We start from the raw sequence: 115,343 nt of genomic DNA on the forward strand, positions 1-115,343 counted from the left end.
ATACCGTCAAAGCCTTGGCTTGGCATAACACCTATTTGCATTATGTTTGAGTTACCTGTATATTGTATAGCACCTGCAAGACCAGATAAAGCACCAGCTATCATCATAGAAATAACTATATTTTTATTAACCGGCATACCTGCATATTCAGCTCCAAATCTATTAAACCCAACAGCCTTTAACTCATATCCTAAAACTGTCTTATTTAATATGAACCAAACTATGAAAACTGCTATCATTGCAATGAAAATACCTAAATTTATATATGATCCTTCAAAAATACTTGATAACCAAGAAGCTCTTAAAGTTGCTGAATCTGCTAACATCTTTGATTCAGTTTCTAAGAATTCACCTTTGAAATATTTTGGAATATTATAATACACTATCCAATAAGCTATCCAGTTCATCATTATTGATGATACAACTTCGTGAACGTTGAATTTAGCTTTTAAAATTCCAGGAACTGTAGCCCATATTGCTCCTCCTAAAATCCCTGCTAATACAACAATAGGAACAAGGATTATTTTAGGTAAATCTAAAGATAGACCTACTGCAATTGAGCAAAATCCTCCAAATAACATTTGGCCCGGTGCTCCAATATTAAATAATCCTGTTTTAAATGCAAAGGCAACTGAAAGTCCTGTTAGCATTAATGGAGTTGCAGTAGCTATAGTGTTACCTATTCTTTCTAGGTTCATTAAACCACCCTTGAATAAAAATTCATATCCTTCAAGAGGATTAAATCCCATAACCGCCATTAATATCGCGCCTGCTATAATTCCTAAAATAACAGCCATAATAGATTTTAAGCCTTGATTTTTTTCCATTAGCTTTCACCTCTCTTTATTCCTGCCATCATTAGTCCAACTTCATTTTCATCTGTTTCTGAGGCATTTACTATTCCTATAAGTTCACCATTATTAACAATCGCAATTCTATCTGAAACATTTAACACTTCATCTAATTCTAGAGATACTAAAAGCACAGCTTTTCCACTATCTCTTTGTTCAACAAGTCTTTTGTGTATGTATTCTATAGACCCTACGTCTAATCCTCTAGTTGGTTGAACAGCTATTAGCAAATCTGGATTTGATTGAATTTCACGTCCAATTACACCTTTTTGCTGATTACCGCCAGATAAAGATCTAGCTATTGATTTCCCACCTTCTCCAGATCGCACATCAAAAGTTTCTATAATGTGATCAGCATATTCAGTAATTTTTGCTTTATTTATAAGTCCATTTTGAGAAAATGGCTTATTTTTGTAAACCTTAAGAACCATATTATCTTCCATAGTATAATCAAGAATAAGTCCTCTTTTATGTCTATCTTCTGGAATATGTGCAATTCCTGCATCAATTCTACTTCTTATTGACGTTTTTGTAATATCCTTTCCATTGAAGAATATCTTACCAGAATCCACATTCCTCATACCTGTTATAGCCTCAACTAGCTCAACTTGCCCATTTCCTTCAACCCCAGCTATACCAACTATTTCACCTTTTCTTACATTTAAAGAAAAATCTTTTAACCCTAGAACTTTTTTATTATTTTTAACAGATAAATTTTCTATCCTTAATACTTCTTCACTTGGAGTTGCTTCTTTCTTATCTACTTTAAATGAAACTTGTCTTCCAACCATCATCTTAGCCATATCAGCTTCAGTAGTTGTTTTAACATCAACTGTTCCTATACATTTACCTCTTCTTATAACTGTACATTTATCTGCTACTGCCTTTATTTCTTTCAGCTTATGTGTAATTAAAATTATTGACTTTCCTTCTTTTATAAGATTTTGCATTATTTTAATTAAGTCATCAATTTCTTGAGGTGTTAAAACGGCTGTTGGTTCGTCAAATATAAGAACTTCAGCGTTTCTATATAACATTTTCAAAATCTCAACACGTTGTTGCATACCAACTGATATATCTTCTATCTTTGCATATGGATCAACATTTAAGCCATAAGTTTTTGATAATTCATCAATTCTTTTAGCAGCACTTTTTATATCTACTGTTAAGAATTTTTTAGGTTCACAACCTAAAATTATATTTTCTGTTACAGTAAAGTTTTCAACTAATTTAAAATGTTGATGAACCATTCCTATTCCTAAATCATTTGCCACATTTGGACTAGAAATCTTAACTTCTTTTCCTTTTATTTTTATTACACCAGCTTCTGGTTGATACATTCCAAAAAGCATTCCCATCAATGTAGATTTCCCTGCACCATTTTCACCTAAAAGAGCATGTACTTCGCCTTTTTTTAGTTGTAATGTTACATTATCATTTGCTACAATCCCTGAAAACTCTTTGCGAATATTAAGCATCTCCACTACATAACTCATGAATTACCCTCCCTATATATCTAATATTTAAAATACTTTTCTATATCTATACAAGCCAATTTATTTATTCTCATCAGTTGTTAAATAAATCCAATTAAAGCTTTATACAAGAAAAAGACGGCACCTCCGTCTTTTTCCATATCATAGGCAATGCAATAAAATACACTAAAATTTATTAAATTACTTTATTAAATCGCCCTTTTCAACTTTTACTGTTATTTCACCATTTTTAATTTTGTTATAAACTTCACCTACTTGCTTAATAGTGTCTTCAGAAAGGTTAGGGTTTTCATTTGGAAGACCCACTCCATCATTTTTAACATCAAATGTTAAAGTTTGACCACCTGGGAATTTTCCTTCTAATTCATCCCTTATTATATCAAAAGTAGCTGTATCTAATTTCTTCATTGCTGAAGTTAAAACTACAGATTTATCATCTTTATATATACCATCAACATATTGATCAACGTCAGCACCAATTACCCATGCTTCTTTACCAGCTGTAGCTCTAACTTTTGCTTCATTTATTACTCCAACTCCAACGTCTCCAGCTGCCACGAATATAGCTTTAACACCATTATCATACATAGTTGCTGCTAATTGTTGTCCTGCTGCTACGTTATCAAATGAACCTTGATAAACTACATTTTCTTCTTTAATACTCATCTTTGTTCCAAGATTTTCATTAGCATACTTAACACCTTGTTGGAATCCCCAGTTAAACTTTTGAACTGAAGGTATCTCCATTCCGCCTATGTATCCTAAGTCACCTTCTTTTAATTGAACTGCTGCTGCAACTCCTACTAAAAATCCAGCTTCTTGTTCAGCAAAATAAACTGCAACTGAATTTTCTCCAACTTTTTCTATCCTATCCGCTCCACTTTTTCCATTGTTAGGAGATCCATCAATTAGCACAAATTTAGCATCACTATATTTTTCTTGTGCTTGGAAAATAGATGTTTCAAATTTAAATCCAGGAGTAACTATAAATTTATATCCTGTATCATAAAGATTTCCAATTTCTTTCATATAATCTGCTTCTGTTGTTCCAGCTGGCTTTAAATAGTTACTGCTAATTTTCAATTCAGATTCTGCCTTTTTAATTCCTTCCCAAGTACCTTGATTAAAGGACTTATCATCAATAGTACCTGCATTAGTAACCATACCTACTTTAACATCATTTACTGCTTTCTCTGATTTGTTTCCACATCCAACTAAACCTGTTATCATAAGTGCTGATAAAGCTAAAGCTATTGCTCTTTTTTTCATTCTAGAAATCCTCCTTAGATTTTTGTAATTTAATATAATTTGTTACTTAATTATTTTAAAAGTTTCTTCATTCGAATTTTCAAAAAGATTATACAATATATAATTCGTTATTACAATAATTTTTATAACATTATTTTTCTTATTACGACATATAACCCTATAAAGAAACCTTTTCAAATATACTTTTTCGATATTTTATTTATTATTTTATATATATTCATTACAAAATACGAATATTAGTATAGAATTCATATTGTAGATCAGATCTTATTTCCAGCACTCGAACTCCTGTAACCACTTATTTTTCAAGCTTTAATTACATCCTCTCAATATAAAATTCAATTTATTTACCACTTACATTAATTAATTTCAAATAATTAATGTACGCATATCCATAAATAGTGTATACTATTATCACTATTTACAAATATTAATCTACTCTATAAAAAAAATTAAATTATATAAAGCTTAATATTATTGCAACTATTATTGCAGGCAATAAATTTGATACTTTAATTTTAGTTATACCTATCATATTAAAACCCAAACCTATAATTAGTAAACTTCCTACTGTCGTTATATTAGTTATAGCTATATTGTTAAGTACATTTGTTAACATGCCAGCAGCTATGGTTATACTCCCTTGATATATAAAGACACTAATTGCTGAAAGTATTACCCCTATACCTAATGTTGATGAAAATATAATAGCACTAATTCCATCTAATATAGACTTTGCTAAAAGTGTACTATAATCATTATTCAATCCACTTTCCAAAGCTCCTACAATGGCCATTGCTCCTACACAAAATAGTAATGTAGATGTAACAAACCCTTCTGAAATAGATATAGTACTTCCATTTTTATTTACTTTTTTTTCTATTCTTTTGCCTAACTTCTCTAGTTTTAAATCTATATCTATTGCCTCACCTATAAAACCACCTAAAGCTATAGAAATAATCATCACAATTGTATTTTCTCCTTTTAATGCTCCCGATATTCCTATATAAATAACACATAACGCTAGTCCACTCATTATAGTACTGCTTATTTTTTCATTAATTTTTTCTTTTACAAAAAGTCCTACTATTGAGCCAACTACTATAGTTAAACTATTAATTATTGTCCCTATCATTTTTATCATCCTCTTCCTCTTACTAAATTCTCAATAATTTTACTATATAAAAATAATTTCACCAACCATTTAAAATAATAAAAATAGGATATGAAATAATTCACATCCTATTTTTCAATTGCTATATAGAATCACTTTTTACTGTTATCTCGCCATTTTTAATTTTGTTATAAACTTCATTTACTTGCTTAATAGTATCTTCAGATAAGTTAGGATTTTCATTTGGAAGACCAATTCCATCATTTTTAACATCAAATGTTAAATTTTGACCACCTGGGAATTTTCCATCTAATTCATCTTTAATTATATCGAAAGTTGCTACATCTACTTTCTTCATAGCTGAAGTTAAGATTATAGATTTATCATCTTTATATATACCATCTTCATATTGGTCAGCATCAACACCTATTATCCATGCTTCTTTACCAGCAATAGCTCTAGATTTTGCCTCATTTATTGCTCCAACACCAACTCCACCAGCTGCTGTAAATATAGCTTTAACACCTTTATCATACATAGTTGCTGCTAATTGTTGTCCTGCCGCTACATTATCAAATGTCCCTTGATAAACTATATTTTCTTCTTTAATACTCATATTTGTTCCAAAGTTATCATTTGCATATTTAACACCTTGTTGGAATCCCCAGCTAAATCTTTGAACTGAAGGTATTTCCATACCACCTATAAATCCTAAATCACCTTCTTTTAATTGAAGTGCTGCTGCAACTCCAACTAAAAATCCACCTTCTTGTTCAGCAAAATTAACTGCAACTGAATTTTCTCCAATCTTTTCTACTCTGTCTTCTCCATTTTTTCCATTGTTTGGTGCTCCATCAATTAGTACAAACTTAGCATCTGGATACTTATCTTGAGCTTGGAAAATAGATGTTTCAAGCTTAAATCCAACAGCTACTATAAATTTATATCCTGTATCATAAAGATTTACAATTTCTTTCATATAATCTGATTCTGTTGTTCCAGCCGGCTTTAAATAGTTACTATTAATTTTCAATTCAGCTTCAGCCTTTTTAATTCCTTCCCAAGTACCTTGATTAAACGACTTGTCATCAATAGTCCCTGCATCAGTAACCATCCCTACTTTAACACCATTTTCTGCTCCTTCTGATTTGTTTCCACATCCAACTAAACCAGTTACCATAAGTGCTGATAAAGCCAAAGCTATTGCTCTTTTCTTCATTCTAAAAATCCTCCTTAGACTTTTGTAATTTAATATTTGTAATTTAACATTTGTAGTTTAATTATTCAAAAGTTGTTTATTCGAACTTTAAAAAAATTATACAATATATAATTCGGTATTACAATAATTTCGTAACATTATTTTCATCATTGCGACATATAACATTATAAACAAACCTTTTCAGACATATTTTAAAACATTTAATTTATATTTTTTTAAATATCATTCAATTGATACGAATATTATTGCACAAACCATTTTCAAGTTCTATTTTGGAATTTAAAATAGAATTTTCTATAAGTACTTATTTCTTAAGCCTTTACAGTATTTTTTCAATATAAAATTCAAATTATTTATCACTTACAATAATTAATCTTTCACAATTAACATACGCATATTAGAAAAATAACGTATGCTATTACCATTATCTAAACAGTATAGTGTAGTTTATAAGCAAACTAAAAGTTTTATTAGGCATAATATTATAATAAATGATATTCCCTACAGTAAATTTTAAATTTCAATTTAGCAATTGCTAAATATCGAAGCTTAATCATATAACTTAGTAAACCTCTACAGCTGAAATATTTTTAGGAATAACTACATATTTAATATCTTTATATTTATATATAAATAGTGATATATAAAAAATAATAGAAATAGGATATGAAATAATCACATCCTATTTCTATTATTCTATAAAATCACTAAATATATTCTTAAAAGCCTCAATATTCATAGGAGATATTCTAACTCTTTTTAATGAGTATACCCCATCAGAAAGACTTGAAATTCCTCCTTCTGTTGTAACAGCTGCTTTTATACCTAATTCCTTTTCTATTTCTATTGTTTCATCATCATATCTACCAACTGGATAACAAATATATTTACTATCTACTCCGACTTTTTCTTTTAATTTTTCAATACCTTCTTTAATTATTGCAATCTTATCTTCCCTTGATATTTGAGTAAATTCTATATGTCTAGAAGTATGATTTTCTATTCCCATGCCACTCGAACTCATTTCTTTTAGCATATTCGAATTCATATACCATCCATCAACATCAGTTTTATCTGTTATTATAAAAAATGTAGCTTTCATATCATGCTGTTTTAATATTCTATATGCATCAGTATAATTATCTGCATATCCATCATCAAATGTTATTGCAACTGGTTTCTCTGGAACTTTACCAGTATTAAACGCCTCTATAACATCGTCAAGTAACATCGGAGTGAATCCTGACTCCTTAAGCCACTTAATTTGTTCATCAAATTGAGAGGTTGGAACAAGTAAAGTATTATTAGGATCACTATCTGATATGGAATGATACATTAATATAGGAATTTTAACTTCATTTACATCTAAAGTTAAATAATTAATTTTGTCATCCTTATTCTCCTCTTCTTTAATTTCTTCCTTTTGAGATTCATCTTCTCCATTTGATATATCTACATCACTTTCTTTGTTCTGAATATCAGTATTTGCAGGCTGTGCTTTACTATCTAATATAAGTTTTCCTCCAAAGCCTATAATTAAAATTATAAATAAGATAGTTATAACCTTTATCGATTTTTTCATTACCATATATCCCCTTTTCTTTGTATATTTCGACTATACATTTTTAGGAATATTTTGTCAACTCCATTTATAATTGTTTCTATTTTTTTAATATTTCCTTATTTTTCTTTAAATTATTGTTAATGATACTTTATTTTTGTATAATTAATCTAAACTAATATTAAGGAGTGTTTTTATTGTTTGGATACGTAACTCCTCTAAAAGCAGAGCTTAAAGTGAAGGACTTTACAAAATTCAGAAGTTATTATTGCGGCTTATGTTTTCAATTAAAAAATAGTGCTGGTAATATACCAAGAATGGTATTAAATTATGATATGACATTTTTAGCAATACTTTTAGATTCTATATCAATTAAAGAACCTAATATTGAAATTAAGCGTTGTATTGCTCACCCAACAGATAAAAAGCCAGTAATTGTTAATAATGATGCATTACATTATGCCGCTGCAATGAACTTAGCACTTTATTATCATAAATTGAAAGATGATATTCAAGATGATAATAATCTTAAAAGTAAAGTATTTGAAAAAATACTTTATCCATACCAAAAGAAAATTAATAAATCTATAGATGATATTAACGATATTATAAGAGTTAATCTTAGAACATTAACTGAATTAGAAAAAAATAAGAATTTCTCATCTATAGATGAAATATGCCATCCATTTAGTGATATAGTTGGAAATATACTAAGATATTATCCTAATGAATTTATTAATGATAGCGAAGCCCTAAGAAATGAATTATATAAACTTGGATATACTTTAGGAAAATGGATATATCTTATAGATGCTTTTGATGATTTAAAGGATGATATAGAAAAGAAAAAATTCAATCCAATAAATTATTTATTTAATGAAGAAAATAAACCATATGAAGAATTAATTCCTTTAATTCAAGGAAGGTTAGATTTTACAATTTTAAATTGTTCATATAATTGTAAAGATATACTTTCAAAATTACCTTTAAAAAGAAATGAAGATATCCTTAAAAACATTTTAGAATTAGGTATGATGGATAAATATGTTGGAATATTAAATAATACTAGAGAAGATAAAAGGAGTGACAAATAAAATGAATCCATATGAAGTACTAGGTTTAAAGCCTGGAGCAACTCAAGAAGAAATAAAAAAGGCCTATAGAAATTTAATAAAACAATATCATCCTGATCAATATGGTGATAATCCATTAAAAGACTTAGCTGAAGAAAAAATGAGAGATATTAATGCTGCTTATGATACACTTACTAAAAATGCTGGAAACTCATATAGCAGTTCAAGCACTAGTAATTCATCATATAACAGCTCAAATAGTTCATCAAACGATAATAGCTATATGTTTTCAGAAATAAGAAGGCTTATTCAAAATGGAAACTTTGCTGAAGCTGAAAATAGACTTAACAGTATGTCTAATAACAGAAATGCTGAATGGAATTTCTTATATGGAATATTGTTAACAAATAAAGGTTGGTTTGATGCAGGTCTAAAGCATATTCAAACAGCTGTAAATATGGATCCTAATAATTTTGAATATAGACAAACTCTAAACTCTCTTCATCAAAGAACTCAATCATATAGCAATAATTATTATAGAACAACTGGATCAAATAATGCTAATGCTTGTGATTGTTGTATAAATCTATGGTGCTTAGATTCAATATGCGAATGTATGGGTGGTGACCTTATAGGTTGTTGTTAGCCCTAACTTCTTAATGGGTGGTGTTTTAAGTTATGAAAGCTAAAGAAATTACTTTAAGCGCTATTTTAGTAGCACTTACTAACATAATTTTATACTTAAATTTGTTGTTACCTATAAGTACAATTAGTATACTTACGTTAGCATCATTATTAATTCCAATTGCGCTAATTAAAGGATCTATTAAAAGTGCTTTCTTTGTATATATTGCTTCATCTATTATTGGTTTCTTTATATTGCCCATAAATATAATTTTACTATATGTTTTATTCTTTGGAATATATGGAATAGTTAAATACTATATTGAAAAGTTAAATAAATTATATTTAGAAATATTTCTTAAGATGATATTTTTTAATATTTCTTTATTTATATCTCTTTTTGTATTTAAGTCATTTACAGCAATAGAATTAACCAAGCTTCCTCTTTGGTTATTATGGATTGTAGCACAACCTATATTCTTAATTTTTGATTATGCATTAACTTTATTAATTTCATTTTATATGCAAAGAATACACAATAAAATTTAAAGTAAATGGTCTAGATTTTATATTAAAATCTAGACCATTGTTATATTTATAAATATTATAATTTCACTAATTTAATATATCAAAAAATATTTCGATAGCACTTTCAATTATCTCTCCTACAGGGGATTCAAAAAATCTTTTCACTTTACTACTTTTCTTTTTATCTTCAATACTATTTTTTATAGTTGCTTTATTTCTTTCTTCTGGTGAAGAATTATAAAAATAAGCTTCCTCATAGGATTTTATTTCTTTAAATAAAATTTTATTTTCACTACCACTCAAAACGTTATCCCCCCAAAGCTTTATAATATTTAAAAACAAAATACAATATATGTAACTTAAAGTATATCATATTTATATTTTTATTCTACTGTTTTAACAAAAGTCTTTTTATAAAATATTATAAATACAGTAATTGTTGTTAATGCTGCAATTATATCTGAAATTGGTTCAGCAAATAATACAGCTTTCAGTTTATTTTCAAATAAAATTGGGAGTATAAATATAAGTGGCACAAGTAAAACTATCTTTCTAAGTAATGCCATAATAAGAGATATTTTAGCTTGCCCTAACGCTAAAAATGTTTGCTGACATGCTATTTGTGCTCCAAACATAAAAATTCCTCCAAAAAATATTCTCATACTCCATGAAGTTATTTCTACAAGCTCTTTTTTATTATTAAATATACCAACGAAAATTTCTGGGAATATCATTAAAGAAGCCCACATAACAAATGTATATATGAGACAACTTGTTAATAATAATTTGAAGGTTCTTTTTACTCTCTCTATATTTTTAGCTCCAAAGTTATAACTTATTATAGGCTGCGCTCCTTGTGATAGTCCTAGTAATGGTAAAGTAACAATTTGCATTATACTGCTCATTATAGTCATAGCTCCAACTGCTAAATCTCCACCATAAAGTTGTAGTTTATTATTCATACTTATCAATACTAAGCTCTCAGTTGATTGCATTATAAATGGCGAAACCCCTAAAGCTACTATTGGTAGTAATACCTTTAATTTAGGAACTAAATAGTTTATTCTTATTTTTAGTATGCTCTTTTTACCAAACAAGAAGGTTAACACCCAAATTGCAGAAACAAACTGTGAAAGTATAGTTGCTAAAGCAGCTCCACTTACGCCCAAGTTAAGTCCAAAAATAAATATAGGATCTAAAACTATGTTTATTACAGCTCCTATTACTACTGTAATCATACCAATTTTAGCAAAACCTTGTGTATTTATGAATGGATTCATTCCAAGAGCTATTTGAACAAATACTGTTCCTATTAAATATATAGTTAAATAATCAACAGCATAGCCTATAGTTGATTCACTAGCTCCAAAAGCCCATAATAAATCTTCTCTAAAAATTAAAAATCCAATTGTACATATTAATCCAATAATTATTAAAGTAGAAAAACTATTACTAATAATCCTTTCAGCACCATCATCATCTTTTCCACCCATTTTTATTGCTGCAAGTGGAGCTCCACCCATACCTATAAGAGCTGAAAATGCTGATATTATCATTATAATAGGGAAAGCTACCCCTACTCCAGCCATAGCAACTTCTCCATTTGCCATTCTTCCTATAAATATTCTATCAACTATGTTGTATAACACATTCACTAATTGTGCTACAATAGCAGGGAGCGCTAAACTTACTAATAGTTTTCCTACAGATCCTTCCCCCAAATTGGTTCTAACTCTAGACATATACTTCTCTCCTTATCGTACCTATATTTATCCTTTCTATAAGTTAATTTTCAAAAATTAACTTATATAATACTTAATTAAGTTATAATTATGATTACTTTTCATTATAACTTATACAATATGATACTACTAAAAAGAGAAACATTAAACCTAATTTTACTTAATACATATAAAATTTACAGTTTAACCATAAACTTTATATTATTTCTTTACCAAATGGCATTAATGATAACTTAGCTAATTTTAATGATTGCTTTGCAAAAGGTATTCCAATTATAGTAATACATAAAAAGAAAGCACTAATTAAATTTGCTATACACATTTCAAATCCACCAAATATAATCCATAATATATTAAGCAATAAATTTAAACCACTATCATTTTTAGTAACAACTTCTTTTCCAAATGGAGCAAATTGTAGACTAGCCATTTTAAAACATTGAAGTCCTATTGGAATTCCTACTATAGTAATGCACCATAATAATCCAAATCCTAGCCATGCTAATGCATTAAAAAGGCCTCCAAATATAATCCAAATTAAATTTCCTAAACAAGACATGCTTGCATCCCCCTTTATTTTAATCCTATATATGATTCAACTGAATTAATGCACAGTTTTCTATAGTATTTATAGAGTTCTCATTGCAATATTTTAATATTTCATCACTTTCAGCACCTGGTTGTATTAGTACATTTTTTATTCCTAATTCTCTTGCTTCTTTTAAAAACTCTATCCCATATTTTGCATTTATACATAAATCAATAGCCTCTATATTATATGGAACCTCTTTTAAATTAGTGTAAATATCTTCCCCACCTTTAGGATGAACTCCACTTACTTTGTATCCTTTTAATTTAAACTTATTTAAAATCTTATTTGCATATTTTGTTTCATTAGAAACATCACCTATAACAACCCAATTTTTAAGTTTCATTAACTCTTCTATATTCATTTCCTTTACCTCCCTTTAAGTTTTATATGATTAATATATCCAATTGTCTCTTTTTCATCAACAAATTTCTAAATATATTTTAGTTCATATAATTTACTATTTTGAGGTTGTTGACTTATATTGTAATAAAATATATAATTGAGTATATTAAAATTATATATTTATTGCATTGATTAGGAGTAGTATTATAAATGTTATTCTTTAGAGAGCTGTTGGTTGCTGAAAAACAGTGTTTAACTTATAAGAACTTGCCTATGAGCTTACTTGTTAAAAGCAAGTACGGGAAACCGTTATATATTTGAGTGAGAAAAATATTATTTTTCTAATAAGAGTGGTACCGCGAATATATCCTTCGTCTCTTAATTGAGATGAAGGGTTTTTTTATATTATTTTTACTTTTAAGGAGGAATTATTGTGGCTAATTATGGAACTTCCATAGATAAAAAATGGCAAGATAAATGGGAAGAAACAAATCTTTATAAATTTGACCCAAATAAGGAAGGAGAAAAACTTTATGTTTTAGAAATGTTCTCTTATCCTTCAGGTAGCCAACTACATGCAGGACATTGGTTTAACTATGGACCTGTTGATTCATGGGCTAGAATGAAAAGAATGCAAGGATATAATGTATTTCAACCAATGGGATTTGATGCATTCGGACTTCCTGCAGAAAACTTTGCAATAAAAACAGGAATTCATCCAAAGGATTCAACTGATAAAAATATAGACACTATGGAAAAACAATTAAAAGCTATGGGAGCTATGTTTAACTGGGATAATGAAGTTATAACATGTAACCCAGACTATTATAAATGGACTCAATGGGTATTCTTAAAATTATATGAAAAAGGATTAGCTTATAGAAAAAAAGCCCCTGTAAATTGGTGTCCATCTTGTAATACAGTTTTAGCTAATGAGCAAGTTCATGAAGGTGCTTGTGAAAGATGTTCAACTGAGGTTACAAAAAAAGATTTAACTCAATGGTTCTTAAAAATAACTGATTACGCTGATGAACTATTAGAAAAACTAGATACTTTAGATTGGCCAGAAAAAACTGTTGCTATGCAAAAACACTGGATTGGTAAATCTACTGGTGCAGAAGTTACGTTTAAGGTTAAAGATTCCGATATAAAATTTGATGTATTTACTACTAGAGTTGATACATTAAATGGTGTAACTTATGTTGTTTTAGCACCTGAAAATCCACTTGTTGATGAACTTACAACTTCAGAATATAAAGAAGATGTTGAAAACTACAAAGAAGAAGCTAAAAAGCAATCTGATATAGAAAGACAATCTTTATCAAGAGAAAAAACTGGTGTATTTACAGGTTCTTATGCTATAAATCCTATAAACAATAAAGAAGTTCCAATTTGGATTGGAGACTATGTTTTATCAACTTACGGAACTGGTGCTGTTATGGCTGTTCCTGCACATGATGAAAGAGATTATGCTTTTGCCACAAAGTTTAATTTACCAATAGAAAAAGTTATAACTAGCAAAAATGGTGATAGTACTGAATTACCTTATTGCGAATATGGAGTGTTAGTTAACTCTGGAGAATTCGATGGATTAACTACTGAAGAAGCTAAAGAAAAGATAGTTGAAAAATTATCATCTATGAATCTTGGTTCTTCAAAAGTTAATTATAGATTAAGAGACTGGTTAGTATCTAGACAAAGATATTGGGGAGCTCCTATTCCTATGATTCACTGTGAGCATTGTGGAACTGTACCTGTACCTGAAGATCAATTGCCAGTAGAACTTCCATACAATGTTGAATTTGCTCCAGATGGAAAATCTCCACTTGCAAAATGTGAAGATTTTATAAATACAACTTGTCCAAAGTGTGGAAAACCAGCTAAAAGAGAAGCTGATACTTTAGATACATTTGTATGCTCATCTTGGTATCAATTAAGATATCCTGATAGCAAAAATAGCGAAAAAGCTTTTGATAAAGATATAGTAAATAAAATGCTTCCAGTAGATAAATACGTAGGTGGACCTGAACATGCTTGTATGCATTTATTATATGCTAGATTCATAACTAAAGCTTTAAGAGATATGGGATATTTAGATTTTGATGAACCATTTAAATCATTAACTCACCAAGGATTAATTCTTGGACCTGATGGATTAAAAATGAGTAAATCAAAAGGAAATACTATTTCTCCAAATGACTATATTTCAGAATATGGTTCAGACGTATTTAGAATGTACCTAATGTTTGGATTTGCTTACATTGAAGGTGGAGCTTGGAGCGATGATGGACTTAAGTCTGTTGCAAGATTTGTAGATAGAATAGAAAGATATCTTGATATAGCTAGAGAAGCCATTGAATCTAATAAAAACAATAAAACTACTTTAGATAAAGCTGAAAAAGAATTAAACTTCTGGTTACATAATGCAATTAAAGGTGTAACTGAAGATGCTGATAAATTCCAATTTAACACTGCAATTGCAAGAATGATGGAATTTGTTAATGCTTTTTCTAAATACTTGCAAGAAGATATTAAGAATTTAGATTTCTTAAAGAAAACTTGCATAGACTTCTTAAAAATTCTAGCACCTTTTGCACCTCATTTTACTGAAGAGCAATGGAGTTTATTTGGATTAGATTTCTCAATATTCAACGAAACTTGGCCAACATATGATCCAAAGGCTTTAGTTAAAGATGAAGTTGAAATAGCTATTCAAGTTAATGGTAAAATTAAAGCAAAAATAAATGTTTCAACTGATTTAGATGAAGAAGGAATTAAAGCTGCTTCTTTAGCTAATGAAAGTATAGTTGCTGCAACTGAAGGCAAGAATATAGTTAAAGTAATAGTTATAAAAGGAAGACTTGTAAATATAGTTGTTAAATAAATTTAATTAATATATCATATCTTAAAAAGGGTAAAGTACTAAATCTACTTTACCCTTTAATTTTATTCCTTTTTATATTCTTTAAAGTTATATATAATAACAATATTGCTAATAAAGTTATAATTAGTCTAAGAAAATTTTCTTCAATATTAATTAAATCATAACTTATTAATGCTTCAAGAGCTATAGATGGTATTTTTCCTAAAAAAGTAGCCGTTATAAATATAAATCCTTTCACATTACTAATAGCTGCTGCAAGAGTAACAAAGCCTGAAGGTATAAATGGTACCAATCTACCTTCAAATATAAGAAACCCTACATTCTTTCCTTCACCATCAACTATTGCTTTTAGTAATCTATGTTTATTTTTAATATTTTCTGCTCCTTTTTTAAATCCTAGTCTATATATTATAAAACTTATATAACCTCCTATAGTTTCTCCAAGTACTGAAATTATAAAACCTTCAAAAGCTCCAAAAAATATAATATTTGCTCCTGTTACAACTATCGATGGCACTACTCCTAATATTGCAATTATTGTACTTATCAATATTGATATAGGAATAGCATACATACTATATTTTTGAAATAATATAATTATGTTATCTAAATTAAACATATTTTAAACCTTAATTTCCGTCCTTAATAAATTTATCTATTATAAATACCATACTGATAGATTTTACAATAAATTTAGTTGTCTCTTTAAAAGCAAATTATAACATCTTTATTAATCTAATGCTACTTTAAAACTTTTTAAGACATCGCTTACTAATTTCTCGTCTAATTGCTTATAATACTCTAAAAGATTTGAATCTTGAAGCGCAATAAATATATTTTTGCTTATTTCCATCCACAGCTCTGGTATATAGACCCATACTATTTCTTCATATTTACAACTTAATAAAAAATGCTCCATTCCCCAAAATAAATATTCCTCTATATTATGCAATTTATTAAATTTAACATAATCATCCACTACTTGTTCTGTAAGTTTATACTCATATATATCTACATAAAAGAAATCAAAGCTTTCACCAGTAACCTTATAAGCATCTTCATTTATTATTTTTATTTTAAGGTTATTTTCAAAATTTGAACAATATAAATCTATTATATCTTTTTCTATTTCATAAACTACAATTTCAGTTACATCTTCTTTTTTCGCTAATTCTTGAACTACATACCCTAATCCTAGGCCAACTACCCCAACTCTTCCTTTTGCATATTTTATAAACATATAAGAGCTTTCTATTTCTAGTGGAGAAATTTTCATCCATATATTATTAGGTCCGTGTAACTCTAAAATATTTAAATCTATATTTTCTTTCTTACTATACATATATCCATTAATGAAATCTTTTTTTTCATTTACTTTCTTTATTTCAAAACTTCCAACTTTCCCCAAAGTTATTAAGTTATTATATTCATTTATTTTGTCTACTAAATAAGTTCTGTCATATGGCTTCAAAATAATACTTCCCTTCTGAATGAATAATAATTAAATTACATATAATAATTTATGTAAAATTTTATTTTCTATAATAAACATTTTCTCCTCAATAAAATTGTTTCTTCTTTAATATACTCATATATTTCAATTAATAACCTATGTAATTAAAAATATTAGCATATTCTATGATTGATATATTCATTTAATAAAATATTAATCCTTTATAATAATTTATATAATTTTATTATTTATATTAATTATTATATTTACAATATATAGTAATGACAATAACTATTTATTAAAATTTACTATATATTGCATTAAAAAACTCTTGATATTTAAATATACTGTGTTATACTAGTGATATAAATTATCATTTAATAATAGAAGGTGAATAATATGGATAAAATAATAATAAGTGAAGAAGCATACAACGAATTTAAATCATTTTTAGATGAAAATGAAGTTGATAACTACAGTATAAGAATTAACTTAGCTGGATTTGGATGTAGTGGTCCTGCTTTCAATATATCTGTTGATGAAGCAAAAGAAGGAGACGTTACTCAAAAAGTTAACGACATTACTTTCGTAGTAGAAGAAAAACTAGTTGATGAATTCGGTGGATTCAAATTACTTTCAACTGACGAAAATGAAGGAAGAGGATTATCTCTTAAACCAGTTATCGAAGTTGAAGGTGGATGTGGATCTTGCGGTGGCGGATGTCACTAATTTAAAAATTGTTATGCTTTAACATAAAGAAAGCTGTATCATTAATTTGATACAGCTTTTTCTATTATATTTTACCAAGCTATTATTTCAGCTCCATCTTCTGTTACTAAAACAGTATATTCCCATTGTGCGGAATATCCACCATCCTCTGTGAAAACAGTCCATTCATCATCTTCATCTACAAATACCTCATAAGTACCTTCATTTAGCATAGGTTCAATTGTAAATATCATTCCTGGAACTAGAACCATTCCTTCTCCTCTTTTGCCATAATGAGCTACAAAAGGATCTTCATGAAACTTTAAGCCTACTCCATGTCCTCCAAAAGCTCTTACAACTGAAAAACCATTTGCTTCTGCATGTTCTTGTATCACAGCTCCTATATCACCTAAGAATCCCCAAGGCTTAACTGCTTCAAATCCCTTATCTAAGCATTCCTTAGCAACTCTAACAAGCTTTGCATCCTCTTTACTTACATTACCTATCATATACATTCTTGATGCATCAGAATAGTATCCATTATAAATAGTTGATACATCTACATTGACTATATCACCATCTTCTAAAACAGTATCTTCACTTGGAATACCATGACATACAACATCATTAATAGACACACAAACACTCTTTGGAAATCCTCCATAGTTTAATGGTGCTGGTATTGCTCCACTATTAACAGTAAGGTCATGAACTATTTTATTTATTTCTTCTGTAGTTATTCCAACCTTAATTTTTTCTTGCACTAAATCTAATACTGCGTTATTTATTTTAGCACTTTCTTTAATTCCTTCTATTTGCTCTTTATTCTTTATTAAATCTCTAGTTGGAACTTCATAACCTCTCAATTTTAAGCTTTCTAATTTTTCATCAAATTCAATATGGCACTTCTTGTACTTTTTGCCACTTCCACACCAACATTGATCATTTCTATTTAAATTCATATTAAACCTCCTAAAAATCGTATAGTTATAATATATGTATTCCATCTTAAATAGTCATTTTATATTATATTTCTACTATAACTAAATGTGGCTTAAATATTAGGAACTTATATTAACTAATACTACTTATTATTTCTTATACTATAAATATATCACATATTTTTTATTATAAACTTAAAATTTAGTTGAAATAAGAAATCTTATTAAATTTATTATATTTATTAATAACTTTAATAAAATAAATAAAAATATTCCTTACATTCATAAAATTATTTATTAATTATTATATCCACCATTATATTTATTAAAAGAAAAAATACTCTATTTTTAGAGTATTTCAAATTAATTCTTTATAGTAAATTCATAATTTAAATATGGATCCATTATAGAATTCATTCCTTCTAGAACATCTATCCAGTAATCCTTCTTAATTGTAAGTAATTCTTTATCTTCTTCATCTACATTTTTAAATTTGTCCTCGTTAAATTCTTTGTAAAACGCATCTAATTGAGTAGCCATATTACTCATAGCTTCAAAATTATCTAATGTTTCACCATCTAAGATAATCTTCTCATTATGGTTTTTCATTTCAAAACTTAAGTATTCAAATAGTAAACTTTCAATTCTAGAATAAACTTCATTAGGTATCTCTTTTGATATCTTTGATTTTTTCTTTATAGATACAATTTCTTCTTTTCCATAATCTCTATAGTTTGCCCATAAACTTGTAAACTCTTCAGATATTGAACTATAGCTTTTATATAATGTTAATAATTCCTCATTACTAATACTTCCTGCTTTAATACATTGATTTAATGTATTTAATACACCTTCATTTCTACTTCTTATCTCTTCAACACTTTTATAAGTTTCTTTTCCTATTAATATTTTGTAGCGTGAATTCATTACCGATGTGTAAACGTTTATCAAAAGACTTACAATCAATACAAATACTATTAAAAGAATACTATTATTTTTACTTATTTTATAAGATTTCATAATGCACCCCCACAATTTTGTATTATACCATAAATTATTGGCTAATACCAGTATTGGGAATACTTTACCAAGTTAAATAATGTAGAATGAAAACTTAATGGAGTTTGCTATGCAATTCCATCAAATTTTCATTCTTATTTTTTTATTTAAAAATATCTTCCGTGTTCTTGTTGATACTCCTTAATCATCTCTAATCCAGCAGTACCACCTTCACCTTTTTCTAATCTACCTTCTATTCTTTTTATTTGTCCATAAGGATTTGATAAAGATAATTCTTCATCTCCTGTTAATACCCAAATTGTATTTGGATTCAAAGGCTTAATTTCTAATTCCTTTTCACCTACCCCATCTGTAAAATATATAAGAACATGATTTCGCAGCTTATTTTCTTTTATATATTTGAATACTGGTGAAAATCTAGTTGATCCAATATTAGAAACTCTTTTTTTAATATCATTCTTAGATCTCATTTCATAAACATGTCTAATTTCATTATCGCATTCTATAACAGTAATTTTATTAGTTCTAGTTCTAGTTATCTCTAATATTTCAATCATTATCTTATAGACTTCTTCTTCGCTCATAGATGCACTAATATCTATTGCAACTATAACCTCTGGAATACTATTAGGAAGTGTTCCTCTTATATCTAACCTTTCAGGCTGTCTTCTATTCCGTCTTGTTATAGTCTTCTTTTCACCAGCTCTAAGCGATGGTATCAGCTTTTTTAATAATTGTTGCCATGATATCTCTGCTTTTTCTGTATATGATTTTATAATTGCTTCTATATCCTTTGGAGCTTTGCCTCTAAAAGAACTTATTGCTACTTTTTTAGTCATATCCTTTATTGAATCATAATTTAAAGTACTTTCTTCCCAAACATCATGTGCTTTTGAAATATCTATTATATCTCCAATAGCATCACTTTTATCAGCTTTTGTACTCTTAGATAATTTTGACTTTATTGCCTCTTCAATTTTCTCTGCATATACTTCAATGGCATTATCTTCTTTTAGGCTTAAACTATATTCTCTATTTACTGTTTCAATTTTAAAGCTATCTGTTGGTAAATTTTTTATAAACTGATTTATAGAAATATCCAATGCTAAATTAACAGCTGTAGTAGTATATTTATTTTTAAGCTCTCTTTCTCTTTGATGATGACCATACATTATATGATATATTTCATGTTTAAAAAGAGCTTGCATTTCTTTTTTATCACACATTAAAAATAATACTGGGTTAAAATACATTTTAAAACCTTGCATTTTGGGGATAGTAGCTAATGGCCATGTGATATTAAATCTTATACTTCTTTCTATTTTTACTAAGAATTGCCCAAAAAAGCTATCTTCACCTTCTAACATTCCTATAACTACTGATTCTACCAAAGAAAAAAACTCTCTTTCAAAATTACTATCTATTTTAGCATTTTCCTTTATATCTAAAGCTTGCTTTAACAAACTGTTACGCTTATCTTCAAATAACATATATAATCATTCCTTATTCAAAAATATTAAAGAATGCATCTAAGAATGTATCTTCATTTAATAAATCATTATATAAAACTTCACTTGAATCACTCTTAACTTCCTTCATTATACCAAGTCTTAAATCTCTTGGATAACAAGTTAATAGATCTCCAAATAGTTTTCTATTATTTTCTGTATTATTTTCTTCTAAGTATCTTAAGGAATTCTTAGCTAAAATATATAACCTTGAATGACTTTCTTTTCTTATTTCATCCTTTAATTCTATAGGTAGAATAATATATGAGAATAAATCTTCTGGTTTAATTAATGGATTTTTTATATTCTTAATGTAATTGATAAAATCTGTTGCAATACTTACTCCTAAATTACCTTTTACAACATTATAGAATATATTTACTGAGTAATTATTAATGTTTTTTACATAAATATTATATGCCTTAGCAACTCTTTCCCAACTTCTTGGAGTTGCCTTTATAGTTTCTTTTGAATTTGGAGTACTTAAATACTCTGGGAATGTTGATAAAAATTCAATTATATGATCATGAATATTGCCATCATCACTCATTGCCCATTTAATCCATTCTTTTATATCGGAGTCTAATTCTATCCATACAAATCTATCTTCTTGAGCTTTATCCATATCAACAACTTGATAATCACTATCTTCAAAGCCATCATATTTATTAGAAGGATTCATAGCAGCAACTATTTTCACTTTATCTGCTAACTTATATCCATTTATTTCTCTATTTAAAATTAAATTCATAAGTTCTTGTTGAACTGCATGCTCACATCTGTTTAACTCATCTATGAATAGTAATACTCCATCATAATTACTATTTTCTATTGCTTCTTCCATTTCAATAAGTTTATAGTGAGTTGCATATTTTGTTCTTCCATTTTCAACTACTGGTAATCCTCCAATCTCACCTTCCTTTAAAAGGTTAGCGTCTATGTTAACTAAATAATAATTATCACTTTTACATATTCTTTTTACTAATGAAGTTTTACCTATCCCAGCTTCTCCTATTATTAATGGTACACTTCCTGATTCTAAAACTAATTCTATAGTACTTATAGCTTCTGAAAATTTCATATTATCACCTCTATTTGCCTTATCTTGAAAGTTTATAATCTACTAATAAAATTTTAGCCTTTTTGCTTCCATACTCTCTTATGAAATTAACTTTGTCCATTTCTAAAATTTCAAGTTCTAAAAAGTCTTTTATATACTTTTCATCTATAAGATCTTCCTTTACTTTATCTATTACTACATTAACTACAAAATCTACATCTATAGAATCATAAACATATTTTACTATTTTTATGTTATCTCCAATTAATATTCTTAATTCATCTAAATTAAAATCAATATAGTTAATAGCCTCTTCATTTCCTTTAACAGCTTCTCTTCTAGCTTCTAAAGTAGGATTATCTATAAATTTTATTGCTGCCCAATATTTTTTAATTGCTTTAATTTGAACCTTCTCAGAAGGATTTTTTATATATTTTATTGCATCATAATCTTTAGATACAGCTTTTATTTGTACTTCTTCACTTGGATCATTTATAAATTGAATTGCCCATCCCTTTGCATTAATTGCTTCAAGCTTTACTTTTTCACTAGGATTATTTATATATTTAAGTGAATTCCATAATAATCTAACTGAAAGTATTGCATTTTCTTCACTTAATTCTTCTATATACTCAACTGCAAGTGGATTATTTCTAATTGCCGTTTCTATCATTTCATTTGTTGGATTTTTTATATATCTTATTGCTAACCCATTTTTTTTAACAGCTTCAAGTATTAATTCTGCACTCGGATTTTCTATATATCTTATATATAAAGGGTTATCATATATCTTTTTTAAATCATTATTTTCCATGTCTTTTCCTTCCTCATCACTTAAAATCAATTTAGTTAAAAATCAACTTTTTCCAGTTAATATGTACTCTCTATGTTACTTACATTATACTATATTTAAATGATAATTACTATTACTATTATTTGATAATTATTGTTAACTAAATGGTAATAAAACAATTACATCTCAATTTATAAATAAAAAAGGTAAAAGTATTTCAAAATACCTTTACCTTTAATCTATATTACTTATGCTCATGATCTCTAATATGATTTATACAATAACATTGCTTTCCTGAACATTTTGAACAATATCTAAACTCCATACTTGGATCGTCTTTTTCCGTTACTCCACATACTACACATTTATGAAGAATTTCTTTTTGTTTCACTTGAGATTGAAATTTTTGTTTTCTATGATAGTTTACTGCTCCACTCTTTGTTCCTGTTACTATATCTTTTCCAAAGAATATCAAATAATTAATTACAGGAATCAATATTAATATCATACCTTTTAAAGATCCTGCAGTAATAAAATCAAAACCTATTATAATCCAATTAAATATTGCTAAATATTTGACCTTTATTGGTATTATATAAAATAATAATATTTGAAAATCAGGATAAATTCTAGCAAATGCTAAAAATAAAGATAAATTAATCAATGTTCCAGTTGCTTGAAGTCCTGTTAAAAGTGAGACAACTATAGTTGCTATCATCCCTACTAAATAATATATATTTAGTTTAAATCCACCCCATTCATGTTCAAGACCTGTTCCTGCTAAATAATAAAAATATAGTGAAAATAATAAAGAAATTATACTACTTGCCTCTGGTACAAATATAAATGTTACAAGTCTCCAAACTTCTCCTTGCATCACTCTTTGAGGATTCAAACTTATATTATTTATTAATGTTGAATCTCCTCCATTCATCATTGTAAGTGCAAATACAAAAGCATTTCCTATTACAATTATTAGCATTAAGTTTCTTATATAAAATTTTCCAAACTTTTTTTCTAATTTATTCAATAAACTCATAACTTAAGATGTACTCCTTTTATAATTTATTTGTAACTATATAAATTAAATCATCAATTGAAAATTCTTTATTTTTCATAGTTATTGTAATCATATTACTTATTAAAAATGAAGTTAATTTTCTAGTTTCTATATCAATATTTATGTCTTTATTTTCTTTATGTAATTCTATTATTTCATCTACAATTATATATAAAGGATCTAGTACATTATATCTTTTACAACCATGAGATTTTTTACTTTCTTCTTGTTTTTCACTTTTAGTCAATTCAAAAAATACTTCTTTATGATATATTAAAAACTTTTCTAATCCTAGATATATTAATTTTAACTTTTCTTCAAATGCTATCTCTTTTTCCTTAACCTCTTTTAATTCTTCTAATATCTCTATCCATTTATTATTAAATATTTCACCAACTAATGCCATTTTGCTATCAAAATAATTATAAACTGTTCCTAAAGCTATTCCACTTTTACTAGCTAACTCCCTCATACTAAAGTTGCTATATCCCTGCTCTTTTAAAAGTGTATAAGCCTCTTTTAATATTGTTTCTCTTGGATTTTGTAATATTTTCGGCATAAAACTTCCCCCCTCTTATAGTATAGTTTATATTAATATTCTTATATTATCAACCAAGTAAATCTCGCTTATTCTTTTCCATTTATTTACAATTAGCATTATGTTAAGTATAATAATATTATATAAATTTCTGCATGAAAAATGCCTATGAAAAAACCTTTTATAGCTAAGAAAATTTCCCCCTAAATTAACTTATTAAAACAAACTACTATAATTAAATAAGAGGTATGTATTATGGAAAATCAAAAATTCAATATCGCATACAAAAGAAAACTTCTCTATAAACGAAAAAGAAAAAGAAAATTAATATTACGCATTTCTCTTTTATTAAGTGCTTTTTGTGTACTATCATTAATTTTATTATTAAATAATAAAATTAGCAATAATAGCAACTCTATAAATAAAAAAGTTACTACTGGATCTTCTAGTGAAACTGAATTTATAGTTTGTATTGATCCAGGGCATGGCGATTGGGATGCTGGTACAAAAGGTAGTACTGGAGTTCTTGAAAAGGACATAGTATTAAATATATCTCTAAAACTTGGACAACTATTAGAATCTAACAAAGTGAAAGTTGTTTATACACGAACTAATGATTCGCTTCCTTGGCTTGAAACAGCTAATGATAGTTTAAAAGAAAGAATTAAGATATCTGATGTATTTAATGCAGATTTGTTTATATCGCTACACTGTAATAGCAATTATGATGATACAGATGCTAAAGGATTGGAGTCCTGGTACAAGCCATCTAGTGAATCTAGTGAAAATCTAGCGATGACTATACAAAATGCTTTATTAAAATTAAGGTATACAGAGGATAGAGGATTAAAAACTTATAAAGATAGAGATGATGCTCTTGCTGTCTTAGAATTAAATCCAAGTATTCCAGTATTAATAGAACTTGGATTTTTAAGTAATTACTCAGATGAAAGATATCTTAAATCAAATAGAGGTCAAGAAGCTTGTGCAAAAGCTATAAATGAAGCTATTTTAAGTTATATTGAAAATAATAAAGAAGAATTATTAAAAGCTCGAGAATCTAAGGAAAAGAAATAAATTGAGAATTAAACATAATGATATGTATTAACTTTCCGATTTTTATATAATATCGAATACAATTCTAAATTTAAGATATCTAAGATGACTAAATTTTTATAACTCGCTGCGCTCAAACAATAAAAATTCTTAACGCCATCTTAGATATCTTAAATAAGAATTGTAGTTTCTTATTATAATAAAATCTCCAATTTAATACATATCATTAATGAGACTAATTCTTAGTTTAACGGTGTAAAGTGACAGAATATAAGTTATTGTAGCCCTTATATTCGCAATTTATAATACTAGTTCACAAACTTGCCTTGTTTTGGCTTAGCAATTTCATCAAAATTATTAACAAGCATATTTAAATGTTCGGTAACTTCTTCTCCGCTCATTGGTTTTCCATGACTTGGAATTACTAAAGCCGGCTTTAGATCTCTAATTAACCTTACTGATTTTTCAGCTTTTTCCCAATCTGTAGTTAAATATTTGGGTGGACCACTTATTTGTTCACGTTGTGTAATCATCGATATTAAAGACTCTTGCTTTGTTGTAGAAAATGCATCTCCAACAATTAAAACTCTATCTTTTTCACGAAATAATGAAACATGCCCCTCTGTATGACCAGGTGTAAGTATCCATTTCCAATCTGGCATTCCCGGAACACTACCATCCTCTGGAAGCGCTGATACATGTGAACCTAAATCAATACTAGTATGCGGAAAAGTTGGTGACATCTTAGCTACCATTCCTTCATCCACAGTTGGATCACCTTTTGGATAATCTTTACTGCCTGTTACAAATGGAAGCTCCAATTTATGTATATATACTGGAGCTTTCCATAACTTAAAAAGTTTAATAACAGAACCTACATGGTCAAAATGTCCATGCGTAAGTATTATGGATTTCGGTGGATTATTTTTTCCAAACCTCTTTTCAGCAGACTCTACTATAAAATCTGCTGAATTTTCAAGTCCTGTATCTGTAAGTACCCATTCCTTATTATTGCTATTTGGGTCTCCAACCATACAAGCTCTTACAACAGTAAAATTTAAAAGCATTATATCTTTGGTAACTTCCTCCGATGAAGTAGTCATTGCTGATAGTCCTTCAACTATTTTATTTCCCATATAAAATCCTCCTATACTCAATAGCTTTAATAAAAATTCCAGCTATTAAATATAGTTTATGTAAATAACACTATCTTATTTATATAAAAATTTATTAAATTTTTATATTATATTCTTCCTTATTCCTTCAACTCTTACATCACTTTATCTTCAAATATATCTTTTACTTCATCTAATATTTTAAAGTTTGTAAAATCAAAATGTAATGGTGTTAATGTTACATAGCCTTGTGATAAGAAATATAAATCAGAATCATCTTCTAAAATATCATTTCTAGTACCTTTAGTTACATAAACCTTATCTTCATTTTCCTCTACTAAAATATAATTTGTTTTGTATGTGGATTTTCCTAATCTGCAAACTTTTAATCCCTTAATATCTTCTTCATTTATATTAGGAACATTAACATTTAAAACTACATTTTCTTTCAAATAATCTTTTTCTGCTACATCTAATATTTTGCTTATCCATTTAGCAGCTTTAGAATAATCTTCATCTTCTTTGCTCCAATCTACATCCATAGAAATAGCAATTGAAGGCACACTATATATTGCTCCTTCTACTGCTGCTGATACTGTACCTGAATATAAAATATCTGTTCCACAATTCAAGCCTCTATTAATTCCTGAAATAACTATATCTATATCTCCTCCAAGCAAAGATAAACCCGCTTGAGTACAGTCAGCTGGTGTCCCTACTAAACTATATGCTTTAAAATTTTCATCTAATTTTTCTTCTCTTATTTTAATGGGATTATGAATTGATATAGAATGGCTAGAAGCACTTTTTTGCTCTCTAGGTGCAACTACTATAATTTCATGCTTTTTTGATATTTCTTTTGCTAAAGCAATTATTCCTCTAGCATTTATTCCATCATCATTAGTAATTAATATTTTCATATAAGTCCTCCTCCAAATATTATTATTTTTACTCTAAATTTAATAGTACTTATTATTTATATTATTATTTTTTCCTTATATATTATATACTACCATAAAAATAAATAAGATAAAAAAAGAAGTAATGCGGTTTAAATAAATCAAACTACATTACTTCTTAAATTATTCTATTTTTCTTTAAAAGCTTCTATTATTAACTTATACGAATTTATCTTAGAATTTAAATCTGTATTTAAATTTATAAGCATAAACTCATCTGTTTTATATATTTCACTCATATTTAATATTTGTTCTTTTATTTTATCTGGTGTTCCTATTAACATCCTTTTTCTGTTTCTTTTTACAATTTGCATTTCTGTATCAGAATATTTATAAGATAAAGCTGTATCTAAAGAAGGTATTCCTTGAGTTCTACCAGTTTCTACGAGAACTAAAGCTAAGTCCATAATAGACGCTTGCCTATTTACCTCCTCTTCAGTTTTAGCACAAATTGCAAAACTACATATTATTGTATTAGGTGCAGATGAAATTATTGAATTTTTAAAGTTATCTCTATACCAATTAACTGAACTAACTCCCATTCCACCTGTAATAAATTGAGCATATGCATATGAAGCTCCAATTTGAGCAGCCAATCCCGCACTACCTCCACTTGAACCTAAAATATGAATTTCAGGAACTGTATCTATAATAGGTGTAGCTTTTAAATCCTTAAATGCATGATTTTCTGGCATCATATCATAAATATATCCTACTAAATCTAATACCTTATCTGCATAATCATCAGAATAAATATTTTTCCCTTGCTGCATAGCCCTACTTACTAAAGGCATTCCTCCTGGTGCTCTACCTAAACCTAAATCTATTCTATTTGGATATAATGCTTCTAAAAGCTTGAAGTTTTCTGCAACTTTATATGGACTATAATGTGGTAACATAACTCCACCTGAGCCAACTCTAATTTTTTCAGTTTGGGCAGCAATACTAGATATAAGTATTTCTGGACTAGATCCTGCTAAGCTCTTTGTATCATGATGTTCTGATACCCAAAATCTATGATATCCTAGCTTTTCTAATTCCTTAGCTAAGATTATTGTATTTTTTAATGCTTCACTTGCATTTGAATTTTCTCCAATAGGAGATTGATCTAATGCACTTAACTTTATTTTCACTTAATTTGCCTCCTATTATTTTAAACTATATTTTTTAAACTATATTTATCTTTTCCTATAGCTTTACTATAAATACTTTTTAAAAATTTACAAGTAGGCACTTTTAAGAAACTATTAACTAATAATAATTATTATATATTTTGATTTATATTTTTCTTTGCTCCAATATAAGTTGCAATAAAATATCCACCATATATCACCAGCAATACACATAAAGATATTAATATATTATTCATTATGCTTATACTACCAAATAACTTTATGACATTTTTAGAAAACTCTAATCCTACTATTGAATGTATTAAAGCTAATGATAAAGGCATCATAAAGTAAATTCCTATTTGACTTAATAAAGATCTATTAATAATATTATCATCTACACCTATTTTTCTAAGTAAATTATATCTTTCAATATTATCTGTTGATTCTGATAATTGTTGAAGAGCTAATACTGCTGCTGATGTTATTAGGAATATTCCACCAATATAAATTCCTAAATAAGATATTAACGCTCCTGCACTTGATGTATCAGTCACTAATTCTTCTTTAGACATATAATATAAATTTTGATATTTGCTTTCTATTATAGAATCTACCTCTGAACTAATTAGATTTTCAATATCACTATTTCCTTCTTTATAATTTAAATTTAAAAATGAACTTTTGGCTGTCAATCCATTTATAAATTTATCATTAACTACAATAGTACATATATTACTTTTCATCATTTGATTATAAGCTACAACTTCTATTGCTTTATCTATACCTGGTTTAAGAATAGTTCCATTTATATTTATTTCCTTATTATCACTTAAGACTTTATCTAATACTTTTACTGAATCATCTATATCTGTAAATATTGCATATTCATTATCTCTTAAACTTATCCTTTCTCTATTTGCCATATTCATAATTTCATTAAATTTTGATAACCCTATTATTTGAACTGGCTGATTAACTGAAACAGGATAGTAATCTTTAAGTTCTTCTCTTCCCTCTTCTGATAAAATATCATTATATTTAAGATCACCATTATAATTTATATAACTAACATACTCATCAGAATATTTACTTAAATCTACTTCATTTTCTTTTAAAACTTTTTCTATATCCATCCCTTCAAAATTCCAGAATGTTAAATCATATTGTGTTAAATCTTTTATGTCTTCATTCATTGCACTGCTAATTCCAAGTCCACCTGAAAGCATACAAATCCCTACAAACAACATCAAACATATAAAGGACATTGATATAAAAACTGTGTTTATCTTACTATTTATTTGTCTTAATACAAACATATTTAAATCTTTTAAATAGTATTTTTTATTAGATTGAACAATCTTTAATAAAAAACCAGATAATGAAAAGAAAAATAAGAATGTTCCTATAGAACCTAATAATATACTTAATCCACTAATACCTATTTCTAAAGTTGCTACTCCACCCTTAAGGACAGTATAATAAGCATATCCTAGTATAATACAACTTATAAAAAAGATTATTACTGAAACCCAGATATTTCTTACTTTTATAGCTTCATTTTTTCTTGATGATGTTAATAAATCTATAAGAGTAATTTTTCTTATTGATATAGAATTAAACATTAATACTAATAAATAAATGGCACCAAAGCAAACTATAGTTTTTATCATCGCATTATATGAAAAGATAAACTTAAATTTAATAAGATTAACTTTAAACATTTTTGCAGTTAATACTGACAGTCCTTGTGATAATAGTATTCCTAAACCTAATCCAATAACTAAAGATATTATTCCTACTAGTAAAGTTTCTATAAAAATTATTTTTGATAAACTTCCCTTTTCCATTCCCAAAGTCATATATATTCCAAACTCTTTTTTTCTTCTTTTTATTAAATAATTGTTTGCATATATTATTAAGAATGCTAATATGAAAGATACAAATATCGAAGCATATCCCATTATATTTTCTACTTGTTCAAATGCAGATGCTTGCATATCATTTAACTCCATCATAATACTTTGAGATTGTATTGAATTAAAAGTGTAAAATATACATACTCCAAATACTAATGTTAGAAAATAAATAGTATAGTCTTTAAAGCTTCTTTTTAAATTTCTAAACGCTAACTTAGAATACATTATTTTGGTCACCTCCAAGAAGTGTTATAACTTCAATTATCTTTTCAAAGAATTCTTTTCTAGAGTCATTTCCACGAACTAATTCATTAAATATCTTACCATCTTTGATAAACAAAATTCTTCTTGCATAGCTTGCAGAAAAAGCATCATGTGTAACCATCATAATAGTTGCATTTAGATTTTCATTTAAATCTTCCATACTCTCTAATAGCATTTTAGCTGATTTGGAATCTAATGCTCCTGTAGGCTCATCTGCTAATATTAATGAAGGGCTTGTTATTATTGCTCTAGCAGATGCAACTCTTTGTTTTTGTCCTCCTGACATTTCGTATGGATATTTATTTAAAATTTCTTCAATATTTAATTTTCTTGCTATATCTTTAACTTTTTTATCTATTTCCTTATGATTTGTCTTTAATATAGTCAAAGCTAATGCTATATTTTCATAGGCTGTTAAAGTATCTAGGAGATTAAAGTCTTGAAATATAAACCCTAGTTCTTCTCTTCTAAACTTTGCTATTTTTTTTGAATTTAACTTTGTAATATCATTTCCTGATATATGAATATGACCACTAGTCACTTTATCTATAGTTGATATACAATTTAACAGTGTAGTCTTACCGCTTCCAGATGACCCCATTACACCAATAAATTCTCCTTCTTCTACTGAAAAACTAATGTTATTAATTGCTTTAGTTATATTACCTTTTCTTCCATAATATTTTTCTATATTACTTACTCTTAATACTTCTTTTCCCATATTATTATTCCTCCTATTTGATACTATAGGATAATTCTAATGTTTAGCAGCTATTTAATCCATTGAAGAACATAACAGAAAACTTACACTTTTGTAATATAATAATATTTAAAATTAGTTTTCAAAAATCATCATTCTATTTATAGGAAATGTTATTGATACTTTAGTCCCATTATTCAGTTCTGAATTTAAACTTATTCCAAGCCCAAGTTTAATTGCTAGCTTTTTGCATAAATATAGACCTATCCCCGTTGACTTTCCAAATTTACGTCCATTTTCTCCTGTATATCCCTTTTCAAAAGCTTTAATTGCATCACTTTCACTCATTCCAATACCACTATCCTCAATATGTAATACAATGTTATCACCTGATTTTTTAGTATAAAATTTAATCTTACATTCATACCTTCTCATATATTTTATAGAGTTAGATAATATTTGATTAATAATAAACTCAATCCACTTACTATCTGAATACACAGTTACATCTAAATCATTAGTTTCGATTTTTATTTTTCTTTCTATTAAAACATTAGCATTTCTTTTTATAACCTTGTTTACAGAATTTTTTAAGTTTAACTCTTTTATAATATAGTCCTTTTCTAAAGCATTACTTCTTGTATAAAAAAGTGCTTGCTCTATATAATTTTCAACTTTATCTATTTCTTCATCTATACTCTTAGTTAATTCAGATTTATTATTTTCTATAAGTAATTTACAACTTGATATTGGAGTTTTTATTTCATGAACCCATAACTCTATATATTCTCTATATTCATTATTATTTATTTTTAAAGAAGCTATTTCATCATTCATTGATTTAGAAGTTTCTTTAAGTACATAATATAAAATTTTACTATCTAAAAAGCTTCCTTCTTCTAAAATTTCTGAAATTAAATATTTTTTATCTAACACATCTAAATTAGAAATTAACTCATTATAATACTTTTTCTTATTAAAATAATCATAAATATGAAATATTAATATTCCAATACAATTAAAGATAAATATAAATATAATTGCATATAAATCTACATTTAAAGCATTAAGTAATATTGAAGTAAAAATTAATATACCTATACTTATTACAACAAATAATATTCTTTCTTTAATAAAATCTATTAATCGCATATTAATATATATCCTTGCCCTCTCTTAGTTTTTAAATAATCTATTGCACCTATTTCTTCTAGTTTTTTTCTTAAACGATTTATATTTACTGTTAATGTATTATCATCAACAAACTCATCAGATTGCCATAAAGATTCAATTATTTCATTTCTTGATACTATCTTTTCTTTATTTTTTATTAAAACATATAGTATTCTACTTTCATTTTTACTTAATTCTATTCTTTTATTGTCATATTCAGCTTCACTTGTAGATAAATTATGTAAAAGACCTCTATATTCTAATACTTCTGAATCGGAATTATTATAAGTTCTTCTTATTATTGAAGATATCCTAGCTAAAAGTATTTGAGTATTATATGGCTTTGTTATAAAATCATCTGCACCTAAGTTCATACTCATCAGCTCATCTACTTCACTATCTCTGCTAGTAACTACTATTATTGGTACAGAACTCCTTCTTCTAATTTCTCTACATATATAATACCCATCGTAATATGGCAAATTAATATCTAATAATACTAAATGATATTTCTCCTTCATGAACTCTTCTACTATATTTTCAAAATTTAAAGAATAACTAGCTTCATATCCATATCTATTTAAAAATGTACATAATTCATTTCTTATTTTTTCTTCATCTTCTATTATAAAAATTTTCTTCGTATCCATATTTCCTCCAAATTATAAATCCATTTTTTTCTTATTTTGTACTATACTCAATTATATATCAAACTTATATATTTAATGCAATTAATTATTTACATAATTTTTATTGATTTTATGTTAAATAGTCAACAAATTTATTTTATTAAAATACACACTTAAATTTGTACAAACTATCTTAGTTTGTATAAAAATTTACTTATCTATAAATAATATTAAATTTAAATAATTCAAGAAAGACATTTTATTATTCTAAATTATAAAATAATATTTTCTATTTATAAGGGAATTCTATTATTGATAATAATAATTTAGGAGGACTTAAAATGAAAAACAAAAATTCTAACGATGTTACTAACCCATCATCACCTAATTATGATAAGAGAATTAAAAATAAAGCTAATGAAAAAACTCCATATGGTGAAAATGAACCATCTACTCATACAACATATAAATAAAACTTAATATCCATAAAAAATACCGTTTATAAAATAAACGGTATTTTTTATTAATTAACTATATACATGTTTCTAACATTTATTATTTTTCTATCCTAATAATCGATTTACTATATCATTTGCATCCTGTGCTATTGGTATTATATTTTTGACAAAAGAAATAGTAGTATTAATACTTGTAAGCAAACTTAAAACCTTTTTTATATTTTCTTTAAACTTTTGATTTTTAGAAGCTTCTTCGCAAATATTTTTATTTAGCATTATACTTCCAAGCCCTTGCTCTATAGATGTTTTTAATCCATCTATTCCATATATCTTGTATTCTTCAATTTTATGATATAAATCGCCGAGTACATTATTTAAAAATAATTTCAGTTCCTCATTTACTTCTAAATCCTCAAGGTCTTCCATTAATACTTCTATCTTTTCTTTAAATTTCATTAAATTCTCTTCTTCAATATTTCTATATTGATTACATACATCTAAAGCTAATGCTAACCCATTTATAGATATCAATATTTCCTTTGTAATTATAATATCTAGCTTGTGTATATCATCTTCTAATCCTATAGCCATAATTTTCTTTTCAAAATTAGTTAGTGATTTTACCAATTCCTCTTTTGAATTACTTTCAATCTTATTAGTAAGTTTTTTTATATTTTCTATCATTTCAATAATTTGTATGATAGATTTAAATATTTTCTCGTCATCGTTTATATCTAAATCGAAAACCTGAGCAAGAACTGATTCTACCGTTCTAAATCTACTTTGTTTGTTAGCATTATTACTACAAAACTCTTTTGATTTACTTAAGATCTCGTATAGCCTAACTGCCGGATTAGTTGATAATACCATACTACCCCCTCCATAAAATTTGATACAGTTACTATTTCTATACCCTACTACTGTTCTCCTCTTTTTTTCTTTAATCTTAATAGTTTTTTAAGTATTAAGTATTATTAAATTATAATTAATATTTAATTTTTCCTTTACTATATATAATGCTTTAAATGTATATTATATGTATGTTTTTTAATTATTTATATCTATTTTTTCTATTTGCACTTTTCCATTTTTAATATTCATAATAGCCATAGTTAAAGGCAATGAAAATCTTCTTTTACCACAACTTCCAGGATTAAGATATATAACATTATCCAATGTTTCTAAACTATGCTTATGTGAATGTCCATATATAATAATATCAACTTCTTCTAAATTAACATTTATATTATTTTTTTCATGAACAACATATATCTTCTTTCCCTCTACTTCTAATAGTTCTTCTTTATTTAATATGCCTTCGAAATTTTCATTATCATTATTACCTTTTACTGCAACTGTTTTTGTAATACTATTAAGTTTTAATAATATTTCCTTATTACAAATATCTCCTGCATGTATTATTAAGTCACACTTATTTAAATAGCATATTACCTCTTCTCGTAACAAATTGTGTGTATCTGAAATAATCCCTATTTTCATATATTTATCATCACCTTTTTGTATATTTAATGGTATTATATAATTAAATTTAAATTATACATTTTATGGAGGATGTTGTATTGATAAAAAAATTTAATATTAAAGGAGTTGCTAATATGTGGGTTATTTATGCATTGCTATCAGCTTTTTTTGCTGCACTTACATCTATTTTAGCTAAAATAGGAATAGAAAACATAAATTCAAACTTAGCTACTGCAATACGTACTGTTGTTGTCTTAGTAATGGCTTGGGGAATAGTTTTTATTAATGGTAGCATAAATCAAATTAATAACATAAGTCAAAAAAGCTGGATTTTCTTAATTTTATCTGGTATAGCTACTGGCCTATCATGGCTATTCTACTACAAAGCCCTTCAAATTGGAGAAGCTTCAAAAGTAGTTCCTATAGATAAATTTAGTGTTGTAATAACCATGGTATTAGCTTTTGTCATTTTAAAAGAAGCACTTACAGCGAAAACAGTTCTAGGTGGAATATTCATTACAATTGGAACTTTTATAATGATCTTATAGAGATTATTATTCACTATTAACTAAAAAACTAACTGTAAAAACTTAAAATTAACAAGAAAACTCAGCCAAAGCTGAGTTTTTTCATTAATTGTACATTATCTATTTTCAATTATTAATTAAAATTTAATCCTCCTTATAATTTTCAACTACATCTTTTATAATTTCTTTAATTTCACTTAACGATAAATCCAGTGTTTCAAGACCTCCAATATCACACCTTGCTGTAGTCTTTATATTATTAAATATCCTTGCGTATAATTGCTTTTTATTATCAAATTGCTCATTATCTTGCAATATATATCCATAAATTAATTTTGTTTCTTTTTCTATATAATCTCTATCATTCATAATAACATTTCTCCTATTTTAATTCTAAATTTGATTTTTCACTATTAAATTCTATAATAAACGTGGTATCTTTCCCAATATTACTTTCTGCATATATTTTCCCATTATGACTTTCAACTATAGATTTAGCTATTGATAATCCTAATCCATATCCACCAGTTTCTCTAGATCTAGATGTATCTACTCTATAGAATCTTTCGAAGATTTTATCTAAATCTTCTCTTTTTATCCCTTTACCTGTATTTCTAACTTTTAATCTTACTTTATTTTTATCTAATTTAAGTTCAACATATATTTTACCATCTTTATTAGTGTACTTTATTGCATTGTCTAATAGGATTATACATACTTTTTTTATGCTTTCTTTATCTCCTTTTAAAAGCACATCATTTAAAATATTGGTTTCTAGTTCAATTTTATTTTCAAATATAACAGCTTCAAATGTTAATAATATATTATTTAATAATTTACTTAAATCAAATATTGTAAATTCTATAAGCTCCTTACCTGTATCAAGCTTAGCTAAAGATAACATTTCATCAATTAATTTTGCCATTCTCTCTGTTTGATTATTTATATAATTTACCCATTTAATTTGATTAATTATAGTATCTTCTTTATTAGATAAGATTACAGATGTGTTTGTTCTTATAATTGCAAGTGGTGTTTTAAGCTCATGTGAAGCATCTGCAATGAATTGTTTTTGCTTTTCAAAACTATCTTTTATAGGTTTTATAGTTTTATTAGTTAAATAAATACTTATAAAAAGTAATACTATTAAGCTTATACTACCAATAGTTAAAAATGAACTTAAAAGACTTGATAAAGCGTTTATTTGAGGCTCTCTACTAATAAGCACTATCTTCATTCCCTTATTAGTAGTTTCTTTCATATAACCATAACTATTTCCATCTAATTTAACTTTATCAAATTTTTTATCACTTTTTATTATTTTATATACAATATCCTCTAAAATTTCCTTTTTAACTTCCATAAAGGTTACTACATTAGCTATATTATTTTCAGTATCCAAATCAATGATTATACTACTAGTCATCATTGGTGAATCTGGCCCTGGCCCCTTATGAGGATTAAACATTGCACTCTTTAATTGATGTTCTAAATCCTTTTCCATATTAATAGCAGTATTAGCATATACAGTTCCAAAAATCAGTATGAAAACTAAGGTTAATAGTGACATATTTATTAATATAAACTTCTTCTTTAATTTATCAAACACCACTATCCTCCATTCTGTATCCTACACCTCTTATAGTTACAATACTTACATTTGATTTTAAATAAGATAATTTTTTCCTTATAAATGAAATATATACTTCTATATTGTTATATTCAACCTCTGAATCAAACCCCCAAAGTTTCGTTATTAAATCATCTTTACTAACAACACATTTGGGCCTTTCCATAAAATATTTAATTATTTCAAATTCCTTTAAAGTTAATCTTATACTTTCATTATTTACATCTAAATCATAAGTATCTATATTTAAACTTATATCTCCATAAGTTAATATATTGTCATTTACAACCGTTCCTTTTCTTCTAGTTATAGACCTTAGTCTCGCTAGTAACTCTTCTGTAGCAAAAGGCTTTGTTAAATAATCATCTGCACCTAAGTCTAGCCCTAAAACTCTATCCTCAATTTGACTTTTAGCTGTCAGCATAATAACTGGTGTAGAAACCCCTGATTTTCTTAACTGCTTCAATAAGCTTAATCCATTTAATTTAGGTAGCATGATATCTAAAACTATAACATCATATATTCCTGTTAAAGCATAATCTAGCCCATCTTCCCCATCATAGACGGCATCAACTAAGTATTTATTATTTGTTAATATTTGAAATAACGCTTCTGAAAGTTCTTTTTCATCTTCTACCAATAATAGCTTCATATTCATTCCCCCTCAATTTTATAAAATTGTAATTTATTTATTCTCATGCATAACTTTTTCTACTTTACTCTTTCTAGATTATATCCGATTTTTAATTCTTTATATAAGTATTGTTAGTTTTAATAAGATTTTATCACAGAAACCTTAAAATTAAATTAAATTCTACTTAACTACATTATTTACTGTTTTTAGAGTTAATTTAAGTATTACAAATTATCACAGTTTCTTTTTAAATAAATATATTATTACCATAGTCATTTAATAGGAGATTTATTATGGTTATAACACCTGGAATAAAGGATTTAGATTATATTTATAAAGATGGAGTTAAGCATTTTACTTTAATTGCAGAAGAAGTTAACTTGGAACTTATACCTGGACTTTTTATACGAGCCTGGGGCTATAATGGCTCAGTACCAGGCCCAACTATTAAAGTTAACCCATCCGATAAAGTATGCATTAGAGTTATAAATAACTTACCTGAAAAAACAAGCGTTCATTGGCATGGTTTAGAAGTACCTAATGATATGGATGGTGTTCCTCCAATTGAACCATCACCCTTCATAGAACCTGGTGAATACTTTGATTATCATTTTAAAATTAATAATCCACCTGGAACATATATGTATCATTCCCATGTTAATGTTCTAGTTCAAGATAATGCAGGACTTCTTGGAGGCTTTATCATAGAGGATCCAAAAGATAAAAAAAGAAAAAATTATAGAGATTATTTTGTAGTTCTTCAAGAATTTGCAGTTAATGAATTACCTTGGGGAGATATAACTAAAGGCACCTATAACCTAACATTTAAAATGCCTGAATTTAATTTCTTCACCATGAATGGTAAATGTTATCCTTCTACTGATCCACTTGAAGTTTGCTATGGCGATACTGTAAAGGTAAGATTCTGTAATATCCAAATGCATCATCATCCAATTCATATTCATGGTCATGAATTTAAAGTTGTTGGTGCCGATGGATTCCCAATAAGAAAAGAAACTCAAATATATAAAAATACAATTTTAGTTGCTTCAGGAGAAACATGGGATATTGAATTTATAGCTAAAAATCCTGGTATTTGGCCAATGCATTGTCATATGCCTCATCATGTAACTAATAATGCTGCCCCAGGAGTTGGCGGAATGTTTACTACAGTAAATTATATAGATAAATAATATAATAGAATTTTGCTTAAATAATTATTTTTATATCTATTAATTTGCTACATCAAACAATTTATACAATTATCATTTAAAATAAAAACCTAATTAGTTATAAATATACTTAAGAAAGTATGTTCTATATACTAATTAGGCTTTTATTAATTCCATGGACATATTTTCTTTTCTAATAAATCTATAATTTTAAATATAATAAGCGACATAATACTAAGAGCTAATACTCCAGCAAACATTCCTTTATAATCAACCATTGACCATGAATTCATTATATAATATCCTATTCCATATTTAGTTGCATAATTTTCACTAAAAAACAAAGCTGAAATTGCAATTCCTATACTTACTCTTAAAGCAGAAAATACTTTAGGCGCTATTGCAGGCATTACTACTTTTAATATAGTGTCGCTTTTACTAAATTTCATAACTTTTGCAGATATTAAAACATCTTTGTCAATTTCTTTTACTGCATCTCTTGTAACTATTAAAATTTGAAAAACAATTATAGTTACCATAAGTATTATTTTAGATTTATCACCTATCCCAAACATAACCATAAATATAGGTAAAAATGCTATCTTTGGTATAGGATATAGTAAATATACTACTGGTGATATTATTTTATCTACTAAACTACTAAGTCCAAGAGCAATCCCAATTGGAATACCTATAATTAATGATATTAATATAGCTCCCAATATTCTATACATGCTATATAAAATATGATATATAAAATCATTTTGTAATAATCTTATTAGCTCATATATAGTAGTTTTAGGGGATGGTACCATATTAGTACCTATTAACATACTTAGTAAATACCATAAAGCAACTACAATTATTACTCCATAGAGTCCTTTTATTATTTTTAATAGTAGCTCTTTAATCATATAGTTTACCTCTTACTTCATTACATATTTCTATGTACTCTTGTTTCTTTCTTATATCTTTATCACCAAAATATCTATTATTAATTATGCTATGTATTTTACCATCCTTCATAACAACTATATACTCACCTAAAAAAACAGCTTCTTCAATGCTATGTGTTACTAAAATCATAGTATTGTTTCTCTTATCTTTTATATCTAAAAGTAAATCCTGAATTTTTTCCTTATTTATTGAATCTAGTGCAGAAGTTGCTTCATCTAATAATAAAGTTTCTGGATTGCTTATAATAGTTCTTGCAATAGCTACCCTTTGCTTTTGGCCTCCACTTAGTTCCTTTGGATATTTATTCTTAAAACTTAGTAAATCTAATTCTTTTAGTACATCATTAACTAATTTTTCTTTTTCTTTTTTTGTAAATTTATACTTATTTAATCCAAGCTCTATATTTTTATATACTGTAAACCAATTAAATAATCCTAAATTTTGTAGTATTAAAGAAGTTTCTCCTTCTATTTCTAATTTCCCTTCATAATTAGAAATAAGCCCTGCTATAGTATATAGCAGGGTTGTCTTTCCACATCCTGATTTTCCTATAATTGCATAAGTCTTTCCTTTTTCTATAGATAAACTTAAATTATCTATAGCTTTTTCATCCTTATACTTAACGGTTAAATCACTTATTTTTATCATTCTACTTTACAAATTTTCCTTCTAGTAAATCAGCTGGCTTTACTGATAAATCTTTATTTAAAGTCTTTTCAGTCCAGTCTATTATACTTTGTAAATACTCATCACTTGGAAGGGCTGCTTTTTTATATGTAGGTAATACCATAATATCTTTTACAGCAGGATTTGTATTTGGTATTTTTTCAATTAATATATCTTTTGCCATTTCAGGATTTTTATTTATTTCTTCTACAGCTTTATTATATGCTTCATGGAAGGCCTTAATAGTATTTGGTTTTTCAGATATAGCTTTTCCAGTAAACACTAAACAATCTGCTGAAAACTCATCATCCATTCCATAAATATTTTTCTTTAATCCTTGTAATTCTCCATTTGAAGCTACTGGTTCTGGGAATAAACTCATATCAACTTCACCACTTTTTAAAGCAGCAAGTCTTGCTGGTATTTCATTTATAAATACCTTTTCTACATTGTAGTCTTGTCCCAACCACTTATCTATTAAGTAATTAGAAACACTTACTTCCATCATTCCTACTTTTATGTCCTTTTTATCTGTAGCTCCTTCAGTAGCTAATACAGGAAACATTCCATCTGTCATTGTTGTTGCTTTTATATTAAATCCACCATCTACATTAGTAGCAACAGCTATAAAGTCAGTCATTGCTCCATCTATAGCATTACTTTGAAGAGCACTTTGTCTATTTTGAGCATTATTATAAATTTCTATTTCTACATCTATACCTGCCTCTTTAAAATATCCATTTTTTTCTGCAATAAGTATTGGTGCTGTATCAACAGCTGGCATTAAACCAATTTTTAATGTTGCATCCTCTACAGAAGCTTCTTTATTTTTTTCATTAGATCCACATCCAATTAAAATAACTGAGAACATTGATATCAAAATAAGTGATAACAATTTTTTTAAATTTCTCATTTGTTAATCCTCCTACAAACTTTTAATTCAATTTAATTATAGTTAACTAGACAATCTATTTCAATATTAACAGTAAATTTATTGTATAAATTATAAAAAATCACTAATATATATGGTATATTAGTGATTTTTTTAACTATTTTTTAAATTTTAATACTACTTTAAATAAATCTCCATCTATTTCTATATCTAATGTTCCACCTTGTAATTCAACAAAACTTTTAGCTATTGCTAATCCAAGTCCTGATCCTTCTGTATTTCTAGACTTATCTCCACGAGCAAATCTTTCTACTATTTCTTCAGCTGTAAAATCTATTTCATTTGCTGACATATTTTTTAACATTACATAGACTTCTTCATTTCCATCTATTATATCTATATATACTCTTGAGTTTGGCATTGAGTATTTCACTATATTTATTAATAAATTTTCAAACACTCTAAAAGTTTTTTGACTATCTAAAGGAACTATAACTTTATTTTCTGGGAAATTCCACTTGAATTTTAGTGATGATTCTTCAATTTTATCACTTAATTCAAATTGAGTTTGCTTCATAAGTGAAACTATATCTACATTAACTATATTTAATTGAATGTTTTTACTTGTTGCCTTGCTAACTTCAAATAAATCTTCTATTAAATTTTTAAGCCTTTGAGATTTTCTATCTAATGTATCTAAATATTGCTTTCTATTTTCTTCACTTATATTTTCATCTTTTAATAAATCTATATAAGTGATTATTGATGTTAATGGTGTTTTTAAATCATGAGAAACATTAGAAATAAGTTCCGTTTTCATTCTTTGACTTTTTACTTCTTCATTAACTGCGTTTTTAAATCCTTTTTGTATTTTTTGAAGTTCATCTTTTAATGGTTCAAAAACTCCAAGTTCTTCTTCTATAGTAACATCTAAATTACCTTCTGCAATTTTATTTGTAGCTTTCAATAATATTTGATACTTATTCTTTATATCATTAAAATACTTTCTTAAAACAAAATATAAAAATACTGTATATATTATAGCTGCACCTACTCCTAAAAACCATATGATACTCATAAAAGCAAGAGCTATAAAGTTTACTGCTAATATCTTTATTATTATTTTATTAGATTTATCATTTAAATCTACATTTGTAACTTCATCATATATTTTTGTCCATATTCTTTTTATTAGCCTAAATATTTTATATATTATTGTATTATCTTTTATATAGTTTTTTAACCCTTTATTAAATATATATTTAATTAACACTACTGCTGTAAAAGCTGTTATTAATAGTACAAACCAATAAGCAATATTACCTATCATTAATATTGAATTTGTAAACTCAAATGGTATTCCAACTCTTACTAGTGATTCCTTAACCCATTCATTGTTTACGGTCCAATAGGATATATTAGGTGAAAACGCAACTAAAGCTGTTATTAACGTAATTAAAATTACACTTATTTCAAAAGGAATCTTAATAATTCTTTTAACTCCTATAATATCCTTTGATTTTCTAAATGGAATAATTAACGATATAAACATTATAGCTATATAAGCTATTAATATATAAACTAGTATTATATCCCCATATGCATAGCTATCTGCTCTATCAATATAATTGCTTATTCTATCAACATATTTAAGATCATTTGGTACACCATAAACAATAGTTATATTTTTAGGATTTGATAAAACAAAATCACTATCTCCATTAATTAAATTTCTCCACTGAAAATCTAAGAAAGTGCTTATTACATTTTCATCAGCACCTTTTATGTTATTTACACTAATTTCTCCATAGTCATTATAATCAATAACCATGTAATAGCCATAATAATTATCTAAATCATTTAATGCTTCTTTATTATCTTTATTTAAAATTAAATCACTTAATTTTTTTTCCGTATTTGAAGAAAACGTATTAGTTTTTTTATCAACTATATAATAATCTAAATTCTTTAATTCTCTTTTTAATACTTTATTCCAATTACCTATTTCATAATTAATATTTCTCTTTATAAAGCTATAATCAACTCTATCATTTTCACTATAGCCTTTATATTCTTTAAAAAAGATTTCATCAGCAGGAATATCTTTATCTTGCTCCTTTTCTAAAATATCTTTATACAATACAAAACTTCCTTTATATAGATCCATTTGAAAATTATAATCTTCAAAATATGAAGGCTTTTCTTTTTCATTTGCAAGTTTTGCTATTCTAGGGTAAGATGCCACTAAACCTATTGATGTCATAATCACTAATATATATACTATTGCACTTAAAAAATAATTATTTTTACTGCTTTTCAATTTTGTATCCAACTCCCCACACCACCTTTAAATATTTTGGATTTTTAGGATTAATTTCAATTTTTTCTCTTATATTTCTTACGTGAACCATTATTGTATCAGTATTAATTGCTTGCTCATTCCATACTCTTTCGTATATTTCTTCTGCTGAAAAAACTCTTCCTGGATTTTGCATAAGCAAATGAAGTATTTTAAATTCAATTGGAGTTATTTTTACTAAATTCCCATCAACAGTTAATTCAACTGTATCAACATTTAATTCAAGTCCTCCAATTACAAAGCTATTAGATTTTTCTTTTTCTACCCCTACTAAACTTAGAAATTTTGAATATCTTCTTAGCTGGGAATTAACTCTAGCTAGTAATTCTAAAGGTGTAAAAGGCTTAGTTACATAATCGTCTGCACCTATGTTTAAACCCATTATTTTATCAACTTCTTCTGATTTTGCTGAAAGCATAATAACTGGAAAATCATATTTTTCTCTAAGCTTCATAGTCATGGCTATTCCATCCATCCTTGGCATCATTATATCTACTATAGCCAAGTGAATTTCTTCTTTATTTATAATTTCTAACCCCTCTATTCCATTGTATCCTTTAAAAACATTATATCCTTGGTTTTTTAAGTATATTTCTATAGCATCAGCTATTTCCTTTTCATCTTCTACAACTAAAACATTATATGACTTCATATTTCAACCCCGCTTTTTCTGTAATAATATAAATATTATACAATAAAAGTATTAAATTAATCTCATTAACTAAAGTATATCTTGAAATCCTAAAGATAAACTTTAGTTAATTCTAAAAAATTTCTAAAGAGCTTCTTTAATTTTCTCACTATAATCTTTTAATTTGTTGATACCATCTAATATAATAGCTTTAAATTCACAAACATTTATTTTTATTCATTCTTTATATTAGCTTACTAATATGAAAATTTATTAATTTATAAAGAAAATAAAACTTTTTGTTGACTATTTATCTATTTAATGTTATTCTAATTGAGCAGTTGGTACGTAAGTGCTAATTACTTGAGGAGCTTGGGTTGTCTTTCGCCGGATACCAAGCTCCTCTTTATTTTTATGTATCTAAAATTATTAAGACAAAATAATAATCTGCTATATCTAATAATATAGAATATAAAATTCGAATTTTTGCAATTAATAATAAACTATAATAGGAGTTGTCTTATGACAGCTCCTATATTTATATGGCTTTTATTAATTTTGTTAATTTGTCTTCTATTTTACTACTATTTATTACTATAATTATAGATACTAATAGTACTAGTCCCCATCCCCATAATGGAATTGATAATTTAGCTGATCCTAATGCACATGCTATTAAGATTTCCCATGGTCTTGTAAGTATTAGTATAATAAAATATCTTTTAAAACTCATACTACTAAGTCCAACTAAAAAATTTATAATATCATCAGGGAAAAACGGAAGTAACAGCATTAAAAATATTATTATTTCTCCCTTTGGTGAGTTTATTATTTCTTCGTATTTATTCAAAATCTTATCACTTACAAATCTTTCTACAAATGCTTTCCCACATATTCTTGATAAGTAAAATATTATTGCCGATCCACTAATTATAGCTAAAGTAGTTATTATAAAAGATTCCCACATTCCAAATACCATTGCCCCTGCCACAGCACTTACATTGCTAGGTATAGGAGCAATAATGATAGAAGCTAATTGTAATAAAAAAAATATAATAAAAGCTTTGTTTCCAAATCCCTCAATATATACTTTAAAATCTTCTAATGATGCCATATAGCCTAAAATCCCTCTTGATTTTAAGTAAATTATTATAGATATAAATGCTACTATTACTATCAACAAATATATAAATTGTTTTGCTTGTATCTTTCTTTTACTCATTAATTCTCTCCTTTTACAAATTAATTTTCTAAATTGAATGAACTTCTTCGAAAATACTAACCTTAAAATACTTAGTGATTTTTGTAATCTCACTTTTTATTTACTACCACTTTTATTTACTACCACTTTTATTTAATCTCATTTTTTGTTAATTTCAGTATAAGTTTAAAATCTTAATATATTTTCATATAAAGCTTAAGATTTCCTAAATATAAAATAAAGAAAATCATATTTATAATTTAAATTCAATTTTTACTTTATGATTCTTTTTATTAAAACTTAGTTAGATAGCTTATTCTATTTAATATGATTTATAACTTTATATTGATTATTGATATTTTAAGTGTTATTATTAAGCCATTAGTATATAAGTACTATAAAGTGAGCTTGGTTGTCTTTCACCAGATACCAAGCTCTAATTTATTTTATATAACTTTCAAAGAAAGGATAAAATTATGAATTTTAAAAGTTTAAAGATAAATGAAAAATTAATTGACTCATTGAAGAAAAATGGCATAGTAGCGCCTACCAAAGTTCAAATTAATGTTATACCTGAAATAATTAATAAAAATGATGTAATAGGAAAATCAAAAACTGGCTCTGGAAAAACCCTAGCCTTTTTATTACCTATACTTCAAAGAATAGATAGTAATTCTAAAAATACTGAAGTACTAATTTTATCTCCAACTAGGGAACTTGCAATACAAATAACTGAGGAAGCAAATAAATTTAATATAAATGATATCGGAATTTTAGCTGCTTACGGTGGAAAAGACGTTGGTTCTCAATTAAAAAAGCTTAATAAAGGTATTAATTTAATAATTGCAACTCCAGGAAGATTACTTGATCATTTAGAAAGAAAAAGTATAAATTTAAGTAAACTAAATACAGTTGTTATAGATGAAGCTGATCAAATGCTTTTAATGGGATTTAGAAATGAAATTGAAAAAATAATGTCTTATGCTCCAAAAAAACTTCAAACTCTTTGCTTTTCTGCAACTATAGATTCTAAAGTAAAAAAACTTGCTTATAGATATATGAATAATCCAGCTATTATTGATATTACAGAAAATGAAGAAGCTGAACTTCCTAATATTAAGCAAGAAGTCGTTAAAACTACAGATAGATGGAAAGTTGATGCTTTAGTTAAAGTTTTAGAAGAAGATAATCCATTTATGTCTATTATTTTTTGTAGAACTAAAAGAAGAGCTGATGAATTAGAAGTAAAGCTAGCTGCTAAAGGTATAAAGACCGCTAAAATACATAGTGATGTTCCTCAAAATAAAAGGGAAAAAATTATGAAATCTTTTAGAGATTGTGAGATTCAATATTTAATAGCAACTGATGTTGCTTCAAGAGGAATAGATGTTACTGGAGTTACTCATATATATAATTATGATGCACCAGAAAGTGTTGAAAGCTATATTCATAGAATAGGAAGAACAGCTCGTGCTGGAGACAGTGGTTATACCTGTCTTATTACAGATCCTAAAAACTACAATATATTAGAGGAAATAGAAAATTACTTACAGTATACAATTCCTGAGCGTGAAGTTAACTTCAGATAAAAGATAGAAATATAAATCTGATTATTGCAGCGCTCTTTACAAGTTAACATAAACTTACAGATATACATTTGAAAACTGATATTATAGTTAAAAAAATTATAAATATGCATATGTATATATCGTAACTCTGAACATATTATAGCTATAAAATCTATAGAAATTTCAGTATAAGCAAAGGATATAACGAAACATTATATCCTTTGCTTATATAAAAATATATAATAAATAAACATATTATTTTAATAAATAAAAAGTTAATAGAAAAATTTCAAGGACGTCGCGTTTCGCGACGCCCTTGAAATTTAATTATTAATAACTCTTTTTATAATTAATCACAAAAAAGACAGTAGATATATTTGTTTTACCAAAACATATCTACTGCCTCTTTGTAGTTGTAATTTATACTGATCTTCTACTTTAATTTCCAGATTTCATTATTGTATTGCTCAATAGTTCTATCTGATGAGAAGAATCCGGCTTTACTAATATTAACTAAAACTTTTCTATTCCAAGTTTCTCTATCTTCATAATCTTTAAATACTATTTCCTTAGTTTTAATATACTCTTCAAGATCTAGCAATGTCATAAACCAATCCTTGTTGATTAATTCCTTATGAAGTCTTGTTAGGTTTTCTTCATCTCCAACTGCTATCATTTTATCGCTAACTATAAAGTCAACTAATTCCTTTATTGCAGGCTTTTCATAGTATTTCTTTGAAACATAATCTGCTTTTTTATAGTGTTCAATAACAGCTTCACTGCATTCACCAAATATATAAATATTGTCATCTCCGACTAATTCATGTATTTCTACATTAGCTCCATCTTCTGTACCTAAAGTTAATGCTCCATTTAACATAAACTTCATATTACCTGTTCCAGATGCTTCTTTGGATGCTAGAGAAATTTGTTCTGAAACATCACAAGCTGGAATTAACTTAGATGCTTTTGTTACATTGTAGTTTTCTACCATAACAACTTTTAAATACTTATTGACTTCAGGATCATTATTTATGATTTCTTGAAGACATAAAATAGTATGAATTATATCTTGAGCTATTATATAAGCTGGTGCTGCCTTAGCTCCAAATATCATTGTTATTGGAGTTGTTGGGATATTCCCCTTTTTGATTTCTAAGTACTTATGAATTATATAAAGAACATTCATTTGTTGTCTCTTATATTCATGAAGTCTCTTAATTTGAATATCAAATATAGAATTTTCATCTATTTCAACACCTTGAGTTTCTTTTAGGTAATCCTTAAGAGCAACTTTATTATGCTTCTTAATTTCTCCTAATTTTTTTAGAACTTCTTTATTATCTACATATTTTAATAAGTCTTCTAATTTAGTAGCATCCTTTTTATAATTATCTCCAATTAGCTCACTTATATACTTTGCAAGCTCGTTATTGCAATGAATTAACCATCTTCTAAATGTTATCCCATTTGTCTTATTATTAAACTTCTCTGGATAAATATTATAAAAATGCTTTAATTCTTCTTCTTTTAATATATCTGTATGAAGTGCAGCAACTCCATTTACGCTAAATCCATAGTGAATATCCATATGTGCCATATGAACTCTGTTATCCTTATCTATTATATATACTTTTTCATCATCATATTTAGCTTTTACTTTGTTATCTAGCTCTCTTATTATTGGCATTAATTGTGGAACAACCTTATCTAAATATTCTATTGGCCACTTTTCTAATGCTTCTGCTAATATTGTATGATTTGTATATGCACAAGTCTTTGTAACTATTTCGATAGCCTCATCCATACCTATTCCTCTTTCTCCTAAAAGACGAATTAATTCAGGAATAACCATTGATGGATGTGTATCATTTATTTGAATAACTACATGATCATATAATTTGTGCAAATCATATCCATTTTCTTCAGCTTCTAATAAAATTAATTGAGCTGCATTACTTACCATAAAGTATTGTTGATAGATCCTTAATAAGTGTCCAGCTTTATCACTATCATCAGGATATAAGAATAAAGTTAAGTTTTTCTTTATTTCTTCCTTATCAAAGTTTATACCATCCTTTACTAGTGATTCATCTATTGTATCTATATCAAATAAACGAAGCTTATTACATGACTTATCATAACCTGTAACATCTATATCATAAAGACTTGATGTAACTTTAAATCCTCCAAATGAAACTTCAAATTTTATATCTGATTTATTTAACCAGCCTTCGCTAGTTATCCATGGATTTTTAACTGCCTTTTGTTTATTATTTTCAAATACTTGCTGGAATAATCCAAAGTGATAATTTAAACCTACCCCATCCCCATTTAAACCTAAAGTTGCAATTGAATCTAAGAAACATGCAGCTAATCTTCCTAGCCCACCATTCCCTAATGATGGTTCTAATTCTATTTCTTCAATTTCAGTTAATTCTTTACCATTCTCGCATAATACTGCATTAACTTCTTCATAAAGCCCTAGATTAATTAAGTTATTTGATAATAACTTTCCTATTAAAAATTCTGCTGAAATGTAGTAAAGTTTTTTATCTCCCTTATTTCTTCCCCTTTTGTTAATTGCTCCTTTTGTTAATTCTAATAAAGCTAAATAAATTTCTTCATTGCTTGCTTCTTTTATTGTCTTGTCAAATCTCTTTTCTAGAATTTTTGTTAAGTTTTCTTGTACCATTATTCTATCCCACCCTTAAATAATTATATACTTTTTAATAATCTTATTTGTACTAATTTAAATTTAAAAGGTTCATAAACCCTTTACAATTACTATAATATCAACTTTAGATATGTTAATTTGTACATTTATTCTTTTATTTGTATATTCCTTATATAATTTTATAAAACTTTAATCTTTATTCATCTAATTTTAATATCATTATTACAATAAGATTATAGACACTTATAAATTTGCTTATTCATTTACCTTAGGCTGAATATAAATCTTCATACTTTTTAATATATATTAAAAAGAGATATCCTAAGACATCTCCTTTTATTTTTCTCTTATCCAAGAAATAACATATGCGTATTTACCTTTTATAGATGGATTTTCAAATTTAAATTCTCCATTTATTCCTTTTTCCTTCATATACAAGTCCAGATGACAAAGTGCTATACCTATATCTATTTGGTTCATAGAAGTACTACCATTGTTATATATATGAATATCTTCCTTTACCTTAAGCAATCTCCATGGTTGATTATTCATAGATGATGGTGCTAATCTTACCATCTCAAATACTTCTCCATATTCCTTTGATTCTTCCTTTGAAAGATGAGTATGAAAATCTTCATTGAAGAATAATTCGGAATAATCTTTTCTTATATTTTTATGGTCTTTCATTAATGATGCAAGAAATGATTTTTTTCCTCCTTCATATCCAATTGGTGATACAACTGGTAATATTTCACTGCTTTTAAGATTAATGGTTTTTCCAAAATCACCCTTGCTAAATGTTCCTCCAAGCCAAACTGTACCTAATCCTAGTGAAGTACAATATAAAATCAATTTTTCAAATGTATATCCTAATGCTTCTAATGCAAAATCTTTATTTTCGCATGCAGCTACTAAATAATAATTTGCTCCTTTTATAACTCCATAAGTACCAAGTCTAATTACATCCTTATAAGTTTCCTTTTTGATTAAATGTATTCTTACCTTTATATCAAAAGGATTATCCAATTCACTTATATAATTCTCGATTTTTTCTATTAGCTCTTGAGATAAATGCTTGTCTTCATAATTTCTAACTGAATATCTAGCTCTTATTACCTCTTCTAAAGGCTTATTAAATATCATCTCCATATAAATTATCTACCCCTCTTTTATAGCATATTAAATAAACATTATTATTTTATAATATCTTTGTAATTATTTACAATAAATTATATCATTAAATTGTTTTTATATCTATTGTAAGAACAACAAAATTTATTCTAACTAATTTATAGCAAATGCTAAGTAATATCTCCTAATATAATCTTCTTTTAGATATATACGAAATAAAAAAGAAGATAAATAATACTTATCTCCTTTTACATAAACTATATAATTTATTCTTTTAAAGATAATATGAACAATTAATGATATAACACTCTAAAAAATAGATTCTTCTAATAAACTTAAATTATTAATTACTATTTTCTTTGTCCCTACAGCTTTAATAATATTCTCACTTTCTAATAAACTTAGCTTTCTGCTTAATGTTTCTCTTGCAATGCCACAATAATTAGCCATTCCTTCTCTGTTTAATGGTAAATCCACTTCTATCTTTCCATTTACAATTTTGCCATATTTCTCAGAAAACTCTAAAAGCATACAGCATATTCTTGCTTCTGGATTATTATTAGATAAATTCTTTGAAAGGTTTTCTACTTCTATTAATCTTTTATTTAACTCAGAAAGAAGTTTTAAGCAAATAGACGGATTCGAATATAATATATCTTTTAAGTCTTCTCTTGAAATAGTGCATAATTCAGTGTTTTTAACTGCTATTGCAGATACATTACTTTCCTTAGTATCTCCTAATATATTACTTTCTCCAAGGAAATCCCCAACAGTTAGTATATTAATAATTTGCTCCTTTCCAGTTGCAGTAGTTTTACTTATTTTTATCATGCCATCACTTATTATAAAGAGTTTCGAAACTTTATCTCCTTCTAAAAATAAACTTTCTCCTTTTTTTAAAACCATATGTTTTCTTACTGATATTATTCTATCTAATTCCTCTTCGGAAAGTGATTCAAATATAGGTACTTCTTGTGCATATAATCTACTTGCACACTTTTCACAACAACAATCACAATTCAAAATAAAATACCTCCTAACCTAAATCATATAACTTAGTTTAATTATACTATAAAATTCACATTTATAATTAAATAATATAATTTAGAAGGAGGTTTGAATTAATTTAAATCTTTAATAAAAATTTTAATTTATATTTGATTTTCTAATACTAAATTATTACTTACAATCATCAGGAGTAAATGTACAGTAACCTATATTGTCACATTCCTTTTTCATATTATCCCATTTAGTATCGTCTTCTATACTTTCTAATGCTGTAGGATATAATATATAATTTTCCTTAAATATATGATCTTTTAATTCAAAGCAAATAGCATTTGAAAGTTTCTTTAATTCAATTTTATATTCATTAAAATCTAAGTCTGCAACTGACTCACTTAACTTCTTTAATGCTCTTTTCTTTTTTCTTAAATCTTCATGCTCAAGTCTCATTATTCTAGTTGGCCCTGTTATCCCCCTTGTTTCAAGTTCTGGGAATAAAACATCTTCTTCTCTTTTATGGTGAGGTTCAGCATCTAAAATACTAATGATAAGTTCAGTTACTCTTGTAAATTCTTTTCTATTCTTATCATAGCTTTCCATTTCTAATATTGCATTTGTTACTTCTTCTAATTCCTTTAAAAAACTTAAAAGTAATGCATGTTCTTCAATAAGTGTATATAAAACGTGTCCCTTAGATATATTACTTTGTAATTTTTCAAGCTCACCTTGTAAAATCATCATATGAATTTCACATAAATGTCTTAATTCGCTTGGGTCCATTCCTTCTTCTACTAAACTTTGTTCTGCCATAGAAAGTTCTAACGGACTTATTGATTTAACAAGTTTTAATCCCTTTTCCTTTAAATCTTCTGTTAATCCTTTTTCATTTAAATTTCTTAAAAGTACTGTTAACTCCTTTATTTTTCCTTCATTAACTGCTCTATTTACACCATTATCTAAAATAAATCTTTTCTTTTCCAAATTAATCACCTCTATACTTTTTAATAACCTTCTATTGATATCTCTTAAATAAAATATTGTTTTCTTTATGAATATGAACAAATAAGTCTTTCTCAAGATCATGCATCTTCATATATAATAATTTGAAGCTTGTACACGCCCATTCTGGAGCACTATAATCATCTGTAATTTGAGCTAATTCTTTTAGTATATCTCCTGCAGCTTCATGTTCTCCTATAAATCTTTCTATTTCTACTTTTAAAATATCCTTCTTTTCTTTATCATTAGTATTTTCAAATTCAATTATCTTTGGAAATAATATTTTTTCCTCTTTTATTAAATGTTCTTCTAACTCACATTTTAATGCTCCAAAAAGTTTATGAACCCTTGTTAAAACTTCTGGTAAATGATTATAATGAACTTTAAATACCTTAACTAGTAATGGGTCTATATCTCTTAGTAATTCAAAAGTTTTAGCATGATGAGTATTTACTATATGCTGAATTAATTCTTCTGAATTTCTTTCATTCCAATTTATATATGATGAATTATCAAATATAAATTCTTCAAGTTCTTCATTTATATCTTCAATAAATTTATCTACATCAATATTTTTTTCTCTTAATGCAATTTCTAAATTTTTATTTCCACCACAGCAATAATCTAATCCAATATCATTAAACTTTTCAACAACAGCAGGATAAATAATAACACATTCACCTAAACTTAAATTTTTATTTATATTATTTTTCATATCAATCACTCCAACCTTATTTTTCTTATCTATGAGTAAATTATAAGAAAATTTTAAAAATAAAAATGTGATTCAAATCAAATTTTGAAAAATTATAATCTTAAATTAAAAATTGCATATATAACATCATAAAATCAGTTTAATCTTTAATCATTAAAATAATAAAAACTTTATATCATAAACTTTTCTAAAACTTCAAAGTATAATAAGAATCAAAAAAATAAGAAGATATAGCATAACTATATCTTCTAAAATATTTATATTATACTAATTGTTGAAGACATGTCTTTAAATCTTCTTCTGGTGTACTAATAGGTTTAATATCAAATGTATCTACTAGGTATTGCAGTACATTTGGTGATATAAAAGCTGGAAGTGATGGTCCTAAGAACATTCCTTTTATTCCAAGAGACAATAATGCTAATAAGTCTGCAACAGCTTTTTGCTCATACCATGATAAAATTATTGATAATGGTAATGCATTTACATCTGTATCAAAAGCATCTGCTAAACTTGTTGCAATTTTCACAGCAGAATAAACATCATTACATTGACCTACATCTAAAAGTCTAGGCAATCCATTTACTTCTCCAAATTCTAACTTGTTAAATCTGTATTTTCCACAAGCAAGAGTTAAAATAATACAATCCATTGGAACTTGTTCAGCAAACTCTGTATAATAATTTCTTCCTGGTCTTGCTCCATCGCATCCTCCAATTACAAAGAAATGTCTTAGCTTACCTTCCTTAACTGATTCCACTATCTTATCTGCATGACTTAAAGTTGCTTTATGAGCAAAACCTACTAATATTTCGTGTTCTTCTTCATCTTCTTCAAATCCACCTAACTCAAGGGCTTTATCAATTATTTCTGAAAAGTCCTTATATCCATTTTCATCTCTTCCTATATGCACTATTCCATCCCAGCCAACTACTGAAGTACTATAAATTCTATCTTTATAGCTTTCCCTTGGCTTCATTAAGCAATTTGTTGTCATAAGAATACAACCTGGTATATTATCAAATTCCTTTTGTTGATTTTGCCATGCAGATCCAAAGTTTCCTACTAAGTGCTTATATTTTTTTAGCTCATCATAACCATGGGATGGTAACATTTCACCATGTGTATATATATTTATTCCTTTTCCTTCACTTTGCTCTAATAGCATTTCTAAATCTCTTAAGTCATGACCTGAAACAACTATAAATGGTCCTTTTTTAATATTTACATTTACTTTATGAGGTGTTGGATTTTTGTATCTAGTTGTGTTCGCATCATCTAAAACTCTCATAACTTCTATAGCTATTTCTCCAGTTCTCATTACCCAACGTATTAATTCTTCTACTTCTACACTATCATTTGTTATAATTTCTAATGCTCTAAAATAAAATTGATCCACTTGATCGCTATAAAAATCAATAAATCTAGCTTGATGACCATAAGCAGATATTCCTTTTAATCCATAAAGAATAGTTGATCTTAATGATCTTATATCTGCATCTAACTCTTGATCATACATTATTCCAGCTTTAACTGCATCCTTTAGCATTTCCTGTTTAGTAGCACTTAAGTTATATGTAGCTGGATCAGGGTAATCACCTTTTGGTGCTTTACTTCGTAATGATTCTTTTATTTTTTGTGAATCTTTAAGCATTTGTATATGAACTTCTACATCAAAGTTAACATTAGTTAAAGTTGTAAAAAGTCCATTTTCTACAAACTCAACTATTGTTTTATCTATAAGATCCCCTTTATCTATTAGTGGTTTAGCATAACATGATATTCCCTTTAGTTGATAAATCAATAAATCCTGAAGATTTGCAACTTCTGGTGTTTTACCGCAAACCCCCATCTTAGTACACCCCTTGCCCCCCATAGTTTGCTCACATTGATAACAAAACATTGCATTATCCATATCTTTATCTCCTTTCCATATAAACCTATTCTTAGTTATATAACCCTATTATCAGTTATATAAACTATTTTTATTCATATATAATACTCTTTTAAAAAGCAAAAAATTCACGATTGCTTTAAACAATCGTGAATTTTATATTCTTAATTTTTCTTTATTCCTATTATTTTTTTAAATCCTATGATTGAAATAATGCAATTAACTATAAATATAGCTATGCAAATTACTAAGCTAAGTAAATATACAAAATTTAAATTTTCTTTCATAAAATCAGCTAATGCATTAATTGCAAAATAACTATGAATTGCACCAACTACTAATGGAATGAAATAAAATAATGCAACTTCTCTACTTATAGATTTACTTATATCTTTCTTTGAAGCTCCTATACTTAAAAGTGTTTTATACTTTTGCTTATCTTCATTTGCATCACTATAAATTTTTATATAAATAATACTAGCTTCTGCTAATGCCATTACTAAAAATAAGAATCCTCCAATTGCATAAACAAATTTTACCCATTCTATTGTTTTTAACTCAAATTGCCCATAAAATCCATGAGTGGTTTCTAAATTAAGATTTTTTCCTATTTCATCTATTACATTAATTATATTTTCTTCATTTTCTATTTTAATGCCATAGAAATTTATTTCAGTTGCTGTTTCTTTAAGCTTTTCATATTCATCATTATTAACAACTATAGTAGAATAATTTAATGCTTCACCAAAAACTCTGATTCTAGTACTTTCGCTTACATTAAACTTAACATCATTTAATGTAATATCATTGGTATTAGCTAAAAAGCTCATAAGAGTACCTGGTCTTTCAATGTATATAACATTATTACCTTCCACCATTTCCTCATTAAATTTATCTAAGTCTTTCTCATCACCATTTGCTTTCAATATATTAGATAAATTATCATAAGATACTACTATATATTCATCATTTTGATATTCCGGAACATCTTTTAATGTACTATTAACCTTTAGTACTTTAGTATTTAAGGAATATTTTTCTTCTCCAACTTCTTTTAATTTATGCGCTATTTCTTCTGAATTAAACTCATCTGTAGATGAAATTGCTAAAGAATATAAAGTAATATTTCTTTGGCTATTTTCATATGTTGTCTTCATTGAAAAGGCTGTTCCAAGAACTGTAGTAGTTGTTGCTGTTAGTATAGCTATAGTAGCATAAATAGTATAGTTTTTCTTAAATCTATAAGCTAAATTATTTATAGTTACAATATTTGATCCTTTGTATAATATAGATTTTCTATTAATTAAGAAATTAAACACTATTGGGAAAACAGCTCCAAATAATCCATATGTTCCTATACAAACTAATACTAAAGTCTTAAGAGCATTCATTGCTTCTTCATTTACTAAGTAATATCCATATCCAATTAGAAATAATGAAATTATTCCAATTATATATATAATAAAATTAACTTTAGGCATCTTTTCTTGTTTTTTATTTGCATTTAAAAGATCTACAATTTTGCTTCTAACTATACTTATAAATCCTTTTATACTCATAAATAAAAAGATACACATAAAAATTGCTACAGTATAAATTATTGAATTTAAGCTTACATTAAACGTCACATCTATATTAAAGTCTGCAATTTTAAAAACTACTATTTGAAAAAACTTTGATAAGACAACTCCTATAGTTGTTCCAATTATTGATGCACTTACTCCAATTAACATCATTTCAATAAAATATATCTTTCCTATTACTGATGAATCAAGCCCCATAAATGCATAAATACCAATTTCCTTTTTTCTATTTCTTAAGAAGATATTAGATGCATACCAAATAAAGAAAAACATAAATATAACTAAAATGACAGTTATAACTTGCAAAATAAGCTTGCTATATTCTTCATTCATATCACCAAGGACTTTCATTGCCTCTCCATCCATCATAATTAAGAAATTACTTAAAATAACCACCGAAAAAATCATTGAAATAAAGAACATAGTATATACTTTTATATTATTCTTAAAATTATTATAAGCTATATTAAATACGCTCATTATTTAGCACCTCCTAAAGATGCTAACATATCAATTATCTTACCATAAAACTCTTTTCTATTATCTCCTTTATTTAATTGACACTTTATTTCTCCATCACTTAATATATAAACTTTATTAGAATAACTTGCAGTAAGAGCATCGTGAGTAACCATAACAATAGTAGCATTTTCTTCCTTATTTGCTCTACTTAAAGATTCTAGCAAATCTGATGATGATCTTGAATCTAATGCTCCAGTAGGCTCATCTGCAAAAATTACTTTTGGATCAGTTATTAAGGCTCTAGCTGCTGCCCCTCTTTGCTTTTGTCCTCCAGATAATTCATATGGATACTTCTTTAAATGCTCCTTAAGACCGAATATCTCTGCAATATTAATTACTTTGTTTTCTATATCTTTAGTTTTCTTTTTTCCTAATGCTAATGGCAATGCTATGTTATCCATTAAATTCATATTATCTAATAAATTATAATCTTGAAATATAAACCCTATTTTATCTCTTCTTAAATTAGATAATTCCTTATTCTTAATCTTTGTTATATCTTTTCCATCAAGAATTATTTCACCTTTTGTTGGTTTATCTAAGCTTGAAATTAAATTAAGCAAAGTAGTTTTTCCTGCTCCTGATGGCCCCATTATAGAAATAAAATCACCTTCATTTACAGTAAAATTTATATTATTTAAAACCCTTGTTCTAAACCCTCTAACTCCATACTCCTTAGATACATCTTTTAACTTTAAAATTTCTTTCATAACTAATTCCTCCAAAATTAACTTTAACTTTAATTTTATTTTAATAGTTTTTTAATTTGGATTCCTTCACTTAACCTTACCTTTTTTATTCTAATGTTACATTTTAGTAACCTTTAAATAATCGGAGATTTTATAAAAGTATATATTAAATAAAGTATATTCACCCTTAATTGATTCCACAGAAATTTCATGTTCTAATTTGTTTAATACCTTCTTAGTAAAATAAAGTCCCATGCCAGTAGATTTATATACTTTATTTCTACCATTACTTCCTGTAAAACCTTTATTAAATATCCTTTCTATATCTTCTTTTTCTATGCCGATGCCATTATCCTTAATACATAGTTTTATATATTCTCTATTATCTTCTGCATAAAATTCTATCTTACCATTTTCTTTTGAATATTTAATAGCATTATTAATTAATTGATCTATAACATAAATAATCCATTTTCCATCACTATAAATATTATAATTTAAATTGCTTGTAGCAATTTCTATCTTATTTTTTATTAAGAAAAATGAATTGTTTCTTATAGATTTTTTAACTATATCCCCCAAATTTTCTTCTTTAATAAAAATATCCTCTGAAGCTACAGTAGCCCTACTTCCATAAATAACTGAATTAACTAGAAAATTAATTTTTTCTGTTTCATTTTTTATGCTACTTGCTGCATCATAATCCTCTATATCTTCTGTAATTATATTTAATGCTGTTATTGGTAATTTTATTTCATGAACCCATTTAGAAATATATTCTTCCATATCTCTTAATTTTTCTTCATATTCCTTAGTTTTAAAATCATACTTTTTATCTTTATTGTCTATAAGCTTAAAAATAATTTCCTCTTCTAAAGAGCTTTCTTTAACATCTTCTAGAGAAATATCATTTTCATTTAAAATAGATTTATATAAATCGTAATATTTCTTTTTCCAATTAAAATAAGCAGTGTATATCCATATTAAATATATAGTAATTATAATGAAATCTAAATAAATTAAATCACTAGTTCGACCATTGAATGAATTTATTGAAATTAAATATATGTTTATTACTAATAATAAAACTATAGAAAAAATAATATTTATACTCTTTTCTTTTATAAATCTCATTAAGCTCATTAAATCATATACCCTATACCTTTCTTGGTTTTTATAAAATCATTTAATCCTAATTCATCCTTAAGTCTTCCTCTTAGCCTAGTTACATTTACAGTTAATGTATTATCGCTTACAAACTCATCATCATTCCATAAGCTCATCATAATTTTATCTCTTGAAACTACTTTACCTTTATTTTTAATAAGTATTGATAATATTTTCATTTCATTTTTTGTTAACTCAATAATATTATCTTCATACTTAAATGTACATTTTTCCATATCTAAAATAGTATCTTTATAATAAATAACAGAATCTGAAAAAGTATAATCATAGCTTCTCCTTAGTAATGCATTAATCTTAGTTATTAAAACTTCTATAGAAAAAGGCTTTGTTATATAATCATCGCCACCATTATTTATTCCCATAATTAAATCCATATTTGAATCTCTTGAGGATAAAAATATTATAGGCACCTTAGATATTTCTCTAATTTTTTCGCACCAATAAAACCCATCATAGTATGGTAAATTAACATCCATTATTATTAAACTTGGTTTCTTTTCAATAAATTCTTTTACTATATCACTAAAATTATCTATAAGCTCTATGCTAAATCCCCATTTCTCTAAAGATAAAGAAAGTTGTTTTGATAAATCTAAATCATCTTCTACTAATAATATTTCTCTCATAATAGCACCCTCCAAATTATTTTTATGTAAATTATAACATTACTTACATTTATATAAAACCTTATGGTTTGTAAATAGACCACCATTAATATATTATATATTTATTTCACTTAATTCATTTTAAAGCTAAAAGTAAAAAAGTAAATTAGCAAATATCATAGAGTAGATATTTACTAATTTACTTTTTGCTATATTTATCATAACTTATTATATTCACATACTTACTTTAAGTCAGATAAATTTACTCTTATAGTTTGGCTATCTAATAATTCTAGTATCTTAGTATGATATAATCTTATATATATTCCATTTTCTTTATCTAACTTTGGAAATATATATTCCGCCTTAATATCTAAATCACCATACACTTCTTTGTTTGTTATTTCTGAAGCTAAATAATTATAATCTCCATTACTAACTTTTAAATGCTCAACTGAAATATATCCTGTAGTTCTCATTGTAATTATAGTTCTATCTTCCTTATTAACTATACTTTCTACTTCAACCTTCCCTAGATTTCCTAAGTCCAATTGAACTCCCTCATCTATCTTATAAGTAACCTTTCTATCTTCACCATTTCCTATTGGTCCTGATTCACTAACAAAAGATATAATTGATAATTCCCCATCCTCACTAGGATTTTCATATTCCTCTCTTATTATTATACCGTTGTCGGAAGTATCATTAGTTTTATCTTTAAAATCTAAAACTCCTTTTTTACTATCCCATAAATAAGTACGAAAATATACTCCACTATTTTGGTTCCACGGATTACTATTTAAAATATCCATAGTTATGCCTGTTGGGAACTTTGTTAGTTTAGTGACTTCACTTTTTAATCCATTATACGAAATAATTTTATTAATCAAAAGTTCTTTACTATTTATATTCTTACTATCTAAATTAACTTTAAGTGGTTCTTTGTTAATTTGTATAGATTCTACATTATTAGATTTATTATATATATCTATACTATTAACAGTAATAGTTCCATCTAGTATCTCTGGCCATGTTTCACTACTATTTGAGTTTATTCCATAGCTAATCATACCATAATAAGTATAATCATCAATAAATTCTTTTTCTTCTAATCCTCCAGTAGCATCAATATTAGCATTAACCTTTAAAGTAGTATTTAAATAATAGATATTTGATTTATCAAGAATTTCACTACTTTTTATTTTATAAAAAAACTCTAACTTCCTACCATCAAAATATATATCCTCAATATCTACAGTGTATTTATCCTCACTTGCTGAATAGCTTTCTTCAACTGTATTGCCTTCATATCCTGTATCTATTTTATTATTTTTTGTAAAATACTCTAAAACTTTGCTTATTATAGGAATTTCTTGAGCATTAGCATTTGCAAATATCCCAAATGATACTGTACACACTATTAACACGCTTGCAGCTATTATAAATTTCTTATACTTTGAAAATTTATTTATTTTATATGCATCTTTATATGCATTATTAACTAATTCTTTCATATCCCAGGGTTCTTTAATGCTAGAATTTCTAGCCATTTCTTTTAACTTTTTATCAAAATTATCATCCATATTATTAATCCTCCTTTAAAATTTCATATAACTTTTCTTTTGCTCTAAAAACTCTAGATTTTACAGTTCCTTCAGGAATTGATAAGATTTTAGATATTTCCTTATATGATAAGTCATCAAAGTAAAATAATATAGTAGGGATTCTTAACTCCTTTGATAATGTTGAAATTGCATTGTAAAGGTCTATTTTATTATCTGAATTAATTGTATATGATGAAATATCTTCAATTCTTTCTAAATTAACAACCTTTCTATTTAAATTATAAATTTTATTACATTCACTAATCAAAATTCTAATAGACCAAGTTTTAAATAAACTTATATTTTTTAATGTATATAATTTATTGTATATAATTATTAATGTATTTTGAATTGCGTCCTTAACATCTTCCTCAGATGATAAAATTCCTTTTGCTATCCTATAATAAGCAGTTGCATTAGGTTCTACTAAAGATATAAAATCATTTTCTTCACACTTATTATCCATAAGTTTTATATGTTCTAAATTGTTTAATCTTTTATCAAAATAACTTAAAGTTTTCAAAATATCCCTCCTTCTAATCATTAGATATATAATCTTTATCAATAGTTCCATAATACCTTATATTATTTTTTAATATATCTATAGCTTCTACTGTAGTCCTAAATTAAGAATTAATAAACTCCATTTTTCAAACTCTCTTAAGTTTATATACAATCAATATTATTACTTTAGAAAAATAGAATATTTGAACGATACATGTAACTATTAATTTACTTGTTTTAATAATAACTTTTTAGTGAGTGGTATTATAAACTTAAGTTATTTAACAAAAAGTTCCATTAGGAGTGGAATTCTCTTTACTCTATTTACATTTTGCATTGTAATCTCTTTTTTAAGTTTAATATATTCCCATTAAATATTCCTAAAGAAAAACAATTAATAAGCAAAAAAATTATAAATGGAAATATTGAAATAAAGTATGCAGCTATAAGTAGATCAGCAACTAGATATGATAACAGATTATATCTAAATAATAAAGATATACATATTTTAAATATTCCTATACTTAAGGATAAAACTTCTGAAGCTAATTTTTACATAAATAAACAAATAAATAATATAATAATATAAAATAGACATTAGTTAGTTTTATCTAAAAAAACTAACTAATGTCCCGTCTTCTTTTTATCTAAATTTATTTGATTTTAGTGTATTTGCAATATTTTTCATTAATACAAATTTCTTTTTATTTCTATTAAATATTTCTTTCTTATAATAAGGAAATAAATCACTTGAATAATAAAGAAACTACCCATAACTGTAATTGCTGATATGCTTATTTTCATATCAAATGCATTGTTAAGTGCTAATAATGCAAATAAGGAATGTATTACTGCAACTATATATGGAAGTAAAAATAGTACTCCAATTTCAATAGTTGATATTTTTTTAATTTCTTTAAAAGTTAATCCTATTTTATTTAATTTACTATATCTTATCTTGTCCTCTTCTATATCCATATAGTATTTATTGTATAAGAAGCTTGCTGTAGTTACAAAGAAAATTATACCTATGAATATTGCTAAGAACATAAATATCCCATACCCCAATTTAATCGATTCTAATAAATGAGCTTTTATTAGTAAAACTCTTTCTTTACCATAGTTTTCTTCACCAAACCTTTTTAAGTAACTTCTTGATATATCTAATGTATCCTTATAATTATCTACATTAATACTACAAAATGAAAATTCTAAAGCCTTAATTTTGTCATATGATTCATCATTTAAAACATATATGCTCTCGTATAAAGCTGGAAGAACCCTGCTATCTAACTTTGAAATAATTTTAATATTTTCACCATCAATTTCTATGTTATTAACATTATTAGATAGTGATGAATTTAATAAACCTTCATTTTCCTTAAGGTCTATTTCTTCTTTCACAAATGATTTAGCTAATTTATTATAAGTCTCTTCACTTATTATATTTATTTCGTCATCATTATATTTTAATGATTTTATATTTCCTTTAGCCATTTTATAGTCATAATTACTTTTATTTAAGGCTCCCTCTAAAAATGCTATTTTTTCATCAACATCTAAACTTTCTTCATTGAAAGCATAAAAAAATGTCTGTGGAAAACTAGCATTAACCTCTGATTCTTTATTAAGCCAAAAGGAATATACTCCTCCAATAGATGTAAATGCTACTGCTGACGTTATTGTTATAAGAAAGAACATTCTAGTATTATCTTTTACTCTATATAAAAGATCTGAAACCCATAATAATCTTGTCTTGTTCATATAAAATACTTTATTGCGTCTCAATTTATTTATCATAAAAACACTAAATTGTGAAAATAATAAATATGTTCCGATTACAACAATAGTCGTTACTGGTATAATCCTATAAATTATATTTTCCATAGTTGAAGTAATGGAAAAATAATATCCTAAAACAATTAATATAATACATATTAATGTAAGAATCTTTGAAGATTTTGGTTCATTCTTTGGCTTCTTAGTTGCTTTAAGTAATGCTAATACTCTATCTTCCTTTATTATGCTAGTAGTAAAAATAGAAATTATCCCTCCCATCAAGATGAATCCTATTACTGTAATTATAATTGCCTTACTTGGTAGATAAAATCCTAAAATGCCATATCCAAGTAGCTTTCCACTAGCTAACAAAAATATTTTTGAGAAAATTAGTCCTATAAGAACTCCAACTATGCCCGATAAAGAGCTTATTAAGATATTCTCTATTATTATCATCCTCTTTACTTGCTTGTTTGAAGCTCCTATGGTATAAAGTATTCCTATTTCTTTATATCTACTTTTTAAAAACACACTTACTGAATAAAAGATAAAGAAACATAAAAATAAATAAGCTATACTCATAGTTAATTTAAATCCTACTTGCAAATAGTTACGAAAGCTACTTATATCCATATCTGGATGTAAGATTAACATAGTAAAAGAAAATAATAATGCTGATGAAATGCTGCTGCTTAAGAAGTATCCAAAATATGCTCTTATGTTTCTTATCACATTCCTAGTTGCAAATTCAATAAATTTCATTATCTTTCCCTCCTAGTAATGCAAGAACATCTAAGATATCTTGATAAAACTTTTGTCTATTATCCTCTTTATAAATTTCATTATATATAGCTCCATCTTTTATAAATAAAATTCTATTGCAATAACTAGCTGCCACTGGATCATGTGTAACCATCATTGTAGTTACCTTTTCCTCTTTATTAATCTTTTCAAACAATTCCATTACTATTTTTGATGATTTTGAATCTAAATTTCCAGTTGGCTCATCTGCTAAAAGAATTGATGGATCATGAATTAATGCTCTTGCTACTGCTGTTCTTTGAGCTTCTCCTCCTGATACCTCAAAAGTCCTCTTATTTAATATTTTTTCAATTCCTAGAATCTTTGCTACCCTTTCTAGCTTCTTATTTTGTTCTTTTACTGATACTCCATCTAAAGTTAACGGTAATAATATATTTTCACCAATAGTAAGCGTATCTAGCAAATTAAAATCTTGAAATACAAATCCTAATTCGCGTCTTCTAAATAATGATAATTCATCTCCTTTTAATAATAGAGGTTTAGTATCATTTATCCTTATTTCTCCTGAAGTTGGCTTATCTATTGTTGAAATAACATTTAATAGTGTTGTTTTCCCACTGCCTGAAGGGCCCATTATCCCTATAAATTCCCCTTCTTCCACAGTAAAATTAATATTATTTAGTGCAGTAAAGGCAACTTTATTTCCATATATTTTTTTTAAATTTTTAACTTTTAAAATCTCCATAAATTTCTCCCCTTATATAGTTAAAATTATTATCTTTGTTGATTAAACTTCAAATTAAAATCATATGTCCTGTTGATGATACAGGAATAAATTCGGTAAGACCTTCAACAATGGCAATTACAATAGACTTTAATATAAATATTATATCAATCATTCATTTTATCCTCCATTAAACTTTATATATTTAGTTTAATGGAGACTCTATTCTATGTACTATCTTTAAACCTTACATAATTATTACATGTATGTCACTTTTGCTTTTTATGCATAAAAATAAGGCAAATCATATAATATAACTTACCTTTATTTTATTATTTGTACTAAAAATAATTTAGTTAAATTTTTAATTCATATTTCAGCTTATATAATATTAATTTAATATCTTACTTCTTAAACTTTACTATGATAGTTGTTCCACACCCTATAGTAGAATCTATTGATATAATATGACCTAAATTATCACAAACCTTTTTCACTATGTACAATCCCATTCCTGTTGATTCACCATATTTACGTCCATTTTCTCCTGTAAAAAAAGGATCAAATACTCTTCTTATATCTTTTTTATTTATACCTATACCTTTGTCTATTACCATTAATGTAACATATTCAAAATTTTCTTCAGCCTTTATTATTAATTCTTTTCCTAAACCCTTTGAATACTTTATAGCATTAACAATAATCTGTTCTAATATAAATTTAATCCATTTTAAATCACTATATATTTCTATGTTTTTATCTATTTCAACTATTGGTTTCATTTTATTTTTAATAAAAATAGTTTTTTCTTCATTTATTTTATTCATAACCACTTTATATAAAGAAACCTTATCTATTACAAAATCTTTTTGAAAGGAATCTAGTCTAGCAAAATACATTGCCATATTCAATCCTTTATTTAGCTTATATACTTCATCTCTTATATTCTCAATAGGTAATTCCCCTTCATCTTCTTGCATTTTTAGCTGTATTATTGAAAGTGGTGTTTTCATTTGATGAACCCACTGATTTATAAACATCAAATGTTCTTCATGATTTTTATTTTTATCTACTAACTCGCTGATATATAAACTATTCATTTGATTTAAAATATTTGATATTCCTTCACCTAAAACTGAATTTCCTAAGTCTAATACTGTTTCATTTAAATCATTTAAATTCTTATTTAATAAGTTATATATTTCTCTATTTTTATAATATCTAACGCCTAAAAAGGTAAATAAAATAAACGTATTAAATACTAATATATAAAAAAATTCGCTTGAATCTAAACTTCCAAGAAGGATTATATAACTTAATGTAATTAAAAGGCTTAAGAAATATATAATTATATACCCTCTATTATCCTTTAAAAATAATTTCATACTATTTCTCCTACCAAGTTTTATTTAATCTATATCCAACTGTTCTTACAGTTTCTACTCCATTATATATTCCAATATCATGAAGTCTTTTTCTTATTCTACTTATATTAACATTTAATGTATTTTCTTCAACAAACTCAATATCATCCCATATCTTCTCTAAAAGAAAATCTCTATCTACAACTTTAGGATACTTTTTAATTAAATACTCTAATAAAATTCCTTCTTTTTTAGTTATAATCAATTTCTTATTATTAAACTCAATTTCGGATCTTTCTGGATAAAATATTAATCCATCAAGTTCAACTATCCTTTCTTTCATTTGTATAGCATAATCTCCAAAAGCCCTTCTTAAATGACTTTTTATTTTTGCCATAACAACCTCGTAATAAAAAGGCTTAGTTATATAATCATCTCCACCATTTTCTAGTGCCATAACTTGGTCCATTCCACTATCCCTTGCTGATATAAATATAATTGGAATTTTTGACTCTTGTCTTATCCTTCTACACCAATAAAATCCATCAAACTTAGGTAGGTTAACATCTAACAGTACTAAATTAGGATTAAATTCATTAAACTCACTAATTATATTCTCAAAATCTTCAACAACCTTTACATCAAATTGATATTTAGAAATATAATCTTTTAATAAAAGACTTAATGACGAATCATCTTCTATTATATATATCTTATAATTCATATTATTTGCTCCTTAATAATTAGAAATTACATTAATTATACAATTAATTTCCATACATTTGTATTACAATTTAGTAATGTTTATAATTAATTCTATTGCTTTATTACAATGAGTCTTTTATCCTAAATCAACACAAATATATATGACTTGTAAAAACTTTTATGTTGATTTTCTTAAATATAAAAAAGCTACAACTAGTATTATATAGTTATAGCCTTATTTTTATTTAAAAGTACTTTGGTTACGCTAGCCAAAGCTATAACGCCCTCTATACTAATAATAACATTATATTTAATTTCTAATTAACTTAACTTCTTTATTTATTAACCTTAATGATTCTTTTTTTATTCCTTCTAATGAATAATCACAACTTTTTTCTTGTATTAATATTTTCGTTTTTATATTAAATTCTTTATTATATCTATCTACTATTTCATTTTTAAGATGATATTTAAAACTACTTCCCCCTAAGACGACTACACTAGGGTTAATTATTGCTGATATTGTTTTTATAGTATTTATAATTACATGTATATACTCGTCATCATTTAAGTTGCTCATCAACATAGTATTTAAAAAAGTATCTCTCACAGGAATAAATCCAATTTCTCCAGCATATCCATTATCACCTCTTAGAACATTTCCATTTAGTATTACTCCGGATCCAACCCCTAATGAAGTAAAACTTACATATACAAGACTAATAGGTCCGACTTTATTCTCTTCTATATAATCATTATAAAAAGCTAAAGATGCAGAGTTTATATCATTTTCTAATAATATAGGAACATTAAATTTTTCCCTAAGATATTTTTTTATTTTTATTTCTTTCCAATCTTCCATTTTAATTCCAGATAAATATCCATCATTAGTTACAACTCCTGGAACACTAATCCCAATACCTTCTATATTATGATAAACTTCATATAAAGCTTCTATTGTATTTGCAATAGTTTTAATATCTTCTAGGCTACTTATTTCTTTAATCTTTTCTTTTAAAACTTCTCCTAAAGAATTGACTATTCTATATACTGTTTTATCCTCTTCTATTGATATTGCTATTATATATCTTTTATTAGAGTTCATCTTATATCTTTCGGCTCTTCTTCCACCACTAGATTCATCTAATCCTACAGATAGTATTTCATTCATTTCTATAAGCTCATTTAAAATGACTCTTACAGTTGTATGACTTAAACCTGTATCCTTAGAAATCTCAGCTCTAGTTGCATTACCTCTAGTCCTTATTGAATTCATTATTAATGAAGTATTTACATTTTTAAGTTCCTTTGGCTTTCCTGCAATTTTTTTCATTATGTAAGATTTAACTCCTTTAAAATATCTATTGGTTTTTTAAACTCAAAATCAGCCTCTATTCCTTCTAAGTTATCAGCACCCCATATAGCTAGTCCAAAATCCATTCCTGCAGCTTTAGTTGCTTTAAAATCAAATATTGTATCTCCAATATACATACAATCATTTGGGCTTATACCTAATATTTCAGTCACTTTTAATAATGGATCAGGATATGGTTTATGTCTTTTCGTATCTTCTGCTAAAACTTCACATTTAATATATTTTTTTAATCCAGTAGGTTCAAAATCTATTTTATATTGATCTTTCATTTTAGAACTTGCTATAGCACATATAATTCCTTTTGAATTTAATGTTTTTATTACTTCATCAAATCCTTCAAACAATGTAGCGCCTTCTTCAAAACCATTTACATACTCTACCCACTTTTCATAAGATTTTTCTATATCCTTAAATCCTAACTCTTCTAAAGTTCTCTTTCCTGCATATGCTTTATATTTAAGTAAATCTGAATACATAACATCTTTATCAAGCTCTTCTTTTATTAGTCTTTGAAGTGGAACTAAATTCATTCTCTCAGTATTTAAAACTGTTCCATCTAGATCAAAAATTATACATTTATACTTTTTCATATTTATATCCATACCCTTTATATTATACTTTTGAAAGTTTCCTTCAAAAGTATAATAACATAAATCAATTAATTAATCAATTACAGATAACTTAATTAAATTATATTTATTTTATATAATTTACTATAAATAGCTTTACTTATAACATATACAAAGAAATTAAAAATCGCTGTAATATATACTACTTTTATATATGCTGATTATTTATTCCTATCATCTTTTAGTATATCCCTAAAAATTTCACTCAACTAATTACTATATTTTTTAATATCATAATTTTCTTTGTTTAATTAAATAAAATGTAACTAATCTGTTAATATTTTTTAACTTTTATAAAATTATTGTTATATCAATCTAAAAATGCTAAAATATCGCTTAATAATAATTAATAAACTAAGGAGACTATAATGAATAAGAAAAAGACAGCAATAATTTCAACCAGTATATTAGGTGCTCTATCTATCAGCGCTTTAGGATTTATAGGTAATTATTTTTATAATTTAGCTCTTAATCCAACAGTATCAAAAGATGCTATATTCGGTACCCCAGAAGAAGCAAAAGAAACAAGTGGTGAAGTTATTGATGAAAATGTAGATTGGTTGCTTAATAAATCTAAATTTTCTAATGAATATATAGAATCATTTGATAATTTAAAGCTTCATAGTTACAAAATATTAAACGAAATCCCTACTAATAAATGGGTTATAACTGTTCATGGATATACAAGTAACGGTACCGATATGAGTGGTTATGCTAGAAAATTTTATGAAATGGGATTTAATATTTTAATTCCTGACCTAAGGGCTCATGGCGAAAGTGAAGGCGATTATATTGGAATGGGTTGGGACGATCGATTAGATATTATTGAGTGGATAAATTTAATTCTTAATACTGATAAAACTTCAGAAATAATCCTTCATGGAGTATCGATGGGGGCAGCTACAGTTTCAATGACTTCTGGTGAAGATATTCCAAGTAACGTAAAAGCTATTATAGCAGATTGTGGATATACATCTGTTTGGGAGCAATTTTCTCATCAACTAGATGTTTTATACTCATTACCAAGCTTTCCAGTAATGAATGCTTCATCAGTAGTTACAAAAGTTAAGGCAGGCTATACTTTAAGAGAAGCTTCCACACTAAAACAAGTAGCAAAATCTAAAACTCCAATATTATTTATTCATGGAGATGAAGATGATTTTGTGCCTTATTCAATGATGGATGAACTTTATAATGCTACAGGCTCAGAAAAAGAAAAATTAACTATAAAAGGCGCTGGGCATGCTAAATCATCTAAAGTGAATCCTGAACTTTACTGGTCTACAATTGGGAAATTTATAAATAGATATGTTAATTAACTAAAATATAAAGGCTACGATCTTATACTCCTCATCAAATTTAATAGTGAAAAAGAAGAAAATGAAAAGCTAATAAAAGAATGAAGTGTTTTTTATTAGCTTTTCAATAAATAAATTACTGCATAATTTATTTATTGTATCCATTAACTATTAAGTCTAACTTTCCAGTTTCAGGATCTATCGCAAGTCCATGAACTGATATGCCTTCTGGCATTAATGGATGTTTTTTTATTAAATTAACACTATCTTTTATAGATTCTTCAACTGAATCAAATCCATGTAGCCATTTCTTAATATCTATTCCTGCATTACAAAGTGTATCTAAAGATTCTTTTGAAATTCCTCTTTCAATAGCCTTTTGTAATAAATTATCTGTGTCCAAATTACACATTCCACAGCCATGATGTCCAATCACAAAAATTTCATCTATATTAAATTCATAAATTCCAACAATTATACTTCTAATTACACTTCCAAAAGGATGCATAATTGCTGCTCCAGCATTTTTTACAATCTTAGCATCACCATTTTTTATATGTAGTGCTTTAGGCAATAAATCTGTAAGCCTTGTATCCATACAAGATAAAATAAGTATTTTCTTTTTTGGATTTTTTGAAGTTATATATTCCTCATAATCTTTATTTTCAACAAAGTCTTTGTTAAATTTTAGAATTTCATCTAATTTACTCATAGGGTCCCCCTTTATGTTTTTTAGTCTTTTACTCATTTTATAATAAGCATACAATTTTTCATATGTTTTTTTATGTATTATTTTTGTATATTTTTTATTTTATATAATAAATCTTTATATTCAGCATCTAATTCTACTTTTTTTGTTTCATCTGTTTCTAAAGATAATAGTGAAATAACTTCTGTTAACCTATTATTTAAAACTAGCAATTCCTCTTCACATTTCTTTTTATTAGTATCAATTTTTTCAATATTTTTATGCTCTACATAAAAACTATAACCTCCATCAAATTCATGTAATTTATTTTCTTTAATTTCAATAATATAATCGCATATATTTGAAATAAATCTTATATCATGGGACACTAAAACAATGGTTTTATCAGTATTTACTAAAGCATTTTCTAATGCTTCTATAGATTTAATATCCAAATAATTGGTTGGTTCATCGAGTATTAATATGTTATTGTCTGATAAAATCACTTTGCATAAACCTACCTTTACTCTTTCTCCTCCACTTAGATCTCCTACTCTTTTATATACACTTTTATCTTTAAATCCAAATTCACTTAAATTAATTCTTATAAAAGTTTCATCGTAAGATGAATCCTCTTTTATATTTTCCAAAATACTTTTATAATCATCTAAAATGCTTTGCCCTTGGTCAAAGTATCCTATTTTTACATTGCTTGAAATCTTAACTTTATCACTATTTCCATTAATTATATGTTTCAATAAAGTTGTTTTTCCACAACCATTTTCACCTAATAAAGCAATTTTTCTTCCTTGTTTTATTTTTAAGTTAACATCATCAATTAATAATTTATTTTTCACATAAATTTTTGAATCATTTACTTCAATAGGAATTTTAGAATTTAACTTCATACTTGGTACAATATTAATTATTATTTCCTTTTTATCCTTTGGTTTTTCTTTAATCTCTAAATGATCTATTCTACTTTTAATTGATTTTATATTATTATCTATATTCTTCTTTCCTCTTTGATCACCCATTTTTATAGTTTTAGCTTCTGATGGCCCCATTCCCTTAGGTGCCTTTTTAATTCTATCTCTCAATACTTCCTTTTCTGATATAGCTTTTTCCAACCTAGATTTTTCATGAATATATTTATTGTATTCTCTTTCATTAACCTTTCTATTTTCTTCTCTTTGATTAAGATAATCACTATAACTCCCATTATATATAGTAAGCTTTCCATCTTCAATTTCAACAATCTTATTACATAAATCATCTAAAAAATTTCTATCATGAGAAATGATAAGCAATGCTCCTTTATATTTCTTAAACAGTTTATTTAAAAGCTTAACACTTTCAACATCTAAATTAGAAGTAGGTTCATCTGCTATTATAAGACTACTATTTTCTTCAAAAGCCTTTACTATCCTCATTTTAACCTTTTCTCCTCCAGATAAATAATCGTCATATTCATCTGGAACATGAAACATACCCTTTACTTTTCCACTTCCTTCAATTTCGCACCATGCTTCTCTTTGACTAATATAAGAATAACTATCCGTAATATAAGTAGTTCCCTCATCTGACTTAATTTCGCCTATTAATATTTTTATTAAAGTGGTTTTTCCTACTCCATTTTCCCCCACTATTCCAATTCTATCTCCGTCCATTATTTCAAACTTATCTATATCGAGTAATAATCTATCACCATAATATTTCTTCAAATTATTAATACTTCCAAGCTGCATATTAAGGCCTCCATAAATAAAAATATAAAAGAAGGATATTGCAAAAACTATACTTTACAACTATCCCTCTTAAATTTATCTTTTATAATATTATTTGATTTATTAGTTAAATGTATTCTATTATAATTTTATTCCATAGATAAAGATATTTAATAATATTACTAGCTTTTGGACAAGATATATATTATGATTATAAAAAATACTAATTTAAGGTGGTACATATATGACAGTTTATGCAATAACATTTTATTTAAATGAAGATTCTCATTCATGTGGTTGTGATTCTCACGATCACGATCATGATCATCATCACCATCATCGTGATGATTATGATATAGTTGGAACTATAAAAACACTTGGTGCTTGGGCTAACTTCATGCCTGATAGTTACTTAGTTAAAACTGATATTTCAGCTAATGAAATCTCAGAAAAGATTAAAGCACACTTACAACCTAATGATTTACTTTTTGTAACTAAGGTTGATAAGGATGATGTTGCATCCTTAACTCCTGGTGTAGTAGATTGGATAAAAGCTTAATTGTAAAAAACACAGTGATTACTGTGTTTTTTATATTTCAACTTTTAAGTAAATATTTTATTAAATTATTATTACTTAAAATAATTTAATATAATCTTTCTTAAATTTAATATATAATTATTATAAATTTATAAAAAGGGGCTGGGGCTATATGAAATATAAAATACTAAAAGTAAGCATGATAAATTACAAACTTTATTATGAAGGAAAGGAAATTGATTCGTACATTGACTTAATTAATAAATATTCAAAATATGGATATTCTTTATCTCAAGTTCTGTCATTACCTAGTGAAGATACATCTACTCAATTAACATTAGATATTATTTTGCAAAGAGATGATAGTACTTCTCCATATAATCAAGGATTTCCATATTAATTATAAAAAGGAAAGCTATAACCAAACAGCTTTCCTTTTATTTTTCAATATTATTAACTTCTCAATCACTCAATTTAATAGTTAATCATTATAAATTTCTTTATATTCTCTATAACTATCCTATTTTGCTCTTCTGTACCCATTGAAATTCTAACGAACCCACTCATGCCGATAAATCTTCCATCCTTTACTATTATTCCTCTTTCTTTTAAGAAATCTACAAGCTCAGTTGCTTTATCTCCTAATTTGAACATAATAAAAGATGCATATGATTTTATATATTCTATATTAAGCTCTTTAAAAGCATTTTCATACATAGTAAGTGCTTTTTTATTATTAATTCTTACTTTTTCTACGTATTCTTTTTCCTTTATAACTCTAACAGCTAAACCTTGTGCATATGAATTTAAGTCAAATGGTCCAATAGCAAAATTAAACTCATCAATTATACTTGGTCTAGCAATTCCATATCCAACTCTCACTCCCGCAAGCCCATAAGCTTTTGAGAATGTTCTCAATATTATTACATTAGAGAATTCCTTATAAATCTTTAAAGAATCTAATGGATCTTTCTCTAAAAACTCTATATATGCCTCATCTAAAACTACTTTAACATATGAAGGAACTTTTTCTAAAAATGATATTATATCTTCATCACTTAAAAGTGTTCCTGTTGGATTATGAGGATTAGATATCCAAATTAATCTTGTATTTTCATTTATTTTTTCTAAAGTAGCATTTAAATCTATACCATAGTCTTTTAATGGAATCTTAATATATTTACATTCTTTAATTTTTGCAGCAATTTCATATGTTGGAAATGCTACATCTGGCATTATTACTTCATGATTTCCCCTTACTAACCCAAAAGTTAAAGCTTTAATTAAATAGTCTGAACCATGAGAACAGAATACTTCTTCTTTTGTTACTCCAAAATATTTAGCAATCTCTTCCCTCACTAAGGTATTTGTTACATCTGGATATAATTTAGGATCTATTTGTTTTATGCAATCTACTATATCAAATGAATGTTTTATTTGATTTTCATTTGAATCTAGTTTAATTATGTCATAACTCAATTTAATCACCTAAGCTAATTTGTTTTTACAATCATTTTTTGTTTCAAAATCATATAGATTTTCTAATGTATATTCAACCATATTAGCTACTGCTTCATCTGTATAGAATCCATAGTGAGGAGTTACTATAACATTTGGGAATGATTTTAAAGTTAATAATGTTTCATCACTAATTACATTATTTTGGTGGTTGCTATGGAAAATTCCATACTCATGTTCATAAACATCTGTTGCAACACCGCCAATTTTACCACTCTTTACACCTTCAATTAGTGCTTTAGCATCCATTAATTGACCTCTAGATGTATTTATTAAAATTACACCATCCTTCATTTTAGCAATTGACTCATCATTTATTAAGTGATAATTATCAGCTGTTAATGGACAATGAAGTGATATTATATCAGCTTGTTCAAATACTTCATCTAATGTTTTATATTCAATATATTTTGCTGCATTTTCATTAGGATATAAATCATATCCTATCATCTTACTGCCAAATCCTGAAAATGCTTTAATAGCAATTTGTCCAATTCTTCCTGTTCCAATAAAACCTATTGTTTTATTTCTTAATTCAAATCCAATTAATCCATCTAATGAAAAATCTTGAGCGTCTACTCTCTTAAATGCTTTCTTGAAGTTTCTTGCTAAACATAAAGTAACCCCTACTGCAAATTCTCCTACTGAGTTTGGTGAATATGCTGGTACATTTGCTACATTTACCCCAAATTCCTTTGCAGCTTCTAAATCAATATTGTTATATCCAGCTGAACGAGTTGCTAAATATTTAACACCTAATTTTGAAATTATTTCTATTGCTTCTTTATTTGCATTACAATTTCCCAATATGCTTATAGCATCATATCCTTCAGCTAAATTTGCATTTGATGGCCCAAAAGATTCCTTTACAATTGTAACTTCATGACTATACTTACTTGAGAATTTTTCAAAACTACTCATTTCATCTGGTCTTACACAATACGCTAATACTTTCATAACTATACTCCTTTTGTTTATCTTTTTGTAAATTTATTAGATAAATATATGTAGGAGTCTCCCCCTACATAATTTATTTCTACTCAAATGTCAATTTATAATCTTCTTCTGAAATTATTTTTGCAATTTTAGTAAATATGTAATTAAATAATATTCCTAATGCTATTGGGGCAATTACAAATACTATACTAACAATAATTACATTCATTGTTGTATATCCACCCATTAAATTCAAAGCATTAATTGGTCCTATTAAACCTGAAATACCAAATCCTGCACTCATAGGAGTTCCTTGAATATTAAATATTCCAGCTAATGCTCCTAGTACAGCAGCATTGCAAAGAATTGGTACCATCATTATAGGCTTCTTTACTAAATTCACCATTTGCATCTTAGGAGATCCTAAGAAATGTGCTATTGAAGTACCAAAAGAGTTTACTTTCCATCCACAAATAGCTAATCCAAAACCTGCTGCTACAACCCCTAAATTTGCTGCTCCTGAACCTATTCCACCAAGAGCAATTGCTGTTGCAACTGCAACTGTAGAGAATGGTGAAACTATTAAGAATGCAAAACATAAAGAAATTAATATTCCCATTAATATTGGTTGTAAAGTTGTAAATTTATTGATTATATCACCAATAAATAGTGTTATTCCTTTAACATATGGTAATGCAAAAATACCAATTCCCCCTGCAACTATTACTACTATTGCTGGAACTAGTAATATTGTATACGCCTTCAATTTATTACCTAAAAGCATTACAATTCCAACTGCTATAGCTGCTGTAATTGCAACATTAATTACATCCCCTGTTCCTGCAAAAATAAATGCACCATTTTCTCCAACACTTGCTACGCCTGATCCAACTACTGCCGCCATACCTACTGATGTGATTTGAATTGGAGTTAACTTAAATTGCATTGCAATACAAACACCTATTACCATTGGTGAAAGTCTCATTGCAAGTAAAGTTATATCAAAAATTGTTTGTGCTGGGGCAAAGTGAGGTATTATTACCTTTAATAATTCACCTAATAAAGCATTTGGTATAAGAGCTACTACTATACCAACACTTAACCCCGCTAACAGCTTGTCCATAAACTGCTTAGCTGTCATCTTTTCGTTACTCATAATTATACTCTCCTTTTGATTTTATTGTATATTAAAAAATTCATTTTAAATATACATTATATTGTTTTCTTTGTCAAATTTTAGTTATATTTTATATTTTCACCTTTTATTTACATTTAGTGGTATTAAATGTAAATTTTAAAGAGAAATTTGTATTTTATATGATTTTTTTATAAAGTTTCCCATTCGACATTTCGATATATAAATAAGAATCAATAGGAGGGTAAAAATGAAAAACTTAAAGAAATCATCAAAAATTAAAAAACCAAACAAATCAATAAAAACACAAATAATATTATTATTTTCAATTTTATTAATATCTTCACTTTTAGTTCTTACAGCTATAACAACAGTGTCGGTAAATAAGAAAATAAAAGATGACTCTCTAAATATGATGTCAGAATTGACAAAAAGAAGTGCTAGCGAATTAAATGAATATGTAAACAAATATATTATGTTATCTGAAACACTAGCATCAACTGTATCAATGTCTTCATATTCAGATATTCAAAAAAACTTAATATCTCTTAATGGATACATATCTCAATATAGCCTAGATAGAATACTAATTGCAGATAAATCTGGGAATGGATTAAATAGTGGCGGACAAACTGTTAATATTTCTGATAGAGATTATTTCAAAACAGCCATGTCTGGTACTTCAACAGTTAGTAGCCCATTAACTGATAAGACTACAGGAAAAACTTTGATGGTATATTCTGCTCCAATAAAAAATAATGGACAAATAGTAGGGGTATTATCTTTTGCCAGAGATGCTAAAGAAATATCAGATAAAATAAGCACAATAACATTTAGGAGTACAGGAAAAACATGTTTAATAGATAGTAATGGTACAACTATAGCTCATTATGAATATAAAAGAGTTCAAGAAGGAGAAAACATTATTGAAATAGCTAAAAAAAATACTTCATTAGCTGAACTTGCTAAAAGTATTGAAAAAATGAAATCCGGAGAAACTGGCTTTGATGAATATGATTTTAATGAAACTAGAAGAGTAATTTCCTATCAAAATATTCCAGAACTTAATTGGTCAGTAGGCCTTATGGTTGATAGTTCTGATCTATTTATGGTAGTAGATACAATTCTTAAAATAGTAATCACTGTGGGTATTGTATCTTTAATTATTTCAATGATACTAGCTTACAGATTCTCAAATAAACTTAGTATAAGATTAAAATCAGTTTCTAGTATAGTTTCAAATTTTGCAAAAGGTAATTTCTCACAAGTACTATCTAATGAAGAATTAAATAAAACAGATGAAATAGGAGAAATACTTTCTTCAATAGATAAATCTCAAGATTCATTAAAGGATATGATTTCGTCCATCAAAGATTCATCACATACATTAGAGGAGGAATCATTAAATCTAACTAATATGTCTGAGGATTATTTAACTTCATGTAAAAATATAATTGCTGCTACAAAGGAAAGTTCTCAAGGGACATATAGTCAAGCTAACCAACTTTCTAATATTACAGCTGATATGGATATATTTGATACTAATTTAACTTCCATAATTACATCTATTTCTAATATTAATACTATGGTAGCAAATATTAATAATAAATCTACTTCATCTAATGAAGATATAGGTGAACTAGTATTAACCATGAAATCCTTAGAAAATAATTTCAAAATATTTAGCGATACAATTTCAAGCATGAAGGAAAACATAAATAATATTACTTCAATAACAGACGTAATAAACTCTCTTTCTGAACAAACTAATCTTCTTGCTTTAAATGCTGCTATTGAAGCTTCTAGGGCAGGAGAAGCAGGAAAAGGATTTGCTGTTGTAGCTGATGAAATAAGAAAACTAGCAGAAGAAAGTAAAACTTCATCAAGAGAAATTACTTCAATAGTACAAAACGTACTTAACCAAACTTCTGTTATTGTAAAAGAAAATGATTCAATAAGCTCACTATTCCAAACTCAAATTGATGAAACAACAAAGACTATGCTTAGTTTTGATGAAATTATATCTTTAGTTCTTGAAGTATCTAAAGAAATAAATTCATTGGATAAAAATTCTGACAGCATATCTAAAAGAAAGCAAAATATAATAGAAAATATAACTAATTCTTCTGCTATTTCTGAAGAATTAAGTGCTGCTACAGAAGAAATATATGCTTCATCAAGTGAATTATCTACTTCAAGTGAAAAAGTTGCTGATTCAGCTGAACATTTAAGTACCTTAACTAAATCAATATTAGATAAACTTAGTAAGTTTAAGATAGATTAATAGAAATTCCTCTATTTAAGCTTATCAATAAAGTTAAAATTTAAATATAAATAATAAGAGTCGTAACTATAATTTGCACCTATATATTAAATATTTTTATTTAATATATAGGGCACTTTAGATATTACGACTCTTTTTAATATTATACTTCTAAATTATCTCTACTTATAGTAGTTGCAATGAAAACTAATAAACTCGATAAAAATGACTTCCAAGCTCTAACTACAGCTCTTTTATCATTAGTTTCTTTACTTGCTCTCTTCGCCTCTTCTAATCCTCTGTAATTAATATCTAAAAATATTCCTGTTGCATAAAGAAACATAGCATTAGTTATTCTTGGAAAATTCTTCGTATTAATAAATTTTTCAGATTCATTAGTATTAAATAATTGATCTGAAACTCCTGCTCTTAAACTATATAGATAATAGAGATTTAAAAGTGTGGCTAATATTATAATATACAATGTATCTATAGATAAATTCAATGTGCCTAACTGAGAAAACAACTCATCTCTATTAGGAACACTTGCATTATTCTGAGAATTATTATTTTCTGCTTCATTATTATTATTTATTTCTGCTTCATTATCATTTTTTATTTCTTCTGCTCTTTCATCTATATGTTCAAAGTATATTTTTCCATTATCTAATTTATCTTTAATATTATTCTCATTAGTACTATATTGTTTATTTCTATTTATGTTATTTTTTCTATTTCCTACTTCATCATTATTTTGCGACTTAGAAGAATTATTTTTTTCATAACTCCTTATCTCTTTTGAAGAGGAACAATGATCTTTATTCTTTTTACTATTGTAAGTATTTTTAGATTTCAATATCCCACTCCTAAAGGCATAATTATTTATAATACAAAATATGCACTTATTTATTATAGGATACTATTAATTTGATGTTATTGATTAGATACTTCTTTATCTGCAAATTGACTATTATATAATTTTTCATAGAAACCACCTTTTTTCATTAGTTCCTCATGTGTTCCTTGTTCAATTATATTACCGTCATTTATTACTAAAATTAAATCAGCACTTCTTATTGTTGATAATCTATGAGCTATTACAAAGCTAGTTCTTCCCTTCATTATATTTCTCATAGCTTTTTGAAGTAATAATTCTAACCTTGTATCTACAGAACTTGTTGCTTCATCTAATATCAATATAGCTGGATCTTTAAGTATTGCTCTAGCTATTGTTAAAAGTTGTTTTTCACCTTGTGAAATATTAGATGCCTCTTCATTTAGGAACATGTTATATCCATCAGGAAGAGTTTTTATAAAGTGATGTACATTGGCTATCTTAGCCGCTTCAACTATTTCTTCTTTTGTTGCTCCAAATCTTCCATATTCTATGTTATCATAAATAGTACCGTTAAATAGCCATGTATCTTGAAGTACCATTCCAAATATTGAACGTAGATCTTCACGTTTCATATCTCTTATATCTACGCCATCTATTTTTATTGATCCATCTTTAATTTCATAAAATCTCATTAAAAGATTAATTAATGTAGTTTTTCCAGCACCTGTTGGCCCAACTATTGCAACCATTTGGCCACTTTTAACTTCTGCACTTAAATCTTCTATTAAAATCTTATCGTCATTATATCCAAATCTTACATGTTCAAAAGTTACATTTCCTTTTGGACTTTCTAGTTTTACATTTTTTTCTATATCCTTTATTTCCTCTTCTTCATCTAAGAATTCGAATACTCTATGAGCTGCTGCTACTGCAGATTGTATTGCTGATGATAATTGAGTTACTTGTGATAATGGTTGATTTATTTGCCATATATAACGTATAAATGCTTGAAGGTTACCTACTGTTATTCCTCCTGATATTGCTGTTATAGCTCCCGTTACTCCAACTGCTGCAATTCCTAAATAACTAACAAGTCCAACCAAAGGTGACATTATACTTGATATAAATTGTGCTTTAAATCCTGTTGCCCTAAGCTCTTCATTTGCTTCCATAAACTCTTTTATGGCATCCTCTTGCTTTCCATATAGCTTAATTTCATTAAAACCTGTATACATCTCTTGCACTTTTCCATTAAGCTTACCTAAGGCTGCTTGTTGTTTATTAAATAGATTTTGTGATTTATTTACTATAATCTTTGTAATTAAAATACTTAAAGGGATTATAATAGTTGCTAAAAGTGCAAGTTTTACATTTATTGAATACATCATTATAAGCGCTAAACTCAATGATAAAAATGCATTAACTACTTGAACAAAACTTTGTTGCAACGCATTAGAAATAGTATCTACGTCATTTGTTATACGACTTAATACATCACCATAACTATTTCCATCAAAATACTTTATAGGAAGCTTACTTATCTTTTTTTGTACCGCATTTCTTATATCCTTCATTGTATTTTGAATTGCATTAGTTAATAAGAAACTAGCTATGAATGTTGATCCTGCACTACCTATATAAACGAAAAATAATATGATTAAAATCTTAATAATATAATTAAAATTAACTGAAGCTCCTTGAACACCTTTTATAATAGCTTCAAAATCCTTAGTTAATTGTGTAATAATTAACCCTTCTGTCCTTGGAGCTAATGCTGTAAATACTGCTGCTGATACTATAAATAATATCGCTCCTAAAAATGACCATTTATATTTATTTACAAAAGGAGCAATTTTCTTTACTACTGCTTTAAATCTATTCATTACGCAAGTTCCTCCTCTGTAAGTTGTGATGATGCTATTTCATGATAAATTTCACAAGTTTTAAGTAACTCTTTATGAGTTCCAATTCCTACTACTTCACCTTCATTTAATACTACTATTTTATCGGCTTCCATTATTGAACCTATTCTTTGTGCTACTATTAATACTACTGAATCTTTAGTTTCTGCTTTAAGTCTCTTTCTTAAAATAGCATCTGTTTTAAAATCTAAAGCTGAAAAGCTATCATCAAATATATAAATTTCTGGTTTTCTAACTATTGCCCTAGCTATTGAAAGCCTTTGCTTTTGTCCACCTGATACATTTGATCCACCTTCACTTATTACTTCTTCAAACTTTTTAGGTTTACGTGAAATAAAATCATAAGCTTGTGCAACTTTTGCAGAATATTCAATTTCTCCAGTATCTGCATTTCTCTTACCAAATTTAATATTACTTGCTATACTGCCTGTAAATAATAATGTCCTTTGAGGTATAAATCCAATCTTCTTACGTAATGCCTTTAAATCATAATCTCTTACATCTACTCCATCTATTTTAATACTACCTTTTGTAACATCATAAAATCTTGGAATAAGGTTTATTAATGTACTTTTTCCACTACCTGTACTTCCTATAAAGGCAATTGTTTCACCCTTTTTAGCAGTGAAAGAAATATCTTTAAGAACTGCTTCTTCTCCATTTGGATATACAAAGGATACATTATCAAATTCTACTAATCCTTTAATTTCAGTATCTTTAACTCCATTTTCTGGACTCTTTATTATAGGATCTTCATCTAATATTTCTTTAATTCTATGAGCTGAAACTTGTGCTTTAGGATACATTATAAATACCATTGAAAATAACATAATGGAAAACATAGCATGAAATAAATATTCTATAAATGCTACTAATTGTCCAACTTGAAGAGCTCCTGCATTTATCATTTTACTTGATATCCAAAATATCGCTATAATCGCTAAATTTAAAAGAAAGAAGAACATTGGCTGAGATATAGCCATAAGCTTATGAAGCTTTTTAGAAACTTGTGCATATAACTCATTAGTTTCATCAAATCTTTTGCCTTCATAATTATCATTTCCAAATGCCCTTATGACCCTTATTCCAGTTAAGTTTTCTCTTGATATTCTATTTAGCTTATCTAATCTCTTTTGTTGAGTTTCTGATAATGGCTCAGATACCTTTGCTATAATTACAACTCCTAGTATTATGAATGGAATTGTTATAGCTAGAACTACAGATAATGAAGGACTTGTTCTAAGTATCATTATTAAACTCACTGTAAACATTACAGGCGTTAATAATGCTGTTCTTAAAAGCGTATTTGTAAACTGTAAAAGGACAAATGCATCATTTGTAGTTCTTGTTATCATTGATGATACCCCAAACTTATCATACTCCGTATGTGAAAATTCTTGTGACTTTTTAAAAATATCATTTCTCATATCTCTTGTTATCCCTGTAGAAATTCTTGATGAACAAAATCCTAAAAGTATTGTTCCAAGAACTCCAATAACTGAAATAATTGAAATAATTATCCCCATTCTTTTTACATAATTAATATCGCTATTTACTATTCCTTTATCTATAACCTTTGCCATGATAGTAGGTATTCCTAATTCAACTAAAGCAAAACCAAAGACTGATATAATATTTAGCATAAGAAGCGCCTTATAATTTTTTAAATACTTTAATAATAATTTCATTGCTGCGTAATCACTCCTCTTCTTTCAATTCTTTTCAATATAAATAAAAATGAAATAATTAGACTATTACTATTATTTCATCTCTTTAAACCACATATGCAATTTTCATTACATTGTAGCATAGCTTAAAGGAAAAATCCACAAAGTTTTCCAATACACCTTACTTTCTCCTTCATTATATTTATCTTAAATAAAAAAGGCAAAGTCTTAGAAATCTATTTAATATAAAATTTATTCAATTTCAAATAGGCTTTATTTCCTTAAAAAGTTTAATCTTTTATTTTTATAAAGGGCCTCGCGAAACGCGAGCCCCTTTTAAACCATTGATTTCACTTAATTGAAAACTTTTTAAACTTAAATAGAAATTTTTATCTATTATTTGTGTATGTGAAAAAAGAGAAGTTTGAATTAGAACTTCTCTTTTTATCGGCTAATATGAAAATTTATTTTGATGTAGCCCTTTTTTAACTTTTAGCATTATAAGGTTAATGTTCTAACTAAATTCTCAACTGTTTTTTCAAGATTAATTTCTCCATTCTTAAGAGCTTCCTCTAAAGAACATACACCTCTCATGATTCCAAATATTGAGTTTATTCCTACATTATAAAGATTTTCTACACCATCTCCAACCTTACCTGCAAAGGCAATTGTTTTTACTCCATTTTTTTTAGCTACAGAAGCTACTCCCATAGGTGTTTTCCCAAATATAGTTTGACTATCTATTGCACCTTCTCCAGTAAATACAATATCTGCTCCTTTGATTTTATTTTCTAAGTCAGTATGTTTTATAATTAAATCTACCCCTCTTTTAAGTTCTCCATTAAAAAAGGCAAGTAAAGCTGCTCCAAGTCCTCCAGCTGCTCCAGCACCTTCAACATTAGCTACATCAATTCCAAGTTCCCTTTTAATTACTTCTGCATAATTATTTAATGCCTTATCTAGTTGTATAATCATTTCTTCTGTTGCACCTTTTTGTGGCCCAAATATTCTTGAAGCACCATTTTCTCCTATAAGAGGATTGTTTACATCGCAGGCAACCTCAAATGTAACGTTTTTTAATCTACTATCAAAATTAGTTAAATCTATAGCATTTAATTTAATTAATTCACTACCACCAAAATTTAACTCATTACCTTCTTTATCTAATAAATGGCCACCTAATGCTTGAATCATTCCAGCCCCACCATCATTAGTAGCGCTCCCTCCGATTCCAATTATTATATGCTTTACACCTCTATTTATGGCATCTAATACTAACTCACCTGTACCATATGTAGTTGTAATTAAAGGATTTCTCTTTTCTCTTTCAACAAGGTGAATTCCACTTGCACTTGCCATTTCAATAATTGCTTTTTCACCGTTTCCTAATATTCCATACATAGCATTTATCTTTTTATCTCCAAGAGGATCTGTGACTACTGTATTTACAATTTTTCCTCCAGTTGCCTCAACTAAGGCTTCTACAGTTCCTTCTCCACCATCTGCCATAGGAACCTTTATACATATCGCGTCTTTAATTACCTTTTTTATCCCTCTTTCCATAGCATTACAAGCCTCTTTTGATGTCATACTTTCTTTAAATGAATCTGGTGCTAATATAAACTTCATGTAATTCATCTCCATCCAACTATAATTATAATATTATACCAAATATTATTGTAGAAACTAAAGTCATTGTTAATCCGATCATTGATTCATATGGTATAAGTTTTAGTCTTTCTCCCATACTCATATTAACGCTGCCACCTGTTGCATGAAAGAAGCTTCCATGTGGTAAATGGTCTAATACTGTTGCTCCTGCATGAATCATAGCAGCTGTTCCTAGTGCTGGTACCCCTAATTCTAATATAGTGCTTCCAAAAACTGAAGTTGCTACTGCTGTTCCTGATGTTGTTGATGCTGTTGCAGCAGACATTAGTATTCCTGAAACTGGTGCTAATGCAAAGCTAGGTAAACCTAATATATTTATTCCTTCTATAATTACATCTTTTAATCCTGAATTGGATATAATTCCTGCTAAAGTTCCTGTACCTATTAATAATATTGCTACTCCACTCATTTTTCCTAAACCAAAGGTTGCATATTCATTAATGTTTTTAATTTTTCCCATTGCTATAGCTCCTACTAATCCCCCTACTGGAAGAGCTATTAATGGATCAATTTCTATCTTAGCAATTGGTCTTAACATTAGTAGAATAATAGTTACTAATGGTCCAACCAATGCTTTAAAGAAGCTTGGACTATTTTCAAATTTCTCAGAGCTATTCTCTAATTCTACTCTTGAGCCTTTATTCTTGATTTTTTGTGCAATTATACAAGTAACAATTAATCCAAAGATTGCAGGAATTATTCCCGCCATCATAACGTTAGTAAGAGAAACTCCTAAATTATCAGCCGCTGCTATTGAATTAGGATTAGGTGACATAATATTACCTGCCTTACCTCCCCCAATCATTGCTAATAAAATCGATGTTTTGCTTAATCCAATTTTTCTTGCTATGGCAAGTGCTATAGGTGATACTGTTATTACAGCTACATCTATAAAAACTCCAACCATAGTTAATACCATTGTTGCAATAGCTAAAGCTATTAAAGCTTTTGATTCCCCTATTTTTTCTACTATTGTTTCGGCTATTTTAGCTGCTGCTCCAGATTTAATTAATACACCAGCCAAAATACCAGCTGTTAAGATTCTTAAAATTGCTGGCATCATCCCCTTAGCACCATTAATCATCAATGTTACTGTTTCAACAAGAGATGCACCTCCAACTAACCCTCCTATTATTGCTCCAATTATTAAACTGTAAGCTGGATGAACCTTTTTTATTATTAATGTAATTGCTATAATTAAAGCAACTATTGCCCCTAAGGCTGTAACAGTTATATCCATTAATATCTCCCCTTCCTACTTCTCATGAATATATTCATATAATACCCCTAATAGTAAATGATTACATTGTTCAGAGACACAAACTTACAAGCTTTTTTATTGTGCACTTGAATAAATAACTTTATAATAAATATAAGCACTGGTAAGCCTATAACAATCTATTGCATTATTAAAGCATAATTCAGTTAATTCCTCTATTTTAGCTATTCTATATGCTAAAGTATTCCTATGTATATGTAAATTTTTATATGTAATTTGTTTTTCGTAATTAGACTCAACAAAAACAATAAAGGTTTCTAAAAGGTCACCTCCATGTTTTATTAATTTTTCAATTATTTCCTTATTATCTTTATTCTTAGTCATCTTATCAACTTCCGATAAGAAATTTATATCTTTTAATGAAATAATTGTTGCTTCTAAATTTAATTTATTTGCTATATTTAAAGCATTCAAAAGTTTATAAAATGATTTAGCTAATACTTCTTCTGCCTTATTATATATAACTCTTACTATTTCCTCTTTATTATCACCAATTAACTCTTCTATACGTTTTTCCATACTATCTATTTTAGATTTTAATATTAATACTAATCTATTTGAATTTATATGTATTATAAACTCATTTTTTTTAATAAAAGAATCTATAGTTTTCCTTAGAATGTCATTATTACTCCTTCTATATTCTATTAATACAATTGTTCTATTTAATTGAATATCTATTTCTACTTCTATTCCTCTTTCAATAAATTCTTTATCATAAACTTCCTTTCTATACAGCCATTCATATAAGTATTCTTCTTTTATTTTATTTTTTACTATATATTTTTGAATACTGTATTCTTGATTTATAAGAAGTTCGGATGTGACTCTTACTATTTCTCCAAAAGGCCTTACTGTTCTTGGATTACCTGTAATTCCTATAACACCAATTATTCTATTATTCAAAGTTATTGGAATATTTACTCCTGGTTTAACCCCATTGTTTTCTTTATTGACTTCTGTAGCCTTCTTTAACTTCAAAGACTCTATAGCTCCTAAATGAAGTTGTCCTATTCTTGACTCATCTCCACTCCCTATTATAACTCCGTTTTTATCCATAATATTCACATTATAAGGAATAATATCCATCATTTTATCAACAATTTTTTGTGCTAAATTTTTACTTATCATATTCTTTCACCTCTATAAATATAGCAAGTACTCAATTATACTAGTTTTTTCTTAAATAAGAGTAATATCATCATCTTATATACAATAATAAATTATATATAAAATGATGATATTACTCAATACACACATATATACTCAAATAGGTATAACAATATATAAATTACCTTGTAATCATATAAATACTTATTTTTTTATAGATATATCGGCAATATTTATATATCATAATAAAATAATTAAAAATAGAAAAATAATTTTTAAATTATTCTTATTTATACAAATTGCCTTAGCTATTTTATATTTATTATCTATAGCTAGATTTTCAAATGGATAGTTTTCAATTATATTTACTTTATGCTTATTTCCTAAACCTTCATTTATTTTTTCATAACTATATTCATTTGGAATGTGTTTTCCCGAAATTATTTCATTTTCAGTATTTAAATATGTATCTACATCATAGTCTTTAATAATTCCTTCAATTTTAAAATTTTATCACAGCTTAATGTATTTAATTTTAAATTTCCATCCTCTGTTAAAATTACTCCTCCATTTGAAGCTATTACCTTAGCGCTAACCCCTAAAGCATCTTTTATATGATCTACAAATTCCCCCTGTAGCTATACATATATTTACTCCACTATTAATAGCTTTCTTTATTGCTTCTATATTTTCATCTGTAATTTTCTTGTCATCTGTTAATAGAGTTCCATCTAAGTCTATGCATACCAACTTATAATCACTTTTCTTCATTCCTATCTCCCCCTTATTTTTTCATATAAATAAAATGATCTGTATGATTTGAAAGTTTCATACAGATCATTTTATATTATTTTACCATTCAGCTATTGTTCCATCGTAGTTTTTCCAACTAGGATTTGTCCAGTATAGTCCTTCTGAAGGTAACCTGCGAATCTCATCTAAAAATAGTATACCTCCATCGCATGCCTCAACAATTCCCATCTTATTTTCAGTAGCTCCTGTGTAAGCACCCTTGATACTAGCAAACAATTGTGATAATAGAAGATATGGATTATCTGCATAATCTGCGCAGTTAAATATTATATATTTTGCATCTTCAGAAAAATTACTTGTACTTTGTTCATGAAACTCCTTAATATCTTCTGCATTTTTATCTTTTATCTCATCTATATAATCATCTTTTTTTATATTATAAATTAACTCTTTCTTTATATTGGAAGCTGTATATCTTTCAACTTTATATACCTTTTCCTTTAAATCTTCTCATTTTAATATACCTTTTAGATTTCTTTTTCAAAAGCAATTCTTTTACTCCCATCTAATAAATAAATAACACCACAGTATTTAAAGTTATTTTTTTCTAATAACTTTTGCATAGTTAAATTATTTTCATGTGTATCGATTTTTATATTTTTTATTCCCTTTGATAAGCAAATCTCCTCGGATTTTTTAATTATTTCTGTCCCAATTCCTTTTCTATTACTATTATTAGAAGCAGCTATTCTATGGATAACAGCATATTTCCCATCTGAAAGCCATTCTCCCTCGTAAATATTGTTGTATGTCTCTTCTACATCAAAAGATAAAGAAGTAGTTCCTATAATTTCAGTATCATCTTCTAAAACATAACTAATATTGTTTCTTATATCTTTTAAAATAACTTCTTCATTTGGATATCCATTTTGCCATTGATCTACATCATTATTTTTTAAATATACTTTTGCTTCACTGATAATTTTCATTATGTTTTTTAAATCTTTTTCTGTTGATTTCCTTAATACCATTTTTTATTCTCCTAAAACATAAAATTTATTAATTAGTATTATACAACATATATTCATTATTTCTAGAATAATATCTAAATTTACTTTATGAAATACTTCTTTATTATCCATCTTTTTATATAATTACTTCCGATATTTATTAAAATAAAAATCCACAGTATTTATTTACCATGGATTTTTAGTATTATTTTTATATTAAGTTCTAACTATATTTAAAAGCACTTCTCATTATCTCGCTATTTTACCCACTCCATAGCTTACTAGATTTTCCACTTCTTCATTTGTTACCAGGTTTGCATCTCCATAAATTGTATGTTTTAAAACAGATGCTGCAACAGCAAATTCACAAAGATACTCAGGAGACTTATTATTTATAATGCTATATAGAACTCCCGCAGTTAAGGCATCCCCTCCACCTACTCTGTCCACTATATCATCTATTGTATGTATTTTTGAAGAAAACAAAATACCATTATTATAATAATTACATTGCAGAGTATTTACTGTTGATGATTTTATTTCTCTAAAAGATGAAAAAATATGCTTTATATTAGGATACTTTTTTGAAATTTCATCATAATAATATTTTAACTTTTCGTATTTATCCTCTAAATCACATTTCATATTCAATATATTTTCTGCATCTAATATACCACCTGAAAAAATATTAACATATGGTAATAATTCTTTGGTAACTTTGCTTGCTTCTTCTAAGCTCCACATTTTTGCTCTGTAGTTTGAATCATAACTAACTAAAATATTGTTTTCCTTACAATATTTTAATATCTTAAAAGTTAACTCTCTTGTTTTTTCTGAAACAGCTAAAGTTATACCTGAAACATGAAATATATCTATTCCTTTTAATGCTTCTTTTATATTTATATCTTCTTCTAAAATTGATCCAAAGGCTGAATCTAATCTATCATAAATTACTTTTGATCCCCTATTTCCGCTTCCAACTTCTAAAAAATATATTGGAGTCCTCTTATTACCTCTAGCTATAAAACTAGTATCTATAGACTTCGATTTTAGATAACTAAGCATCCCATCTCCCAGACTATCATTAGAAATCTTAGTAATCATTCTAGCACTTATTCCAAAGTTAGCTAATGAAATTAATACATTAGCTTCTCCTCCGCCATAGTTTACATTAAATTCATTTGAATTTGATAGTAACACGCCTTTTTTACTTGATAACCTTAAAAGTATTTCTCCTAAACCAGCAACCTTCATATTAAATACCTCTTGCTTTATCAAACTTTTCTATATACTTTTTACATGTAGATTCTATTTCATCAAAATCTCCTGCTTCTCCAAGTTTATTTAGTTCTCCACCTATACCAACTAAATCTACACCAGCTTTTGCCCAAGATTCTATGTTATCAAGGTTTACTCCACCAGTTACCATAATATTAGCATGTGGAAGTGGTGCCTTTACTGAACTTATATAACCTTGTCCAAAAGCATTCCCTGGGAATAACTTAACTACATCTACTCCACTTTCATATGCAGTTACTATTTCATTTATAGTCATAACTCCTGGTATATATGGTACATTGTATCTATTGCAAAGTGTTGCAGTATCTTTATTAAATGATGGTGAAACTATATATTGTGCTCCTGCTAATATTGCCATTCTTGCAGTTTCAGAATCTAAAACTGTTCCAGCTCCAATTACAACATCATCATTTTTATCATATTTTTCTGAAAGCTCTCTTATTATTTCATTTGCAAACTTATTTGTATATGTTACTTCTATAGCTTTAACATTTCCCTTAATACAACTTTCTGATATTTTAACCCCAATTTCTTTTGTTGTTCCACGAACTACAGCAACTACCCCACACTTTTTTAAAGCATTTAAAATTCTTATTTTAAACATAATAAAATCTCCTATAAATTTTATTTAATATTTTTATAAACAATCCTATGTGTCTTTATATGCTTTTAAATAAGAAATCAATACTTAAGAATTATAAATTATAACAAAATTTCTTATACTAAGCATATAATCTAAGTTCTACAAAGCAAAACAATCTCAATTATTATTGTCCATTATTAATTGTTCCTTACTCCATATATCCACCCTTCATTGGTGAAACTGCTTTTTCTGAGAATATCTTTAATATTCCAGACTCATATTTATTTGCTCTTGGCTTCCAAGATTCTTTACGCTTAACAAGTATTTTATCTATTTCATCTAAATCTACTCGTTCTCCATTAATACCAACTATTTGTAATATTCTCTTTTCTATATCTATTTCAATTAAATCATTTTCTTCAACTAACGCTATTGGTCCTCCGACTGCTGCTTCTGGTGAAACATGTCCTATAGCTGGACCTCTTGATGCTCCTGAAAATCTTCCATCTGTAATAAGAGCAATACTTGCAGATAATTCTTTGTCAGATGAAATTGCTTCTGTTGTATAGAACATTTCTGGCATTCCGCTTCCCTTTGGACCTTCATATCTAATAAATACTGCATCTCCAGGTTTAATTTTTTTAGATAATACTGCTTCAATTGCCTCTTCTTCACTATCAAATGGTCTTGCTTTTAAAATAGCTTTATGCATTTCTTTTGGTACAGCTGAATGTTTAACAACTGCTCCTTCTGGTGCTATATTTCCTTTTAATATAGCAATAGCTCCATTTTTACCTATTGGATCGTTGTATGGTTTAATAATATCTTCTTTCTTTAAACCAGTTTCTTTTAAATATTCATTACATTTTTCATAGAATCCATTTTTCTTTAAATCTTCTAAGTTTTCGCCTAAAGTTTTTCCCGTAACTGTCATTACATCTAAATGTAATAAATCCTTAACTTCTTCCATTATTGCTGGCACCCCACCTGCATAGTAGAAATACTCTGCTGGCCATTTACCTGTTGGACGGATATTCAATAAATATGGTGCATACCTGTGTATTCTATCAAAACTTTCTGCATCTATATCTACTCCAAACTCATGAGCTATTGCTGGAATATGAAGCAATGAATTTGTTGATCCTGAAATTGCCGCATGAATTATAATTGCATTTTCAAAAGATTTAGCTGTAACTATATCTCTTGCCTTTAAATTCTTCTTAGCTAATTCAACTACTTGCTTTCCTGCTTCTATTGCTACATTTTCTAAGTCTTCACAAGTTGCAGGCATAACTGCACTTCCAGGTAACATTAATCCTAATGCTTCAGCCATAATTTGCATAGTTGCAGCAGTTCCCATAAATGAACATGAACCAGCTGATGGACATGCATTGTTTTTATAATAAGTTAATTCATCTTCAGTAATTTCTCCGCGCCTTTCCATAGCACTATAAGTTCCTATTTGCTCCAATGTTAAAAGATTTGGACCTGCCTTCATTACTCCACCAGTAACAACTATTGAAGGTATATTAATTCTTCCTATAGCCATTAAATGAGCTGGAACACCTTTATCGCAACTTGTTATAAATACTCCTCCATCAAAAGGTGTTGCATTAGCATGAATTTCTATTAGTGATGCTATTGTATCTCTAGATGCTAATGAATAGTTTATTCCATCATGCCCTTGCGCCATTCCATCACATATATCTGTTGCAAAGAACCTTGATGCTCTTCCCCCTTTTTCGCCTACTCCCATAGCTGCATTGTTTGCAAATTTAAGTAAGTGAATGCTTCCTGGATGACTATCTCCAAAGGTACTTTCGACTATTATTTGTGGTTTAGACAAGTCTTCTGAAGTATATCCCATTCCCCTTCGGAGTGGATCCATTTCTGGAGCAATTTTTCTAATATCTTGACTAATCATTATTATTCTCCTTGCTTAACAATCTATTATTTAAACATAGCTCGGATAATGGATAATCCATTGTCCGAGCCTGTAGCTGTTCTTTTATACTTTATTATTTAAGTTCTGGCCAATATCCTTCATTAGCTTCAATTAAATCATCTAAGATTTCTTTTGCTACTTTTGCACTTGGTACTGTCTTAGATAAAGTAAGAGCCTGCCATAACTTTTGATAACTTCCTTCTATCCAACCTTCAACAACTAATTTTTCTACTGCAACTTGTTGTTCCATAAGACCTTTTTCAAATCTTGGTATAGTTCCTTGAACTAAAGCTTCTGGTCCGTTGCTACCTACTATACATGGAACTTCAACCATTGCTGTTGGATCAAAGTTTTCAATAGCACCTTTATTTTCCACAATGCATAACATTCTTTCATGTGTGTTATATGCAATTGCTCTTGCTAAGTCAACTATAAATGATGCATGGGCATCTATATGGAATTCTCCACCTTTTGCTGTTCCAGCCTTAACTATTTCTCTTGCTGCACTAAATACATTCTTTTCTCTTCCATTCATTACTTCATTTGCTCTTGTATATTCTGCATTAGAATGTTCTACAACATAATCTGGATATAGATAGTATTTTAAGTAAGTGTTTGGTAAGAAGTTTGGATCTAGAGCTATTAAATCCTTTGCTTTCTTATGAGTTTCTTGCCAACTTGGTTCTGTATGTTGAGTATCTACTTCAACTTGATTTAAATAACCGTTTTCAGAAACATATTCTCTTAATTTTGGCATTAAATCGTTTCCTTGTTTATCTCTAACACTTGTCCACCATCCAAAGTGATTTAATCCAAAGTAGTTAACTTCTAAATCTGCTGGAGTTAATCCAACTATTTGAGACATACGACGTAATGTTCCAACTGGCATATCGCAAATATTTAATACCTTTGAATTTGGTTTTAACACACGGCAAGCTTCTGCAACTATTGCTGCTGGGTTAGAGTAATTTAGCATCCAACAATTTGGAGAATACTTTTCCATAAGATCGATTAATTCCATCATTCCACCTATTGAACGCATTCCATATGCTATTCCACCAGGTCCACAAGTTTCTTGTCCAACAACTCCATATTTTAAAGGAATCTTTTCATCCTTTTCACGCATTTCATATTTTCCAACTCTTATATGTGCCATACAGAAATCTACATCAGTAAATGCTTCTTCAGGATCTGTTGTGTATGAAAACTCTATTTCAGGTGCACTTTCTTTTAATAATATTTCAAGTGCTTCACCAATTACTTCTTGACGTTCTTTATCATTATCATATAATTTTAACTTACGTAAAGGGAAACGATCTACATTGTCTAAAAGCATCATTACGATACCTGGTGTAAATGTGCTTCCTCCTCCTGCTATTACTATAGAAAACTTTTTGCTTGTATCCATAAAATTAGCCACCTTTCCTATTACAACTTATTAAATCTAATCATTTTATTTTAAAATTAGTCTTTTTTTCTTACTTACAAGCTCATTATAGACCAGTAAAATGTAATGGTAAACAGTTTCGGTGGCCAAAGAAACATGTTACCCTATGTTGTAACATGTTCTCTTAAAACATTTAATTTCTTATTATTTTTCAATAAATTTCTATAAATATATTACTGAAAAACATAAGAAAATATATAACTAAATATTTGAGTATGTTATTATATAATTATAAAAAGTTTACATATGATAGTTTTTAAAAAAGGAGGCTTATCAGTGGAGATATTTTTAATTCTATTTTTAATTGCATTAGTCATTTATAATACTGTTTACTCTATTCCTAATAAACTTAATAGATACGAAGAAAAAATGCTTCTTCATTTTAAAGAATTAAATCTTAAAATAAATCGACTTGAAAAAATGATATCTGATAACAATAACAATTAAAGGACTGCCTCAGCCAGTAATACAATGTAGAATGTAGAATTTAAAATTTAAAAATAAGGTGTATTTTATGCTGAAATACTTAAATTTATATTATTTAAAAACTACTTTCAGTAGTTTTTATCTTCATTCTAAATTTTGAATTTTTAATTATTGTCCTGCTCCATTATTGTTCTTCTTACTACTCTACATTAATATGATTATTTAGTGCTTCACTATTAGATAAATTATCTCTCTTACTTGTTAAAAGGCATACCAAATCTAGAACTATGTGAACGGCTTGATCAAATAAAGAACTTAATAACTGTATTGATCCGCCTTCACCATCACCTTTCACCTTTCCTGGTACTTCTAAAATAATATCTGCTATTTCACCTAAAGGAGATTTTTTCTTACTTGTGACTGCAATGACTTTTAATCCTAAATCCTTTGCTGACTTTGCATTACTTAAAGTATTTTTTGTAGTTCCAGAACCAGATATAGCTATATAAATATCACCTTTTTTTAAGGCAGGGGTAATAGTTTCCCCCATAACATATGATTTATAACCTATATGCATCAATCTCATAGCAAATCCTTTTGCTTGAAACCCGCTTCTACCTTCTCCATCAACAAAAATTGAATAGTTTTTATCAATAGTATTCACCATTTTTTCAATATCTTTTTCATTAACATTTAATACTACGTTATTTACTTCTTCTAATATTTCCTCTCTTATATTCATAAAAGTGCCTCCTTAATTTCATTTAAAGTCTTAATAGGATCTTTAGATGCTGTTATTGTAGATCCTATAACTATTATATTTATATCTTCATTTTTCAAACTTTTAATAATATCTAAGTTTATACCTCCAGCTATAGCAATATTTCTTATGCTCGGAAACTTAAGTTTAAAATCTCTTAACTCATCTATAATATTATTTTTGTTGCTTTTATCTACAGAAGTATGTAAACAGTAAATTGCTTCATCAAATCTTGATATTTCTTTTATTTTTTCATATGAACATTCAATCAAGTCAATCATCATTTTTTTATTATATTCTTTTGAAACATCATAACACTTTTGTAGTGTTTCCAAAGAAGAACTTCCCATAACAGTTAAGATATCAAACCCTTGATTATATCCCATAGTAAACTCATAAGCCCCTTCATCATTTGTCTTAATATCTCCTAATATTAATGACTTATTTGCTTTTAAAGTCAATTCTTTCAAATTTAAAAGTCCATAATCCTTTATTATAGATGTTCCAATTTCAATTATATCGGCAACACCATTGAACTTTTCAACTAACTCTATTGCCTTATCTAGACCCACTCTATCTATAGCAACTTGTACCTTCATTGTATACCTCCCATATATGTTTTAATTAATATTTTACATAATTTAAGCTAATACTATATTAAATATTTAATACACTTTTTTAAGTAAATTAACCAATTTAAAATATATATTATTTAATTTTTAATATATAATAAATTTAAAATATTATCAGAAATAGGAGTGACCAATTTTAGCCACTCCTAAACTTAAATAGATTTTAATTTACTTCTATTCCAAGATATTCATCCACGCTTTTTCTTACTCCAGTAACTCTTAAACCATAAATTACTTGTACGTTTTCACCTTTTATTACAACACCATTTGCTGCAGTTTCATTTTTTAATAAAGCTTCATTAACTAATGATGAATCCTTTACTATTAATCTTAATCTTGTAAAACAGTTATCAACCTTTACTATATTCTCTGTTCCACCAAGACCTTCTACTATTATAGGTGCTAATCCTGCATTGTCAGCATCCTTGCTTCCAGTAGCAGTTGCTGAATTATCCTTAGTTGAATTTTTTTCTTTATAATCACTCTTTGTATAAAGCTTTGTATCTCCATCTTCTTCTCTACCTGGAGTTTTTAGCTTAAATTTAGCTATTACAAATCTGAATACTACATAATAAACTACAAATTGTCCTAAACCAACTAATATATACATTGGCCAGCCAGTTTTTTCTATTCCAAGTGGAAGATTATATAATAAGAAGTCTATTAATCCATTTGGTCCTATTGCTGTAACTCCTAAAACGTTTAATACAACCATTCCTAGTCCACTTAATACTGCATGAATTACGAATAATACTGGTGCTACAAACATGAATGAAAATTCTATTGGTTCTGTAACCCCTGCTAAAATTGATGTAACAGCTGCTGGAATTAATATTGCCTTTATCTTAGTTTTGTTCTTTGGTAATGCTGTGTGGTACATAGCTAAACATGCACCTATTAGCCCAAACATCTTTGAAAGTCCTCTAGCATCCCAAATTACTGATGCTGAAAGCTTAGCTATAGTTGGATCAGCCATTTCTGCAAAGTATATGTTTCTAGCTCCTTCAAATACTTGTCCACCGATTTCAGCAACTCCGCCTAATGAACTATATAAAAATGGAGTATAAACTAAGTGATGTAGTCCTGTTGGAATTAATAATCTTTCTAAAGTTCCATATGTGAAGATACCGAAATTACCTGACCCTTGTATAAACTCCCCAAGATTATTAATAACATTTTGCACTGGTGGCCATACATAGCTAAATAATATTGCTAAACCAACTGTTACTGGTATTAAAATAATAAATACTAACCTTGATCCACCATATATTTGAAATGCTCCATCAAACTCTTTTTCACAGAATTTATTATGAATATATGCAACAACGATTCCTAATATAATACCTAAGAAAACTCCCATATCTAGTATTTGCACACCTAATACAGTCGTTTGTCCACTTCCTCTTAACGCATCTGCTGGTGCTAGTTTTTCAGTTAATGTTAAAAATATATTCATTGCGTTTATAAATACTAAAAACACTAATAATGATGTGAAACCTGCTTCTGCCTTCTTCTTTTTAGCAAGTCCTACTGCTAAACCTACACAAAATATAATACCTAAATTAGTTAATATTGAAACTAATGACCCTGATAACATCTTTCCAAGTCCATATACAACGTCATTCTTTAAAAATGGCAAGTACTCTGCTAACTTTGCATTTGTTAAAATGTTACCTATTGCAATTATTATACCTGCTATAGGTAATATTAAAACAGGTACGAACATTCCTTTAGAAAAGTCTTGTAGTTTGTTCATTATCTTTTCTTTCATTTTTTTACCTCCATTTATCATCTTTTCAGAAATCATTTACATTTTCATTATAATAAGTGTCAATTTATCTGTATATAGATTTTACCCTCAAAAAAACGTGTTACCCAATTAGATAACACGTTACTTAGAATCACTATTTTTTCGTTTATAATATTCATATATTAATAATTCAACTAATACTAACACCTTTGGAAAGAATGTATTTGGCATTAAGTTTCTATCATCTAGTTTGTTTGCGTCATCAATTTTAAAACTTATATCTGCAAGTCTACTTATACTATTTTCTCTTTCATTTGTGAAGGCTACCACCTTAATTCCATGTTCCTTTGCTGTCTTAACCTTATTTAAAACCATTGGAGTTTCTCCTGATTTTGAAATAACTATAATTGAACTTATGTAATCTAAGTTATTCTCAAAAACTCCAATTGAATCTGTACCATTAGATAATATACACCTTTTTCCCATGACTAAAAGTTTCTTATTAATATATTCTGCTACAATTCCTGAAAATCCATTGGCATATATAAAAATAAATTTATTATCATCATTAAATAAAATATCTACAAATTTATTGATAGAATCACTAGAATTTTCTTTTAAAAGACTATCCATATCTAAGCTATCAACAAAGTCTCTTTCATTATGATTTTCTCCTAGCTCATTGCCCTTTAATGATGCTAAATTGTATTGCATTTCTAAAAAACCAGAGTAACCAAGTTTTTTAGAAAGCCTCATTATTGTGGATGTTGATGTATAATTATTTTTTGCAATCCCTCTAACGCCTAATTTGTTTACATCCTCTATATTATCTACTATATAATTTAAAACTTTTACTTCAATTTCAGTAAGTCCCTTATTCTCAGTAAACTTAGATAAATCCATCATATATCCCTCCATTATTTATAACTATTATACAGTACTTTGATAATTTTTTCACTATATTCATTTTTTCTTATACTGCACTACACTTTAAGGGATTATATTTTTATTTTATTTGTTAATTTTTCTATTGCCTCTTCCATTCTTTTTACTTTAGTTTCTTCTTTTCTTGCTGAAGTTATCCATTGAAAATACTTTCTTTGTTGTGAATAAGATAAGCTTTCATAAAATTTATATGCATCATTATTTTTAATAAGTTTTTCTTTAAATTCTTCTGGTAACTCTACCTTTCTTTCTTCTTCATCTTTCTCCAATTCAACTGTTATAATATCACCATAAGTTTTACCTATTTTACTTCTTATTTCTTTTGTTATTCCTATCATATAGCAAGGTAATCCCATTTTTACTATTGATCCTCTATAATCTACACCATCAAATTTTACTTTAACCTTTACCCTCTTAGCTCCGAACTCTTTTTCAACATCTATAGGAACCTCTATATAAGTGGCATCTTTTCCTTCGTGCTTCTTTATTTCTGAATCAAATTTATACTTCTTCATGTTTTTTTCTCCTATTTTTTAATTAAATTAGGTATACTAAAATTCGAATAAAATTATAATACTTTTTAATCTCATATTAGTACATACTAGTATTATTTATAATAGTATACATAATAAATTTAAAATTATTAAGTAAAATCTATGTTCAACTAATAATCTACATAAATAATAATCTTAAAATACATTTCATATTATATCTGATATAATGTATAAACAACAATAACTATAGGAGATTTTATGAATACAATACATAAAAATTTTTCACTAACTAAACTTGGTGGGTTAAATAATTCAAATTATCTAATGACACTACAAGATTCAAAATATGTTTTAAGAATTCCAAGTAAAGATAACACTAATAATTTTTATAATGAAAATGAAATTTTAAACATAATTAAGCCTTTTAATATTTCTCCTAATATACTTTATCATAATAAAGATACTGGAGTCTTGTTAAGTGAATTTAAGGAATCTAATAAAATTAATATAGAATTTTATAACTCACATGTTTTTATTGATAGCTTAATACATACATTAAAAAGGTTACATCGATTAAAATGTAGTAATTATTTTAATCCTTTTGATATAATTGAAAGAAATGTTAAGTTTTTAATTAGTTCAAATTTTCTCTTTAATCATGATATAAATTTATTAATGGAAAAGCTAAATTCCTTAAAAGATAATTTAACTAAAGAATATCATTTGGGATTGTGCCATAATGATTTAAATACATCTAATATTTTATATAATAAAAACTCTATCTATCTTATTGACTTTGAATTTTCCGCAATGGGAGATATATTTTTTGATTTAGCTACTTTATCTTGGTTTTTAAATGAAAATATGAAAAACGAATTGATTAAAAGTTATTTTGGTTATTCTTCAAAATATCTAAATGAAAAGTTAGAAGGTTATCTTTTTGTAGTTAAACTTTGGAATGCAACTTGGAGTTTTATAAAATCAATAAATAGTACTTCTGATTATGATTATAAACTTGGAGGTAATATGATATTAGACGATTTGATAAATTCTTTATAAAATCGTCTAATTAACTTCATTATTTATTATTTACCTTTTTCTTCATGCCTCTAATAATATTTTTCTCTTCTTTAGAAACTTTTAAAGATTCACAGATTTTTTGTAATGATTTATTGTATGTAAAATAATCTAAGTTGTTTTCTTTTAGATAATTGAAAGTTATCTCACTAAACTTCACATAACAAATAGAAATTGCCCAAGCAACAGCCATTTTAACATAATATCCATCATGCTTTATTTTATCTAAATTACTTAAGACAAGCTCAATATACTCTTCCTCAACATAAAAATTTAATAGCATTACTACCGCAAACCTTACTTCAAATTCATCACTTGATGAAAGATACTCTTGTAAAAAATTCCACATTCTTTCTTTATTTTTACTAGTAATTTTTAGGCCATTGCAAAAGCTATCACAAACAGACCAATTATTGATTTTGGGTACATATTTTCTAATAAGACTTATAATTTCATCTATATCAATATTATTAATATATCCAATTACCATACCTTGTAACATTACTTCTTCAAAGTAATCATCCCTTGCATTATTCAAGTAACTTTTCCAATCTTCTTTAGCAATACTTTTTGCAATTTTTCTTAATGCTGGGAGCCTAACTCCAAGTATATTTTTAACTCCTGGTAAAAGTTTCGAAGAAAAATTTCTATAATCTTCTTCTGACAAATTTATAAGTTCCTCTCTTATTGTTAAAGACATATTTTCATCCATATCAAACGCCAAAGTATTTCCCCCTTATCTATTAACTATTCAATTATCACTAGTAAATCTGAATATTTTTGTGTTCTATTTCTAATAGCATTTCTTTCATTTCCAAGCCTCCAGCATATCCAACTAAGCTTTTATTTTTACCTACAACTCTATGACATGGTATCATTATTAATATTGGATTCTTATTATTTGCCATTCCAATAGCACGAGCTGCTTTAGGATTACCTATTTTTTCTGCTATTTCCTTATATGTTCTTGTTTCTCCATAAGGTATCTTAATTAGCTCATTCCACACTTTAACTTGAAACTCTGTTCCTTCTAAGTCAAATGGAATACTAAAATCTTCTCTACTTCCAGATAGATATTCATTAAGTTGACTTGCTGCCTCTTTAATTAATTTAGTTTCTTTTACCTCTATATCTTTTTCAATCTTTAATTTATCTTTTATATAAATATTTGTAATACCTTTTCCATTATCAGCTATTCCAATTTCTCCAATTATAGTCTCATAGTAAAAAATACTTTTCATATAACTCCTTCACATCTATTTTATAAGCAGATTCTTAATTATTTTATACGATAACTCATAGGACTCATCCCTTCAACTTTCTTAAAATTATCATAAAAAGTTGATAAACTCCTATATCCACAATCATAAGAAATTTCAGTAATTGATTTGTCACTAGCTTTCAAAAGTTCCTTAGCTTTATCAATTCTAATTTTAGAAATATATGCTTTAGGTGTTAAGCTAAAAGTCTTATTGAAAACTCTTATTAAATGACTTTTAGCTATATGAAGACCTTTTATCTTAATATTAATAAGCTCTTCATCAAAATAATATTTATCATAAATCTCCTTCATACTATTAGCAATATTAGTAATCGGATTGTATTCTATTAAATCAGGTCGACATCTTTTACAAGGCCTAAATCCACTTTCAATTGCACTTTCAGTGGTAGAAAAAAATTCTACATTTTCTTTAACTGGATTTTTAGATTTACAAGATGGACGACAAAATATTTTTGTTGTTTTAACTCCATAAAAAAAATCCCCATCATATCTTAAATCATTCTCTATAACAGCTTTCCATTTTTCCTCCTTATTCATATATCTACCTCCATTAATAATTTATCATAATACTTAAAATATTTCTTACAGATTTTTATCTTCTAATTTTAATATAAATTATATTAAAATCATGATATTTTTTATCTTATATAAATATTATTATAATTTATTCAAAATAAAAAAAGTACTGATTAACAAAAATCAATACTTTTTTAGCAGAATTAATAACTATATATTGTTATTATTTTTAGGACTATCTACTTAATATATAATTAAAGAAAGTAATATTTAAATAGTCTAGGCAGCAGATCTAATGAAAGACTTCATACTAATATGATATTCAATTTCTCTTTCCAGTTCTTTAGCTTGCTTAAACCCTAAGCCCTTAAAAAGATTTTGTGATCTCTTATTAATCTTTTTAATTTTAGCTACAACATATTCAGCCCTCATATCAAAAAAAGCTACTTTTAAAGCTTCGAGTACAGCATTATGCCCTATTCCCTTTCCCCATAAATCTTTTTCACCTACTGCAATAACTATTTCTACAAACTCACCTTTTGGTACTAGTCGTAAAAATCCTATTGCGCCATATATATTTTTTATAATAAAAAATCTACAATTATTATTAAAAAGATGAGTTAAAATAGGCATATTTACCCTATTTATAACGTTAATTAAATTTCGCTTTACATTAATGTCTTCATTTAAATAACTTGTTATTTCCTCATCACTAAGCCAGTTACATATTTTCTCGGCATCTGATATATATACTTCTTGGCTTAGATTCACACTATTTACTTCCACAAAGTACAACTCCTTAGTTATATTTATATAGCTTGCAAACTTCATGAATTAATTATTACTAGTAATAATCATATATTACTCCCTTTATTAATTTAAGTAAAAAGTGATTTTCTTCGTTGCTTAAGTTTAACTCATCTTTTTTATTCTTTTCTTATTTTTCTAGCATTTTTCCACAATGTTTATATTTTCCATTAATAGTATTTAATTTCCATTTAAAGTTATTAAAAGTATTTTTCTGGTACTTTAATATATTTAACTGCATCTATTTATAAATTCCTTAAATATATTAAACTGCTCTTCATAATCTTTATATAAATGTTCCGGATGCCACTGTACCCCTAATACAAACTTTCTATCCTTAATATAAATGCTCTCTATAACTCCATCCTCACTTATTGCAGCATCAGTTACATTAGGAGAAACATTCTTTATAGCCTGATGATGCATACTATTTACCATTATTTCTTCTTTTTGCATAATATCAAATAGTAAAGAGTTCTTTTTAACTATTACCTTATGACTTGGCTTATTATAAGGTTTTTCTTGCCTATGAATACTATCTTTATTATTATTTCTATCTATTTTTATATCTTGGTATAAAGAGCCCCCTAAATATGAATTTAAAAGTTGAAAACCTCTGCATATTGCAAGTAATGGCTTATCTATAGTTAATATTTCCTTTAACAAACTTTTTTCCATCTTATCTCTTGCAACATTTATACCTCCACAATGAGCCAATTTCTTTTCCTTATATATTTCAGGATTAATATCTTGACCACCAGCTAATAAAAATCCATCAAATTTATTTGCCAAAGTCTTTATATCTTCTTCGTTATCTATAATTGGTAATATGACAGGGATTCCTCCTGCATCTGTAATTGCATCTAAATATGACGGTAACATCCAAATACTTTCTTTTTCATCATCAAAAAGTGCTGTAACTCCAATAATAGGCTTATTCATATTATCATCTCCTTCTATGAACTATTTCATTTATTAACAATATTAACACTTTTCTTATAATTATATGTTATAAAATTAAAGTCTGCTATGATACAGTTAAAAATAAGAATATAAAATGAAGATATCTTAGTAATAAATACTACTATATCTTCTATTTTTACATTCTAAGATTAATAAGCTCATGTACCATCTGCTTTATATTTCAAACTTACTGGATAACCTCAAAATATTTCTTCTTTTTATTTCATCTAAGCTATCAATAAATCTCAATAATTTTTCATGCCATTCCTTTTCACTTTCAGTTCCATAATCACTTTCTACATCTTTATCTCTCGGCAAATACTTAATTAATAAAGCAATTTCAAAATCATCTAAAGCTTTAAAGACTTCAGTAAACTCATACTCAAATATACAATCTGCCCCTAGTAAATCTACCAAATCAGTTAAACTATGAATGTCCTCTTTAATAATTTTTATTTTATCCTCTACATTACTACAAGTTCTAACTTCTTCAGAAATATTTCTAAATATACTATTTTCAACACTTTTTCTATCTTGATATTTTATAGTTTTTTCTTTTTCATTATTAGGAGTGATGAATATTCTATCAATTTGATTTATATCTCTATTAAGTTCATGAGAAATTTTTACAGAGGCATTATTTAAATAGTTAACTAAATCTAAATCATCTGCATCGATTAAAAATTCAATACAAATTCTTTCTACTGCTAATAATATTTCTTTTTTTATTTCTTTCTCTGATAAATTTATAAACCTCTCTTTAAGATATAACTTTTCATATGGTGTTATTCTTAAATTACTAGCTTCTTTATTTAAGAAAACAGAACCAATAGAATTTGTTAATACTAAATCAAAAATATTAATTAATAGATGATATGATTTTTTATCATATCCATTTAATAAATCTTCTATTTCTATTGTATTGAAGTTAGAACAAAACTTGTTTTCTAAATTTAGTTTCTTTAAATAGTTCTCTATATATTCAATACCTACTAAATTCATATTATCATTAGATAATGGATAATCTATAGATCCTGGAGTTTCATGACTTCCATATCTAATATCATATTTTTTAAAAAACAGTGGAATTCCATAATCAATAGTGTCATTATAAGCATAATTTTTTATTATTAATTTTGTTTTTTGTACACTACTTAATAAAGATATGCAATCATCAAATTTAACTCTCAATAATTTTTCACCTTTGTTGAATATTTCCTTGATACTTTCTTCTTTGAGTATCTTTATAGCTTCATTAGCATTAGAGTTATTCTTTATAAATAAACTAATTGTATAATATATTGACGATAATAAGCTTTCTGCTACCTCAACCCTAACAGATGAACTTGAATCCATTGTATAATAAGTTACAATATCTTTTAAAATATTCATAATTTGAATTTGTACTTTTTCAAAATCTTCTTTATCTAATAAATTGTTATTATATGAATATTGTAATAAAGATTGGAAATAATTCTCTTGATTTAATATTTCATCTGCTCCTTCTTTATTATTTATAATTAAATTACTCATTACTTATCCTCATCTTCATCCATATTAAAATAGTCAGCCACTCCATATTTTATATTGTGGGCAATATTATCTAGATATTTATATTTTAGAAGGTCTAATGACCCTTGACATTCATTATCAAAATAATTCTTCATTAAGTTTATTAATTCATCATCACCTATTTCATCCATAGTCTCATTTTTATAATAATAAAAGGCTTCTATTATATCATCTATTGTTTCGATATAATTATATTGAGAAATATAAGGGGAATCACAAAATGCTAGTATAATTTTTTGAATTAATCCTCCACTAAATTCTACTCTTCCAGTTTTAATAAGTGATTCTTTTCTAGTTTCTAAAATTATTTTTATATCCTCTTCTGAAAGTTTTAATCCGTAGTGTAGAGTTTCATCATTACATTTTTGAATTTCTAAAAAAGTTTGTTTATTTATATAGGAATCTGGAATAGATATAATATTATTTTCCATAAAATAACCTCCAAAACTTTTTATTTTTATATTGACTTTCTTTTTTGAATATGATATGATTTAATTATATATACTAATAAATAATATAGTAGAATATTATTCTAACATTGTCTATTTCTGTAGTCAATGTTATTTTTATATAATCATATATCTTTTCTTAATAATACTTTCTTTTTTATCTATTTAAATTCTCAATCTTAGTTAAATATCTATTACTATTATTTTTTATAGCTAAAATAGTAATTTTTCTATTTTCTTCTGATTTTAATCTGTTCTTCTACAAATTTTCTTCAGTTTACATTTGTTGCAATTGAAAATTTTTTCTTATATAATATAAAACATCTCATTTTAAATAAAGTATAAATTTATTTAAAATATTCTAGGAAGGTACCGCATTATGATAAATTACAATAATAAGAAATATGTATGCTTACTAGACTTTGCAATGGATTTTATAAGAGGTAAATGGAAATCTCTTATTTTATGCCATCTTTATGATGGCCCAAAGAGATTTTTAGAACTTCAACGCTTTGTAAAGGGAATAAGTCACAAAGTATTAACTGAAAATTTAAAAGAACTTGAAATAGATGAGTTAGTTATTAAGATGAATTATGATGAAACTCCTCCTAAAGTTGAATATTATTTAACTGAAAAAGGAAAAGAAATTACTAAAATTATAAAAGAGCTTGAAGTCTGGTCTGAAAAGTATTATCCAAATATCAATAGAAATCCCTAAGCACTATCTTACGAATAATAAATATCTATATTATTTTTTTACATTAAAAAATATGACTCAAAATTATATACAATATCATATAATAATTAGAACTCTTATTGGAGGTATATATTTTATATGAGTAATAATGATTCATTTGATGATATTGAAGAGTTTATAAAAAACTTGGATATAAACCTTGCAGAGCTCGAACGAACTGGCGCTACATTTCTTTCAGTAGGATATGCTTTTTTTGCATATGCTGCAAATGTTGATATACATGATTTATTAACTAATAATAATACTGATGTAGCTTCTGCTGAAATCACACTACAAGGTCAACAACTCGTATTATTAGGCTATATTTTCTTATGGGTCGTAGCTATAAAAAGAGTTTATTCTAGAAATTTAAGAACAAATAATATGGAAGAAAATGTTAATATTTCTCCATATATAAAGTTAGCTAACGCCTATCTCTTAAGTACTTATGCAAACACATTAAGGCTTGAAGCTTTTACGGAAATAGCTAACTCTGAAGAAAATGGAGAAAAAAATGAAGAAGGAAATGAGGAAGTTATTGAATAACTAAATCAATTATTATTATAAATACTTAGTAATTTAAATTGATTTATTATTATCCATACTTCCTATTTTTTTAATAAAAGTAGACATATGTAAATATAATTAATATACTATCTTTAATCATTGCTTTCAGATTTTCTCTCCAACTCATTCCATTTGTTATTCATTTGATCCCTTAAGTTTTCTATATCTGAACTTGTAATATACTCTTGAACAAAAGAATAATCTAATCCTGATAATCTTCTTAAAGTTTCATACCATTCCCGAATCTTTCTATCTTCTTCTGTTTGATTTTTTATAGTATCACCATGTATATCTATTGGAATATTATATGCTTCCAACTCTTTTATTAAATCCCTGTTTCTCAAGTTTTCTTTCAAAGGAGATAATATATTTACCGCATTTGCATAACGATCTTCTTCAAATAAAAACTTTAGGAATGCTTTTGATAACTCTGGGTATTTTGTGTTTTTAGCAACTCCGATCTTATAATCTCCATAAACTTTTATGTATTTACTATCTGGTAATGGAAACATGCCTATATCATCCATATTCATTCCTATATCTTCTAGTTGATATTTAAAATCTGAATTCCAAAATATCATAGCTACTTTTCCATTTTTAATGTCTACCTTACTTTGTTCCCATTCATAATTTAGTAAATTGTCTTCACAATAATTATTTTGATAGATGTTTCTTACAAAATTTAAAGCTCTAAAAATCCCGCTATTGTCACTTAAAATATCCTCATTATTTAAGATTATATTTTTTTCAAGTTTCACATCGAATAAATATGGTGCTACATCTATCCAAGTATTCATAGTCCAAACTTGCTTATAGTTTAATGCAATTGGGATTATTTTATTATCTTTTATAGCTTTACATAAATTTAAAAATTCTTCATTAGTCTTTGGGAGTTCATTTATGTTTAATTTTTTAAATACGCTTTTATTATATATAATTCCGTTCCATGAAATTGATGTAGTTAAGTTGTAAAGCTTACCATCGCTACCAATACCGGTGCTATAATTATATATATTATCTTCTGTGAATCCTAAATCATCCAAATCCAAAAAAAACTGAGAATATTCACTTGCTTTTATAGCACTAGGGATTAAAGTTACATCTGGCAGTTCTTGAACCATAGCTCTTCTTTGAAGAATCTCTTCTGCATCTCCTATTAATTCTAAGTTCACCTTAACCTTTGGATGCTCTTCCTCAAACTCTGATATTAAAGTTTTAAGTTCTTCTTTTTTATCAATTCTATTACTAACAAATGTTATTTCTCCCGCTAATTCTTTATTCTCATTTTTTAAAATATTCCCTTCAGCTTTATCTTCTTTAATAATTTTAACTCCAAAAAAAGTAGTTATAATAGCCATGATTACCATGATAGAAATCTTTATTTTTTTATTTTTCATTGACCTAACCTCTTTCATAAAATAATGGATTCTAATTATTTCTAAAGCTATTTGGTGTATATCCTGTTACTTTTTTAAAAGCCCTTCCAAAAGTTATTGCATCATTATACCCTACCCTTACTGCTATCTCATAAACTTTTAAATTTGTTGTTACCAATAATTCTTTTGCAATCTTTATCCTGTATTCAGTTAAAAATTCATAAAATCCTTCTCCAACTTCTTTTTTAAATAATTCAGATAGATAATTTTGGCTTAAAAAAACCTCATCTGCTACCTCCTTAAGAGATATATTTTTATTAAAATTATTTATTATGTATTGCTTAGCAAGTTTTATAACAGTTAAATTTGTATTAATATTACTCTCTTCTTCAATAACTTTATTTTCATCTGATAATTTTAATAAATATTTTCTTGCTTTACTTTCATAATATATTGTATTTCTAATTTTTCTAAACCTTATTGATTGGTCCTTTAACTTATATAATTCATCAGTTTGCTCCATTATATAGACATTTATATTTTTCTCTACAAATATTTTCACCTCATTTTCAATGTAATTGTTTACTCCTTCATCAAAAGCACTTTTAGTGATATCTAAATAAAACACTATATATGAGTTTCCTTCAAAATTAAAATATATATATTCAATATAGATACATCTAGTAACAATATTTTTTATATATTTTTTCAATAATTCTTTTTGTTTTTTTGCATTCTCGACTATAATAAGCTTGTACATATAATTTTCATTAAGCTGTATATCTTCTAAAAAGGACTTATCGCTTCTATAATTCCATTCAGAATTTGAAAATAATATATGTCTAAAAAAATCTTTTTTTAATATCTCTATTGATTTATTAAATATATTATCTTGCTTTGTATTCTCTTTAATTTTAACTTCTGCTTCAGAGATTACTTTTTTTAATTCATCTTGTTTAATAGGCTTTAATAAGTAATTAAACGCTCCAAATTTCATAGTATCTCTTACATAAGTAAATTCATCATATCCACTTAGCACAATAAATAATGGAGGATTGTCTATCTCTCTTACTGATTTTTCTATTAACTCACTTCCAGTCATTATAGGCATTTTTATATCAGTTATAACTAAATCTATTTTATTATTTCTTAGATATTCGAATGCTACTAATCCATTCTGAAATTCTGATAAAACTTCATACTCTGGAAATAGCCTATTAATTATTTTCTTTAATCCTAATCTAATAATTTTATCATCATCTACTATCAATATCTTCATCTTTACACCTACTATTGAATATTTTTTCAGTTCATTATATATTTATTATATATTAAATGTTTACATTTTAGAAGAATTATACTTTAATAAAATAAAATATATACTTTTTAAAGAAGTTAGGTGTAAATTATGTTTTCTTATAAAAATTTATCTATAAAAAAGTTAACTCTAATTATTTTTACTTGTCTTTATTTAATCTTTTTACTTGTTACTACTTTTAATTTATATTCTTATTCAAAGTATGAATTTAACAAAACTGAAAAATTAATAAAAAACTTCAATATTAGCTTTAGTAACCAAATAGAAGAAAAAATAAACACTATTTCTGATGTTTCTAAATATCCTTTACTTATACCAGAAATAAGTACGTTGCATCAGACATTGAGAGATACTGAAAATTTTCAAATATCACATTATAACTACTTAAAATATCTTTGTGAAATGATGCTAATTCAAAATAATTATATAAGTGGAGCTTATATTTATGATTTAAAAGGCATGGGTGCATTTGCAAGCAGAAACAGTTCTCACTATAAACTTATAAATCCACTTAATGAAAATTGGTTTCAAGAAAGTTTAAGTTCATCTTCTGCTACTTCAATTTTTGCAAATATTAATTCTAGTAGTATTTTCGATATAGACTATTCAAAAGGTAAAAATCTTATACTTCTTACACGAAAAATAATAGATATTAATACAAACCAAATTACAGGGATGCTTTTAGTTACTTTATCAACTGAAGAGTTTAATAATATATTAAACTATGATTTACCATTTAATAATGAAGCTATCTCAATTTATAGTTCTAGTGGTGATTTAATTCTATCAACAAATAAAGAAGAATCAGAATTCAACTATTTTGACAAAGTAAATTTTAATAGTTCTGAGCCGTCAATAAATTATATATATGAAGATGCACCTTATGTTATTTGTTCTAATCCAGTTAATATTTCAAATTGGATAGTAATTAATAAAATACCAAAGAAAGATGCATTTAAACTAGATAATTTATACATTATCTTTTTAATTACTAACATACTATTTTTTCTAATTTCATCAATAATACTGTATCTATTCTTTACAAAAAGAATTTTTAATCCAATACAGTATCTTATTAACAATATGTCTTCAAACTCTATAGAAAATAATTTAAATAAAAACTTTAGATATGATAAAGATGATGAGATTGGTAAACTTGTTAATTCGTATAATGACATGAAAGGTCGTATTAATAGTTTAATAAATATAAACTATAAGAATCAAATAGAGCAAAAGGAATTAGAGCTTCGCCAGCTTCAAAATCAAATCAATCCTCATTTTATATATAACACTTTAGAATCAATTCATATGATGGCGGAAATTAATGATGATTTAGAAACCTCAACTATGGCAGAATACTTTGGTTCAATAATAAGATATAGCATGAATAGAAAAATTAATACAGTAAAGCTAAATCAAGAAATGGAAATAATAGATAATTATATTTACTTACAAAAAATAAGATTTGATCAGCTTTTTACAATAGAAAATATTATCCCCGAAGAATTACTCAATTGTGAAATAATTAAGATGATAATTCAACCACTAATTGAAAATGCTATTTACCACGGATTAAGTAAATGTGATAGTAATGGGAAAATAATAATTCAAGGTCATCATATAGATAATAATTTATTATTAACAATATCTGATAATGGCATAGGCATTGAAGATGAAAATTTGAAGGATTTAAATGATTATATTAATGATAAAAATAATAAATTCAGTAGCATAGCATTAAGAAATATAAATCGTAGACTAAAACTTAATTATGGGAAAGACTACGGACTTGAAATATTTAGCGTATATGGCAAGGGTACCTCAATGGTACTAACATTACCTTATATAATAAAATAAATAAAAATTCCACAGTATAAACATCTTATTTTTACACTGTGGAATTTATTATAGTTAACTTATATACTATATTTTCACTACTTTACAAGTTTTAAATGAATTAATTTACCTTTGAAATCTCCATGTAAATTAGTTAAATTAATTCCAGCATTCATTAATGCTCCACCAGAAATAATTTTTCCAGTTTCTTCACTTTTATAGAATCTATCTTCTAGTAATCCTTTTAATTTTATTCTTCTGCTATGGTAATTTGGTCTTCCAAAAACTTGCACACAAGTTACTAAAACTTCACTCTTATCTTTAGAAACTACTGACCAAGAATCAAAAGAATTATTTTCAGAAAAGTTTTCTATTCTATAATAGTCACCAGTTCTTACTAAGTCATTATACTTGTGATACATTTCTATTTGTTTTGGGATCATATCTCTATCTTCTTGTGGGATTCTTGTTACATCAAGCTCGTATCCAAAAGTACCAGCCAAAGCTACATAGCCTCTAGTTTCAAAAGGTGTAGTTCTTCCAACTGTATGATTTGGACAATCACTAACATGCGCACCTATAGCTGAAAGTGGATATACCATAGCTGTTCCCTCTTGTATTTTCAATCTTTCAATTGCATCAGTATCATCTGAACACCAAATTTGAGGACTATAATAAAGCATTCCAGGATCAAACCTTGCCCCTCCACCAGAACAGTTTTCTAATAAAATATGTGGAAAATCTTTAGTTAATCTATCCATCATATCATATACTGCCAAAACATATCTATGGAATAATTCTCCTTGGTTTTCTGACTTTAATCCAAGGCTTCCCAAGTCTGTTAGTTGCCTATTCATATCCCATTTCACATAAGTTATATTTGCACTAGATAAAACTTCTTTTATACTATTATATATATAATCTACTATTTCTTTTCTTGATAAATCTAATACATATTGTTCCCTACATAATGCAGGCTCACGACCTGGTATCTTAATACACCAATCTGGATGTTTTCTAAATAGCTCTGAGTCTCCTGATATCATTTCTGGTTCAACCCATATTCCAAACTCCATACCAAGTTTGTTCACTTCATCAACTAAATTTTTAAGCCCGCCATTTATTTTGTTTTCATTTACAAACCAATCTCCTAATGATGAATTATCAGCATTACGCTTCCCAAACCAGCCGTCATCCATAACAAGCATTTCTATTCCTAACTTAGATGCTTCTTTTGCAATAGATAACAGTTTTTCTGTATTAAAATCAAAATAAGTTGCTTCCCAATTGTTTATTAATATTGGGCGCTTTTTATCTTTATATTCGCCTCTTATTAAATGATTCCTATATAGATCATGGAAGGTTCTTGTCATCTTTCCTATACCTTCATTTGAATAAACCATAACTACTTCAGGTGCTGTAAATTCTTCATTCTTATTTAATATCCAATTAAAACCTTCTGGATTTATTCCCATTACAACTCTAGTTGTATTAAATTGGCATCCTTCAATTTGTGAAAAGAAATTTCCTGAATAAACAAAATTAAATCCATATACATTTCCATAATCATCTGTTGCTTTGCTATCTAATAATGCTATAAATGGATTATCTTGATGACTTGATTCTCCTCTTATAGTTGATACAACTTGTTTTCCATAACCAATTTTCTTTCTTTGTACATGCCTTTCTCTAGCCCAAGATCCATGAAGTGATATCATATCATAATCCATACCATCAAAATCAATGCAGGTAGATAATACCTTTGTTAAATTAATTTCACCTTCACTTAGGTTTTTAACTTTTACACTTCTTGTAATAACATCTAAATTCTCAAAAGTAGTATAAACAAGTACAACTTGTAAATCTAAATATGTATCTACACAAGTTATTTCAAGGCTTGTACACTCATTTTCATTTCCAAATGTAGCAGGTAACCCTTTAAGCTCTCTTTTCCCTTTATAAATTTCATGTGATTTATATTCAAGCTTTACTTCTGAATGTCCATTCTTATCCTTAACCCTTATTGATGATTCTCTAAAGTCTCCGATTCCATGAGTTGAGTATTCAAAAGGGAAACTATCATAAAAGGATACTCTATCTCTATTATTTTTAGATGGAATATATGGTGGCTCTTCAATCCTCATCAAATAGTTTATATCTTCATCAATTACTTTTTCACCAAAATAAACATGTCCTAAAAATTTTTCTTCATCTACAATAGAAATAATATACGATGTATTTTTTGAGTCAAGCTTAAATACATTATACTTTTCTAT

At 26.7% G+C, this 115,343-nt stretch carries 106 protein-coding genes, 2 pseudogenes and 1 other annotated feature (1 of these 109 running past the window's edge); of the genes and pseudogenes, 19 read left to right on the plus strand and 89 right to left on the minus strand.

What is annotated here, in order from left to right:
• From I2E83_RS10350 to I2E83_RS10375, 6 genes are all read right to left on the minus strand, one after another.
• Positions 1-827: ABC transporter permease (locus tag I2E83_RS10350; protein ID WP_195429682.1), on the minus strand; the 827-nt coding region annotated here is incomplete at its 3' end.
• Positions 827-2,347: an ABC transporter ATP-binding protein gene (locus I2E83_RS10355; RefSeq protein WP_195429683.1), complete on the minus strand. Its 1,521-nt coding sequence runs from the start codon at positions 2,345-2,347 to the stop codon at positions 827-829. The genes I2E83_RS10350 and I2E83_RS10355, both read right to left, overlap by 1 nt.
• 180 nt (positions 2,348-2,527) lie before the next feature.
• A complete protein-coding gene (locus tag I2E83_RS10360; protein WP_195429684.1) occupies positions 2,528-3,616 on the minus strand; it encodes a BMP family ABC transporter substrate-binding protein in 1,089 nt (362 codons plus the stop codon).
• 457 nt (positions 3,617-4,073) lie between these two features.
• Positions 4,074-4,751 (minus strand): DUF554 domain-containing protein, encoded by a 678-nt coding sequence (locus tag I2E83_RS10365; RefSeq protein ID WP_195429852.1) that lies wholly within the window; start codon positions 4,749-4,751, stop codon positions 4,074-4,076.
• A 121-nt stretch (positions 4,752-4,872) separates the two neighbouring features.
• A complete protein-coding gene (locus I2E83_RS10370) occupies positions 4,873-5,949 on the minus strand; it encodes a BMP family ABC transporter substrate-binding protein (protein ID WP_195264953.1) in 1,077 nt (358 codons plus the stop codon).
• A 691-nt stretch (positions 5,950-6,640) separates the two neighbouring features.
• Complete coding sequence (locus I2E83_RS10375) at positions 6,641-7,531, minus strand: polysaccharide deacetylase family protein (RefSeq protein WP_195429685.1); 891 nt, start codon at positions 7,529-7,531, stop codon at positions 6,641-6,643.
• 176 nt (positions 7,532-7,707) lie between these two features.
• On the opposite strand from I2E83_RS10375, the gene I2E83_RS10380 reads away from it, so the two are divergent.
• From I2E83_RS10380 to I2E83_RS10390, 3 genes are read left to right on the plus strand one after another with little or no spacing between them, the layout of a single operon-like run.
• Positions 7,708-8,604: a DUF5685 family protein gene (locus tag I2E83_RS10380; RefSeq protein ID WP_195264958.1), complete on the plus strand. Its 897-nt coding sequence runs from the start codon at positions 7,708-7,710 to the stop codon at positions 8,602-8,604.
• 1 nt (position 8,605) lies between these two features.
• Positions 8,606-9,229 carry a J domain-containing protein gene (locus tag I2E83_RS10385; RefSeq protein WP_195429686.1) on the plus strand — a complete coding sequence of 208 codons (624 nt, stop codon included), beginning with the start codon at positions 8,606-8,608 and terminating at the stop codon, positions 9,227-9,229.
• A 32-nt stretch (positions 9,230-9,261) separates the two neighbouring features.
• Positions 9,262-9,756 carry a hypothetical protein gene (locus I2E83_RS10390; protein ID WP_195429687.1) on the plus strand — a complete coding sequence of 165 codons (495 nt, stop codon included), beginning with the start codon at positions 9,262-9,264 and terminating at the stop codon, positions 9,754-9,756.
• A 66-nt stretch (positions 9,757-9,822) separates the two neighbouring features.
• Here the strand turns inward: I2E83_RS10390 and I2E83_RS10395 are convergent, their stop codons facing one another.
• The 4 genes from I2E83_RS10395 to I2E83_RS10410 form a co-directional block, all read right to left on the minus strand.
• Positions 9,823-10,038 carry a hypothetical protein gene (locus tag I2E83_RS10395; RefSeq protein ID WP_195264964.1) on the minus strand — a complete coding sequence of 72 codons (216 nt, stop codon included), beginning with the start codon at positions 10,036-10,038 and terminating at the stop codon, positions 9,823-9,825.
• An 80-nt stretch (positions 10,039-10,118) separates the two neighbouring features.
• On the minus strand, positions 10,119-11,477 hold the full coding sequence (locus tag I2E83_RS10400; protein WP_195429688.1) for an MATE family efflux transporter: 1,359 nt from the start codon (positions 11,475-11,477) through the stop codon (positions 10,119-10,121).
• A 196-nt stretch (positions 11,478-11,673) separates the two neighbouring features.
• Positions 11,674-12,036 (minus strand): YccF domain-containing protein, encoded by a 363-nt coding sequence (locus I2E83_RS10405; RefSeq protein ID WP_195264968.1) that lies wholly within the window; start codon positions 12,034-12,036, stop codon positions 11,674-11,676.
• 25 nt (positions 12,037-12,061) lie between these two features.
• Positions 12,062-12,430, minus strand: a complete 369-nt coding sequence (locus I2E83_RS10410) for a CoA-binding protein (RefSeq protein WP_195264970.1) — start codon at positions 12,428-12,430, stop codon at positions 12,062-12,064.
• Positions 12,431-12,590: 160 nt separating this feature from the next.
• Positions 12,591-12,793 (plus strand) — a binding site (T-box leader).
• Positions 12,794-12,844: 51 nt separating this feature from the next.
• Between I2E83_RS10410 and leuS the strand changes: the two genes are divergently transcribed.
• Positions 12,845-15,295 carry a leucine--tRNA ligase gene (gene leuS / locus I2E83_RS10415; protein ID WP_195264972.1) on the plus strand — a complete coding sequence of 817 codons (2,451 nt, stop codon included), beginning with the start codon at positions 12,845-12,847 and terminating at the stop codon, positions 15,293-15,295.
• A gap of 49 nt (positions 15,296-15,344) precedes the next feature.
• On the opposite strand, the gene I2E83_RS10420 is transcribed toward leuS, so the two are convergent.
• Together I2E83_RS10420 and I2E83_RS10425 are read right to left on the minus strand one after the other, a co-directional pair.
• The gene (locus tag I2E83_RS10420) at positions 15,345-15,914 is read right to left on the minus strand and encodes a VTT domain-containing protein (RefSeq protein WP_195264974.1); all 570 of its coding nucleotides are present in this window, start codon (positions 15,912-15,914) and stop codon (positions 15,345-15,347) included.
• A gap of 111 nt (positions 15,915-16,025) precedes the next feature.
• Positions 16,026-16,766 carry a hypothetical protein gene (locus I2E83_RS10425; protein ID WP_195264977.1) on the minus strand — a complete coding sequence of 247 codons (741 nt, stop codon included), beginning with the start codon at positions 16,764-16,766 and terminating at the stop codon, positions 16,026-16,028.
• A gap of 381 nt (positions 16,767-17,147) precedes the next feature.
• Here I2E83_RS10425 and I2E83_RS10430 point away from each other — a divergent pair, with 381 nt between their 5' ends.
• Entirely contained in the window at positions 17,148-17,477 is a 330-nt protein-coding gene (locus I2E83_RS10430; RefSeq protein WP_195264979.1) for a HesB-like protein, read from the plus strand.
• 71 nt (positions 17,478-17,548) lie between these two features.
• On the opposite strand, the gene I2E83_RS10435 is transcribed toward I2E83_RS10430, so the two are convergent.
• The 7 genes from I2E83_RS10435 to I2E83_RS10465 form a co-directional block, all read right to left on the minus strand.
• Entirely contained in the window at positions 17,549-18,418 is an 870-nt protein-coding gene (locus I2E83_RS10435; protein WP_195429689.1) for a methionyl aminopeptidase, read from the minus strand.
• A 342-nt stretch (positions 18,419-18,760) separates the two neighbouring features.
• Complete coding sequence (locus I2E83_RS10440; RefSeq protein WP_195264983.1) at positions 18,761-19,417, minus strand: hypothetical protein; 657 nt, start codon at positions 19,415-19,417, stop codon at positions 18,761-18,763.
• 146 nt (positions 19,418-19,563) lie between these two features.
• On the minus strand, positions 19,564-20,907 hold the full coding sequence (locus I2E83_RS10445) for a VWA-like domain-containing protein (protein ID WP_195429690.1): 1,344 nt from the start codon (positions 20,905-20,907) through the stop codon (positions 19,564-19,566).
• A gap of 13 nt (positions 20,908-20,920) precedes the next feature.
• Positions 20,921-22,006 (minus strand): AAA family ATPase, encoded by a 1,086-nt coding sequence (locus I2E83_RS10450; protein WP_195429691.1) that lies wholly within the window; start codon positions 22,004-22,006, stop codon positions 20,921-20,923.
• Positions 22,007-22,025: 19 nt separating this feature from the next.
• On the minus strand, positions 22,026-22,799 hold the full coding sequence (locus I2E83_RS10455; RefSeq protein WP_195264989.1) for a DUF4116 domain-containing protein: 774 nt from the start codon (positions 22,797-22,799) through the stop codon (positions 22,026-22,028).
• Between the two features lie 223 nt (positions 22,800-23,022).
• On the minus strand, positions 23,023-23,817 hold the full coding sequence (locus I2E83_RS10460; protein WP_195429692.1) for a rhomboid family intramembrane serine protease: 795 nt from the start codon (positions 23,815-23,817) through the stop codon (positions 23,023-23,025).
• 19 nt (positions 23,818-23,836) lie between these two features.
• Positions 23,837-24,397: a helix-turn-helix domain-containing protein gene (locus I2E83_RS10465; protein WP_195429693.1), complete on the minus strand. Its 561-nt coding sequence runs from the start codon at positions 24,395-24,397 to the stop codon at positions 23,837-23,839.
• 234 nt (positions 24,398-24,631) lie between these two features.
• On the opposite strand from I2E83_RS10465, the gene I2E83_RS10470 reads away from it, so the two are divergent.
• Complete coding sequence (locus I2E83_RS10470; RefSeq protein ID WP_195429694.1) at positions 24,632-25,453, plus strand: N-acetylmuramoyl-L-alanine amidase; 822 nt, start codon at positions 24,632-24,634, stop codon at positions 25,451-25,453.
• A 287-nt stretch (positions 25,454-25,740) separates the two neighbouring features.
• Here the strand turns inward: I2E83_RS10470 and I2E83_RS10475 are convergent, their stop codons facing one another.
• From I2E83_RS10475 to I2E83_RS10505, 7 genes are all read right to left on the minus strand, one after another.
• A complete protein-coding gene (locus I2E83_RS10475; protein WP_195429695.1) occupies positions 25,741-26,568 on the minus strand; it encodes an MBL fold metallo-hydrolase in 828 nt (275 codons plus the stop codon).
• Between the two features lie 134 nt (positions 26,569-26,702).
• Positions 26,703-27,467: a 5'/3'-nucleotidase SurE gene (surE, locus tag I2E83_RS10480; protein WP_142418409.1), complete on the minus strand. Its 765-nt coding sequence runs from the start codon at positions 27,465-27,467 to the stop codon at positions 26,703-26,705.
• Positions 27,468-27,634: 167 nt separating this feature from the next.
• Entirely contained in the window at positions 27,635-28,639 is a 1,005-nt protein-coding gene (locus I2E83_RS10485; protein WP_195429696.1) for an LLM class flavin-dependent oxidoreductase, read from the minus strand.
• Positions 28,640-28,770: 131 nt separating this feature from the next.
• Positions 28,771-30,762, minus strand: coding sequence for an ABC transporter permease (locus tag I2E83_RS10490; protein WP_195429697.1), 1,992 nt, complete (start codon positions 30,760-30,762; stop codon positions 28,771-28,773).
• The gene (locus I2E83_RS10495; protein WP_195429699.1) at positions 30,752-31,522 is read right to left on the minus strand and encodes an ABC transporter ATP-binding protein; all 771 of its coding nucleotides are present in this window, start codon (positions 31,520-31,522) and stop codon (positions 30,752-30,754) included. The genes I2E83_RS10490 and I2E83_RS10495 overlap by 11 nt, the downstream gene beginning before the upstream one ends.
• Positions 31,523-31,636: 114 nt before the next feature.
• Positions 31,637-32,653 carry a sensor histidine kinase gene (locus tag I2E83_RS10500; RefSeq protein ID WP_195265025.1) on the minus strand — a complete coding sequence of 339 codons (1,017 nt, stop codon included), beginning with the start codon at positions 32,651-32,653 and terminating at the stop codon, positions 31,637-31,639.
• Positions 32,644-33,324, minus strand: coding sequence for a response regulator transcription factor (locus I2E83_RS10505; RefSeq protein ID WP_195429701.1), 681 nt, complete (start codon positions 33,322-33,324; stop codon positions 32,644-32,646). Before I2E83_RS10505 ends, I2E83_RS10500 begins: the two co-directional genes overlap by 10 nt.
• A gap of 320 nt (positions 33,325-33,644) precedes the next feature.
• Between I2E83_RS10505 and I2E83_RS18175 the strand changes: the two genes are divergently transcribed.
• Complete coding sequence (locus tag I2E83_RS18175) at positions 33,645-33,776, plus strand: hypothetical protein (RefSeq protein ID WP_257443303.1); 132 nt, start codon at positions 33,645-33,647, stop codon at positions 33,774-33,776.
• Between the two features lie 90 nt (positions 33,777-33,866).
• On the opposite strand, the gene I2E83_RS10510 is transcribed toward I2E83_RS18175, so the two are convergent.
• Positions 33,867-34,631, minus strand: a complete 765-nt coding sequence (locus I2E83_RS10510) for a hypothetical protein (protein WP_195429703.1) — start codon at positions 34,629-34,631, stop codon at positions 33,867-33,869.
• Between the two features lie 177 nt (positions 34,632-34,808).
• Positions 34,809-35,261: a metallophosphoesterase family protein gene (locus tag I2E83_RS10515; protein ID WP_195265031.1), complete on the minus strand. Its 453-nt coding sequence runs from the start codon at positions 35,259-35,261 to the stop codon at positions 34,809-34,811.
• Between the two features lie 116 nt (positions 35,262-35,377).
• On the opposite strand from I2E83_RS10515, the gene I2E83_RS10520 reads away from it, so the two are divergent.
• Positions 35,378-35,791: an EamA family transporter gene (locus I2E83_RS10520; protein ID WP_195429853.1), complete on the plus strand. Its 414-nt coding sequence runs from the start codon at positions 35,378-35,380 to the stop codon at positions 35,789-35,791.
• A 123-nt stretch (positions 35,792-35,914) separates the two neighbouring features.
• Here the strand turns inward: I2E83_RS10520 and I2E83_RS10525 are convergent, their stop codons facing one another.
• Genes I2E83_RS10525 through I2E83_RS10535 form a run of 3 tightly spaced genes read right to left on the minus strand, consistent with a single transcriptional unit; the run spans position 35,915 to position 38,052 of the window.
• On the minus strand, positions 35,915-36,139 hold the full coding sequence (locus I2E83_RS10525; RefSeq protein WP_195265033.1) for a hypothetical protein: 225 nt from the start codon (positions 36,137-36,139) through the stop codon (positions 35,915-35,917).
• Between the two features lie 13 nt (positions 36,140-36,152).
• Positions 36,153-37,379: an ATP-binding protein gene (locus I2E83_RS10530; protein ID WP_195429705.1), complete on the minus strand. Its 1,227-nt coding sequence runs from the start codon at positions 37,377-37,379 to the stop codon at positions 36,153-36,155.
• Complete coding sequence (locus tag I2E83_RS10535) at positions 37,372-38,052, minus strand: response regulator transcription factor (RefSeq protein ID WP_195265037.1); 681 nt, start codon at positions 38,050-38,052, stop codon at positions 37,372-37,374. Before I2E83_RS10535 ends, I2E83_RS10530 begins: the two co-directional genes overlap by 8 nt.
• Before the next feature lie 275 nt (positions 38,053-38,327).
• On the opposite strand from I2E83_RS10535, the gene I2E83_RS10540 reads away from it, so the two are divergent.
• The gene (locus I2E83_RS10540; protein ID WP_195429707.1) at positions 38,328-39,227 is read left to right on the plus strand and encodes a copper oxidase; all 900 of its coding nucleotides are present in this window, start codon (positions 38,328-38,330) and stop codon (positions 39,225-39,227) included.
• 146 nt (positions 39,228-39,373) lie between these two features.
• On the opposite strand, the gene I2E83_RS10545 is transcribed toward I2E83_RS10540, so the two are convergent.
• The 6 genes from I2E83_RS10545 to I2E83_RS10570 all read right to left on the minus strand — a co-directional run bounded on the left by I2E83_RS10545 (position 39,374) and on the right by I2E83_RS10570 (position 45,933).
• Positions 39,374-40,120 carry an ABC transporter permease gene (locus I2E83_RS10545; protein WP_195429708.1) on the minus strand — a complete coding sequence of 249 codons (747 nt, stop codon included), beginning with the start codon at positions 40,118-40,120 and terminating at the stop codon, positions 39,374-39,376.
• Positions 40,113-40,811 (minus strand): ABC transporter ATP-binding protein, encoded by a 699-nt coding sequence (locus tag I2E83_RS10550; protein WP_195429710.1) that lies wholly within the window; start codon positions 40,809-40,811, stop codon positions 40,113-40,115. Before I2E83_RS10550 ends, I2E83_RS10545 begins: the two co-directional genes overlap by 8 nt.
• A gap of 1 nt (position 40,812) precedes the next feature.
• The gene (locus I2E83_RS10555) at positions 40,813-41,742 is read right to left on the minus strand and encodes an ABC transporter substrate-binding protein (RefSeq protein ID WP_195429712.1); all 930 of its coding nucleotides are present in this window, start codon (positions 41,740-41,742) and stop codon (positions 40,813-40,815) included.
• Between the two features lie 136 nt (positions 41,743-41,878).
• Positions 41,879-44,053 (minus strand): sensor histidine kinase, encoded by a 2,175-nt coding sequence (locus I2E83_RS10560; protein ID WP_195429714.1) that lies wholly within the window; start codon positions 44,051-44,053, stop codon positions 41,879-41,881.
• Positions 44,028-44,732: a response regulator transcription factor gene (locus I2E83_RS10565; RefSeq protein ID WP_195429715.1), complete on the minus strand. Its 705-nt coding sequence runs from the start codon at positions 44,730-44,732 to the stop codon at positions 44,028-44,030. Before I2E83_RS10565 ends, I2E83_RS10560 begins: the two co-directional genes overlap by 26 nt.
• Positions 44,733-45,249: 517 nt before the next feature.
• On the minus strand, positions 45,250-45,933 hold the full coding sequence (locus I2E83_RS10570) for a VTT domain-containing protein (RefSeq protein WP_195429716.1): 684 nt from the start codon (positions 45,931-45,933) through the stop codon (positions 45,250-45,252).
• 455 nt (positions 45,934-46,388) lie between these two features.
• Between I2E83_RS10570 and I2E83_RS10575 the strand changes: the two genes are divergently transcribed.
• A complete protein-coding gene (locus I2E83_RS10575) occupies positions 46,389-47,501 on the plus strand; it encodes a DEAD/DEAH box helicase (protein WP_195429717.1) in 1,113 nt (370 codons plus the stop codon).
• Positions 47,502-47,913: 412 nt separating this feature from the next.
• On the opposite strand, the gene I2E83_RS10580 is transcribed toward I2E83_RS10575, so the two are convergent.
• From I2E83_RS10580 to I2E83_RS10670, 19 genes and pseudogenes are all read right to left on the minus strand, one after another.
• Positions 47,914-50,175 (minus strand): glycogen/starch/alpha-glucan phosphorylase, encoded by a 2,262-nt coding sequence (locus tag I2E83_RS10580; RefSeq protein WP_195429718.1) that lies wholly within the window; start codon positions 50,173-50,175, stop codon positions 47,914-47,916.
• A gap of 318 nt (positions 50,176-50,493) precedes the next feature.
• Positions 50,494-51,306, minus strand: a complete 813-nt coding sequence (locus I2E83_RS10585) for a nitroreductase family protein (RefSeq protein WP_195429719.1) — start codon at positions 51,304-51,306, stop codon at positions 50,494-50,496.
• A gap of 291 nt (positions 51,307-51,597) precedes the next feature.
• Entirely contained in the window at positions 51,598-52,311 is a 714-nt protein-coding gene (locus I2E83_RS10590; RefSeq protein ID WP_195265059.1) for a Crp/Fnr family transcriptional regulator, read from the minus strand.
• Positions 52,312-52,467: 156 nt separating this feature from the next.
• Positions 52,468-53,274: a DUF438 domain-containing protein gene (locus tag I2E83_RS10595; RefSeq protein ID WP_195429720.1), complete on the minus strand. Its 807-nt coding sequence runs from the start codon at positions 53,272-53,274 to the stop codon at positions 52,468-52,470.
• Between the two features lie 31 nt (positions 53,275-53,305).
• On the minus strand, positions 53,306-54,007 hold the full coding sequence (gene ric, locus I2E83_RS10600; protein ID WP_195429721.1) for an iron-sulfur cluster repair di-iron protein: 702 nt from the start codon (positions 54,005-54,007) through the stop codon (positions 53,306-53,308).
• A 262-nt stretch (positions 54,008-54,269) separates the two neighbouring features.
• Positions 54,270-55,922 (minus strand): hydroxylamine reductase, encoded by a 1,653-nt coding sequence (gene hcp / locus I2E83_RS10605; RefSeq protein WP_195429722.1) that lies wholly within the window; start codon positions 55,920-55,922, stop codon positions 54,270-54,272.
• Positions 55,923-56,065: 143 nt separating this feature from the next.
• Positions 56,066-57,964: an ABC transporter permease gene (locus tag I2E83_RS10610; RefSeq protein WP_142691056.1), complete on the minus strand. Its 1,899-nt coding sequence runs from the start codon at positions 57,962-57,964 to the stop codon at positions 56,066-56,068.
• Positions 57,964-58,716 (minus strand): ABC transporter ATP-binding protein, encoded by a 753-nt coding sequence (locus tag I2E83_RS10615; protein ID WP_195429723.1) that lies wholly within the window; start codon positions 58,714-58,716, stop codon positions 57,964-57,966. Before I2E83_RS10615 ends, I2E83_RS10610 begins: the two co-directional genes overlap by 1 nt.
• A gap of 96 nt (positions 58,717-58,812) precedes the next feature.
• The gene (locus I2E83_RS10620; RefSeq protein ID WP_195429725.1) at positions 58,813-59,838 is read right to left on the minus strand and encodes an ATP-binding protein; all 1,026 of its coding nucleotides are present in this window, start codon (positions 59,836-59,838) and stop codon (positions 58,813-58,815) included.
• Positions 59,838-60,509, minus strand: a complete 672-nt coding sequence (locus I2E83_RS10625; protein WP_195429727.1) for a response regulator transcription factor — start codon at positions 60,507-60,509, stop codon at positions 59,838-59,840. The genes I2E83_RS10620 and I2E83_RS10625 overlap by 1 nt, the downstream gene beginning before the upstream one ends.
• Positions 60,510-60,730: 221 nt before the next feature.
• Entirely contained in the window at positions 60,731-62,071 is a 1,341-nt protein-coding gene (locus I2E83_RS10630) for a DUF4179 domain-containing protein (RefSeq protein ID WP_195429729.1), read from the minus strand.
• Between the two features lie 4 nt (positions 62,072-62,075).
• Positions 62,076-62,615, minus strand: coding sequence for an RNA polymerase sigma factor (locus tag I2E83_RS10635; protein ID WP_243249635.1), 540 nt, complete (start codon positions 62,613-62,615; stop codon positions 62,076-62,078).
• A gap of 668 nt (positions 62,616-63,283) precedes the next feature.
• Entirely contained in the window at positions 63,284-65,137 is a 1,854-nt protein-coding gene (locus I2E83_RS10640; RefSeq protein WP_195429731.1) for an ABC transporter permease, read from the minus strand.
• Entirely contained in the window at positions 65,124-65,882 is a 759-nt protein-coding gene (locus I2E83_RS10645; RefSeq protein WP_195429732.1) for an ABC transporter ATP-binding protein, read from the minus strand. Before I2E83_RS10645 ends, I2E83_RS10640 begins: the two co-directional genes overlap by 14 nt.
• A gap of 52 nt (positions 65,883-65,934) precedes the next feature.
• Positions 65,935-66,036, minus strand: a pseudogene (locus I2E83_RS10650) (undecaprenyl-diphosphate phosphatase); the annotation flags it as partial.
• Positions 66,037-66,265: 229 nt separating this feature from the next.
• The gene (locus I2E83_RS10655) at positions 66,266-67,246 is read right to left on the minus strand and encodes a sensor histidine kinase (protein WP_195429733.1); all 981 of its coding nucleotides are present in this window, start codon (positions 67,244-67,246) and stop codon (positions 66,266-66,268) included.
• Between the two features lie 10 nt (positions 67,247-67,256).
• A complete protein-coding gene (locus I2E83_RS10660; protein ID WP_195429734.1) occupies positions 67,257-67,949 on the minus strand; it encodes a response regulator transcription factor in 693 nt (230 codons plus the stop codon).
• A 291-nt stretch (positions 67,950-68,240) separates the two neighbouring features.
• On the minus strand, positions 68,241-69,263 hold the full coding sequence (locus I2E83_RS10665) for an ROK family protein (RefSeq protein WP_195429735.1): 1,023 nt from the start codon (positions 69,261-69,263) through the stop codon (positions 68,241-68,243).
• A complete protein-coding gene (locus I2E83_RS10670) occupies positions 69,263-69,895 on the minus strand; it encodes an HAD-IA family hydrolase (RefSeq protein WP_195429736.1) in 633 nt (210 codons plus the stop codon). The genes I2E83_RS10665 and I2E83_RS10670 overlap by 1 nt, the downstream gene beginning before the upstream one ends.
• Before the next feature lie 407 nt (positions 69,896-70,302).
• Between I2E83_RS10670 and I2E83_RS10675 the strand changes: the two genes are divergently transcribed.
• Positions 70,303-71,253, plus strand: coding sequence for an alpha/beta hydrolase (locus tag I2E83_RS10675; RefSeq protein WP_195429737.1), 951 nt, complete (start codon positions 70,303-70,305; stop codon positions 71,251-71,253).
• A gap of 127 nt (positions 71,254-71,380) precedes the next feature.
• Here I2E83_RS10675 and I2E83_RS10680 read toward each other — a convergent pair whose 3' ends face one another.
• Positions 71,381-71,944, minus strand: coding sequence for a carbonic anhydrase (locus I2E83_RS10680; RefSeq protein ID WP_195429738.1), 564 nt, complete (start codon positions 71,942-71,944; stop codon positions 71,381-71,383).
• 77 nt (positions 71,945-72,021) lie between these two features.
• Positions 72,022-73,668, minus strand: coding sequence for an ABC-F type ribosomal protection protein CplR (gene cplR / locus I2E83_RS10685; RefSeq protein WP_195429741.1), 1,647 nt, complete (start codon positions 73,666-73,668; stop codon positions 72,022-72,024).
• A gap of 223 nt (positions 73,669-73,891) precedes the next feature.
• On the opposite strand from cplR, the gene I2E83_RS10690 reads away from it, so the two are divergent.
• Positions 73,892-74,206: a hypothetical protein gene (locus I2E83_RS10690; protein ID WP_195429743.1), complete on the plus strand. Its 315-nt coding sequence runs from the start codon at positions 73,892-73,894 to the stop codon at positions 74,204-74,206.
• A 151-nt stretch (positions 74,207-74,357) separates the two neighbouring features.
• Positions 74,358-74,585, plus strand: coding sequence for a hypothetical protein (locus I2E83_RS10695; protein ID WP_195429745.1), 228 nt, complete (start codon positions 74,358-74,360; stop codon positions 74,583-74,585).
• A 74-nt stretch (positions 74,586-74,659) separates the two neighbouring features.
• On the opposite strand, the gene hisC is transcribed toward I2E83_RS10695, so the two are convergent.
• From hisC to I2E83_RS10710, 3 genes are all read right to left on the minus strand, one after another.
• Positions 74,660-75,664, minus strand: coding sequence for a histidinol-phosphate transaminase (hisC, locus tag I2E83_RS10700; protein ID WP_195429747.1), 1,005 nt, complete (start codon positions 75,662-75,664; stop codon positions 74,660-74,662).
• A 9-nt stretch (positions 75,665-75,673) separates the two neighbouring features.
• On the minus strand, positions 75,674-76,660 hold the full coding sequence (locus I2E83_RS10705; protein ID WP_195429748.1) for a D-isomer specific 2-hydroxyacid dehydrogenase family protein: 987 nt from the start codon (positions 76,658-76,660) through the stop codon (positions 75,674-75,676).
• A gap of 79 nt (positions 76,661-76,739) precedes the next feature.
• Positions 76,740-77,795: a PTS sugar transporter subunit IIC gene (locus I2E83_RS10710; protein WP_195429749.1), complete on the minus strand. Its 1,056-nt coding sequence runs from the start codon at positions 77,793-77,795 to the stop codon at positions 76,740-76,742.
• 229 nt (positions 77,796-78,024) lie between these two features.
• On the opposite strand from I2E83_RS10710, the gene I2E83_RS10715 reads away from it, so the two are divergent.
• Entirely contained in the window at positions 78,025-80,058 is a 2,034-nt protein-coding gene (locus I2E83_RS10715; protein WP_195429750.1) for a methyl-accepting chemotaxis protein, read from the plus strand.
• Between the two features lie 142 nt (positions 80,059-80,200).
• Here I2E83_RS10715 and I2E83_RS10720 read toward each other — a convergent pair whose 3' ends face one another.
• The 13 genes and pseudogenes from I2E83_RS10720 to I2E83_RS10780 form a co-directional block, all read right to left on the minus strand.
• Positions 80,201-80,893, minus strand: a complete 693-nt coding sequence (locus I2E83_RS10720) for a hypothetical protein (protein WP_195429751.1) — start codon at positions 80,891-80,893, stop codon at positions 80,201-80,203.
• 77 nt (positions 80,894-80,970) lie between these two features.
• Complete coding sequence (locus tag I2E83_RS10725; RefSeq protein ID WP_195429752.1) at positions 80,971-82,758, minus strand: ABC transporter ATP-binding protein; 1,788 nt, start codon at positions 82,756-82,758, stop codon at positions 80,971-80,973.
• The gene (locus tag I2E83_RS10730; RefSeq protein WP_195429753.1) at positions 82,758-84,485 is read right to left on the minus strand and encodes an ABC transporter ATP-binding protein; all 1,728 of its coding nucleotides are present in this window, start codon (positions 84,483-84,485) and stop codon (positions 82,758-82,760) included. The genes I2E83_RS10725 and I2E83_RS10730 overlap by 1 nt, the downstream gene beginning before the upstream one ends.
• 477 nt (positions 84,486-84,962) lie before the next feature.
• Complete coding sequence (locus I2E83_RS10735) at positions 84,963-86,093, minus strand: glycerate kinase (RefSeq protein WP_195429754.1); 1,131 nt, start codon at positions 86,091-86,093, stop codon at positions 84,963-84,965.
• A gap of 25 nt (positions 86,094-86,118) precedes the next feature.
• A complete protein-coding gene (locus I2E83_RS10740; protein ID WP_195265117.1) occupies positions 86,119-87,375 on the minus strand; it encodes a GntP family permease in 1,257 nt (418 codons plus the stop codon).
• Positions 87,376-87,471: 96 nt separating this feature from the next.
• Positions 87,472-88,545, minus strand: a complete 1,074-nt coding sequence (locus tag I2E83_RS10745; protein ID WP_195265119.1) for a sugar diacid recognition domain-containing protein — start codon at positions 88,543-88,545, stop codon at positions 87,472-87,474.
• A gap of 570 nt (positions 88,546-89,115) precedes the next feature.
• Positions 89,116-89,295 (minus strand): HAD hydrolase family protein, encoded by a 180-nt coding sequence (locus I2E83_RS18045; RefSeq protein ID WP_243249636.1) that lies wholly within the window; start codon positions 89,293-89,295, stop codon positions 89,116-89,118.
• Positions 89,296-89,433: 138 nt separating this feature from the next.
• Positions 89,434-89,637 (minus strand): annotated as a pseudogene (locus I2E83_RS10755) (sigma 54-interacting transcriptional regulator); the annotation flags it as partial.
• 167 nt (positions 89,638-89,804) lie between these two features.
• Positions 89,805-90,308 carry a GNAT family N-acetyltransferase gene (locus tag I2E83_RS10760; RefSeq protein ID WP_195429755.1) on the minus strand — a complete coding sequence of 168 codons (504 nt, stop codon included), beginning with the start codon at positions 90,306-90,308 and terminating at the stop codon, positions 89,805-89,807.
• 228 nt (positions 90,309-90,536) lie between these two features.
• Positions 90,537-91,541, minus strand: coding sequence for a sugar kinase (locus I2E83_RS10765; protein WP_195429757.1), 1,005 nt, complete (start codon positions 91,539-91,541; stop codon positions 90,537-90,539).
• Between the two features lies 1 nt (position 91,542).
• Complete coding sequence (locus I2E83_RS10770) at positions 91,543-92,190, minus strand: bifunctional 4-hydroxy-2-oxoglutarate aldolase/2-dehydro-3-deoxy-phosphogluconate aldolase (protein WP_195263004.1); 648 nt, start codon at positions 92,188-92,190, stop codon at positions 91,543-91,545.
• Between the two features lie 187 nt (positions 92,191-92,377).
• Positions 92,378-94,093 (minus strand): dihydroxy-acid dehydratase, encoded by a 1,716-nt coding sequence (gene ilvD, locus I2E83_RS10775; protein ID WP_195429758.1) that lies wholly within the window; start codon positions 94,091-94,093, stop codon positions 92,378-92,380.
• A 94-nt stretch (positions 94,094-94,187) separates the two neighbouring features.
• Positions 94,188-95,522: a 6-phospho-alpha-glucosidase gene (locus I2E83_RS10780; RefSeq protein ID WP_195263002.1), complete on the minus strand. Its 1,335-nt coding sequence runs from the start codon at positions 95,520-95,522 to the stop codon at positions 94,188-94,190.
• A 315-nt stretch (positions 95,523-95,837) separates the two neighbouring features.
• On the opposite strand from I2E83_RS10780, the gene I2E83_RS10785 reads away from it, so the two are divergent.
• Positions 95,838-96,008 (plus strand): hypothetical protein, encoded by a 171-nt coding sequence (locus I2E83_RS10785; RefSeq protein ID WP_195429761.1) that lies wholly within the window; start codon positions 95,838-95,840, stop codon positions 96,006-96,008.
• A gap of 178 nt (positions 96,009-96,186) precedes the next feature.
• Here I2E83_RS10785 and hxlB read toward each other — a convergent pair whose 3' ends face one another.
• From hxlB to I2E83_RS10810, 5 genes are all read right to left on the minus strand, one after another.
• Positions 96,187-96,729, minus strand: a complete 543-nt coding sequence (gene hxlB / locus I2E83_RS10790; protein WP_195429763.1) for a 6-phospho-3-hexuloisomerase — start codon at positions 96,727-96,729, stop codon at positions 96,187-96,189.
• Positions 96,726-97,346, minus strand: a complete 621-nt coding sequence (locus tag I2E83_RS10795) for an orotidine 5'-phosphate decarboxylase / HUMPS family protein (protein WP_195263000.1) — start codon at positions 97,344-97,346, stop codon at positions 96,726-96,728. Before I2E83_RS10795 ends, hxlB begins: the two co-directional genes overlap by 4 nt.
• Positions 97,347-97,542: 196 nt before the next feature.
• Positions 97,543-99,150 carry a PTS transporter subunit EIIC gene (locus tag I2E83_RS10800; RefSeq protein WP_195262999.1) on the minus strand — a complete coding sequence of 536 codons (1,608 nt, stop codon included), beginning with the start codon at positions 99,148-99,150 and terminating at the stop codon, positions 97,543-97,545.
• A gap of 120 nt (positions 99,151-99,270) precedes the next feature.
• The gene (locus tag I2E83_RS10805; RefSeq protein ID WP_195263015.1) at positions 99,271-100,032 is read right to left on the minus strand and encodes a MurR/RpiR family transcriptional regulator; all 762 of its coding nucleotides are present in this window, start codon (positions 100,030-100,032) and stop codon (positions 99,271-99,273) included.
• A 95-nt stretch (positions 100,033-100,127) separates the two neighbouring features.
• Positions 100,128-100,589: a YdeI/OmpD-associated family protein gene (locus I2E83_RS10810; RefSeq protein ID WP_195262998.1), complete on the minus strand. Its 462-nt coding sequence runs from the start codon at positions 100,587-100,589 to the stop codon at positions 100,128-100,130.
• Positions 100,590-100,826: 237 nt separating this feature from the next.
• On the opposite strand from I2E83_RS10810, the gene I2E83_RS10815 reads away from it, so the two are divergent.
• Positions 100,827-101,627 (plus strand): choline kinase family protein, encoded by an 801-nt coding sequence (locus I2E83_RS10815; protein ID WP_195429765.1) that lies wholly within the window; start codon positions 100,827-100,829, stop codon positions 101,625-101,627.
• A 19-nt stretch (positions 101,628-101,646) separates the two neighbouring features.
• Here the strand turns inward: I2E83_RS10815 and I2E83_RS10820 are convergent, their stop codons facing one another.
• The 7 genes from I2E83_RS10820 to I2E83_RS10850 form a co-directional block, all read right to left on the minus strand.
• The gene (locus I2E83_RS10820; RefSeq protein ID WP_195429855.1) at positions 101,647-102,345 is read right to left on the minus strand and encodes a DNA alkylation repair protein; all 699 of its coding nucleotides are present in this window, start codon (positions 102,343-102,345) and stop codon (positions 101,647-101,649) included.
• 61 nt (positions 102,346-102,406) lie between these two features.
• Positions 102,407-102,886 (minus strand): methylated-DNA--[protein]-cysteine S-methyltransferase, encoded by a 480-nt coding sequence (locus tag I2E83_RS10825; protein ID WP_195429767.1) that lies wholly within the window; start codon positions 102,884-102,886, stop codon positions 102,407-102,409.
• Positions 102,887-102,924: 38 nt separating this feature from the next.
• Positions 102,925-103,464 carry an Ada metal-binding domain-containing protein gene (locus I2E83_RS10830; protein WP_195429768.1) on the minus strand — a complete coding sequence of 180 codons (540 nt, stop codon included), beginning with the start codon at positions 103,462-103,464 and terminating at the stop codon, positions 102,925-102,927.
• A gap of 258 nt (positions 103,465-103,722) precedes the next feature.
• A complete protein-coding gene (locus I2E83_RS10835; protein WP_195262994.1) occupies positions 103,723-104,229 on the minus strand; it encodes a GNAT family N-acetyltransferase in 507 nt (168 codons plus the stop codon).
• Between the two features lie 252 nt (positions 104,230-104,481).
• Positions 104,482-105,192, minus strand: coding sequence for a gamma-glutamyl-gamma-aminobutyrate hydrolase family protein (locus I2E83_RS10840; protein ID WP_195262993.1), 711 nt, complete (start codon positions 105,190-105,192; stop codon positions 104,482-104,484).
• Positions 105,193-105,387: 195 nt separating this feature from the next.
• The gene (locus tag I2E83_RS10845) at positions 105,388-106,746 is read right to left on the minus strand and encodes a DUF6179 domain-containing protein (protein ID WP_195262992.1); all 1,359 of its coding nucleotides are present in this window, start codon (positions 106,744-106,746) and stop codon (positions 105,388-105,390) included.
• Complete coding sequence (locus I2E83_RS10850) at positions 106,746-107,216, minus strand: DUF6323 family protein (RefSeq protein WP_195262991.1); 471 nt, start codon at positions 107,214-107,216, stop codon at positions 106,746-106,748. The genes I2E83_RS10845 and I2E83_RS10850 overlap by 1 nt, the downstream gene beginning before the upstream one ends.
• A gap of 397 nt (positions 107,217-107,613) precedes the next feature.
• On the opposite strand from I2E83_RS10850, the gene I2E83_RS10855 reads away from it, so the two are divergent.
• Positions 107,614-107,952: a helix-turn-helix domain-containing protein gene (locus tag I2E83_RS10855; RefSeq protein ID WP_195262990.1), complete on the plus strand. Its 339-nt coding sequence runs from the start codon at positions 107,614-107,616 to the stop codon at positions 107,950-107,952.
• A 117-nt stretch (positions 107,953-108,069) separates the two neighbouring features.
• Positions 108,070-108,516, plus strand: coding sequence for a hypothetical protein (locus tag I2E83_RS10860; protein WP_195262989.1), 447 nt, complete (start codon positions 108,070-108,072; stop codon positions 108,514-108,516).
• Positions 108,517-108,629: 113 nt separating this feature from the next.
• Here the strand turns inward: I2E83_RS10860 and I2E83_RS10865 are convergent, their stop codons facing one another.
• Both I2E83_RS10865 and I2E83_RS10870 read right to left on the minus strand, forming a co-directional pair.
• The gene (locus I2E83_RS10865; protein WP_243241967.1) at positions 108,630-109,934 is read right to left on the minus strand and encodes an ABC transporter substrate-binding protein; all 1,305 of its coding nucleotides are present in this window, start codon (positions 109,932-109,934) and stop codon (positions 108,630-108,632) included.
• Between the two features lie 31 nt (positions 109,935-109,965).
• Positions 109,966-111,192 carry a response regulator gene (locus I2E83_RS10870; RefSeq protein WP_195262987.1) on the minus strand — a complete coding sequence of 409 codons (1,227 nt, stop codon included), beginning with the start codon at positions 111,190-111,192 and terminating at the stop codon, positions 109,966-109,968.
• 129 nt (positions 111,193-111,321) lie between these two features.
• On the opposite strand from I2E83_RS10870, the gene I2E83_RS10875 reads away from it, so the two are divergent.
• Positions 111,322-113,088: a sensor histidine kinase gene (locus tag I2E83_RS10875; RefSeq protein WP_195262986.1), complete on the plus strand. Its 1,767-nt coding sequence runs from the start codon at positions 111,322-111,324 to the stop codon at positions 113,086-113,088.
• 77 nt (positions 113,089-113,165) lie between these two features.
• On the opposite strand, the gene I2E83_RS10880 is transcribed toward I2E83_RS10875, so the two are convergent.
• Positions 113,166-115,343, minus strand: partial view of an alpha-galactosidase gene (locus tag I2E83_RS10880; RefSeq protein WP_195429769.1) — the 3' portion only. It continues 15 nt past the right edge of the window; the window shows 2,178 of its 2,193 coding nt (coding positions 16-2,193); the start codon falls outside the window, past its right edge; it ends in the stop codon at positions 113,166-113,168.

This window comes from Clostridium sp. D46t1_190503_E9 (genome assembly GCF_015555225.1).
Lineage (GTDB): Bacteria > Bacillota > Clostridia > Clostridiales > Clostridiaceae > Clostridium.

Excerpts from the sequence above, each read along its gene's own strand:
- I2E83_RS10355 (WP_195429683.1), bottom strand. The coding sequence starts at position 2,347 with ATGAGTTATGTAGTGGAGATGCTTAATATTCGCAAAGAGTTTTCAGGG.
- I2E83_RS10360 (WP_195429684.1), bottom strand. The coding sequence starts at position 3,616 with ATGAAAAAAAGAGCAATAGCTTTAGCTTTATCAGCACTTATGATAACA.
- I2E83_RS10365 (WP_195429852.1), bottom strand. The coding sequence starts at position 4,751 with ATGATAGGGACAATAATTAATAGTTTAACTATAGTAGTTGGCTCAATA.
- I2E83_RS10370 (WP_195264953.1), bottom strand. The coding sequence starts at position 5,949 with ATGAAGAAAAGAGCAATAGCTTTGGCTTTATCAGCACTTATGGTAACT.
- I2E83_RS10375 (WP_195429685.1), bottom strand. The coding sequence starts at position 7,531 with ATGAAAAAATCGATAAAGGTTATAACTATCTTATTTATAATTTTAATT.
- I2E83_RS10385 (WP_195429686.1), top strand. The coding sequence starts at position 8,606 with ATGAATCCATATGAAGTACTAGGTTTAAAGCCTGGAGCAACTCAAGAA.
- I2E83_RS10390 (WP_195429687.1), top strand. The coding sequence starts at position 9,262 with ATGAAAGCTAAAGAAATTACTTTAAGCGCTATTTTAGTAGCACTTACT.
- I2E83_RS10400 (WP_195429688.1), bottom strand. The coding sequence starts at position 11,477 with ATGTCTAGAGTTAGAACCAATTTGGGGGAAGGATCTGTAGGAAAACTA.
- I2E83_RS10405 (WP_195264968.1), bottom strand. The coding sequence starts at position 12,036 with ATGTCTTGTTTAGGAAATTTAATTTGGATTATATTTGGAGGCCTTTTT.
- I2E83_RS10410 (WP_195264970.1), bottom strand. The coding sequence starts at position 12,430 with ATGAATATAGAAGAGTTAATGAAACTTAAAAATTGGGTTGTTATAGGT.
- I2E83_RS10420 (WP_195264974.1), bottom strand. The coding sequence starts at position 15,914 with ATGTTTAATTTAGATAACATAATTATATTATTTCAAAAATATAGTATG.
- I2E83_RS10430 (WP_195264979.1), top strand. The coding sequence starts at position 17,148 with ATGGATAAAATAATAATAAGTGAAGAAGCATACAACGAATTTAAATCA.
- I2E83_RS10435 (WP_195429689.1), bottom strand. The coding sequence starts at position 18,418 with ATGAATTTAAATAGAAATGATCAATGTTGGTGTGGAAGTGGCAAAAAG.
- I2E83_RS10440 (WP_195264983.1), bottom strand. The coding sequence starts at position 19,417 with ATGAAATCTTATAAAATAAGTAAAAATAATAGTATTCTTTTAATAGTA.
- I2E83_RS10445 (WP_195429690.1), bottom strand. The coding sequence starts at position 20,907 with ATGTTATTTGAAGATAAGCGTAACAGTTTGTTAAAGCAAGCTTTAGAT.
- I2E83_RS10450 (WP_195429691.1), bottom strand. The coding sequence starts at position 22,006 with ATGAAATTTTCAGAAGCTATAAGTACTATAGAATTAGTTTTAGAATCA.
- I2E83_RS10455 (WP_195264989.1), bottom strand. The coding sequence starts at position 22,799 with ATGGAAAATAATGATTTAAAAAAGATATATGATAACCCTTTATATATA.
- I2E83_RS10460 (WP_195429692.1), bottom strand. The coding sequence starts at position 23,817 with ATGAGTTTATTGAATAAATTAGAAAAAAAGTTTGGAAAATTTTATATA.
- I2E83_RS10465 (WP_195429693.1), bottom strand. The coding sequence starts at position 24,397 with ATGCCGAAAATATTACAAAATCCAAGAGAAACAATATTAAAAGAGGCT.
- I2E83_RS10470 (WP_195429694.1), top strand. The coding sequence starts at position 24,632 with ATGGAAAATCAAAAATTCAATATCGCATACAAAAGAAAACTTCTCTAT.
- I2E83_RS10475 (WP_195429695.1), bottom strand. The coding sequence starts at position 26,568 with ATGGGAAATAAAATAGTTGAAGGACTATCAGCAATGACTACTTCATCG.
- surE (WP_142418409.1), bottom strand. The coding sequence starts at position 27,467 with ATGAAAATATTAATTACTAATGATGATGGAATAAATGCTAGAGGAATA.
- I2E83_RS10490 (WP_195429697.1), bottom strand. The coding sequence starts at position 30,762 with ATGTATTCTAAGTTAGCGTTTAGAAATTTAAAAAGAAGCTTTAAAGAC.
- I2E83_RS10495 (WP_195429699.1), bottom strand. The coding sequence starts at position 31,522 with ATGGGAAAAGAAGTATTAAGAGTAAGTAATATAGAAAAATATTATGGA.
- I2E83_RS10500 (WP_195265025.1), bottom strand. The coding sequence starts at position 32,653 with ATGCGATTAATAGATTTTATTAAAGAAAGAATATTATTTGTTGTAATA.
- I2E83_RS10505 (WP_195429701.1), bottom strand. The coding sequence starts at position 33,324 with ATGGATACGAAGAAAATTTTTATAATAGAAGATGAAGAAAAAATAAGA.
- I2E83_RS18175 (WP_257443303.1), top strand. The coding sequence starts at position 33,645 with ATGAAAAACAAAAATTCTAACGATGTTACTAACCCATCATCACCTAAT.
- I2E83_RS10510 (WP_195429703.1), bottom strand. The coding sequence starts at position 34,631 with ATGGTATTATCAACTAATCCGGCAGTTAGGCTATACGAGATCTTAAGT.
- I2E83_RS10515 (WP_195265031.1), bottom strand. The coding sequence starts at position 35,261 with ATGAAAATAGGGATTATTTCAGATACACACAATTTGTTACGAGAAGAG.
- I2E83_RS10520 (WP_195429853.1), top strand. The coding sequence starts at position 35,378 with ATGTGGGTTATTTATGCATTGCTATCAGCTTTTTTTGCTGCACTTACA.
- I2E83_RS10525 (WP_195265033.1), bottom strand. The coding sequence starts at position 36,139 with ATGAATGATAGAGATTATATAGAAAAAGAAACAAAATTAATTTATGGA.
- I2E83_RS10535 (WP_195265037.1), bottom strand. The coding sequence starts at position 38,052 with ATGAAGCTATTATTGGTAGAAGATGAAAAAGAACTTTCAGAAGCGTTA.
- I2E83_RS10540 (WP_195429707.1), top strand. The coding sequence starts at position 38,328 with ATGGTTATAACACCTGGAATAAAGGATTTAGATTATATTTATAAAGAT.
- I2E83_RS10545 (WP_195429708.1), bottom strand. The coding sequence starts at position 40,120 with ATGATTAAAGAGCTACTATTAAAAATAATAAAAGGACTCTATGGAGTA.
- I2E83_RS10550 (WP_195429710.1), bottom strand. The coding sequence starts at position 40,811 with ATGATAAAAATAAGTGATTTAACCGTTAAGTATAAGGATGAAAAAGCT.
- I2E83_RS10555 (WP_195429712.1), bottom strand. The coding sequence starts at position 41,742 with ATGAGAAATTTAAAAAAATTGTTATCACTTATTTTGATATCAATGTTC.
- I2E83_RS10565 (WP_195429715.1), bottom strand. The coding sequence starts at position 44,732 with ATGAAGTCATATAATGTTTTAGTTGTAGAAGATGAAAAGGAAATAGCT.
- I2E83_RS10570 (WP_195429716.1), bottom strand. The coding sequence starts at position 45,933 with ATGAGTAAAAGAAAGATACAAGCAAAACAATTTATATATTTGTTGATA.
- I2E83_RS10575 (WP_195429717.1), top strand. The coding sequence starts at position 46,389 with ATGAATTTTAAAAGTTTAAAGATAAATGAAAAATTAATTGACTCATTG.
- I2E83_RS10580 (WP_195429718.1), bottom strand. The coding sequence starts at position 50,175 with ATGGTACAAGAAAACTTAACAAAAATTCTAGAAAAGAGATTTGACAAG.
- I2E83_RS10585 (WP_195429719.1), bottom strand. The coding sequence starts at position 51,306 with ATGGAGATGATATTTAATAAGCCTTTAGAAGAGGTAATAAGAGCTAGA.
- ric (WP_195429721.1), bottom strand. The coding sequence starts at position 54,007 with ATGAAAAATAATATAAATAAAAATTTAAGTTTAGGTGAATGTGTTATT.
- hcp (WP_195429722.1), bottom strand. The coding sequence starts at position 55,922 with ATGGATAATGCAATGTTTTGTTATCAATGTGAGCAAACTATGGGGGGC.
- I2E83_RS10610 (WP_142691056.1), bottom strand. The coding sequence starts at position 57,964 with ATGAGCGTATTTAATATAGCTTATAATAATTTTAAGAATAATATAAAA.
- I2E83_RS10615 (WP_195429723.1), bottom strand. The coding sequence starts at position 58,716 with ATGAAAGAAATTTTAAAGTTAAAAGATGTATCTAAGGAGTATGGAGTT.
- I2E83_RS10620 (WP_195429725.1), bottom strand. The coding sequence starts at position 59,838 with ATGAGCTTAATGAGATTTATAAAAGAAAAGAGTATAAATATTATTTTT.
- I2E83_RS10625 (WP_195429727.1), bottom strand. The coding sequence starts at position 60,509 with ATGAGAGAAATATTATTAGTAGAAGATGATTTAGATTTATCAAAACAA.
- I2E83_RS10630 (WP_195429729.1), bottom strand. The coding sequence starts at position 62,071 with ATGGATGATAATTTTGATAAAAAGTTAAAAGAAATGGCTAGAAATTCT.
- I2E83_RS10640 (WP_195429731.1), bottom strand. The coding sequence starts at position 65,137 with ATGAAATTTATTGAATTTGCAACTAGGAATGTGATAAGAAACATAAGA.
- I2E83_RS10645 (WP_195429732.1), bottom strand. The coding sequence starts at position 65,882 with ATGGAGATTTTAAAAGTTAAAAATTTAAAAAAAATATATGGAAATAAA.
- I2E83_RS10655 (WP_195429733.1), bottom strand. The coding sequence starts at position 67,246 with ATGAAATTATTTTTAAAGGATAATAGAGGGTATATAATTATATATTTC.
- I2E83_RS10660 (WP_195429734.1), bottom strand. The coding sequence starts at position 67,949 with ATGAATTATAAGATATATATAATAGAAGATGATTCGTCATTAAGTCTT.
- I2E83_RS10665 (WP_195429735.1), bottom strand. The coding sequence starts at position 69,263 with ATGAAAAAAATTGCAGGAAAGCCAAAGGAACTTAAAAATGTAAATACT.
- I2E83_RS10670 (WP_195429736.1), bottom strand. The coding sequence starts at position 69,895 with ATGAAAAAGTATAAATGTATAATTTTTGATCTAGATGGAACAGTTTTA.
- I2E83_RS10675 (WP_195429737.1), top strand. The coding sequence starts at position 70,303 with ATGAATAAGAAAAAGACAGCAATAATTTCAACCAGTATATTAGGTGCT.
- I2E83_RS10680 (WP_195429738.1), bottom strand. The coding sequence starts at position 71,944 with ATGAGTAAATTAGATGAAATTCTAAAATTTAACAAAGACTTTGTTGAA.
- cplR (WP_195429741.1), bottom strand. The coding sequence starts at position 73,668 with ATGCAGCTTGGAAGTATTAATAATTTGAAGAAATATTATGGTGATAGA.
- I2E83_RS10690 (WP_195429743.1), top strand. The coding sequence starts at position 73,892 with ATGACAGTTTATGCAATAACATTTTATTTAAATGAAGATTCTCATTCA.
- I2E83_RS10695 (WP_195429745.1), top strand. The coding sequence starts at position 74,358 with ATGAAATATAAAATACTAAAAGTAAGCATGATAAATTACAAACTTTAT.
- I2E83_RS10705 (WP_195429748.1), bottom strand. The coding sequence starts at position 76,660 with ATGAAAGTATTAGCGTATTGTGTAAGACCAGATGAAATGAGTAGTTTT.
- I2E83_RS10710 (WP_195429749.1), bottom strand. The coding sequence starts at position 77,795 with ATGAGTAACGAAAAGATGACAGCTAAGCAGTTTATGGACAAGCTGTTA.
- I2E83_RS10715 (WP_195429750.1), top strand. The coding sequence starts at position 78,025 with ATGAAAAACTTAAAGAAATCATCAAAAATTAAAAAACCAAACAAATCA.
- I2E83_RS10725 (WP_195429752.1), bottom strand. The coding sequence starts at position 82,758 with ATGAATAGATTTAAAGCAGTAGTAAAGAAAATTGCTCCTTTTGTAAAT.
- I2E83_RS10730 (WP_195429753.1), bottom strand. The coding sequence starts at position 84,485 with ATGAAATTATTATTAAAGTATTTAAAAAATTATAAGGCGCTTCTTATG.
- I2E83_RS10735 (WP_195429754.1), bottom strand. The coding sequence starts at position 86,093 with ATGAAGTTTATATTAGCACCAGATTCATTTAAAGAAAGTATGACATCA.
- I2E83_RS10740 (WP_195265117.1), bottom strand. The coding sequence starts at position 87,375 with ATGGATATAACTGTTACAGCCTTAGGGGCAATAGTTGCTTTAATTATA.
- I2E83_RS10745 (WP_195265119.1), bottom strand. The coding sequence starts at position 88,545 with ATGATAAGTAAAAATTTAGCACAAAAAATTGTTGATAAAATGATGGAT.
- I2E83_RS18045 (WP_243249636.1), bottom strand. The coding sequence starts at position 89,295 with ATGAAGAAAAGTGATTATAAGTTGGTATGCATAGACTTAGATGGAACT.
- I2E83_RS10760 (WP_195429755.1), bottom strand. The coding sequence starts at position 90,308 with ATGGTATTAAGGAAATCAACAGAAAAAGATTTAAAAAACATAATGAAA.
- I2E83_RS10765 (WP_195429757.1), bottom strand. The coding sequence starts at position 91,541 with ATGAAGGTTGCTGGTTTAGGAGAAATACTTTTAAGGTTATCAAGTAAA.
- I2E83_RS10770 (WP_195263004.1), bottom strand. The coding sequence starts at position 92,190 with ATGTTTAAAATAAGAATTTTAAATGCTTTAAAAAAGTGTGGGGTAGTT.
- ilvD (WP_195429758.1), bottom strand. The coding sequence starts at position 94,093 with ATGATTAGTCAAGATATTAGAAAAATTGCTCCAGAAATGGATCCACTC.
- I2E83_RS10780 (WP_195263002.1), bottom strand. The coding sequence starts at position 95,522 with ATGGATACAAGCAAAAAGTTTTCTATAGTAATAGCAGGAGGAGGAAGC.
- hxlB (WP_195429763.1), bottom strand. The coding sequence starts at position 96,729 with ATGAATATAAGAGAGGAAATATTAGAAGAAGTAAATAACGTAGTATTA.
- I2E83_RS10795 (WP_195263000.1), bottom strand. The coding sequence starts at position 97,346 with ATGAAGGTACAAGTTGCTATAGATAGAGTGGGTCTAGATAAGGCAATA.
- I2E83_RS10800 (WP_195262999.1), bottom strand. The coding sequence starts at position 99,150 with ATGAAAGAAAAGATAATGAACAAACTACAAGACTTTTCTAAAGGAATG.
- I2E83_RS10805 (WP_195263015.1), bottom strand. The coding sequence starts at position 100,032 with ATGGATTTATCTAAGTTTACTGAGAATAAGGGACTTACTGAAATTGAA.
- I2E83_RS10810 (WP_195262998.1), bottom strand. The coding sequence starts at position 100,589 with ATGAAGAAGTATAAATTTGATTCAGAAATAAAGAAGCACGAAGGAAAA.
- I2E83_RS10815 (WP_195429765.1), top strand. The coding sequence starts at position 100,827 with ATGAATACAATACATAAAAATTTTTCACTAACTAAACTTGGTGGGTTA.
- I2E83_RS10820 (WP_195429855.1), bottom strand. The coding sequence starts at position 102,345 with ATGTCTTTAACAATAAGAGAGGAACTTATAAATTTGTCAGAAGAAGAT.
- I2E83_RS10825 (WP_195429767.1), bottom strand. The coding sequence starts at position 102,886 with ATGAAAAGTATTTTTTACTATGAGACTATAATTGGAGAAATTGGAATA.
- I2E83_RS10830 (WP_195429768.1), bottom strand. The coding sequence starts at position 103,464 with ATGAATAAGGAGGAAAAATGGAAAGCTGTTATAGAGAATGATTTAAGA.
- I2E83_RS10840 (WP_195262993.1), bottom strand. The coding sequence starts at position 105,192 with ATGAATAAGCCTATTATTGGAGTTACAGCACTTTTTGATGATGAAAAA.
- I2E83_RS10845 (WP_195262992.1), bottom strand. The coding sequence starts at position 106,746 with ATGAGTAATTTAATTATAAATAATAAAGAAGGAGCAGATGAAATATTA.
- I2E83_RS10850 (WP_195262991.1), bottom strand. The coding sequence starts at position 107,216 with ATGGAAAATAATATTATATCTATTCCAGATTCCTATATAAATAAACAA.
- I2E83_RS10855 (WP_195262990.1), top strand. The coding sequence starts at position 107,614 with ATGATAAATTACAATAATAAGAAATATGTATGCTTACTAGACTTTGCA.
- I2E83_RS10860 (WP_195262989.1), top strand. The coding sequence starts at position 108,070 with ATGAGTAATAATGATTCATTTGATGATATTGAAGAGTTTATAAAAAAC.
- I2E83_RS10865 (WP_243241967.1), bottom strand. The coding sequence starts at position 109,934 with ATGAAAAATAAAAAAATAAAGATTTCTATCATGGTAATCATGGCTATT.
- I2E83_RS10870 (WP_195262987.1), bottom strand. The coding sequence starts at position 111,192 with ATGAAGATATTGATAGTAGATGATGATAAAATTATTAGATTAGGATTA.
- I2E83_RS10875 (WP_195262986.1), top strand. The coding sequence starts at position 111,322 with ATGTTTTCTTATAAAAATTTATCTATAAAAAAGTTAACTCTAATTATT.